This window comes from Pelagicoccus sp. SDUM812003, assembly GCF_031127815.1.
Lineage (GTDB): Bacteria > Verrucomicrobiota > Verrucomicrobiia > Opitutales > Opitutaceae > Pelagicoccus.
In genome coordinates, this window is the sequence record NZ_JARXHY010000002.1 from 288,358 (window position 1) to 403,700 (window position 115,343).

94 protein-coding genes (2 of these 94 only partly in view) are annotated in these 115,343 nt (G+C 58.3%); 47 read left to right on the forward strand and 47 right to left on the reverse strand.

Annotated elements, in window-relative coordinates; all coding sequences use genetic code 11:
* Window positions 1–470: the 5' portion of an alpha/beta hydrolase gene (locus QEH54_RS03450; RefSeq protein WP_309017226.1), read on the reverse strand. It extends 433 nt beyond the left edge of the window; only the first 470 of its 903 coding nucleotides appear in the window; it begins with the start codon at window positions 468–470; the stop codon falls past the left edge of the window.
* Window positions 471–625: 155 nt separating this feature from the next.
* Here QEH54_RS03450 and QEH54_RS03455 point away from each other — a divergent pair, with 155 nt between their 5' ends.
* The 6 genes from QEH54_RS03455 to QEH54_RS03480 all read left to right on the forward strand — a co-directional run bounded on the left by QEH54_RS03455 (window position 626) and on the right by QEH54_RS03480 (window position 9,261).
* The gene (locus QEH54_RS03455) at window positions 626–1,027 is read left to right on the forward strand and encodes a hypothetical protein (RefSeq protein WP_309017227.1); all 402 of its coding nucleotides are present in this window, start codon (window positions 626–628) and stop codon (window positions 1,025–1,027) included.
* Between the two features lie 110 nt (window positions 1,028–1,137).
* Window positions 1,138–2,454: a TolC family protein gene (locus tag QEH54_RS03460; RefSeq protein WP_309017228.1), complete on the forward strand. Its 1,317-nt coding sequence runs from the start codon at window positions 1,138–1,140 to the stop codon at window positions 2,452–2,454.
* A 34-nt stretch (window positions 2,455–2,488) separates the two neighbouring features.
* Window positions 2,489–4,333: an efflux RND transporter periplasmic adaptor subunit gene (locus tag QEH54_RS03465; RefSeq protein WP_309017229.1), complete on the forward strand. Its 1,845-nt coding sequence runs from the start codon at window positions 2,489–2,491 to the stop codon at window positions 4,331–4,333.
* A gap of 47 nt (window positions 4,334–4,380) precedes the next feature.
* Window positions 4,381–8,004, forward strand: a complete 3,624-nt coding sequence (locus QEH54_RS03470) for an efflux RND transporter permease subunit (protein WP_309017230.1) — start codon at window positions 4,381–4,383, stop codon at window positions 8,002–8,004.
* 19 nt (window positions 8,005–8,023) lie between these two features.
* Window positions 8,024–8,623, forward strand: a complete 600-nt coding sequence (locus QEH54_RS03475; protein ID WP_309017231.1) for a DUF3347 domain-containing protein — start codon at window positions 8,024–8,026, stop codon at window positions 8,621–8,623.
* A 71-nt stretch (window positions 8,624–8,694) separates the two neighbouring features.
* Window positions 8,695–9,261, forward strand: coding sequence for a DUF3347 domain-containing protein (locus QEH54_RS03480; RefSeq protein ID WP_309017232.1), 567 nt, complete (start codon window positions 8,695–8,697; stop codon window positions 9,259–9,261).
* Between the two features lie 227 nt (window positions 9,262–9,488).
* Here QEH54_RS03480 and QEH54_RS03485 read toward each other — a convergent pair whose 3' ends face one another.
* From QEH54_RS03485 to QEH54_RS03535, 11 genes are read right to left on the reverse strand one after another with little or no spacing between them, the layout of a single operon-like run.
* A complete protein-coding gene (locus QEH54_RS03485; protein ID WP_309017233.1) occupies window positions 9,489–11,207 on the reverse strand; it encodes a Na(+)/H(+) antiporter subunit D in 1,719 nt (572 codons plus the stop codon).
* Window positions 11,200–11,427: a hypothetical protein gene (locus QEH54_RS03490; protein ID WP_309017234.1), complete on the reverse strand. Its 228-nt coding sequence runs from the start codon at window positions 11,425–11,427 to the stop codon at window positions 11,200–11,202. The genes QEH54_RS03485 and QEH54_RS03490 overlap by 8 nt, the downstream gene beginning before the upstream one ends.
* Window positions 11,424–12,968, reverse strand: a complete 1,545-nt coding sequence (locus QEH54_RS03495) for a monovalent cation/H+ antiporter subunit D family protein (RefSeq protein WP_309017235.1) — start codon at window positions 12,966–12,968, stop codon at window positions 11,424–11,426. The genes QEH54_RS03490 and QEH54_RS03495 overlap by 4 nt, the downstream gene beginning before the upstream one ends.
* Before the next feature lie 4 nt (window positions 12,969–12,972).
* A complete protein-coding gene (locus tag QEH54_RS03500) occupies window positions 12,973–14,454 on the reverse strand; it encodes a proton-conducting transporter membrane subunit (protein WP_309017236.1) in 1,482 nt (493 codons plus the stop codon).
* Window positions 14,451–14,822 (reverse strand): cation:proton antiporter subunit C, encoded by a 372-nt coding sequence (locus tag QEH54_RS03505; RefSeq protein WP_309017237.1) that lies wholly within the window; start codon window positions 14,820–14,822, stop codon window positions 14,451–14,453. Before QEH54_RS03505 ends, QEH54_RS03500 begins: the two co-directional genes overlap by 4 nt.
* Window positions 14,819–15,265, reverse strand: coding sequence for an MnhB domain-containing protein (locus tag QEH54_RS03510; RefSeq protein ID WP_309017238.1), 447 nt, complete (start codon window positions 15,263–15,265; stop codon window positions 14,819–14,821). The genes QEH54_RS03505 and QEH54_RS03510 overlap by 4 nt, the downstream gene beginning before the upstream one ends.
* Window positions 15,262–15,561, reverse strand: a complete 300-nt coding sequence (mbhE, locus tag QEH54_RS03515) for a hydrogen gas-evolving membrane-bound hydrogenase subunit E (protein ID WP_309017239.1) — start codon at window positions 15,559–15,561, stop codon at window positions 15,262–15,264. Before mbhE ends, QEH54_RS03510 begins: the two co-directional genes overlap by 4 nt.
* Window positions 15,558–15,803 (reverse strand): hydrogenase subunit MbhD domain-containing protein, encoded by a 246-nt coding sequence (locus tag QEH54_RS03520; RefSeq protein ID WP_309017240.1) that lies wholly within the window; start codon window positions 15,801–15,803, stop codon window positions 15,558–15,560. The genes mbhE and QEH54_RS03520 overlap by 4 nt, the downstream gene beginning before the upstream one ends.
* On the reverse strand, window positions 15,800–16,135 hold the full coding sequence (mnhG, locus tag QEH54_RS03525) for a monovalent cation/H(+) antiporter subunit G (protein WP_309017241.1): 336 nt from the start codon (window positions 16,133–16,135) through the stop codon (window positions 15,800–15,802). Before mnhG ends, QEH54_RS03520 begins: the two co-directional genes overlap by 4 nt.
* Complete coding sequence (locus QEH54_RS03530) at window positions 16,135–16,404, reverse strand: monovalent cation/H+ antiporter complex subunit F (RefSeq protein ID WP_309017242.1); 270 nt, start codon at window positions 16,402–16,404, stop codon at window positions 16,135–16,137. The genes mnhG and QEH54_RS03530 overlap by 1 nt, the downstream gene beginning before the upstream one ends.
* Window positions 16,401–16,925 carry a Na+/H+ antiporter subunit E gene (locus QEH54_RS03535; protein WP_309017243.1) on the reverse strand — a complete coding sequence of 175 codons (525 nt, stop codon included), beginning with the start codon at window positions 16,923–16,925 and terminating at the stop codon, window positions 16,401–16,403. The genes QEH54_RS03530 and QEH54_RS03535 overlap by 4 nt, the downstream gene beginning before the upstream one ends.
* 572 nt (window positions 16,926–17,497) lie before the next feature.
* Here QEH54_RS03535 and QEH54_RS03540 point away from each other — a divergent pair.
* Complete coding sequence (locus tag QEH54_RS03540; protein WP_309017244.1) at window positions 17,498–19,864, forward strand: cation:proton antiporter; 2,367 nt, start codon at window positions 17,498–17,500, stop codon at window positions 19,862–19,864.
* 165 nt (window positions 19,865–20,029) lie between these two features.
* Complete coding sequence (locus tag QEH54_RS03545; RefSeq protein ID WP_309017245.1) at window positions 20,030–22,420, forward strand: glycoside hydrolase family 127 protein; 2,391 nt, start codon at window positions 20,030–20,032, stop codon at window positions 22,418–22,420.
* Window positions 22,421–22,466: 46 nt separating this feature from the next.
* Here QEH54_RS03545 and QEH54_RS03550 read toward each other — a convergent pair whose 3' ends face one another.
* Window positions 22,467–23,516, reverse strand: a complete 1,050-nt coding sequence (locus tag QEH54_RS03550; RefSeq protein ID WP_309017246.1) for a hypothetical protein — start codon at window positions 23,514–23,516, stop codon at window positions 22,467–22,469.
* A gap of 572 nt (window positions 23,517–24,088) precedes the next feature.
* Here QEH54_RS03550 and QEH54_RS03555 point away from each other — a divergent pair.
* Window positions 24,089–24,577 carry a hydrogenase maturation protease gene (locus tag QEH54_RS03555; protein ID WP_309017247.1) on the forward strand — a complete coding sequence of 163 codons (489 nt, stop codon included), beginning with the start codon at window positions 24,089–24,091 and terminating at the stop codon, window positions 24,575–24,577.
* A 146-nt stretch (window positions 24,578–24,723) separates the two neighbouring features.
* The gene (locus QEH54_RS03560; protein ID WP_309017248.1) at window positions 24,724–25,491 is read left to right on the forward strand and encodes a ThuA domain-containing protein; all 768 of its coding nucleotides are present in this window, start codon (window positions 24,724–24,726) and stop codon (window positions 25,489–25,491) included.
* Window positions 25,492–25,623: 132 nt separating this feature from the next.
* Here the strand turns inward: QEH54_RS03560 and QEH54_RS03565 are convergent, their stop codons facing one another.
* Entirely contained in the window at window positions 25,624–26,976 is a 1,353-nt protein-coding gene (locus tag QEH54_RS03565) for a TolC family protein (RefSeq protein ID WP_309017249.1), read from the reverse strand.
* A 205-nt stretch (window positions 26,977–27,181) separates the two neighbouring features.
* The gene (locus QEH54_RS03570) at window positions 27,182–29,068 is read right to left on the reverse strand and encodes a glycoside hydrolase family 2 TIM barrel-domain containing protein (protein ID WP_309017250.1); all 1,887 of its coding nucleotides are present in this window, start codon (window positions 29,066–29,068) and stop codon (window positions 27,182–27,184) included.
* A 550-nt stretch (window positions 29,069–29,618) separates the two neighbouring features.
* On the opposite strand from QEH54_RS03570, the gene QEH54_RS03575 reads away from it, so the two are divergent.
* Window positions 29,619–31,427 carry a SpoIIE family protein phosphatase gene (locus QEH54_RS03575; protein WP_309017251.1) on the forward strand — a complete coding sequence of 603 codons (1,809 nt, stop codon included), beginning with the start codon at window positions 29,619–29,621 and terminating at the stop codon, window positions 31,425–31,427.
* A gap of 37 nt (window positions 31,428–31,464) precedes the next feature.
* Here the strand turns inward: QEH54_RS03575 and QEH54_RS03580 are convergent, their stop codons facing one another.
* Entirely contained in the window at window positions 31,465–31,902 is a 438-nt protein-coding gene (locus tag QEH54_RS03580) for a GatB/YqeY domain-containing protein (RefSeq protein ID WP_309017252.1), read from the reverse strand.
* A gap of 117 nt (window positions 31,903–32,019) precedes the next feature.
* Between QEH54_RS03580 and QEH54_RS03585 the strand changes: the two genes are divergently transcribed.
* The 13 genes from QEH54_RS03585 (at window position 32,020) to atzF (ending at window position 47,644) form a co-directional block, all read left to right on the forward strand.
* Window positions 32,020–32,466 (forward strand): thioredoxin family protein, encoded by a 447-nt coding sequence (locus QEH54_RS03585; protein WP_309017253.1) that lies wholly within the window; start codon window positions 32,020–32,022, stop codon window positions 32,464–32,466.
* Between the two features lie 128 nt (window positions 32,467–32,594).
* On the forward strand, window positions 32,595–33,104 hold the full coding sequence (locus tag QEH54_RS03590; protein ID WP_309017254.1) for a hypothetical protein: 510 nt from the start codon (window positions 32,595–32,597) through the stop codon (window positions 33,102–33,104).
* A gap of 82 nt (window positions 33,105–33,186) precedes the next feature.
* A complete protein-coding gene (locus QEH54_RS03595) occupies window positions 33,187–34,155 on the forward strand; it encodes a TIGR01777 family oxidoreductase (RefSeq protein WP_309017255.1) in 969 nt (322 codons plus the stop codon).
* A 233-nt stretch (window positions 34,156–34,388) separates the two neighbouring features.
* The gene (locus QEH54_RS03600) at window positions 34,389–35,384 is read left to right on the forward strand and encodes an ABC transporter substrate-binding protein (protein ID WP_309017256.1); all 996 of its coding nucleotides are present in this window, start codon (window positions 34,389–34,391) and stop codon (window positions 35,382–35,384) included.
* Between the two features lie 122 nt (window positions 35,385–35,506).
* Window positions 35,507–36,898 (forward strand): ABC transporter permease, encoded by a 1,392-nt coding sequence (locus QEH54_RS03605; protein WP_309017257.1) that lies wholly within the window; start codon window positions 35,507–35,509, stop codon window positions 36,896–36,898.
* A complete protein-coding gene (locus QEH54_RS03610; protein ID WP_309017258.1) occupies window positions 36,895–37,797 on the forward strand; it encodes an ABC transporter ATP-binding protein in 903 nt (300 codons plus the stop codon). The genes QEH54_RS03605 and QEH54_RS03610 overlap by 4 nt, the downstream gene beginning before the upstream one ends.
* A gap of 8 nt (window positions 37,798–37,805) precedes the next feature.
* Complete coding sequence (locus QEH54_RS03615) at window positions 37,806–38,591, forward strand: creatininase family protein (protein WP_309017259.1); 786 nt, start codon at window positions 37,806–37,808, stop codon at window positions 38,589–38,591.
* A complete protein-coding gene (glnT, locus tag QEH54_RS03620) occupies window positions 38,588–40,018 on the forward strand; it encodes a type III glutamate--ammonia ligase (protein WP_309017260.1) in 1,431 nt (476 codons plus the stop codon). The genes QEH54_RS03615 and glnT overlap by 4 nt, the downstream gene beginning before the upstream one ends.
* An 80-nt stretch (window positions 40,019–40,098) precedes the next feature.
* A complete protein-coding gene (nikR, locus tag QEH54_RS03625) occupies window positions 40,099–40,536 on the forward strand; it encodes a nickel-responsive transcriptional regulator NikR (RefSeq protein WP_309017261.1) in 438 nt (145 codons plus the stop codon).
* A 26-nt stretch (window positions 40,537–40,562) separates the two neighbouring features.
* Entirely contained in the window at window positions 40,563–41,279 is a 717-nt protein-coding gene (locus QEH54_RS03630) for an urea amidolyase associated protein UAAP1 (protein ID WP_309017262.1), read from the forward strand.
* A 116-nt stretch (window positions 41,280–41,395) separates the two neighbouring features.
* Window positions 41,396–42,031, forward strand: a complete 636-nt coding sequence (locus QEH54_RS03635) for an urea amidolyase associated protein UAAP2 (RefSeq protein WP_309017263.1) — start codon at window positions 41,396–41,398, stop codon at window positions 42,029–42,031.
* A gap of 105 nt (window positions 42,032–42,136) precedes the next feature.
* Window positions 42,137–45,772: an urea carboxylase gene (gene uca / locus QEH54_RS03640; RefSeq protein WP_309017264.1), complete on the forward strand. Its 3,636-nt coding sequence runs from the start codon at window positions 42,137–42,139 to the stop codon at window positions 45,770–45,772.
* 72 nt (window positions 45,773–45,844) lie between these two features.
* On the forward strand, window positions 45,845–47,644 hold the full coding sequence (gene atzF / locus QEH54_RS03645; RefSeq protein WP_309017265.1) for an allophanate hydrolase: 1,800 nt from the start codon (window positions 45,845–45,847) through the stop codon (window positions 47,642–47,644).
* A 45-nt stretch (window positions 47,645–47,689) separates the two neighbouring features.
* Here the strand turns inward: atzF and QEH54_RS03650 are convergent, their stop codons facing one another.
* The 7 genes from QEH54_RS03650 to QEH54_RS03680 form a co-directional block, all read right to left on the reverse strand.
* On the reverse strand, window positions 47,690–48,889 hold the full coding sequence (locus QEH54_RS03650) for a Rid family hydrolase (protein ID WP_309017266.1): 1,200 nt from the start codon (window positions 48,887–48,889) through the stop codon (window positions 47,690–47,692).
* 16 nt (window positions 48,890–48,905) lie between these two features.
* The gene (locus QEH54_RS03655; protein ID WP_309017267.1) at window positions 48,906–49,907 is read right to left on the reverse strand and encodes an SUMF1/EgtB/PvdO family nonheme iron enzyme; all 1,002 of its coding nucleotides are present in this window, start codon (window positions 49,905–49,907) and stop codon (window positions 48,906–48,908) included.
* Window position 49,908: 1 nt separating this feature from the next.
* Window positions 49,909–50,796, reverse strand: a complete 888-nt coding sequence (locus QEH54_RS03660; protein ID WP_309017268.1) for a formylglycine-generating enzyme family protein — start codon at window positions 50,794–50,796, stop codon at window positions 49,909–49,911.
* 137 nt (window positions 50,797–50,933) lie between these two features.
* Window positions 50,934–54,053, reverse strand: coding sequence for a hypothetical protein (locus QEH54_RS03665; protein WP_309017269.1), 3,120 nt, complete (start codon window positions 54,051–54,053; stop codon window positions 50,934–50,936).
* Entirely contained in the window at window positions 54,053–55,861 is a 1,809-nt protein-coding gene (locus QEH54_RS03670; protein ID WP_309017270.1) for a cytochrome c peroxidase, read from the reverse strand. Before QEH54_RS03670 ends, QEH54_RS03665 begins: the two co-directional genes overlap by 1 nt.
* A gap of 10 nt (window positions 55,862–55,871) precedes the next feature.
* A complete protein-coding gene (locus QEH54_RS03675) occupies window positions 55,872–56,714 on the reverse strand; it encodes a c-type cytochrome (protein ID WP_309017271.1) in 843 nt (280 codons plus the stop codon).
* A gap of 223 nt (window positions 56,715–56,937) precedes the next feature.
* Window positions 56,938–58,086 carry a trypsin-like peptidase domain-containing protein gene (locus QEH54_RS03680; protein ID WP_309017272.1) on the reverse strand — a complete coding sequence of 383 codons (1,149 nt, stop codon included), beginning with the start codon at window positions 58,084–58,086 and terminating at the stop codon, window positions 56,938–56,940.
* A 117-nt stretch (window positions 58,087–58,203) separates the two neighbouring features.
* Here QEH54_RS03680 and QEH54_RS03685 point away from each other — a divergent pair, with 117 nt between their 5' ends.
* Window positions 58,204–58,629, forward strand: coding sequence for a Fur family transcriptional regulator (locus tag QEH54_RS03685; RefSeq protein WP_309017273.1), 426 nt, complete (start codon window positions 58,204–58,206; stop codon window positions 58,627–58,629).
* 22 nt (window positions 58,630–58,651) lie between these two features.
* Here the strand turns inward: QEH54_RS03685 and QEH54_RS03690 are convergent, their stop codons facing one another.
* From QEH54_RS03690 to QEH54_RS03710, 5 genes are all read right to left on the reverse strand, one after another.
* Window positions 58,652–59,062: a MerC domain-containing protein gene (locus QEH54_RS03690; RefSeq protein WP_309017274.1), complete on the reverse strand. Its 411-nt coding sequence runs from the start codon at window positions 59,060–59,062 to the stop codon at window positions 58,652–58,654.
* 109 nt (window positions 59,063–59,171) lie between these two features.
* Window positions 59,172–61,136, reverse strand: coding sequence for a response regulator (locus QEH54_RS03695; RefSeq protein ID WP_309017275.1), 1,965 nt, complete (start codon window positions 61,134–61,136; stop codon window positions 59,172–59,174).
* A gap of 2 nt (window positions 61,137–61,138) precedes the next feature.
* A complete protein-coding gene (locus tag QEH54_RS03700; RefSeq protein WP_309017276.1) occupies window positions 61,139–61,576 on the reverse strand; it encodes a response regulator in 438 nt (145 codons plus the stop codon).
* Window positions 61,573–63,114: a PAS domain S-box protein gene (locus tag QEH54_RS03705; RefSeq protein ID WP_309017277.1), complete on the reverse strand. Its 1,542-nt coding sequence runs from the start codon at window positions 63,112–63,114 to the stop codon at window positions 61,573–61,575. The genes QEH54_RS03700 and QEH54_RS03705 overlap by 4 nt, the downstream gene beginning before the upstream one ends.
* A gap of 222 nt (window positions 63,115–63,336) precedes the next feature.
* On the reverse strand, window positions 63,337–64,179 hold the full coding sequence (locus QEH54_RS03710; RefSeq protein WP_309017278.1) for a ParB/RepB/Spo0J family partition protein: 843 nt from the start codon (window positions 64,177–64,179) through the stop codon (window positions 63,337–63,339).
* 213 nt (window positions 64,180–64,392) lie between these two features.
* Between QEH54_RS03710 and msrA the strand changes: the two genes are divergently transcribed.
* The 6 genes from msrA to QEH54_RS03740 all read left to right on the forward strand — a co-directional run bounded on the left by msrA (window position 64,393) and on the right by QEH54_RS03740 (window position 73,618).
* Window positions 64,393–64,938, forward strand: a complete 546-nt coding sequence (gene msrA / locus QEH54_RS03715; protein ID WP_345785637.1) for a peptide-methionine (S)-S-oxide reductase MsrA — start codon at window positions 64,393–64,395, stop codon at window positions 64,936–64,938.
* Window positions 64,939–65,216: 278 nt separating this feature from the next.
* Window positions 65,217–68,966 carry an ATP-binding protein gene (locus QEH54_RS03720; protein WP_309017280.1) on the forward strand — a complete coding sequence of 1,250 codons (3,750 nt, stop codon included), beginning with the start codon at window positions 65,217–65,219 and terminating at the stop codon, window positions 68,964–68,966.
* A gap of 594 nt (window positions 68,967–69,560) precedes the next feature.
* Window positions 69,561–70,766: a saccharopine dehydrogenase family protein gene (locus QEH54_RS03725; protein WP_309017281.1), complete on the forward strand. Its 1,206-nt coding sequence runs from the start codon at window positions 69,561–69,563 to the stop codon at window positions 70,764–70,766.
* A gap of 85 nt (window positions 70,767–70,851) precedes the next feature.
* Window positions 70,852–72,015, forward strand: a complete 1,164-nt coding sequence (nspC, locus tag QEH54_RS03730) for a carboxynorspermidine decarboxylase (protein ID WP_309017282.1) — start codon at window positions 70,852–70,854, stop codon at window positions 72,013–72,015.
* 1 nt (window position 72,016) lies between these two features.
* The gene (gene speB, locus QEH54_RS03735) at window positions 72,017–72,907 is read left to right on the forward strand and encodes an agmatinase (protein ID WP_309017283.1); all 891 of its coding nucleotides are present in this window, start codon (window positions 72,017–72,019) and stop codon (window positions 72,905–72,907) included.
* Between the two features lie 96 nt (window positions 72,908–73,003).
* Complete coding sequence (locus tag QEH54_RS03740; protein WP_309017284.1) at window positions 73,004–73,618, forward strand: peroxiredoxin-like family protein; 615 nt, start codon at window positions 73,004–73,006, stop codon at window positions 73,616–73,618.
* A gap of 10 nt (window positions 73,619–73,628) precedes the next feature.
* Here QEH54_RS03740 and QEH54_RS03745 read toward each other — a convergent pair whose 3' ends face one another.
* The 9 genes from QEH54_RS03745 to ilvE all read right to left on the reverse strand — a co-directional run bounded on the left by QEH54_RS03745 (window position 73,629) and on the right by ilvE (window position 87,108).
* Window positions 73,629–74,039 (reverse strand): hypothetical protein, encoded by a 411-nt coding sequence (locus QEH54_RS03745; protein ID WP_309017285.1) that lies wholly within the window; start codon window positions 74,037–74,039, stop codon window positions 73,629–73,631.
* Between the two features lie 75 nt (window positions 74,040–74,114).
* Window positions 74,115–75,830, reverse strand: a complete 1,716-nt coding sequence (locus tag QEH54_RS03750) for a GspE/PulE family protein (protein ID WP_309017286.1) — start codon at window positions 75,828–75,830, stop codon at window positions 74,115–74,117.
* 6 nt (window positions 75,831–75,836) lie between these two features.
* A complete protein-coding gene (locus QEH54_RS03755; RefSeq protein ID WP_309017287.1) occupies window positions 75,837–76,322 on the reverse strand; it encodes a hypothetical protein in 486 nt (161 codons plus the stop codon).
* A gap of 49 nt (window positions 76,323–76,371) precedes the next feature.
* Window positions 76,372–77,430: a GTPase ObgE gene (gene obgE, locus QEH54_RS03760; protein ID WP_309017288.1), complete on the reverse strand. Its 1,059-nt coding sequence runs from the start codon at window positions 77,428–77,430 to the stop codon at window positions 76,372–76,374.
* A 105-nt stretch (window positions 77,431–77,535) separates the two neighbouring features.
* Window positions 77,536–81,594 carry a S8 family serine peptidase gene (locus QEH54_RS03765; protein WP_309017289.1) on the reverse strand — a complete coding sequence of 1,353 codons (4,059 nt, stop codon included), beginning with the start codon at window positions 81,592–81,594 and terminating at the stop codon, window positions 77,536–77,538.
* A gap of 149 nt (window positions 81,595–81,743) precedes the next feature.
* A complete protein-coding gene (locus tag QEH54_RS03770; protein WP_345785631.1) occupies window positions 81,744–84,248 on the reverse strand; it encodes an ATP-dependent Clp protease ATP-binding subunit in 2,505 nt (834 codons plus the stop codon).
* Between the two features lie 8 nt (window positions 84,249–84,256).
* On the reverse strand, window positions 84,257–85,387 hold the full coding sequence (locus QEH54_RS03775; RefSeq protein WP_309017291.1) for a protein arginine kinase: 1,131 nt from the start codon (window positions 85,385–85,387) through the stop codon (window positions 84,257–84,259).
* 4 nt (window positions 85,388–85,391) lie between these two features.
* Complete coding sequence (locus QEH54_RS03780) at window positions 85,392–85,901, reverse strand: UvrB/UvrC motif-containing protein (RefSeq protein WP_309017292.1); 510 nt, start codon at window positions 85,899–85,901, stop codon at window positions 85,392–85,394.
* A 340-nt stretch (window positions 85,902–86,241) separates the two neighbouring features.
* Window positions 86,242–87,108 (reverse strand): branched-chain-amino-acid transaminase, encoded by an 867-nt coding sequence (gene ilvE / locus QEH54_RS03785; protein ID WP_309017293.1) that lies wholly within the window; start codon window positions 87,106–87,108, stop codon window positions 86,242–86,244.
* Window positions 87,109–87,397: 289 nt separating this feature from the next.
* On the opposite strand from ilvE, the gene QEH54_RS03790 reads away from it, so the two are divergent.
* Complete coding sequence (locus QEH54_RS03790) at window positions 87,398–88,120, forward strand: type II secretion system protein (RefSeq protein ID WP_309017294.1); 723 nt, start codon at window positions 87,398–87,400, stop codon at window positions 88,118–88,120.
* A 166-nt stretch (window positions 88,121–88,286) separates the two neighbouring features.
* Here QEH54_RS03790 and nth read toward each other — a convergent pair whose 3' ends face one another.
* Window positions 88,287–88,937 carry an endonuclease III gene (nth, locus tag QEH54_RS03795; RefSeq protein WP_309017419.1) on the reverse strand — a complete coding sequence of 217 codons (651 nt, stop codon included), beginning with the start codon at window positions 88,935–88,937 and terminating at the stop codon, window positions 88,287–88,289.
* A 171-nt stretch (window positions 88,938–89,108) separates the two neighbouring features.
* Here nth and gcvP point away from each other — a divergent pair, with 171 nt between their 5' ends.
* Entirely contained in the window at window positions 89,109–92,018 is a 2,910-nt protein-coding gene (gene gcvP, locus QEH54_RS03800; protein WP_309017295.1) for an aminomethyl-transferring glycine dehydrogenase, read from the forward strand.
* A gap of 65 nt (window positions 92,019–92,083) precedes the next feature.
* Here gcvP and QEH54_RS03805 read toward each other — a convergent pair whose 3' ends face one another.
* Window positions 92,084–92,818 (reverse strand): HDOD domain-containing protein, encoded by a 735-nt coding sequence (locus QEH54_RS03805; protein WP_309017296.1) that lies wholly within the window; start codon window positions 92,816–92,818, stop codon window positions 92,084–92,086.
* 369 nt (window positions 92,819–93,187) lie between these two features.
* Between QEH54_RS03805 and QEH54_RS03810 the strand changes: the two genes are divergently transcribed.
* The 10 genes from QEH54_RS03810 to QEH54_RS03855 all read left to right on the forward strand — a co-directional run bounded on the left by QEH54_RS03810 (window position 93,188) and on the right by QEH54_RS03855 (window position 102,938).
* Window positions 93,188–94,018: an alpha/beta hydrolase family protein gene (locus QEH54_RS03810; RefSeq protein ID WP_309017297.1), complete on the forward strand. Its 831-nt coding sequence runs from the start codon at window positions 93,188–93,190 to the stop codon at window positions 94,016–94,018.
* Entirely contained in the window at window positions 94,011–94,712 is a 702-nt protein-coding gene (locus QEH54_RS03815) for a hypothetical protein (RefSeq protein ID WP_309017298.1), read from the forward strand. The genes QEH54_RS03810 and QEH54_RS03815 overlap by 8 nt, the downstream gene beginning before the upstream one ends.
* Before the next feature lie 73 nt (window positions 94,713–94,785).
* Entirely contained in the window at window positions 94,786–95,955 is a 1,170-nt protein-coding gene (locus QEH54_RS03820) for an outer membrane beta-barrel protein (RefSeq protein ID WP_309017299.1), read from the forward strand.
* A 174-nt stretch (window positions 95,956–96,129) separates the two neighbouring features.
* The gene (locus tag QEH54_RS03825) at window positions 96,130–96,780 is read left to right on the forward strand and encodes a response regulator transcription factor (RefSeq protein WP_309017300.1); all 651 of its coding nucleotides are present in this window, start codon (window positions 96,130–96,132) and stop codon (window positions 96,778–96,780) included.
* 259 nt (window positions 96,781–97,039) lie between these two features.
* Window positions 97,040–97,687, forward strand: a complete 648-nt coding sequence (locus tag QEH54_RS03830; protein ID WP_309017301.1) for a response regulator transcription factor — start codon at window positions 97,040–97,042, stop codon at window positions 97,685–97,687.
* 24 nt (window positions 97,688–97,711) lie between these two features.
* The gene (locus QEH54_RS03835) at window positions 97,712–98,107 is read left to right on the forward strand and encodes a response regulator (RefSeq protein ID WP_309017302.1); all 396 of its coding nucleotides are present in this window, start codon (window positions 97,712–97,714) and stop codon (window positions 98,105–98,107) included.
* A 232-nt stretch (window positions 98,108–98,339) separates the two neighbouring features.
* A complete protein-coding gene (gene rpsO / locus QEH54_RS03840) occupies window positions 98,340–98,612 on the forward strand; it encodes a 30S ribosomal protein S15 (protein WP_309017303.1) in 273 nt (90 codons plus the stop codon).
* Window positions 98,613–98,892: 280 nt separating this feature from the next.
* On the forward strand, window positions 98,893–101,115 hold the full coding sequence (gene pnp, locus QEH54_RS03845; protein WP_309017304.1) for a polyribonucleotide nucleotidyltransferase: 2,223 nt from the start codon (window positions 98,893–98,895) through the stop codon (window positions 101,113–101,115).
* A gap of 199 nt (window positions 101,116–101,314) precedes the next feature.
* Window positions 101,315–102,082, forward strand: coding sequence for a 5'/3'-nucleotidase SurE (surE, locus tag QEH54_RS03850; protein ID WP_309017305.1), 768 nt, complete (start codon window positions 101,315–101,317; stop codon window positions 102,080–102,082).
* Between the two features lie 25 nt (window positions 102,083–102,107).
* Window positions 102,108–102,938, forward strand: a complete 831-nt coding sequence (locus QEH54_RS03855; RefSeq protein ID WP_309017306.1) for an FkbM family methyltransferase — start codon at window positions 102,108–102,110, stop codon at window positions 102,936–102,938.
* 100 nt (window positions 102,939–103,038) lie between these two features.
* Here the strand turns inward: QEH54_RS03855 and QEH54_RS03860 are convergent, their stop codons facing one another.
* Window positions 103,039–103,545 carry a hypothetical protein gene (locus QEH54_RS03860; protein WP_309017307.1) on the reverse strand — a complete coding sequence of 169 codons (507 nt, stop codon included), beginning with the start codon at window positions 103,543–103,545 and terminating at the stop codon, window positions 103,039–103,041.
* A 358-nt stretch (window positions 103,546–103,903) separates the two neighbouring features.
* Here QEH54_RS03860 and QEH54_RS03865 point away from each other — a divergent pair, with 358 nt between their 5' ends.
* The gene (locus QEH54_RS03865; protein ID WP_309017308.1) at window positions 103,904–105,055 is read left to right on the forward strand and encodes a phosphoserine transaminase; all 1,152 of its coding nucleotides are present in this window, start codon (window positions 103,904–103,906) and stop codon (window positions 105,053–105,055) included.
* Window positions 105,056–105,163: 108 nt separating this feature from the next.
* On the opposite strand, the gene QEH54_RS03870 is transcribed toward QEH54_RS03865, so the two are convergent.
* The 5 genes from QEH54_RS03870 to QEH54_RS03890 all read right to left on the reverse strand — a co-directional run bounded on the left by QEH54_RS03870 (window position 105,164) and on the right by QEH54_RS03890 (window position 110,321).
* Window positions 105,164–105,844 (reverse strand): YoaK family protein, encoded by a 681-nt coding sequence (locus QEH54_RS03870; protein WP_309017309.1) that lies wholly within the window; start codon window positions 105,842–105,844, stop codon window positions 105,164–105,166.
* 25 nt (window positions 105,845–105,869) lie between these two features.
* Entirely contained in the window at window positions 105,870–107,336 is a 1,467-nt protein-coding gene (locus QEH54_RS03875; protein ID WP_309017310.1) for an FAD-linked oxidase C-terminal domain-containing protein, read from the reverse strand.
* A gap of 58 nt (window positions 107,337–107,394) precedes the next feature.
* The gene (gene murJ, locus QEH54_RS03880; protein ID WP_309017311.1) at window positions 107,395–108,921 is read right to left on the reverse strand and encodes a murein biosynthesis integral membrane protein MurJ; all 1,527 of its coding nucleotides are present in this window, start codon (window positions 108,919–108,921) and stop codon (window positions 107,395–107,397) included.
* A gap of 114 nt (window positions 108,922–109,035) precedes the next feature.
* Complete coding sequence (locus tag QEH54_RS03885) at window positions 109,036–109,722, reverse strand: hypothetical protein (protein WP_309017312.1); 687 nt, start codon at window positions 109,720–109,722, stop codon at window positions 109,036–109,038.
* 20 nt (window positions 109,723–109,742) lie between these two features.
* Window positions 109,743–110,321 (reverse strand): DUF4013 domain-containing protein, encoded by a 579-nt coding sequence (locus QEH54_RS03890; RefSeq protein WP_309017313.1) that lies wholly within the window; start codon window positions 110,319–110,321, stop codon window positions 109,743–109,745.
* Between the two features lie 47 nt (window positions 110,322–110,368).
* Between QEH54_RS03890 and QEH54_RS03895 the strand changes: the two genes are divergently transcribed.
* The 3 genes from QEH54_RS03895 to QEH54_RS03905 all read left to right on the forward strand — a co-directional run bounded on the left by QEH54_RS03895 (window position 110,369) and on the right by QEH54_RS03905 (window position 113,371).
* The gene (locus QEH54_RS03895) at window positions 110,369–111,247 is read left to right on the forward strand and encodes a farnesyl diphosphate synthase (RefSeq protein ID WP_309017314.1); all 879 of its coding nucleotides are present in this window, start codon (window positions 110,369–110,371) and stop codon (window positions 111,245–111,247) included.
* Window positions 111,248–111,252: 5 nt separating this feature from the next.
* Complete coding sequence (locus tag QEH54_RS03900; protein ID WP_309017315.1) at window positions 111,253–112,101, forward strand: glycosyltransferase family 2 protein; 849 nt, start codon at window positions 111,253–111,255, stop codon at window positions 112,099–112,101.
* Window positions 112,102–112,171: 70 nt separating this feature from the next.
* A complete protein-coding gene (locus tag QEH54_RS03905; RefSeq protein ID WP_309017316.1) occupies window positions 112,172–113,371 on the forward strand; it encodes a pyridoxal phosphate-dependent aminotransferase family protein in 1,200 nt (399 codons plus the stop codon).
* A 20-nt stretch (window positions 113,372–113,391) separates the two neighbouring features.
* Here QEH54_RS03905 and QEH54_RS03910 read toward each other — a convergent pair whose 3' ends face one another.
* Both QEH54_RS03910 and QEH54_RS03915 read right to left on the reverse strand, forming a co-directional pair.
* Window positions 113,392–114,498, reverse strand: a complete 1,107-nt coding sequence (locus QEH54_RS03910) for a hypothetical protein (RefSeq protein WP_309017317.1) — start codon at window positions 114,496–114,498, stop codon at window positions 113,392–113,394.
* A gap of 268 nt (window positions 114,499–114,766) precedes the next feature.
* A protein-coding gene (locus tag QEH54_RS03915; RefSeq protein WP_309017318.1) for a glycosyltransferase crosses the window boundary here: on the reverse strand, window positions 114,767–115,343 show its 3' portion. The gene runs 533 nt beyond the window's last position; the window shows 577 of its 1,110 coding nt (coding positions 534–1,110); its start codon lies beyond the right edge, outside the window; its stop codon occupies window positions 114,767–114,769.

Sequence of the window (115,343 nt, forward strand, 5' to 3'; positions counted from 1 at the left end):
CGAGCTACCACCGGTCCGCCCAGGGAATGCCCCACCCAGATAGCCGGCAGCCCCAGACCCGCTCCCGTCACCGCGTCATGGATACGCCGGGCTTGAATCTCCAGCGACGGCTCGGCCCGCGAAGGGCGGCTCCTGCCAAATCCCGGCCGATCCACGGCAGCCACCGTGTATCGGGAATTCAAGGACTCGTCCGAGAGCATGTGGATGAAATTGTCCCAGCTTCCAGGCGAACCATGTACAAATACCACTGTCGGAGATTGCAGGTCTCCTTTGTACGCAACGAAAATTCGCCCTGTCCCGTCCTCGATCTCCAGGAACTCAGGCAGCGCCTGACCCCTTGCTTCGAAGTGGGCCCTTATCTCTTTCTCCGTCTTTCGAAAACTCATAAACCCGGAAAATCCCGCCACGAGGCCCACCACCAATACAATCGCCACCGCCACCAAAAGCGTCCACCTCGTTCGTTTCCTCATTTCCTTAAACCTCCCGCTCCCTCGAGCCAAACGAAAACCCTATCGCGGAAACTGCCAAACGTTTCCTCAACCATAGTCACGATTGGTACGTTCCCTAAAGGGGCGAAACGATTTTCAGCTTCCCAAATCCTCATTCTTCAGTAAAACCAAGGACGATGACCGGCATCAAATCCATAGCAGCTCTACTCATCGCAGCGATCATAAATCCGCTGTGCTGCTGCTTGGAACTCACGGCCGATCAACCTGAGCCTATGGCGGCAGGCGATCACTCCTGCTGCACGACCATGGGCCAAGAGGACGAGGAACAGAGCGACCTCGATCGCCACTCGAGCGACATCTGCCCCCACACCGAGGAAAGAGACGCCCAGATTAGCGAGGCTCCAGACACCCACACGCCAGTTGTCAAAGCGCAGCTCGTCCTCTACACCCTCTTTTCCGCTTTCGAGCAGACAGAGATGGAGCCGCCACTGTCCAAGGTCGCCCGCTTCACGGAGCGAAGCGCCAGCGCTCCGCCATCTGCCGCTTTCACAGAGACGTACTGCGTCTACATGCTTTGATGCTCTAGGGAATCAGTCTCCACAGGAGACTAAATCCATGGGATAATCGAGGGCTCGATCCAGTCGACGACCCGTACTCCCAAGAAGCCCGTCACTAGCGAATCCCTACCGTGATTCGTCACTCGCACAGCATCAAAACCATGAAAGCTCACACCCTCATTCTCGCCATCGCGAGCTGCCTTTCGCTCACCGCTTATGGACAAGATCCGATTTCACGGCGCGCTCAATCCTTATCGAGCGACCACCTGCTCGGCAGCTACATCCTAGAAGCGCTGGAAAACAATCCTTCCTTGCAAGCCGCGGAAAGCCGCTACGAAGCAGCCCGAGCCTCCATCGACTCCGCCCGGGCCCTGCCCGATCCCAAACTCCAGATCACCCACTTCGTGGAGTCGATCCAAACCCGAACCGGACCGCAGCGTCAGGCCATCTCATTGCAGCAGCCGATTCCCTGGCTAGGCAAGCTCGACCGCATGCGTGACATGGCCCAGGCCGAGTCGGAATCGCTTTGGCACGCCTACGCCCAGCAGCAATTCACGCTGGTCGACGACGTGGCCGAGCAAGGGCTCGAAATCGCCTATCTCGACCAGACCATAGAAATAACACGCCAAAACGTGGCCCTTTTGCGGCGACTCGAGTCGGTGGTGGAAAACAAGGTGAAATCCGGCGGCGAGCTAAGCGATTTGCTGAAACTGCAAGTGGAGATCCAGCGCTTTCAGGACCTCGCGGCGAAACAGGAAACGCAACGCTTCGCTGCAGAAGTCCAACTGGCGAGCCTTCTCGGACGAAACGACGGTCCGGCCGTTTTGAACGCTCCCCTGCGAGAACCCGATCCGATCAGCGCGGACCTCGAACTCTGGCTCTCCACCATCAAGGAACGCTCGCCTCAGCTCGCAATGCTCCGGTCCTTGGAATCAGGCAAATCCGCTCGTGAACGCTTGGCCCAGTACGCCTCCAAGCCGGACTTTTCAGTCGGGGTCAATTACATCCGCACCGGCGACGCTCTCAATCCCGCCACCCCCGGCAGCGGCAAGGATCCGTGGGCGGTGATGGTGGGGGTCTCCTTGCCCATCTGGGGCAAAGCGAACAACGCCATCAGCTTGCGAGCTTCCTTGGAGAAAGAAGCGATCCAAGCGGAAATCCGAAGCCTCGAGCTGCAGCTTGAGAGCGACGGTCGCGCCTGGATCGCCCGACTGGAAGACGCGCAAGATCGTATCCAAAGATACCAGACGCAACTCCTCCCGCTCGCTCGCCAAGCTCAGGAAATCACCGAAGCCGGCTATCAATCAGGAAAAGCCAGCATCCTCGATCTGATCGATAGCGACCGCGCCCTGTTGAGCCTTGAGACCGAATACTGGCGCGTCGTCGCCGATTGCTGGCTCGCCCGCTGGAAGCTCGCCACCCTCTCCGGCGGCCTCTGGCTCGACTAACCCCACCCAATCAAAACACACCTACTTTCCTACGATGAAGAACAAAACGTATCCAATTTTCGGAGCAATTCTCGCCGTACTGGCCGCCTTTTTCGTTGGCCGCTGCAGCACCTCGCCTTCCCTATCAGAAAGCGAGCATGCCCACGGCCCCAGCTCCAGCGAAGAGTCGCCAGCTACGATCTGGACGTGCTCTATGCACCCGCAAGTCCAACAACCCGAACCTGGCGACTGCCCCATTTGCGGCATGGACCTCATTCCCCTCGTGAACGATGACGACTCGGGAGCTGGACCTCGCTCCATGAGCATGAGCGAAAGCTCTCGAGCCCTTGCCGACATCCAAACCACCGCCGTGCAGCGGCGATTCCCTGAAGCGGAGATTCGTCTCGTGGGCAAGCTTGACTACGATGAAACCCGAGTGAAGTCCCTCACCGCCCGTTTTCCCGCACGCATCGATGAACTCTTCGTCAACTTCAACGGCGTTCCAGTGAAAAAAGGCGACCACCTCGCTCGCGTCTACAGTCCAGAGCTTCTCACCGCCCAAAGCGAACTCCTCACCGCTTATCGTTACGATCCTGAAAGCGCCGCCACTCGATCCGCCCGTGAGAAGCTGCGCCTCTGGGACCTGCTTCCCGAGCAGATCGACGCCATCATCGACCGGGGTGAAGCCAAAGACCATTTCGAGCTCAAAGCCCCCATCTCAGGCGTGGTCGTCAACAAGAACGTCAACGAGGGCGACTATATCAAAACCGGGCAACCGCTTTTCCGTATTGTCGATCTCAATACGCTTTGGCTACGTCTGGAGGCTTATGAATCGGATCTGCCATGGATTCGTTTCGGCCAGACCGTGAACTTCACCGTAGAAGCCTATCCGGGAGAAACCTTTCAAGGACAAGTCGCATTCATCGATCCAGAGCTCGATCGAAAAACACGCACTGTTTCCGTGCGCGTCAACGTAGATAACGAAGCTCGCAAACTGAAGCCTGGCATGTTCGCCAAAGCCATCGCTCGCTCCCGCGTGGCCCAAGCGGGAAACGTCTACGCCCCGGAATTCGCTGGCAAGTGGATCAGTCCCATGCATCCGGAAATCGTAAAAGATGGCCCCGGCCAATGCGACGTCTGCGGTATGGACCTCGTACCGGCCGAGGAGCTGGGCTACGTGGAAGATCCCGATGCCAAACCGCCACTGGTCATTCCCAGCTCCGCAGTGCTCCGAACCGGCAAGCGGGCTGTAGTATATATCGAGAAACCGAATACAGAGCGGCCGACCTACGAAGGGCGAGAAATCGAAATCGGTCCACGAGCTGGCGATGTGTTTGTCGTAGAAAGCGGGCTCTCCGAAGGTGACCGCGTGGTTACGAACGGAGCCTTTAAGATCGATTCAGCCCTACAGATTTCCGCCAAGCCCAGCATGATGAACCCGGAGTCATCGCCGGATGGTCTCAGCGAACATCAAACGTCAGAAGAGACTGCTTCCGAACATCTCCACCTTGAACCCGAAATCGCTAAGCAAACCTTGCCTCACTATTTCGAGCTTCAACAATCGCTCGCCAACGATGATCTTGAGGCAGCGCGGGCAGCGCTCAGCGACATGATGAAGATCACCGGTCACCAAGGGCCGTTGCCGGACTTGATTCACCAAATGCTTGCAGCAGATTCGCTGGACGGTCTGCGACGTCCCCACTTTGAAACGCTCTCGATGGCATATATAGAAGCGGTGTCGCAAAATCCGGACGCGTTCGAGGATACTGTCTACCAAATGCATTGTCCCATGGTGTATCCAGATCGTGGAGCCGATTGGCTGCAAGCTTCTGACGACCTAAAGAACCCGTACTTCGGCTCCATGATGCTGACCTGCGGTTCGCTCACAAACGAATACTAACGGATGATCACCACAAACTCTATCTGGGAAATCGTTAGAAAGACCAAATGATCAACAAACTCGTTCGTTTTTGCCTGGAGAACAAGCTGGTGGTTTTTCTATTGACCATCGGCATGATTCTCTGGGGCGTCATGGTAGCGCCTTTCGATTGGAAAATCGATTCTCTGCCCCGCGATCCAGTACCAGTCGATGCCATACCGGATATCGGCGAGAACCAGCAGATTGTATTCACAAACTGGATGGGGCGTTCGCCACAGGACATCGAAGATCAAATCACTTATCCGCTTACGACTGCGTTGCTCGGACTGCCGGAGGTCAAAACCATTCGCAGCTACTCGATGTTCGGCTTCTCCTCGATCTACATAATCTTCAAGGAGGAGGCGGAGTTCTATTGGACTCGGAGTCGAATTTTAGAAAAGCTCAATAGCCTTCCATCCGGAACGCTGCCCGAGGGCGTTCAGCCCCAACTTGGACCAGACGCGACCGCCCTGGGTCAGGTTTTCTGGTATACGCTCGAAGGATACACGCCGGACGGAAAGCCTTCCGGCGGCTGGGATCTCAACGAACTGCGATCCACCCAGGACTGGTATGTTCGCTACGCCTTGCAGGGCGTCGATGGAGTGTCGGAAGTCGCGTCGATTGGCGGGTTCGTCAAGGAATACCAAGTCGACGTCGATCCCGATGCCTTGCGTACCTACAATATCGCATTGCACGAGGTCTTCAACGCTGTGCGGGGCAGCAATCTCGATGTGGGCGCTCGAACCATCGAGATTAACTCCGCCGAATACGTCATACGGGGTCTCGGTTTCATCGAGTCATTGGATGACTTGCGGCAAACCGTAATCACGCAGCGAGAGAACGTGCCAGTCACCTTAGACCAAGTAGCGGAAATTGAATTCGGCCCTGCCCTTCGACGAGGAGCGCTGGACAAAGCAGGCGCTGAGGCCGTAGGTGGCGTGGTGGTCACACGCTATGGCGAAAACCCTCTCGCTGTCATAAAACGGATCAAAGAGAAGATTGATGAGATCTCTCCTGGCTTGCCTAAAAAGACCTTGCAGGACGGCACCGAAAGCCAAGTTCGCATCGTTCCGTTCTATGATCGAACCGGATTGATCTACGAAACGCTCGGTACGCTGGAAAACGCGGTACGTCAGCAAATTCTGGTTACAATCATCGTCGTCGTACTGATGGTCATGCACTTGCGAAGCGCCGCCCTGATTTCAGGCGTCCTGCCTCTTGCGGTTCTCTTTTCCTTCATCGGCATGAAACTCTTCGGCATCGATGCCAACGTGGTGGCCCTTTCAGGTATCGCTATCGCCATCGGCACCATTGTCGATATGGGAGTCGTATTGATAGAAAACATACTGAAGCACCTTGATCGAGATGCCCAGGAACGAGGAATTGGCACAAGGCGAACGGCGAAGGAATCCCTCGAGCTCGTCTATCAAGCCTGTTCGGAGGTGAGCGGTGCTGTGGTGACGGCTGTTCTCACGACAGTGATCAGTTTCCTACCCGTATTCACGATGGTCGCGGCGGAAGGAAAGCTGTTTCGCCCACTCGCTTACACGAAAACGTTTGCCTTGATAGGTTCGATAGTGGTCACGCTCACCATCGTTCCCGTGCTGGCGAACCTAATAATAGCCAGTCGCAAACGTCGCAGCTCCCTTACCGGAAAAGAACGCGACCAGTCCGAGCAATCTACTCAATCACGCTTAGGAGCTGTATCCAGATTCTTAAAACGCAATGCGAGGATCATGATCAGCATCGCTGTAGCAATCGTCACAGCGCTTTATCTGGCAGCAGATTGGAGGCCGCTTGGAGTAGACCAAACGCTTGCCAACGCAGTCTTCACGATTCTCATCATAGGCGGGCTCATCGCAGCTGTCCATTTGTTCATTGCGCTCTATCCACGCATACTGAGCGTCTTACTTGAGTTCAAAATCATCATCGTCGGTATTGCGATAGTCGCCCTCGTCGCGGGCGTTAACATCTGGTCCAAGCTAGGCCGGGAATTCATGCCTCCGCTCGACGAAGGTTCCTTTCTCTTCATGCCCACTACCATGACTCACGCATCCATCGGCGAGGTCATGGATGTATTGAAAAAGCAAGACATGGCGATCAACGCGATACCTGAAGTTGAATCCGCGGTGGGAAAGCTGGGACGAGCCGACAGCGCTCTCGACCCCGCCCCCATTTCCATGATCGAGACGATCATAACCTATAAAAGCGAATACAAGGAGGATCAAAGCGGACGTCTCCTAACCTTCGCCTACGACGCCTCCAAGCAAGAATTCCTTCGCGATGAATCCGGCGAACTCATCCCAGATGAAGACGGGAAACCCTACCGCCAGTGGCGCGATCACATCCAATCGTCCGATGATATTTGGGACGAAATCGTAAAAGCGGCCAACATACCTGGTACGACCTCCGCGCCTAAACTACAACCGATCGCGGCTCGGCTTGTCATGCTGCAAAGCGGCGTGCGGGCTCCCATGGCTTACAAGATCCAAGGTCCCGACCTTGCGACTCTGGAGAAGGTGTCACTGGAGGTGGAGCAGCTGCTAAGACAAGTTCCAAGCATCAAATCCGAAACCGTTTTCGCGGACCGTGTGGTGGGGAAGCCCTATTTGGAGATCGACATCGATCGCGACGCGATCGCCCGCTATGGCATCAAGATCAGTTCCGTCCAGGATGTGATCGAAGTAGCGATCGGGGGCAAGCCGGTCACCTATTCGGTCGAAGGTCGCGAACGCTATCCGATTCGCGTTCGCTACCAACGAGAACTCAGAGACTCGATAGAAGGTATTGAAAACATCCTCGTTGCGGCGCCAGATGGTGTTCAGATTCCGCTAAAACAACTTGCCTCCATAAACTACCTACGCGGACCGCAAGTCATCAAAAGCGAGAACACCTCCCTGGTTAGCTACGTCATCTTCGATAAGCGACCGGGAATCTCTGAGGTTGAAGTAGTGGAAGAGGCCAACGCATTTCTCCAAGCCAAGCTCGATTCCAGGGAATGGCAGCTACCGACTGGCGTATCCAAACCTGTGGCCATCGGTTCCTACGAAAACCAGGTGCGAGCCCAGAAAACGTTGATGGTCGTGCTTCCGCTCGCGCTCCTTTTGATCTTTCTCATCATCTACCTTCAGTTCCGAAAAGTCTCCGTTACCTTTATCATCTTTTCCGGAATTCTATTCGCTTGGTCAGGGGGGTTCATTCTGATTTGGCTGTACGGGCAGGACTGGTTCCTTAACGTTCATGTATTCGGCGTTAACCTACGCGAGCTTTTCCAAATCGGCACCATCAATTTGAGCGTCGCTGTCTGGGTCGGTTTCCTAGCCCTATTCGGAATAGCCACCGACGATGGCGTGCTCATGTCGACCTATCTGGAACAGCAGTTCAACGAGAACAAATTTTCCGAGAAGGCTAAGATTCGACGTCATGTCGTCGAAGCGGCTAATCGACGAGTTCGACCCGCTATGATGACCAGCGTCACCACTATTCTAGCCCTGCTTCCGGTGCTTACCTCTTCCGGGCGCGGCTCCGACGTCATGGTCCCCATGGCCATACCCACTTTTGGCGGCATGCTTCTCTCCATCGTCACCATCTTCGTGGTTCCTGTACTCTACTGCGGCTTGCAGGAGCTCAAACTGAAATTCGCCAAACATTAGCCAAACGTCACGTATCCAAATGAAAAACACACTACGCTTTTCTATCTCGGCTTTCTTCGCCCTTTCACTCGCCTTTTCGGCTGTGCCTCCGGCAAAAGCCGGTTCGCTGGTCGATTCGCTGCTCGACGCCTACCTGACCATCCAAAGCGGACTCGCGGCTGACGATCTCTCCACTGCCCACGAAGCCGCCTTGCACTACATCTCCGCGTTCGATTCGGCATCCGATTCGATCAACCGCGAAAAGCTCCAAGCTCACGCGGAAGCCATCGCCAGCGCCAGCGACATCGAAACAGCCCGCAAAGCCTTCGCGTCGCTTACCTATCAGGTGATCGATCTGGTCAACTATATGGGAGCTAGATCGGACGCTCCGGTCTACATGGCAAATTGCCCCATGGCATTCGGTGGCGAAGGTGGTCAATGGCTGCAAAAGGGTGAAACCTTGGCTAATCCCTACTTCGGATCTCAGATGCTCCGCTGCGGTTCCCTTGGCAAACAAATCGCCGGCCGGAATAAGGCCACTGGTCAACATCCAAGCGATGGCAATCTACCCGCAACTGCCGCCTGCGGCATGCAAGCGGACTCCTGCCAGATGAACTGTTGCCAATCGGAAAACGAATAAAACACACCCTGCCGCCCTCTTTTTCTATTAATCACCAACCAAAACTCACCAACTCCAACAAAAACTAAATTATGAAAGCACTCATCATATCACTCATCGCCTCTTTCGCAGCCGTATCCACACTTCACGCGCACTGCGGCACATGTGGCGTCGGCGACGAAAAACATGCTGATTCGGAGGATAAACATGCAAAATGCTACCAAGGCACCATGGACGGCTATTTCTCCATCCAAAAAGCCCTTGCCGGCGACGATCTCGCCGCTGCAAAGAACGCTGCGTCTACTCTCCTCTCGGATATGGAAAATTCCGAATGCTCCATGGATGGTGGAGATTGCTGCGCCGAATACAACGCAGCCGCAGAAAAGATAACCAAGGCCAGCGACATCAAAGCGGCCCGCTCCGCCTTCAAGTCGTTCTCAGACGCCTTGATAGCCCAAGTCGAATCCCACGGTAGCGAAAATGCAGCTTATCTGATGCACTGCCCCATGGCGTTCAACAACAAAGGAGCAAGCTGGCTGCAGGACAATGCCGATCTGAAAAACCCGTACTACGGCTCCATGATGCTCGCTTGCGGCGTTCAGAAGGCGAGCTTTGGCGAGCAGGGCAAAAAGAAGGGCCACAGCGGTCACCAACACTAATCTTCCTACACTCGAGCGGCGTGCGGCGACTGCTGCCCGCCGCTTCGATCAGTCATTCGCCAAAACTTCGCTTGGTCATCGACAGCGTAGCTCTTCGTCGAAAGCACGCTGCGCAACCATCTCGTGGATACAGTCGTTGGACTCGCGCCCGCCTTTGGATTGCTATCCTGCGGGCTCGACTCCCTTCTCGTCTGAACGTTTGAACGTGGCTCAACGCCTTTAGCAGACTAGGAGAAGATCGCGATTGAAGCGAACAGCGCCACAAACACCAATAGGATAAACGTCAGTCCAGTGCTAAGCGAGGCTCGCTCCAGGTCCGGATTGAAACGATCGCGCGGACCCTTGTTCACTCCAAACCATGCCCGTGGATTGCCAAAATTGCGCGCTAAAATCGAAGCGATTCCATCTCGAGTCTTAGCACCCGCGGCGAAAAAGGCGTTCACCGGCTTGACCAACACTGCCTGAGCCACGGGAGCTCCGCGACGATAGAACCAGTCCGTGTCGAGCGCGATGTAAGGCTCGCCTGCCAGCTTCGCTCGCAGCACCCAGAAGCCGATAAAGGTGAAGGTCAGGATCTGCGTCGCCTCCACCAGGTGATAGGCGGTGTACGGATGGTATTCCGCATCAAAGGGAAGGAGCACGTAGAGAGCATGTGGATACACGCCAAAGAACGTGCAACCGAACGCGACCAACCCCATGGCGATGTACATGTTGCCTGGAATAGGCTTCACTTCGAGCTTCTGATCTTTACCCCAGAATGTGAATACAGGAATCTTAAGGCCCGTGTGCAGGAAGGTACCGACTGATGCCAGCAGTAGTCCTAGCATAATTACATAGTGGTGGGCTTCACCCGCCGACGAGACAATCATCGACTTGCTGATAAATCCATTGAAAAGCGGGAAACCGGAGATCGAAAACGCCCCGATCATAAAGAGCCAAACCACCGCCCGCATCTTGGGCGCCAATCCGCCGAGGTCGCTAAGCCTGCTGACACCGGTCGCCTGAATAACCGCGCCCGCTCCCATAAACAGAAGCGCCTTGTAGAGGATGTGGCTAAACGCGTGCGCCGCAGTACCATTCATCGAAAGCTCCGTCCCGATCCCCACTCCGGTGACCATATACCCGACCTGACTTATGATGTGGTAGGCGAGAATCTGTCGAATGTCGTTGGCCAACACAGCGTAGACCACGCCATAGAGCGCCATGAACAATCCCATGTAAATCAACAGATCCCAACCGGCGAACAAGACGAGTAGCACGTAAACCGCCGATTTCGTAGTGAGCGCGCTCATGAAGATCGCGCCCGTGACCGTCGCCTTCGGATACGCGTCAGGCAACCAGGGATGCAAGGGCGGCAAAGCCACGTTGAGGGCGACGCCCGCCAATACGAGCCACGCTGCCAGCCCCATGTCGGGCGTCAGAGCCTGCAAGGTGAGCGTGCCTGTCTGGCCGTACAACAAGATGATGCCGCCAAATAGCAACGAACCGCCGGCTACGTGAACGAGAAGGTAGCGAACGCCAGCTCGGATCGATGCCGCTTCGCGTCTCGCGAATACCAGCCAAGCCGAGGCTACTGCCATCAGCTCCCAATAGAGCAACAGCGTGAGGAAATCGCCCGCTAGGGTCACGCCAAGAGCCCCAGCGGCGTAGAGAGTCGCCGCGACCTGTTGCCCACGGTCGTCCACATGCCAGGCGTACACGCCGGCAATTGAGGAAATGAGCAAGAAGATGATCGCGAAGACGAAATTGACCTTGGTGATCGAATACAGCGTAAGCTCGAAACCAGCCAGACTCGCATGGCCCGAGGAGCCGATCCCCATCGACCATAGCGACCAAAGACCCAGCAAAGGAGCCGCCACGCATACCGCAGCGCGCAGCTTGCCAGGCAGGAATAACACCAGGGCAGCCGCCGCTAGAAGCAAAAAGGAAGGCGCTATCTCAAGCATCGTTCTCCCCCTTGTAGTAGTCTTCCTTCTTCTGGAGCCATGCCTTGCCGAGGAACTTCGAAACCACGATGATCAGGACGCAGCCCACAAACCCGAACATGCAATAGAACAAGGGGATGGAATCCCACGCGTGCGGATGAGGGTGTGGCGGGCCAAAGTACTGCAACACTAGCGAGGCCAGCGTCACCAATCCTAAAAGTATCCAGTGTATCTTCTTCATGGCGCCATCAAGATTTCGTTAGAGGACATAGCCTGCGGCAACTCGCCCATCACCGATTCCACTACGCGGCCTGCGATTTCAAAGAAAGGTAGCGGGAAATCGGGAAACAAGCCGAATACGATAGCCAAGGTTGCCGTAATGCAGAGCGGAACCACCATCCAAGGGGTCGCCTCCCGCTCCGGAAAATGGGCGTCTGGCGCTGCAGGGCGGAAAAAGCCTCGAATCACGATAGGGAAAAAGTATCCCGCATTGAGCAGACCGCTCAGCAGGAAGACCCCCAGAGCCAGGGCATGTCCGGAATCCAGGCTTCCCATGCTCAGCCACCACTTGCTTAAAAAGCCGTAGATCGGAGGAATGCCCGCAAGGCCCAGCGAGCCGATACCGAAAGCGGCAAAGGTCCACGGCATTCGCCGACCCAGTCCGTCGAGCTGTGAAATTTCCGTCTTGTGGGAGTGCACGATGATTGCCCCCGCGCAAAAGAAGAGAGTGATCTTCATCACCGCATGCGCCGACAAATGCATGAGACTGCCGGTCAACGCCGCTGGTGAAGCGAGGGCGGCGCCCATAACGATATACGACAGGTGCCCGACCGTTGAATACGCCAGCCGCTTCTTCAAATTGTCCTGGCGAAGGGCGATCAAGGAGGCCAGCAGGATGGTGGCGCCTGCGAACAAGGCCAGCAGCACGTCTAAACCATGGGTCCGCATCATTTCCGGACCGAATACGAATCCGGTCACGCGGAGCACGCCGAAGGCTCCAGATTTCACTACGGCCACCGCGTGTAGCAAGGCGCTCACCGGAGTTGGGGCCACCATCGCAGCCGGAAGCCAGCTGTGCAGCGGCATCACACCGGCCTTCACGCCCACTCCCACCATAAAAAGCAGGAAGAGCAGCTTAAGTTCGCCCTCTCCAAACGCCCCTTCGGGAATGAGACCACCGGCGGTGAAGCTAATGTCGCCCACCCGCACGTTTACCCACACCGTGGCCGCGAGAAACATCAAACCGGCCGTCAGGGCATAGCCAAGGTACATACGACCGGAACGAATCGCGTCGGGCGACTCCTTGTGCACGACAAGCGGATAGGTCGCCAAAGTGAGCAGCTCGTAGAAAATGAGAAACGTGATCAGGTTGTCGGAGAAAGCGATGCCGAGCGTCGCCGACAAGCTAAGAGCAAAGCTAGCGAAAAACCGGGTCTGCTTCTTCTCGTGATGCCCCCGCATGTAGCCGAGCGCGTAGGCGGTCGTCACGATCCAGAGCCCAGAGGCAACCAGAGCGAATAGCACGCCCAAGGGATCCGCCACCAGCCTCAAGCTCACACCGGGCACGATCTCCAGTAGCGTCAGCCCGACCGATTCGCCGCGCAGGGCTCCCGGCACTAGAGTGAGCACAAAAGCGAACTTGACCCCGGCCGCTAGGAAACTCCAAGCCTCGCGCAGGTTCGGTTTCCGCGAGCTGAGCAGAATTGCTGGTATCGCCGCCATGGATACAAGCACGGCAAGCAAGGGCACCAGAGAGTAGTTTGAAAGCGCTTCAGTCGTCATGGGATCAGAATCCTGGCAACATGGGGCTAATGAACTTCGATACGATGACTACGTTGCCGAAACCAAGTACCAGAAGAGAGAGGGCTAGAGCGAGCGTCGACACGCTCATCACTATCGGGAGGCGAGAGCTTTCAGACGCGGTCTCCGACTCGTCGTCTTTGCCGAGGTACATCTTTTCGAGCACTCGGAAGAAATAAACCGCGTTGAGCAAGCTGCTGATCACAATCACGACGATTATCGCCCAACTGCCCTGTTCGTAGCTGCCTAGAAGCAGGTACCACTTGCTGAAGAATCCAGCGGCCGGCGGGAGTCCGATCATCGAAATCGATGCCAACGCGAAACAAGCGCAGGTCACTGGCATCTTGCGGCGAAGCGAAGCGTTGAGCCCCTTGATGGAAATCCCATGGCCCTGACGCTCCAGATTCGCGGTCACCAGAAAAAGACAGGCCTTCATCACCGCGTGGTTGATCACATGCAGCACAGCTCCGATATAGCCGTAAGGAGTCGCTAAGCCGAAACCGACCGCGATGTACCCGATCTGAGCCACGCTACTATAGGCCAGCATCCGTTTAAGGTTGTCTTGGGCGATCGCCATCACAGAGCCCCAGATGATGCCCACAGCTCCGAGCGCAAGCACCACGTCGAACACCCGCAAATCGACCGCCAAGGCTTCGTAAGGCAGCACCTCGTATCCGAGCCGCAGCAATGCGTAGGCCGCTACCTTGGTTCCGAGCGGAGCCACCAGAGCCGTGCTGGTCGCAGGGGCGTTGGTATACACGTCCGGTAGCCAGTAGTGCAGCGGCAGGAGGGCCATCTTGATGCCAAGTCCTACTAAAATGAATACAACCGCCAAGACGGTGGAAGAATCGAGGCCCGTCACCCGCAGGATTTCAGCCACGTCGCCCATGTTCAGCGAACCGGTGTTCGCCAGCAACAGACCGATACCCAGCAAGTAGAAAGACGCTCCAATCGTGCCGATGATCAGGTAGCGGAAGGAAGAGAGAGCGGCCTTGGGGCTGCCGCATCCGAGCACCGCATAACCTGCCAAGGCGCTGATTTCGAGAAAGACGTACAAGTTGAACAAGTCACCCGTTCCCACGATCCCGCTGAATCCGGCCAACAGCAGCAGCGCCGACGCATAGTACGGCATGATGCTACGCCCGCCGACATCCCTCTCCACGGACTCACGCGAGTGCAGCAATACGAAGGCGGACACCGCCCCAATGGCGAAGGTGAAGAAACAGGACAAGGGATCCGCGATCAGCTCGATTCCGATCGGCGGCGCCCAATTTCCCATCTCGTAGTGGATCGGTCCCTGGGTCGCCGTCAGCCAAAGACCGTAACCGCCTAGACAAGCGACCACCGTGCTTCCCAGCCAAGCTAGGGTCGCAGGCAGTCCACGTGCGATCTTGCCCGCCAAGGGCATGAGCAGGGCGAGAAACAGATAGAGAAGAATGGGGAGTGCCGGCAGGTGCTGAGCGATCATTTAGATGCCTCCTGCTGAATCTTTTCCTCATCCAGGCTACCGTAGCCGCCGTAGACGCGTATCAGAAGAGAGAGGGCGACTCCCACTGTGGCCACTCCCACTACGATTGCTGTGAGCATCAACGCGTGCGGCAACGGATTCATGTAAGCGTCTGCCTGCTCCAGCGAAATAGTCGGATCCTTCACCGGCACGGTTCCGCCCTCCTTGTAGGCGAGCAATATGAAAAAGAGAATGATCGCCGCCTGGAAGACAGTCATCCCGATCACCTTCTTCACGTAGTTGCGTTTAAGCAGCATCCCATACAAGCCCACCGTCAACAGCAGGAAGCACATCAGATACGCCGAATAGTCTCCGAAAAAAACCGTCATCGTTCGCTCTCCTCTTCCCTATCCGTCAACGCGTCGAAAATCGACACCAGCACTGACATCACCGCCAGGGCTACACCAAGCTCGATCACCAGAATCCCCCAGTAGTGCATAGATTCGGGGGAAAGTCCGATCGAAGGCCCCGCGTCGTACTGCAGGAATTTACCACCAAAAAACATGCCGATCAGTCCAACGCCTCCGAAAATCCAAGCTCCGATCGCTCCGATTCCCAAGGCCGAACCCGAAGCCAAATCGCCTTGGCTCGCTTCGCGGCCCTCACCGATTCGCAACAGGATAACCGCCGACGCCAGCAAGGCGCCGCCTTGGAAGCCTCCCCCAGGACTGTAGTGTCCGTGAAAGACCACATAGAGTGCGAATACTTGGATCAGACGCGCCATATAGCGACAGGCCAACCGCACGACCGGACTTACATCTACCCCGCTCACGAATCGCGCCTCCCCCTTAAGATCAGCAAGCAAGCCGCTCCGGCCGCGAAGACCACTACCGTCTCGCCGAAGGTATCGAAACCACGATAGTCCGCTAGCACTACCGTCACGATATTGTCGGTGTGAGCGTCCTTGTACGAGTTGCGGATGTAGTGGGTACCCGCCGTCGGGCTGCCCGCTGCGCTTTCGTCTAGATGCAGGGGTTCATCCACCGATCCGCGCGGCGGCAGGTCGCGCACCACGTAAACCAGGGAAAAAAAGAATCCCGCCAAAATCAGGTACTGTAGCGCCTTCAATCGTCCGTCCTCCTTGTCGTTCGCAATATCATCGCTATGAAGTAAACACCGAGAACTCCGGCTCCGACGACCGCTTCGGTGAAGCCGACATCAACCGCGCCCATCTCGATAAAAAGCAACGCTATCACGAAACTGAAAACAGAAGTCGTGACCGCCGCGGCCAGCAAATCCTTAACGTTGATGGCGATCAAGGCCGAGACCACCAGAAAGGCGTAGAGAAGAAACTCGATGAAGGTGTTCATCGTTTGGAATCCTCCTTGTTGTCACGGCCTTCTTCCGCCTGCCAGGGCTTCAAGCCTCTTTTCCAAGCCGCTCTGCCGAGAGCGTGAGCCGCCACCGGATTGGTCAGCATGATGAACAGACCGGCCAACAGGACCTTGGCCGAGTCGAGCGTCACTCCCGCGAAAACCGCTATCCCGATCAAAGCCACAATCACCCCGACAGTATCTACCTTGCTGGCAGCGTGCGTCCGGGAGAAAAAGTCCGGCAGCCGCACCAGCCCGATGCTTCCGACCAGCATTCCAAGCAAGCCTACTAGAATCAAAGCGTATCCGATGATCTCTCCGATGCTCATCAGTCGTCCTCCTTTTTGAGACGGAAGTACTCCGCCATGGCGATTCCGCCGATGAAGTTTAGAAACGCATAGCCCAACGCGATGTCCACGAACATCGACAGCCGATCGTACATCAGGCCCAGAAGGAGGATCAGCACGATGGCCTTGCCTCCGATCGCTCCGATGGAAAGCAAGCGATCGAACACCGTCGGCCCCTTGATCAAGCGATAAAACGGAATCGCCAAGGCCACGATGAAAAGGAGGATTATCAAATTGGTTACGCCAGTCATCGCTTGGTTTCCTCGCCGCTGCTAACCGGCAGCTCCTCGATTGATATCTCCGCGTCGCTCTCGCTGAGGCGAGCGGCCTTGCGAGCCATCTCGCCGTTCAGGACGTCTTGGGCTGTGATGGGAGTCAGAGCATGCACCACGAACTCGTCGCCCTCTAGATCCACTGTCAGGGTCCCGGGAGTCAGCGTGATCGAGTTCGCGAAAATCGCCGCGTTGACCTGGCTGGGCATCGGGCAGCGAAAGCGAAACACGCGGGGTTTGATCTCCGATTGCGGCCCCAGAATCCGACAGGCCACATACCATGCCGAAGCCAGCATTTGCCAAAGCAGCCAGAACGAATAGAAAAACGCGGCCACGGGTCGGATTCCACGTTCGCCGCTTTTTCGAAACGCCGGCAGACGGGACTGCAGCCAAAACAACAAGCCTACCGAAAGAGCTCCCACGCCGAGGTGGAACGCGTCCATCTTGCCGCTGAACAAGGCCCACGCGGCAAACAAGCCCAAGGCGATGCTCCAAGGCATCCTGCTTCGCTGAATAGCGTTCCTATCAGTCGATTCGCTCATGCCGACTACGCTGCCCTGCCCTCCAACGAGACGTCATCCGACGCGAAGTAGCGACACCCTTTCCAAACGAACTGATTGTTTCTCTTCATGGCAAATATACGGAAGCGAGAGACGCAGTCAGCACCCGTAAACCGCAGCCCACCGGCGAAAGCTCTCTAGCGAATGGATCGCTTTTCTTTAGCTCCCGACGATCTTGTCAACTCAAACAGTTCTTTTTTCTAGCTCTCCGTTAGACCTGAACGACTCAATTCCAGTATCCAACAAACGTATACAAAGCGTAAACCCTCCATCTGCAGAAGGTGGTCAAGCGATGAAAAGCGCGGCCCATCGCCCCCCCCCCAACGCGACTTAGCTTGATGGGACGAAGGAAATGAAAGCCCTTCGCTGAGCCGAGCCTACGAAGCGCTTCGAGTCTGCAGGATCTACCCACAGGCCAAGAAAGGTCCTCACTCGAAGTTTCACGCGGCAAGGGGTTGCGTCGCCGGAGGGCGATCGCTAAGGTTCGCGTAAATTTGCCAAATCCATCTTCCATGCAGTTCCTAACCACTCTGCCTCTCGCCGCCTCCGCCAACGTCTCGCCGATCCTATCCGACCTCGCATGGATCATGCTCGCCGCTTCCGTAGCGGCCTTGATCAGCAGCCGCATCAAGCTGCCTTCGCTTCTCGGCTATCTGTTCGCCGGCTTCTTCCTCGGACCTAACCTAGGGCTCTGGCCGCCCATCGTCACGCTCTCCAACGTGCAGGATCTCAGCGAGCTCGGCGTGGTGTTTCTCATGTTCTACATCGGACTTGAGTTCAACATGCAAAAGGTGCGCAAGGTCTTCGCCCCGGCTGGCACGGCGCTGGTGCTGCAGACCTTGCTGATGCTCTTCATCGGCGTGCAAGCGAGCTCCTGGCTCGGTCTTTCCACCATGGACGGCTGGTTTCTCGGAGGGCTGCTATCCATCAGCTCCTCCATGGTATCCGTAAAGCTGATGCGCGAGAACGGCTCCTTCAATCGCCAGCATGGGCAGCAGGCGGTCGGCATCCTGGTCTTCGAAGACATCCTCGCCATCCTGCTACTGGTTCTGCTCAACGGTATGGCATCGTCAGGCTCCTTCGACTACGCCAAGCTCGGCCAAACCGCCTTCTTCATCGGTCTATTCATCGTAGCGGTCTTTCTGATCGGAACGCTCGGCGCCAAGCGGCTGGTGCGGGTCCTGGAAACCCGCGGAACCACGGAAATGATCACCATGGCCACGCTGGGCCTCATTTTCGGCGTCAGCCTGATCGCTGAGCAGTTCCAGTTCTCCTGGGCGCTTGGCGGCTTTCTAGCCGGAGCGATTCTCCCGACAGCCGGTCTAGGGCACCGCATCGAAAGCCTCACCGAACCGCTGCGCGATCTCTTCTGCGCCTTGTTCTTCGTGACCGTCGGCATGCTGATCGAACCCCAGAAGCTTTGGGAAAACGCCACCGCCATCCTCCTCCTCTCCGCCGTGGTCATCGTCGGCAAGTTCGCCGCCTGCTGGCTGGGACTTTTCGTGGCAGGACAGCATGCCGATGTCGCCGGTCGGGCCTCGCTCATCAAATCGCAGATCGGCGAGTTCTCCTTCGTCATCACCGCGATCGGAGCCAAGTACGGGGCTACATCGCCCGAGCTCCAGTCCATCGCTTCAGGAGTGGCCTTCGTCACCATCCTGCTCACCCCCGTTCTCATCGGCAGCGAAAAGGCCATCCTCGGAGCCATCGAACGCTCCGCGCCAAAAGCCCTGAAGGAGTTCACCCAGCTCTACGCTCAATGGCAAGACACCCTGGAAGTCTCCTTCAACCGCAGCTTTCTCAAGCTCGCCAAGAAACCGGTGCTGCGCATCCTGCTCTACTTTCTCATCATCAACGCCATCATCATCGGAGCCGCCCTCGTATCCGCGAAACTGGAGAAACCCGACTTCGTACCTATCAGCGACGGCTACTTCCAGCAGGCTGTCTTTCTCCTCTCTCTCTTGCTGAGCCTTCCCTTCTTCGTGGACACGGTTCGCAGCTTCAACGTGCTGGTGCTTCTGTTCTCGGACGCCGCCCTGAGCCGTCCCTTGTTTCAGCAGTTCTCCAAAGGAGCGTTTCGCAGCGTATTCAACGGATTGATACTATTGCTCCTGCTTTTCGTCTACGGCCTGGTGTTTCTGATCGTGGCGGCTCCCTACTTCCCCACTGGCAGCATCTTCCTGGTCTTCGCGATAGCGGCCTGCATGCTCGGCGTGGTCTTTTGGAAGAATCTGGTGCACATGCACAACAACTGGGAAATGGCCTTCATCCAAGCCATGGAAAACGAGTCCCGCAGCCAGATCGAGAAACGTATCGAAAACAACCTGACAAAGCTGCAGTCCAAGAATCCCTGGAAAGTGGACGTGGAAGCGGTGGACATTCACAAGACGTCCCGCTGGTGCGGAAAGGAGATTCGCGAGATCGACCTGCGCCGGCAGACCGGGGCCACCATCGCTGGAATCGAGCGCAGCGGCTTCGACCTGACCGATCTGATGCCTCACTCCCGCATCTTCCCGCACGACAAGCTGTTTTTGCTTGGCGAACCCCAGCAGATCACAGCCGCTCGCAGCTACCTGAACCAGAAGCGCAGCAGCGACGATGCCGAACCATCGCCTTTCACCTTCTCCAAGGAGAGCGTGCCGCCTTTCAGCCCTTGGGACGGTCTCTCGATCAAGGATACCCACCTACGCTCGGACCATGGCGTCACCATTGTCGGCATCCAGCGTGACGGCCAACGCATCGTGAGCCCGAGCCCGGACCAGCTGCTGCATGTGGGCGACCTGCTGCTGCTCATGGGCTGCGAGGACAAGCTCGCTCAGGTCGGCAAGCTGCTCACCACCGAAGCGGAGCATCGCGAGGAAGCGGTGTCCACCAGCTGACGAGGAGGAACCCTCCCTTTCGAAACGGGGTCCCTCACCACTCGCAGATCGTTCCCCTTTGCGCCCGCGCGCCTCAACAGAACGGTCAAGTAAAGCGGGTGTCGCCTCGCCGATTTCCCGACGAAACCCTCACCCTGGAAGCCCCCATCGCAACTCCAACAAACCATGCACTACCTCAATCGCACGTCGCTTCGCCTAAACCGTTCCCTAAGCTGGCTCGCTAGCCTATGCGCCCTGGTCCCGCTCAGCTTGAGCAGCGCGGGGACCGAGTCCGAGCTTTTCTCCCCCTCTTCCGTCAGCTTGAAGGAGGGCCCTTTCCTCACCTCGTTGAAGCTAAACGAGGAGATGCTCCTGCAGCACGACCCGGATCGCCTCCTCGCTCCCTACCTGCAAGTCGCCGGACTGGAGCCAAAAGGCGAGATCTACGGCAACTGGGAAATTCAAGGCCTCGGCGGCCACAGCGCCGGGCACTACCTGTCCGCCTTGGCCTTCACGTGGGTCAACACAGGCGACGAGGTTTTCCGCGAGCGCATGGACTACATGGTCGACGAATTGGCCCGCTGCCAGGAAGCGAATGGAAACGGCTATGTCGGCGGCGTCGGCAAGGCCATTTGGGACCAGCTCGCCGAGGGCAAGGTCGATGTCAACCGCTTCGGCATGAACGGAGGATGGGTGCCATGGTACAATCTTCACAAGACCTTCATGGGACTCAAGGACGCTTGGCTGGTGGGCGAAAACGAAACCGCGAAGCAAACGCTTATCGAGCTCTCGGAATGGTGCGTCGATCTGACCGACAATCTCGACGATGAACAGATGCAACGCATGCTCTACGCTGAGTATGGCGGGATGAACGACCTGTTCGCGGAGGTGTATCAACACACTGGAGACGAGCGCTACCTCAGGCTAGCGAAGCGATTCTCGGACCTGGAAATCCTCGTCCCGCTTTCGCAAGCCGAAGACCCGCTGACAGGCATGCACGCCAACACGCAAATCCCCAAAGTCACCGGATTCCAACGCATCGCCAACATCGACGAGAACGAAACCTACCTCAAGGCGGCAGACGAGTTTTGGGAAAACGTGGTCGGCTCCCGAACCGTGGCTTTCGGAGGCAACAGCGTGCGCGAGCACTTCCATCCCGTCGACGACTTCTCCACTTTGCTCGAATCCCGTGAAGGGCCGGAGTCCTGCAACACGCACAACATGCTGCGACTCACCGCCCAACGCTTCCTTCACGATTCCGAATCGCGCGACATCGACTACTACGAGCGGGCGCTTTTCAATCACATACTAAGTGTCCAAAATCCAACTACTGGCGGCTACGTCTATTTCACCCCCATCCGGCCACGACACTACCGCGCCTACTCCCAAGCCGAAAAGGCGTTCTGGTGCTGCGTAGGCTCCGGCATGGAAAACCCGGGACGTTATACCGAGCTGATCTACACCCATAGCGAAGACCAGCTACAGGTGAACCTCTTCATCGCCAGCGAGCTCGATTGGGAGGAAAAGGGCGTGCGCATCGTGCAGGAGACCGACTTTCCCTATCGCTCGTCAAGCACCCTGAGCGTGGAGGGAAAAGCGAAAAAGCCTTTCACCCTCTCCCTGCGCCATCCGGCATGGATCGATGGAGAAATGACCGTGACGCTTAACGGAAAACCGATCAAGACATCCGTATCCGAAAACGGATACATCGACATCAAGCGAAAGTGGAAAAATGGCGACACGCTGGAAATCGATCTGCCGATGAGCCTTCACTACGAGCAATTGCCCGATGGCTCTCCCTACTACGCCTTTCTCTACGGTCCCATCGTCCTAGCCGCCAACGAAGGGACGGACGACACTCCGGGCATCTTCGCCGGAGAAGGACGCATGGAACACATCGCTCCCGGTCCCTACTATCCGCTAGACCGAGCCCCCACCTTCGTAGGCTCTCCCGAAGAAGCTGTGGCCAGCATCGCCCGCAGCTCCAGCGACGAGCTGCGTTTCGAATTCGAAGGCGACATTCGAAACGCCGATTCGGAAACCATCGAGCTCGAGCCCTTTTATGGCATCCACGAAGCACGCTACACCATGTACTGGCGCGTCCTCGACTCAAAGGACTACGAAGCCGCGCTCAAGGAAATCGCGAAAAAGGAGCGCCTTCAGCAGCAACGCGCCGCTCGCGTCGTCGATGAAATCGCCCCCGGCGAGCAGCAGCCAGAAGTCGAGCACGGTTTCGCCGCTGAAGGCAGTCAATCCGGCATCATGCTGGGCCGACGCTACCGCGAAGCGTCCGAATGGTTTGCATACACCATAAAAACGCAGGATGAGACCGATCTCGAACTAGAGGTCACCTTCTGGGGCAGCCAATGGGGACGGGCCTGCAAGATTCTGGTCGACGGTCACGAAGTCGGCCGCATCGATGCCAATGGCTCGCAGCCAGAGAAGTTTATCGAGGCGAGCTTCGAGATTCCAAGCGAGGTTGTAGAGAACGCCGAAAACGGCCAGCTGCGCGTGCGCGTCGAAGCCATCGACCAGCGAAGCACGCCCTCGATCTTCGGAGTCGCCTTGCTCAAATAGCGACCACCTCTAAGGCCTTCAGGGGCTTAGCGTCACAAGCCGGCCGCTAAGCCTCTTCGCAGGCCACCAGCTGAACCACGAGCGCTCTGATCAATTCGAGCTCAACCGGGTTCAATGCGCTGATGGTGATCCAGTCCGGACCAGCCCGCAGCGTGCCGACGCGAATCGGCTCGTCCTCCACCGCGTAGTCCGGATTCTCCTCTTCGTCCAAAAACGAACTCTGGTCGCCGGGTAGCGGCGGCGAGACGGTGATGTCGAAAGCGGTTTCGCCGAAGGGGTCGACACCATATTCCGAAGCGCCCACTTCCTCGAAAAAGGGATGGTGCCGCAAGGTCAGCACCAACTCCGATTTGCTGACCAAGGGCGTAAGCGTCACTCTGTAGAGTTCGTCCGCCAAGGGAGCGTCCGCCGACGCCTCGTCTCCGAACTCTCCCACGCCATCGCGCTCATCCTGGATTCCGGCGCAGATGTTCCAGACCTCAGGCAAGCTGTCCTGCATGGCGTCGGTGACTTCGCTTTCCTGCACGCCTAAAAAGTCCACCAGCTCCTCCATGATCTGCCCCTTGATGTCCGGCGAACCCACGAAGACGCCAGGAATCACGTAGAGACAATTCTCGTGACTGAGGAAACGCCCGAACATCAGGGCCCCTTTTTCCAGAGGTTCCTGGTCTCCAAAATCCACATACAGAAATTCTTCCTGCGGATCGAAAGCGTTCCACACTCGGTAGTAGGGAAGCGTCTGATTCGCCTCGATGACCTCCACCAGCATGGCTCTGCTGCGGGAAAGCTTCTGCAGGAGGATGCGGATCTCGTTGCGCAGGCCGCTGCCTTCGGGCTTTTCCAACGCGCTCTGCACCGCGGGGTAGGCCTCGCCCCCCAAGGCGCGGTCCAGCAGCGACCACTGCGTTTCGTAGGATATCAGCGGTAGATCGCGCTCGGGGAGAAAGCGCCGGTCCATGGCGTCGAAACGACGGGCCCACTCTCCCTGCCCCACCGTCTTCTCCAGCCAGCGCGCCGCCCCGGTCAGCCCACGGCTGACGATCGCGTCGAAAGCCTTGGGCGAACGAGGATTGAACGGATTGTAAGGGCAATCCATCGGACAGCTCAGCTCGGTGATGCGCGAAGACGCGCAATCCTGCGGGGAAATCGATTTTTCCAATACAGGACAAAAGCGGCTGGTCGAAGGTGATATCGGTGAAACCATAACGTTTAAGCCCGCCTAGGTTAGGCCTCCGTTTGCCAATTTCGAGTCACAAAACACGAGCCAAGCAGGGAAATGCGAGCGTGCCTTTCGACTGCCGAAGGGCTGCGGTACGGGCCGCCCTAAAAGGTCTGCTAACACCCTGCTATTCAATTGCTTCAAACGCAGCCAGAGGGGCCCGAAATCCGTTCGGCGCGTTTGACGCCACGCTGCCCTTGGCGTAGTTTGCTTATGCATCGCACCCCACAACATGAGCTGGACTAATCGCTAGGCTCATTTCGCGACCTGCCGTACCGATGCGCTGGACAGGCCCTCGCCGTTTTTCAAAACGGGCAAGCGAAGCGCTCCGCCAACAGAAACGACCTCAACCGCAAGCTTCGAAACGACGAAGGGCCCTATCCGGGGGCTTGGAGTTCGATCGCCCTCGCGCTCCGTCCACGAAGCTTCGCTCGACCTTTCAGACGTCCATGAGCGAACATCAACCTCTACTACTGGTGCTAGGCGTCGGGAACCCCGATTGGGGAGATGACCGTGTGGGACCCGCCGTGGCGGAGCGGATTCAAAATGCCAACAACGACAGCGTCGAGGCAAGATCGGTGTTCGGCGAACTGTTCGACCTGATGGTGGCCATGAAAGGCCATCGGCAAGCGGTCATCGTCACTGCCATCAGATCGCATGGCGCCGAGGGAGCCCTGCACGTGTTCGACGCCAGCAAGTCTCCCTTGCCCACGGAGCTGTTCGGAAACTTCGCCACCCACGATTTTGGACTGCCGGAAGCCCTGGAGCTCATCCGGACCTTGGGCGAGCTGCCCCCAAAGCTCATCGTGCTGGGGATCGAAGGCAGGGATTCCACCCCCCTCGCCTCGATGAGCCCTCGCGTTCGGGAAGCCATCGAAGAGGCCAGCCGCTGGATCGTCGAGCGGGCCGAGGCCTACGCCCTCAAGCCGATCGCCTGAGAATCTCGGTCGGTCAGCTGGTCCCCGTTTCTCCCAAAATGTAAGAGTAAATCGGTCGCGGTTTGACCTGCTCCTCCCGATTCCTATGCATAGGCTTTTCATAAAACTCGCCCCTTATTAAAACCGTTTTCCCGAAAGCAAAATCTATGAGAAAGCTCGTAACGTCCCTCCTGCTCGCGGCCTGCGCCGCCAGCCCGCTCTTCGCCCAGCAGTTCAAAGCCCTGCTCTATACCAAAACCGATGGCTGGCACCACGATTCCATCAACGCCGGCGTGACCGCCATCCAGGAACTGTCCAAGCTGCATCACTTCGAGGTCTACTGGACCGAAAACACCGGCATGGTCTTCACTGACCAGAAGCTCAAGGAATACGACGTGGTGATCTTCCTGCTAACCACCGGCGACGTTCTCGACGACCAGCAGCAAGCGGCCTTCGAGCGCTACATCCAGGCGGGCGGCGGCTATGTGGGCATCCACAGCGCCTCCGATACCGAGTACGGTTGGGACTGGTACACCAAGATGGTAGGACACATGTTTCATATCCACCCCGCCATCCAAACCGGCGTGATGAAAGTGGAGGATCCAGACTTTCCAGGCATGGATCGCTTCGCCGACAAGTTTCTCTTCACCGAGGAGTGGTACGAGTTCGACGCTCCGCGCACCGACGACCTGAACTACCTGCTTAGCGTAGACGAAAAAACCTACCGCCCCGCGGCCAACTGGGGGGCTAAGAAGGGAGAAGGCATGGGCGACTTCCACCCGATCAGCTGGTACAAGGAATACGACGGCGGCCGAGCCTTCTACACGGCGCTGGGCCACCTGCCCGCGACCTACAGCGACGCCGACTTCATGCACCACGTCTACGGCGGCATCTATTGGGCGGCGACTGGAAACGGCTTCAAGTCCGCCGATTGATCGTGAGCATCGGCCCCTGCCGCGCCTGGTTCGCCCAAGTCGGCGGGAGCCGGACATCACCTGAAGACGAGGCGCCGATGCCCTGCACGAGCGCCTTGTCTTCCGTTTCGACGACCTGCAAAGCGCCCTTGGCTATCGCTCCACGTACGGATCCGCGATTCCGATGGCTCGACGCACCTGAGCTTCTCCCACGTTGTATCGGTAGAAAGCTTGCGCCTGGTTGAGGCGGGCTTCGGTCAGCGACACCCGGGCCTGCAGCACGTCAAGTTGCGAGGCTTCTCCCGCCTCGTAGCGAGCATCCGCAAGACGCAAGGCCTCCTCCGCCTGCTCCACCACCTTGATCGACGCCTGAGCCAGCTCCGTGGCTGCCTGCAGCTCGGAAAGGGCGCGCCGCACCTCCACTTCGATGGCGAGCGACAATTGACGCGTTTCCAGCTCGGCTTGGGCGAGCTGGGATTTCGCTTGGATGATCTGGCCGCGGGCTCGTCGCCCGTCGAAGATGGGCACGTTGACCTGCACGCCTGCGGTCCACCCGTGGCGGGCTCGGTCGAAACTGGACGAATAGGTGGGCTTGTTGGCCTCGTAGGAGCCGACGAGCGAGACTTCGGGCCGAAGTCCGGATTTGGCGATCACCACGCCTTCCTCGCGGGCCTCCTCCACTTTCTGCAATCGTTTTAGCTCCGGTCGGATCTGCAGCGCTTGCTCGATCGCGCCACTGAGATCGTAGGTGATCGGCGAATACGGCAAATCGCCCACGAGCTCCGGCACCTTGTGGAGGGCGACGCCGTCTGCGGCCACAAAGCCAAGGATCTGGCGCAGCTCCTCGATCGCGATGCGGTAGTCGTTTCGCGCTTGGATCAGAGCGGGACGAGCGTTGGCGAGCTCGACCTCCGCTCGCAGGACCTCGAAACGCGTGCCCGATCCGACATCGAAACGGTCCTGGGCGTTTTTAAGAAGCTCTTCCAACAAGGTCACGTTGTCCTCCTGCACCTCGATTTCCTGGCGGGCAAGCAGGGCTCCGTAAAAGCCTTGGCGCGTCAGTAGCAAGACATCGTCAATCACGCTCTGCAGCTCCAGCAGGGCCGCGTCTTCGATAAGCGACTGCACATTGAGGGCCGCTCGCACGCCGCCGCCGGAATAGAGCGTCTGCCGCACGTCTAGCGACACGCCCCATTGCGACGATGGAGGCGGCGCGAACTCGCTCAATCCCTCATCGAGCTCTATGTATTGACCATTCACCGACAGGTCCGGCAGCGCCTGAGCCCGGACTTCGATGATCAAGCCGTTTTGCTCCTCGATCCTCTGCTTAGCCTTGAGGATTTCGAAGTTGTGCTCCGCCGCGAATTGCAGAGCGGTCTGCAAATCGAGCCGATCCGGGATTTCGTATACCGAATAGGAATCGTCCTGCGCCTTGGCAGCGACGGCGAGCAGCGACGCGCCGAGGAGAGATAAGATGCGTAAGCGAAAGGGTCGCGATAAATCCATGGTTAAGCAGAGTTGAGAGCGGGAACCTAGGTCTTCCCGGATGGTTTCAGCAATATCAATATGCTAAATCCTCAGAAAGTCCCTCGGCATACCCCAGCGATTACGCAGATTCCGGTCTCCGGTTACACCCAAAGTCCACTGAAGCGCCGGCTGCTGGCCTCCGGGCTGAGCGAAATCTCGCCGATTCCCGGTGGACGAGGTCCTGCTAGGGAGCCGCTTGCAACTCGGATTGAGCGTTGGAGGTTTCGGCCGCCTTTTTTTCGTAGTAGTCCTGCAGTACAAAAAACGCCTGCTTGCGCACGCCGTTGTCGCCGATCAGACCCTTGCGATTCCATCCGTCCTGCACCACGGGCAAGGGACGACGGGGCGATCGGAAATCGACCAGAATCCAGGGCGTGGTCCCGCTGTAGCCGGGGATGCGTTCCAGCATCTTCACCGTGCGGGCGTAGAGGTCGGCCTGAAACTCCTCGCTGAAACGGGTCACTGCATCCCCTCGCTTGCCCTGCAAGGCGCCGGCCCCGAACTCGCTGATCACTACCGGCTTCTCGTATCCAATTTCCCAAGTCACGCGATCGATCTTTTCAGGCAGCCCATCGTACCAGCCGATGTACTGGTTGAAGCTGAGAATGTCGGTGTAGGCTCCGAAGGGATCGTTCACGATCTTGTGGTCCCCCTTGCCGGGTTCCGAATGCACTTCCATCGCGGCGGAAATCAGTCGCGTCGGATCGAGCTGACGCGTGTCGTCCACCAAGCGTTTGAGAAAGGCCGTCCGGGCTTCGCTGACCGGGGTCTCGTTGGCCATGGACCAGATGATCACGCTCGCGCGATTCTTGTCTCGGTCGACCAACGCCTTGAGCTGAGCGCGGGCGTTGGCCAAGGTTTGCTCGTTTTCCCAGGAGATGGTCCAGTAGACGGGGATTTCCTCCCAGAGCAGGATACCCATCTCGTCCGCCACCCGAGCCATGTACTCGCTGTGCGGGTAGTGCGCGAGGCGAGCGAAGTTGCACCCGAGCTCCTTGGCCCAGCCAAGCAGGAGCCGGGCATCCTCCACCCCGAACGCTCTCCCGCCGCGGAAGGGGTTTTCCTCGTGGATGCTGATCCCGCGCAGAAAAATGGGCTCGCCGTTGAGCAATATATCCCGGCCTTCCACCTCGATGGTGCGAAATCCGATTCGATCTTCCACCCGATCGGTATCGGAAGCGACCACCACCTCGTAAAGCTTGGGCGACTGCGGCGACCAGCGTTTCAGCTCGGAGGGCACGGGCAAGCGCAGCTCGGCGTACCCCTGATCGTCGGCTTGGATCGACTGAACGATTTCCAGTTCGGGGATCTCCACCGAAATGCGCTGCGAAAGCTGCGGGCCTTCCAGCTGGGCTGCGATCTCGATGAAAGCTCCGGTCGGATCGAGGGCTACGCTGTAGTCGGTCACAAAGGTCTCCGGCGTCTCCAGCAACAGCACGTCGCGGGTGATGCCGCCATAGTTCCACCAATCCGTATTCAGCGTCGGCACGGCGTCCTTCTCCCGCTTGTTGTCCACCATGAGCACCAGCGAGTTTCGGCCGTGCTCCAATCGATCCGTCACTTCGAACTGAAACGGAGTGAACCCTCCGACATGGACGCCGAGCTTGCGTCCGTTGAGATAGACATGAGCTTCGTAGTTCACCGCTCCGAAATGCAGAAACTGGCGGCCTTTCGCCTGAGAGGCGTCGAAGTCGAAGGTTCGCCGATACCAGACCGATCCCTCGTAGTAGAACAGCTTGTCGTCCTGAGAATTCCAGTCGCCGGGCACGGTCAGGGTGTCTGCAGTATCGAAGTCGTACTCCTGCAGGACAGTTCTGTCCGTCACCGGTCGATCGAGAAAATAACCGCCGTAGGCTGGTTCGCTGGCATCGAACGGCTGGTAGCGGTAGTTGTAGAAGCCGTTCTCGTAGGGATCGACGATCACGCGCCACTTTCCATTGAGCACCTGATCGACTCGAGGATAGACGTTCGCAATGTTGTTTTCGCGGCCAGCAGCAGACGAGCCGACGAAAAGAAAGACGAGCAAAGGGGTTAGGGTTTTTAAGACAAGGGCAAGAAGGGGTGTTTTCATAGTCGGGGAATCATGGGCTAAGCCAACCCGTCAGGCTACCGAAAAATCGGGGCGAAAGCGTCTGACTGTCACGCCCTATCGCTCATCCATATGAGACCCCCGGCTGCAGATTGCAGACGCGGCAGACGGAACGTATCCGAAAATCAACTCCCGCCCGCTTCCTTTCGAGCAGACGCGGCGGCTTCCGCAGCGCGATTCGCAGCGCTGTATGGAAGCGCCCACTACAGAACGAGGTCCGTCCAGCGGGCTGAAATAGGGTTCGCCTAATACATGCGTCCAGAAACGACAGCCTTGGCCCGAAACCTGCCTACCGCCCACCAGGGCGCTTGCCGAAGAGAAAGACGGCTCGCCCCATCTCGCCTCGAAACGCGGCCGCGCCGTTCCCAACGGAAAATGAACGCGCTGGCCCGGGAGCGGTCGCATCGATCGAAGCCTAATCCGCACGGTATGATTATAATTAACTCGTATCCCTCTCCGAAAACGTAAAATTGCTGCCTTTTTGACACTTCCCTACTTGGCAAGCCGCGACTGCCATCTACCCTAGCCCGTTATGCCCTCTCCCCCGGAAACCCCTGAGCGCCTGACCGAGATCGCCCGAACGACTCTCGGCCTGGACCCGTCGGCGCCCAAGGATCGCAAGGTTGCGGTTTCCGGAGCGGCTCTCTCCGCGGCCCTGGAGCAGGCCTATCGGGCTGGCAACTACTCCCACTTCGACTCCTCGGTGAAGGTCGACATGGAGCTTTTCTTCTGGCAGCTGATGGATTCGCTGCCCGACAACGTCTATTTTAAGGACAAGGACAGCCGCTTCATTTGCGTCAACCGAGCTCAGGCTCGCTTTCTGGGTGTCGACGATCCCAACGACGCCATCGGCAAGTCCGACTTCGATTTCTTCGAGCGGGACAAGGCTCTGGAGCGCTACAAGGACGAGCAGGAGATCGTGCGCACCGGCGTGGGCTGGAATCTGCACGAGGAGCGGGACTTGGAGACGGACGACGCGGAAAAGGTCTGCATCATCAGCAGCAAGCTTCCGCTGCGCGACGCCAGCGGAGCGGTCATCGGGACCTTCGGCATCTCCCGCGACATCAGCGAACGCTACCTGGCAGAGCGCGAGGTGGAACGGCAGAAGAACCTGCTGGAAACCATCATCCAGATCCTCCCCTGCCGCGTGTTCGTACGAAACTACGAAAACCGATTCATCATGATCAACGAGGCCTACCGCAAGGCCATCGGGGTGAAGGACCGCAAGGACGTGATCGGGCACCGACTCTCGGAATTCACCCGGCACGAGCTTCGCGACCAGATTCGGGAAGAGGACCGACAGGTGCGCGAGGATGGAAAGTCGATCCTAAACCAGGTCCAATTCGATAAGAGCGTCTTCGAAAAGCAGCGCTGGGTGGTCACTTCGAAGGTGCCCCTGCGCGGCCCAGACCTGACCATCGAAGGCATCGTGGGCATGACCTACGACATCACCGAGCAGAAGGAGGCGGAAGAGCAGGCTCGAGCCCTGAGCGAGCGACTCAGCGCCAAAAACGAGGAGTTCGAAGCGGAGCTCCTAGTCGCTCGCCAGCTGCAGGAAACCCTCATGTCGATGGGTTTCGACGCCAACCGGCAGTTCACCCGATCGGGCGAGCGCTGGAAGATCGACGCCAGCTACTACTACAAGCCGAGCCACCACCTGGCTGGCGACTTCTTCGATCTCATCCCCATTTCCCGTAACAAGCTAGGCGTCCTGGTGTGCGACGTCATGGGCCACGGCGTGAAGGCGTCCTTGGTCACCATGCTGCTCCGCGGTCTGGTCATGGAATTGCCGAAGCTGCTCGATCGTCCAGGAAAAGTGCTCTCTCGGCTCAACAACCGACTCTGCGCCTTGGCGGAGGGACCTGAGTTTCCTCGCTTCACCACCGCGGTCTACATGACGCTCGATCTCGACTCCGGGTTGGCTCGCATCGCCAACGCAGGGCACCCGAATCCGATCTGGAAAACCAGGGACGAGTCGGGTAAGTCCGCATTTCTGAGTTCGCCTTGCGGCGAAATCGGCCCCGCTCTGGGATTGATTCCCAACGAGGTCTTCACCGCTCGGGAGTTCTCGTTCGAGCAACTCACGGAAATCCTCTTCTACACCGACGGCATCACCGAGCAGAAGGATGCCATGGGGCGGGACTTCGGCACGGAGAAGCTGGAGGACATCTTGCTGCGAAACGAAAACCTGTCCTTGCCCAAGCAACTGGAGACCGTGCGATCGGCGCTGCGACTCACCGCCGGCAGCAAGGAGTTCGACGACGATATCTGTCTCGTCGCCCTGCGCCTCAGTCAGATCGGCGGCGCCACGCGTCCTGTGAACGGGGCCCAGGTCGACTAACCGGACGCCCGAGGAAAAGCCCTGTCGCTCTCTCTTTCTAGCCGAGCGTCTTCTTCACTTCGGCCGAAGCCAGCTTCATGTCCAGAGCGGCTCCATGATCGGACTTGAGCTTGCTCATCACTTTGCCCATGTCCCGCATCGAGGTCGCGCCTGTCGCGTCGATAGCGTCCGCCACCAGCTTGGGGTAGGCCTCCGCCTCCAGCTTTTCAGGCAGCAAGGCCATAAGCAATTCGGCGCACTGACGCAGCTCGGCAACCTTGTCGTCGCGACCGGCTTTGGCGAACGCATCGGCGGATTCGGCGAACTTGCCGGATTCCTTCTCCACCACCGCGATCACCTTGGCCTCGGAGAAATCCTCGTTGGCCCGAACTTCGCCTTCCTGGATCGCAGCGAGCGCCGCTCCGTAGGCCTCCGTCGCGATGGGATCGCGAGCCAAACGAGCTTTCTGATGAAGTTGCTTGAGCTTGTCTTTCATTTCGTCGGCCATTGTCAGAGCTTATTCTCTCTTGGCAATTGAATATCTAGCCCGCCTAATGACTCTCAGCTACGAGCGCCTTTCATTCATCTCCCCCTTCCTAACGTCCTTCCCACCATGACAGATACGAAAAAGAAGCCCTGGATCAAGTACCTCGTCCTCGCCGCTCTCGTCCTCGCCGCCTACTTCATCAACGTGGAAGTCCAGACCCGCCTAGGCCAGAAGGCAGTCGCCGAAACCGGACTGCCCCGGCACAGCTTCCAGGAGGCCCTCGCCAAGGCGGAAGCTGAGAACAAACCCGTGCTGGCGAACCTGTCCGCGATCTGGTGCCCAACCTGCCGATCCCTAGACAAGACCATATTCGTGGATGAAACCGTGCGACAGCGCATCGCGGACTCCTATGTCTACACCCGCATCGACTTCGAGTCCGAAGAAGGCCAAGCCTTCAAGGAGCGCTATGGAGTGAATTCCTTTCCCACGCTCCTGGTGCTCAATCCCCAGGGCGACGCGCTCAAGCAGCTCCCGATCACCACCGACCCAAGCCTCTTCGCCGCCCAGCTCTAAAAAAGCAGCTGGCCGCTCTCCAGCATCGCAGCGCCTGCACGGCATTCGCGTCTTGACTTCCTGTATTTTCAATATTTTCTGAAAACTCAGATTTCTGCGGAAATCGTCTCCGACCACATGAAACGCGCATGAGCGAACTCGACCAACTCAAAGACGACTTCGTCACCCAATGGGGCGCCTTGGGCAGCCAGTGGGGCATCAATCGCACCATGGCTATGATACACGCCTTGCTGCTGGTATCCCCCGCTCCGGTCAACACCGACCAGATCATGGAGGCCCTGCATATCAGTCGTGGAAACGCCAATACGAACCTGCGCGAACTGATCAGCTGGGGGCTCATCCGGCAGGTCATCGTGCGCGGCGAACGCAAGGACCACTTCGAAGCGGAGAAGGAGGTCTGGAAGATCTTTTGCACCCTCGCCCGCGAGCGCAAGCGACGCGAGACCGAACCGGCCAGCATGGTCCTGCAGGACTGCATCAATCGCTCCAAGGGCATCAAAACTGCTGAGGGCGAGGAATTTCACAAACAGCTCACCGCCCTCAACGAATTCGTCACTCTCGCAAATACCATGATGGAGAAGATCGCCACCAAGGAACAAAGCGCATTGCTGCCCAAACTGGTGAAGCTGCTCTCCTGAGCCGCGCCCCTGCCGACGCGACGCTCGCCACACCTATCGATACGCCGATGAAAGCCTACGCAACCTTCAACCCGACCCAGCGATGAAACGCATCGTCATCGCAGGCGGAAACGGATTTCTGGGTCAGACCCTCACCCGCTACTTCAATAGCAAATCCTGGGAAGTCAGCATCCTGACTCGACAGCCGCTCTCGCTCCCCTTTCCCGCCAAACAGGTGAAATGGGACGGCGAGTCCATGGACGATTGGGCCAAGGAACTCGAAGGCGCCGACGCCTTGATCAATCTATGCGGCAAGTCCGTGAACTGCCGATACACCGAAGCCAATCGAGAGGCCATACTGCAAAGCCGCCTCAAGTCGACTTCCGTATTGAAAAAAGCCCTACAGGCAGCGAACGACCCGCCTCCCGTCTGGCTCAACGCCAGCAGCGGCACGATCTACCAGCACAGTCTGCACACCCCCATGGACGAGAGCACCGGGACCTTCGGCGAAGGATTCTCCGAAAACGTGTGCAAGGCCTGGGAGAACGAATGCTTCAGCGACGACCTACCCCGCACCCGACGCATCGCCATGCGCACCAGCATGGTTCTCGGCGATGGCGACAACAGCGTCTACCCAGTGCTGGCTCGCCTCGCCCGCTGGGGACTGGGGGGTAGAATCGGGGCCGGAAAGCAGCTCGTCAGCTGGATCCACGAGCTCGACTTCGCCCGCGCCGTCACCTTTCTCATCGAAGACCACCAAATCGAAGGCCCGGTCAATATCACCGCTCCCGCTCCCGCTCCCAACAGCGTATTCATGAGCACCCTACGCAACAGCCTTGGCTCCCATTTCGGACTCGTTCACTACCGGCCCATCCTGGAGGCCGGGGCGTTCCTACTGCGAACCGAAAGCGAGCTGGTGCTGAAAAGCCGGTACGTGCTGCCGGAGATCCTGCTCAAGCGACGCTTCGTCTTCGCCTTCCCCTTTCTCGACGAAGCCCTGTCCGACCTGAGAGATTCTCCAAGCTTCAGCCTCCAGCCTTGCCCCGCCAAGGACCCGATCGCCAACGCCTAAACGCCCAATCGATCGAAACGGAGCCGAACCAAGCGAAAAAACCGAGCCGAAGATCGCTGAAAAACGAGCAGTTTCCACTCGTCTAGCGAACTAGAACGCTCCTTTTCGCCCAAAATGGGCCTTTTGGGCTGGCCCAAGAGGCGTGGCACGCTGGCTGCTTACGAATCACGTGAATCGTAATACGTTTCTCTCTAAACGTATTACTCATCTCGAAACCTGATCGACCACGTGTTATGAAGTTCTCTCGTCTCGCAGCCCGCGCCGCAGCCCTTGTCGCTGCACCTCTCGCCCTCCTCTCAACTTCCTTAGCCGAACCCTTGAAAATCGGCTATTCCGACTGGCCAGGCTGGGTGGCCTGGGAAATCGGCATCCAGAAGGGCTGGTTCGAGGAAGAAGGCGTGGACGTCGACTTCCAGTGGATGGACTACGTCGCCTCCATGGACGCTTACGCAGCCGGACTGCTGGACGCGGTCACCATGACCAACGGCGACGCCTTGGTCACCGGCGGCACTGGAAAGCCATCCGTTGGCATCATCATCAACGACTTCTCCAACGGCAACGACATGATCGTCGCCGCTCCTGGCATCGATTCGCTGGCCGACCTAAAGGGCAAGAAGATCGGCCTAGAAGAGGGCTTCGTCATCCACCTGCTCCTCATGAAGGGCGCTGAAGCGGCCGGCATCGATCCGGACGAATTCACCATCGTGAATACGCCGACCAATGAAACGCCTCAGGTGCTGGCATCGGGCGCCGTGGACGCCATCGGAGCTTGGCAGCCGAATTCCGGTCAAGCCCTCAAAACGGTCGCCAACTCCAAGCCGGTTCTCACGTCCGCGGACGTTCCTGGCGTCATTTACGACCTTCTCTTCGTCGATCCGGAAAGCTTGGAAAAGCGTCGCGACGACTGGATGAAGGTGGTCAAGGTCTGGTACCGCATCGTCGACTTCATCAAGGATGAGGAAAACATCGACGAAGCCCTGGAAATTCTCGCCGGCCGCGTAGCCATTTCTCCCGAGGAGTACGAACCGTTTTTCGGAGGCACCTATATCCTGAGCCTCGAGGAAGCGCTCCCCATCTGGGAACAGGCAGAGGGACTCAAGTCGGTCTACGGATCGACCGTGATTTCGGACGAGTTCAATGTATCCATGGGAGTATACGAGGAGCCTCTCAATACCATCCAGTACCTCGATCCGAGCCTCACCAAAGAGTACGCCGAGTCCGTAAAGTAGGCGCTCAGCAATTTTGTCACTCCCTCTTCCCCTCTTTCGAAGGCGGGCCAAAGCCCCGGCCCGTCTTCTTTATGTCCACACCCAGCCTTATCCTCCTCTGAGTTCGATACTCTCGCGTCCACATGACCGAACGAAAAAACCGCGCCAAGGGATCTAGCCCTTGGTTCGCCATACGAAAGGACCTCGACGCCAAGCAGCGCCTCGCGCTGAGCGTCCTCTCCTTCGTCCTCCCATTGGCCGCCTGGGCCTTTGTTAGCTATACGCCTTTCATCTGGCATCCCGACATCAAACTTCAGATCTCCGCGGACCGCAGCGACGTCACCACGGTCTATACCGCGGGAGACCATCTCTCCAAAACCTACTACCCGGAATTCGTCGCCGCCATCCGTTCGGACAATGAGAAGATCCTCGCCGAACGAGCTTCCGGCCATGCCGAAGGAAACGGTTTCGCCACTCGGAGAGCGAATGTGAAGATTATGCGGCATATTTCCGACGCCGCTATCGCCAACAAATGGCTGACCCGCGAAGAAGCAAAGGAGGACGAAAACCTGTACGAAATTTGGCGCGGCGTGGCCGAGGGCAAGCTGCGGGGAACGAAGGTCAAGTTCAGCGACGAGAACCGCGCTATCATCGAGCGAAACTGGGCTCTCATGTCAGCTAGCTCCCCCACCTTCAACTCCCGCGACCTGCCGGAGACGCCGCTTGAGAAACTCGTGCCGCAGGGCATCTCCGCCAACCCGGTCTACCTTCCCGCTCCGCATGAGGTCGTGATCAAGGGCATTCAGGATTTCACCTTCGAGTCCGAAGACGACAAGCCCTCCATGTTCGAGCGCTACAAGCACTCGCTTCGCATCGTCTTCTCCGGCTTCCTGCTGGCGGCGGCGATCGGCGTTCCTCTCGGCGTTCTCTGCGGCACTTTCGACTTTTTCTCCAAGCTCTTCGAGCCCTTCATCGACTTCTTCCGCTACATGCCAGCCCCCGCCTTCAGCACCTTGCTGGTGGCCGTCTTCCTGGCCCACGACGCCCCGAAGATCGCCCTGGTGTTTGTCGGCACCTTCTTCCAGTTGGTCCTGGTGGTCGCCAATACCACTCGCCAGCTTGACCGCTCCTTGCTCGAAGCGGCCCAGACTCTCGGAGCGAAAAACCTGACTCTGATCCGCCGCGTCATACTGCCTGGCATCACGCCCAACCTCTACAACGACATGCGAATCCTGCTGGGCTGGGCGTGGACATGGCTGGTCATCGCCGAGCTCATCGGAGTCAAAAGCGGTCTGACCGAGTTTCTGGAAACCCAGGGTCGCTGGCGAAACTTCGATAGCGTTTTCCCCATCATCATCCTGATCGGCATGTCCGGATTCGTCACCGACCAATTCCTTTCCTCGCTGCGCAAGTACCTCTTCCCATGGACGCCTGAAGCGTCGGAGAAGAAACACGGAGTCATTGGCCGCTTTATCCTCTGGCTGGTAGACCGCAAAGCCTACAGCACACCCTTGAACGGAGGAGCGAAGTCATGAGCGATTCACTGAACCTGCCGAGCTACAAGGAGCAGAGCGAGGCCGTCAAAGCGCGCTTCGCCGACATCTACAAGCGCCCCATCAAGCTGGAAGTCGAAGGCCTCAGCAAAAGCTTCACCACCGCCAAGGGCACCGTCGACGTGCTCAGTCCGATCAGCTTCAACGTGCATCGACGCGAGTTCATATCCGTCATCGGCCCATCAGGCTGCGGCAAGTCGACCTTGATCCGCATGCTGGCGGGATTGGAAACCCTCTCTGGCGGCACCTTCCTGCTCGATGGCAACGAGCCGAGCGGACCGGGGGCCGACCGCGGCATGGTTTTCCAGGGCTACACCTTGTTTCCCTGGCTGAGCGTGAAAAAGAACGTCATGTTCGGCCTGGAAGTTAACGGCCGATCGGGCGCCTCGGTGGAGCAAGAGGCCATGCAGTGGATCGATCTGGTCGGTCTTTCCCACGCCGCAGAGAAGTATCCAAGCCAGCTTTCGGGCGGGATGAAGCAACGCGTCGCCATCGCCCGCTCGCTGGCCAACCAGCCGCAGATCCTCTTCATGGACGAGCCGTTCGGGGCCTTGGATCCGCACACCCGCAGCCACATGCAGGCTCACTTGCTGCAGATCTGGCAAAACGTCGACGTCACCATCATGTTCGTCACGCACGATCTCGACGAAGCCATCTACCTCTCCGATCGCATCCTCGTCCTCAAAGCGAATCCCGGCGAGATCCAGGAGTTCGTAGAGGTGCCTGTCCCTCGACCGAGAAAACCGGAGCAACTGCTCAGCCCGGAATTTCTCGCGACCAAGCTGCGCCTCGAAGAACTGATCCATCCCAAGAAAACCGAAGACGAAGCAGAGGACCTGCCGATCGTTCGCATGACCGGCGTCGACGACGAAGTCGAATAATCCATAAAGTGAATACGACGGCGTCAGCGCATTGGGAAGAGCTCACCTGGGAGGAGATCAGCGACCTGATCTCCTCCGGCACGGATGCCGCGATTCTCCCTATTGGAGCGACCGAACAACACGGCCCGCAACTCACGGTGGGCATGGACTCCTTGCTGGGACGTCACCTCTGCGCCAGCGTGGCCCAAAAAACCGGTGTACCCACCCTACCGCTTCTTCCCTACGGCTGCTCGCTCGGGCACTCCCACCGGTGGCCTGGTACCCTGGCCCTCAGTCCCCAGACGCTCATCTCCGTCGTTACCGACATCGCCGACTGGCTCTACCCAGCCGGAATCCGCAAGCTCTTCCTCGTCAACTCCCACGTCACCAACGAAGCCCCGCTGCGCTGCGCCCTGGAAATTCTCAGAGCTCGCTACGACGACCTTTGTATCGCTCTCTTCAACACAGGAAAGCTCACTCCCGAGATCGCGGCGACCTTTTCCGAGGACGCCGACGATTGGCACGCCAACGCCGCGGAAACCAGCCTCGTGCTCCATCTCGCACCCTCCTCCGTCCGCGCCGATAAGCTTGCCAGTTCCGACGATCCCGATCGCACCGGCGGCTGCGTTTTCTCCCATCCGGTGAATCGCACCAGCCTCAACGGCGTAACTGGATCCCCTAGCCAAGCGACCGCCGAAGCCGGCAAGACCCTCTACCAGCGTCTCGAAAAAGAGCTCGTTTCACTGATCAAAACAGGGCTCAGCGAGACACCGCCCCTGGAAAATTCCTACTTCCGAAATCCCGAAACCGCATGACCGCTCTCTCCAGCATCTACCAATCTCATAACAAAGCTCGCGGCTTTATTTACGAAGAGTCGTATCCATGGACCAACGACCAGCTAAACGCCATCCAGAGCAAGCTAGCGGAGGCTGGGGTTAAGTATTGCGTCGGCTCTTACGTCGACCTTCATGGCACGCCAAAAGGCAAGTTCGTCCCACTCTCCCATTTCGAGCACTTCGCCCACGGCTCCGAGCTCTACACCGGCTACGCCCTAGACGGCCTGGGACAAGCGCCCAACGACGACGAAATCGCTTCCGTGCCCGATCTCGGCATGATTATTCCACTTCCATGGAATCCAGAGGTAGCTTGGATTCCTGCCGACAACACCTTGCACGACAAGCCCTATGAGGTGAACGCTCGCGTCATCCTGCAAAAGGTGCTCAAGGAGGCCAAGGAGCTGGGCTTCGGCATGAATCTCGGCATCGAGTGCGAGCTCTTCGTCGTGAAACAGAACGAGGACGGCACGATCCAAATTCCGAATACGGACGACAACCTGACCAAGAGCTGCTACGACATCAAGCGCTTCATGGATCGCTACGACTGGCTGGACAAGATGGCCACCTCCATCGACGACCTTGGCTGGGGGCTCTATTCCTTCGACCACGAAGATGCCAACTCGCAATTCGAGTTCGACTTCAACTACGCCGACGCCCTCACCATGTGCGACCGCTTCACCTTCTTCCGCATGATGGCCAAACACTACGCCAGCGAAGAAGGCTTGCTCGCCACCTTTATGCCCAAGCCGTTCGCCGACAAAACCGGCAGCGGGGCCCATTTCAACATGTCGCTCTACGATCTAGAGACCGGTGAAAACCTCTTCAAACGCCCGCATTCCGAAGACCCGCGCGGACTCGGGGTCACCGAGCTGGCCTATCAGTTCATCGCTGGCATCCTCAAGCACGGCCCCGCCCTCTGCGCCACCTTCGCACCGACCGTCAACAGCTACAAACGCCTGGTGCGCCGCGGTCTCATGGCCTACTACTCCTGGGCACCTGTATTCAATTCCTACGGACGCAACAACCGCACCAATTCCCTGCGCGTCCCCATGTCGGGCGGTCGCGTGGAATCCCGCAACGCCGACGCCGCCTGCAACCCGTATCTCGCCGCGGCCCTCGCCCTCGCCGCCGGACTGGAAGGCATCAAAGAAAAGCTCGATCCGGGAAATCCGCAGGAGGTCAACCTTTACGAGCTTTCGCCCTCGGAAATGCAGGAACGCGGCATCAGCGAACTGCCCACGACACTCAAAGAGGCAGTCAACGCCTTCGCTTCCGATCCCTTCACCCGCCAGACCCTCGGCGACACCCTTTACAACGAGTTTGTCACCTACAAATCCGAGGAGTGGCGTCAATATCACCAAAGCATCGCCCAATGGGAGATCGATAGATACGCCCGCCTCTACTAACCCCAAGAAAATCCTTGCCGAAACCCACCAGAAAGGTATTACGTTTTTTGTATTTCGTAATACTTATGGACCTAGAAGAAATGAACGACCCAGCGGAACGCGTCAGTATCACTATACCACGCTCTGTGCTCGCTAAGTTTGACAGCATGCTCGCTCAGCGCGGCTTCGCCAATCGTTCCCAGGCCATCACGGAAATCCTCAACCGGGAAATCATCGAGGCCAGCAGCGATCAGGAAGACCAGGTCATGGCTGGCACCATCACCCTGTTCTACAATACGCGTCGCAACAATCTATTGGGCACCCTGAGCAAGATTCAACGCAAGCACCTCGCCGAAGTCATCAGTTCGCTCCACGTCCAGCTAGAGAATGACCACATCATGGAAGTCCTAGTGGTTCAAGGCCCCTCGCAAACGCTCCGATCGATCGCCAACGAGCTCATCACTTGCAAAGGCGTGAAAACCGGCAAGCTCAACCTGTCCTCCACCATCATGCCGCCTCTTCACCAGAAGCAGTCCTAATCAACCATTTTCCCTCATCACGTAAAATGTCACACATTCACGAAGAAACCCTCTCCCACTCCGGCATGTGGTCCAAGGTCATCAAGCGCGGCCGTTCGCTCAGAATCACCGACATCGAAGGCGGAGCCAACGTCGGCATGCTGCTCTACAACGCCTACGAGAAGCAGGAACGCTACAACATGCCCGACACCCTCAAGGGCCAGCACATCTTCTACCTCAAAGCCCCCTTCTGCATCCACTCCGACATGGGCCGGCTGTTCGCGGCGATCACTGAGGATACCTGCGGATGGCATGACACCGTTTGCGGAACTTCAGACGCCAAGTCGATTGAGGCTCAATACGGAACGGGCGACTATCAAAGCCTTCGCAACGACTTCTATCGAAATGGACGCGATTGCTTCCTGATCGAACTCGCTAAATGGGGCCTCGGAAAACGCGACCTCGTGCCGAACATCAACTGGTTCTCCAAAATCGTCTCCGATGAGGAGGGCAACTTGAGCTACGTCGAAGGGAACTCCAAAGCCGGCGACTACCTAGAGCTTCGCTTCGAACTGGATACCTTAGTCGTTCTCAACACTTGCCCGCATCCGTTGAATCCAAGTTCCGAATACAGACAGAAACAAGTCAAGCTCACCATTTCCGAGGCGACGTCCGTTTCCGCTGAAGATGCGTCATTGCAGATTCGCCCTGAAAACCTGAGAGCCTACCAGAACACCGCCACCTACAACGCTCTCCGCTTCTAAAAGTCCTCCCAGGAATATCACCAATCTCCACGAATCACTACATCAAATCCCATTCGCGCAATTGCTTCGCCATCTCCGGCAAGCCTCCGTCGTGGGCAGAAGAAACTTCAACATCCATGCTTAAAGAATCTCCACTCAATCCCGCGGACGCCGTCTACCGCCAAGTGATCAAAGCGGGCGACCACTGGACCCGCCTCATCAAAAAGGGCCAAACCTTCCGTATTCTCGACCTCGAAGGTAACCAAGCCGCGGATACGCTTTTCTACAACGCCCACGACCCGGTCGATCGCTACAGCGCCAGCGATACCATTCGCTTGCAGCGTAACCTCTACCTCACCACCGGAACCAAGCTCATCTCCACCGCAGGAAACGAGCTGCTCGAAATCACCGCCGACACTTGCGGACGTCACGACACACTGGGCGGAGCCTGCTCCCGCGAGTCCAACACCATGCGCTACGCCCTGGAAAAGGAACACATGCACGCCTGCCGCGACAGCTTCATTTGCGGACTACACGAACACAACGACGACCTCGGCAAGCGCGACATCACCTGCAACATCAATTTTTTCATGAACGTCCCCGTAACTCCCGAAGGCAAACTCACCTTCGCAGACGGCATCAGCGCCCCCGGCCGCTATGTGGAGATGGTTGCCCTCATGGACGTCATCGCTCTTATCTCGAACTGCCCGCAGCTCAACAATCCCTGCAACGCCTACAACCCGACCCCCGTCGAAGCCATCATCTGGGATTAGCTCCCACGAATCTCACCAATTTTCAAGAATTGGCTCATATCATTTCAAAATAAATTCGTGCCCATTCGTGGAATTCGTGGGCGAAAAAACCTCTCCAACACTCCCGTGTTTACCAAAGTCCTCATAGCCAATCGCGGCGAAATCGCCTGTCGCATCATCAAAACCCTTCGCAAAATGGGTGTGACCTCGGTGGCGATCTATTCCGACGCCGACAAGTTCGCCCGTCACGTGGAGCTAGCCGATGAAGCGATCCACATCGGTCCCGCTCCGGTTAAACAAAGCTACCTCAATACGACGGCCATTCTCCAAGCAGCCAAGTCCAGCGGAGCGCAAGCCATCCATCCTGGCTATGGACTGCTTTCGGAAAACGCCGACTTCGCCACGGCGGTCGAGAAAGCGGGTCTCGTTTTCATTGGTCCCACTCCGGAGCAAATGATCAAATTCGGCCTCAAGCACACCGCTCGCGAGCTGGCCATCGCGAACAACGCTCCGCTCCTCCCAGGTAGCGATCTCTTGGATACACTGGACGATGCGAAATCCGAAGCCGACCGAATCGGCTACCCGGTCATGCTAAAGTCGACCGCCGGCGGTGGCGGTATCGGTATGACCCTCTGCTGGAGCAAAACGGAACTGATCAAAGCCTATGATTCCGTGAAGCGCCTTGGAGAAAACAACTTCGCCAACGCCGGCATCTTCCTGGAAAAGTTCGTGCAGCGAGCCCGCCACATCGAAGCCCAGGTTTTTGGCGATGGAAAAGGCAAAGTCATCGCTCTGGGCGAACGAGACTGCTCCGTTCAACGTCGAAACCAGAAAGTCATCGAAGAAACGCCTGCTCCAGCCATCTCGCAGGAGCAGCGTACCGAGCTTCTCAATACCGCCGTGCGCCTAGCGAAAGCGGTCAACTACCGTTCAGCTGGCACGGTCGAGTTCGTCTACGACGTCGACGCTTCCCAATTCTACTTTCTGGAGGTCAATACGCGACTACAGGTCGAGCATTGCGTCACCGAAGAAGTCACCGGGGTCGATCTCGTGCAGTGGATGATCGAGCTAGCTGCGCAGGAGATGCCAGACCTCGATACTTTGAAAATAATACCATCCGGGTCCGCAATCCAAGCCCGCGTCTATGCAGAGGACCCAAACAAAACCTTTCAGCCCTCTTCCGGTCTGCTCACCGAAGTTCGCTTCCCCGATTCGGTCCGCGTCGACACCTGGATCGAAACGTCCACTGAGGTTTCCCCGTATTACGATCCTCTGTTGGCCAAGATCATCGTCAAGGCGGACAACCGGTCCAGCGCTATCGACGCGCTCGCCTCGGCCTTGGCCGACTCACGCGTCGAGGGCATCGAAACCAATCTTGAATACCTGGAAAACATCGTCGCGTCCGATGTATTCAACCAGGCGCTACACACGACGAAATTCTGTGATTCGCTCAAATACGAGCCTCATTCGATCGATGTGATCGAAGCGGGCACCCAAACCACGGTTCAAGATTATCCCGGTCGCGTAGGCTATTGGGACATCGGCGTTCCTCCGTCTGGTCCCTTCGATTCCTACGCATTCCGCATGGGCAACAAGTTGTTGGGCAATCCCGACCAAGCCGCCGGCCTGGAAATCACCGTCACCGGCCCCACGCTTGTCTTCAACCATGCCACCACCATTGCCCTAACAGGAGCCCCCACCAACGCGACACTCAATGGCGAAAGCGTGCCGTTCTGGACGCCTATTCAAATCAAGGCTGGCGACGAACTCGCAACTGGAAAAATAACCGAAAACGGCTGCCGTGCCTACCTGGCGGTCCAGGGCGGACTGGATGTTCCCGACTACCTCGGAAGCAAATCAACCTTCACTTTAGGCCAGTTTGGCGGCCATTGCGGCCGAACCCTCATGCCAGGCGACGTGTTGCACTTCAACCACCCGGCGCTGGGCAGCGATGAAGAAACGCGTTCCGAGTCCAACCTACAGGCTTTGGAGGAAACCCTTCCGTCCCAGATTCCAAACTACGGTCATCATTGGGAAATCCGAGTGCTCTATGGTCCTCATGGAGCGCCCGACTTCTTCACCGACGAGGATATTGAAACCTTTTTCGATACTCGATGGGAGGTACACTACAACTCCGCTCGCACCGGGGTTCGTCTCATCGGTCCGAAACCCAAATGGGCTCGCGCCGACGGTGGCGAAGCGGGCCTCCATCCCTCCAACATCCACGACAACGCCTACGCCATCGGCGCCATCGACTTCACTGGAGACATGCCGGTAATCCTCGGACCTGACGGCCCCTCTCTCGGCGGTTTCGTCTGCCCGGCTACCATCATAAAAGCCGACCTGTGGATGATGGGACAACTCAAGCCAGGCGACACCATTCGCTTCACCAAAGTCGACCAAACGACCGCCACGAGGCTAGAAGCGGCGCAGGAGCAGGTATTCCAAGGTAGGGCTGGATCGCCGAGCCAGCCGCAGTTCCCATCTTCCCGCTACGGCACCGAAGACGCCATCCTCGAAACCATCCCCGAGCAGCCAGTCCTCGATCGCCCTTCCGTCTGCTATCGTCGCTCTGGCGATAAGTATCTCCTCGTTGAATACGGCGAAATGAAGCTCGACCTGAACCTACGGTTCCGAGCCCACGCCTTAATGGAAGCCGTCAAATCTGCCGATATTCCAGGGATTCTAGAGCTCACGCCAGGCATTCGGTCATTGCAAATTCACTACGAAAGCTTGCAGATTCCGCTCGATGAGCTTGTCGACAAGCTCAAGATCATCGAAGACGTGCTTCCTCCCATCACGGAGATGACAGTGCCGACTCGCACCGTTTGGCTGCCGCTTTCCTGGGATGACGAAGCGACCCAGCTAGCGATCAAGAAATACGAATCGGTTCGCAAAAACGCTCCTTGGTGTCCGAGCAATATCGAGTTTATTCGCCGTATCAACGGATTGGATTCAATCCAAGATGTAAAAGACATCCTCTTCAACGCCAGCTACCTGGTGATGGGCTTGGGTGACGTCTACCTTGGCGCGCCCGTCGCCACTCCAGTTGACCCGCGTCACCGCCTCGTCACTACGAAGTACAACCCCGCACGCACCTGGACTCCGGAAAACGCAGTCGGCATTGGCGGAGCCTACCTCTGCGTGTATGGAATGGAAGGACCTGGCGGCTACCAGTTTGTAGGACGCACCGTGCAAATGTGGAATCGCTACAAACAGACCAAGGATTTCAAAGAAGGAAAGCCCTGGCTGCTCCGTTTCTTCGACCAAATCCGCTTCTACGAAGTCTCCGCTAAGGAGCTCTTGAAGATGCGAGAGGATTTCATCCACGGACGCTTCGAGCTGAAAGTCGAAGAGAGCGAGTTCAATCTTGCCGACTACAATCGATTCCTAGCGGACAACGACAATTCCATCAAAACCTTCAAAGCCAAGCAACAGGCAGCCTTCGACGCCGAACGCCAGCGTTGGATCGAAACCGGCCAAGCCACCTTCGTGGCCGATGAATCTGCAGGAGCACTCGCCGTAGAAGATGACATTCCCGAGGGCTGCTCTCCCGTTCAGAGCCATGTCCCTGGCAGCGTATGGAAAATCTGCGTACAGGAAGGCGACAAAGTGAAAAAAGGAGACACTCTCCTCGTGGTGGAATCCATGAAAATGGAAATCAACCTCACCGCTCCCACCGACGCCACCGTGGAAAAACTGCTAGCCGAAGAAGGCTCACCCACCAAAAAAGGGCAAACCCTCGCAATTTTGAGAACCTAAACCTCCCACGAATCACACCAATCTTCTCGAATAAATTCGCGCCCATTCGGGTCATTCGTGGGCAATCCTCTCATGAACATTTCTTTCGACATCACCACCCTCCGCGAAGGCTATCTCGCTGGCGACTACACTCCTACAGATATCATTCGCGAAGTCCTCTCCCGCATCGACGCGGGCGACTCCAAAATTTGGATATCCGTCGATTCCGCCAACCGTCTCCTTGAGCAGGCTGCCAAACTCGAAACGAAAGATCCAGCCTCCCTACCTCTCTACGGTATTCCCTTCGCAGTGAAGGACAATATCGATGTAGCGAATCTCCCCACCACTGCGGCCTGTCCAGACTACCGCTATTTCGCCTCCAAGGATGCCTACGTCGTCGCCCTGCTTCGGACCGCCGGCGCTATTCCAATCGGCAAAACCAATCTCGATCAGTTCGCCACGGGATTGGTCGGCGTCCGTTCGCCCTACGGCGTGCCAAGCAACGCCTTCAACCCTGATTACATCCCTGGCGGATCCAGCTCCGGTTCCGCCGTATCCGTCGCTCTGGGACAGGTATCCTTCTCTCTCGGCACCGATACCGCTGGCTCAGGGCGAATTCCAGCCTGCTTCAACAACCTGATCGGCCTCAAGCCCTCCCGCGGGCTCTTCTCCAACCGCGGAGTGGTCCCCGCTTGCAAGTCGCTAGATTGCGTATCCGTTTTCGCATACAATGCAGCGGATGCCCAAAACGTTTTCCGCATCGCTGCTTCCTTCGACCAACAAGACGCCTACAGCCGAGCGAACCCCACTGAACTCGCCGACACCCAAAAGGTTCACCGAAATGATCTACGGATGGGCGTTCCACTGCCGCATCAGCTGCAGTTTTTCGGCGACGAGGATTACCAAAACCAATACCTCGCGGCCGTGAAGCGGCTCGAAGGGCTCGGCTACCAAAGCAAGCTGATCGATATCGAACCGCTGCTCTCCGCCGCCCGACTGCTTTACGAAGGCCCATGGGTTGCGGAGCGCTACTGGGCCATTCGAGAACTCATCGAAACCGTCCCAGATTGTCTGCATCCGACCACTCGTGCCATCATCGAAAAGGGTATCGAAGGCACCGCCGTTGACGCCTTCGACGCGGCCTACAAATTGCAGGCCTTCAAACAGACCTCAGAGACGATCTGGCACGAGGTCGACTTTCTGGCCACTCCCACCGCGGGCACCCACTACACTATCGCCGAAGTCGAGGCGAATCCCATCCAATTGAATTCAAATCTCGGATACTATACCAACTTCATGAATCTGTTGGACATGTGTTCCGTCGCCACCCCTACCGGATTCACGCCGAAAAAGCTTCCCTTCGGCATCACCCTCATCGCTCCCGCTTTTCACGACGAAAAACTTCTGGTTATCGCGGACCGACTTCAGCAAGCGAGCGAGCTTCCACTTGGAGCCACCGAAAACAAACGCTACGGGTCCCTCAAAGCGCCTTCCTACGACAGCTTGCCCATTCTGGTCTGTGGCGCCCACATGAGCGGGCTTCCACTCAATCACCAGCTCACCGAGTTGGGCGCTGTATTCAATCGCTCCACACGGACCGCGTCCGCCTATCGCCTCTACGCCCTACCCGGAACGACGCCGCCCAAGCCTGGCATGATCCGCGATGCGGAAAACGGATCCGCTATCGACGTGGAGATCTGGGACCTGCCCAAAGGCCAATGGGCCGCCTTCATCGCCCAGATTCCCGCCCCGCTCGGCATCGCAAACATCGAGCTCGCTGATGGCTCTTTCGTAAAAGGCTTCTCCTGCGAAGCCTGGGCAGTTGAAGACGCGAAAGAGGTCACCCAGCATGCAAGCTGGAGGACATACCTCGAGACGGTTCAGGAAGTTTAGACACAGAAAGGCCGTCCTTCGAGGACGGCCTCTATTTGAGAAATCTTACGGCTGCCAGCGAGCGGTATTGCTGTCGCCATCCTTGATCACTGCGACCAGCTCGATTTCGATCAGGAGCTCGTGTCGGCACACATCCGCTTCCACGCAAACCAGAGGCATTTCAGGGATGCCGAGCAGTCGCAGGGCGCGCTTGTAGTCTTGATACACCTCCTGCGTTTTGCAGTACACCACGCCCATGTGAATGTCCTTTAGGCTACCACCTTGATCTTCCAGAAGCGCCGCAATATTCATAAGCGTATCCAAAGCTTGGATCTCAGCATTGCCAATGTATGTGCTCTCGCCCGCAGTGTTGATGCTGGCGGTACCGGAAACGTAAACCGTGCGATACCCTTCATGGGTCAGCACCATTCCGCGTGAGAATGCGGAACCGTAGCCAAAGGCTTGATGCTGGCGCGAAGTGGTGACGATCGGAGTCATTTCGATCCCTTTTTCACTGACATTCTTCACCGCCAATAGATCCAAGAAGCACTCTTCATTGCCGAAACGTCCTTGAATGCCAGTGCTCGCAGGATAAACGGGAGGCTTGCCAGTGGAAAAGATGCCCGCCTTCTTAAAATGCTCAGTGCGCACACGATTCAACTCACCATACCAATCCAGGAGTCGACGACAGTATATCCAGGTTCTGGCGACACGTTTGAAATCCATGCCGAAGTTGTCCAGCACCGACGAGCAGCGTTCGAACATGGTTTGGCACTGATCGGTCACGTTCGGCTTGTTCTCCTTGTCCTTTTCGTCGTAGCCATGGATCTGTGGCGAGTACAATAGCTCGAAATCCTTCGTCTTCCAGAGGAAGGACGGCGTTTCGGATTCGAAGTGCTTTTCCACCTTTATCGAATCGCTCTTCGCTACGATGCCCCAGATCTGCAGGCTCACAATGTCCTGTCCATCGAGGGGACGGCCTTCGACGTAAGTGAAGGGAAGGCTCTTGTCCAAACCCGCCTTTTCGAAGAGTTTTTCGCGAGCTTTGCAAAACGCGTCGAGCGCATCGGCGCTACCGTGAATCTTTTCCTGCAGGACCTGAATCTCCTTCTCAACAACCAGTTCGATAGCCTCCGCGTAGATGGCCGCGACTTGTTCTTCGACCGCCCCCACGTTGGGAGACTCTACCGTAATGTAGTAGTCTGAATAGGTTTCTCGCTCGACGAGCTTTGCAGTGAGCTTGGGTTTGATGTAAGTCTGTATCATAGTAGTAGGGGGGGAATTAGTTGTCTTTCACACAGCGGAAACCGATATCCGCATGCCAGTAGTTCGGGTTGCACCAAAGGCGCCGTGAGCACCTGAAATTGAAGCGAGCTTGCGATTCGTTTCCGCCAAATCCGCCTCCGCGGATGACCTTTCGCGTATCGTCCTCTCGTCCTTGATCGCCGGAACGCAGCAAGGCAACGGGACTGTAGGGCCCAGGAAGCTCGCCGTTCGCCAGCCCTTCCGGACCAGTGGGATCTTGAAAGTTAGTTTCTTGGCTGTAGTAGGATTCTCCATACCAGTCCTCTACCCACTCCCACACGTTGCCTGCCATGCCCACACAGCCGCTGGGGCTTGGGCTGAGTGTCTCGTGGTCGACCGGCTTCACCGAGGAAAACGCAAGCGGCCGCCACTCGTCTCCCCAGGGATAGCGCAAGGCCTTTAAACCTCTCGCCGCGCGCTCCCACTCCGCTTCAGTCGGAAGACGCTTTCCTTGGGCCAGAGCGTAGCCACGAGCATCTCGCCAGCTCATGCCACGGGCAGGCAGATTCGCTTGCTCGACCAAAGATTCGGAGATTCCGGGGAGGCTAGCGAGCTGGTCGGCTGACTTTCCTTCGACCTCAGCAAGCGGCAGCTCGAGCATCTCCGCCAAAGCGAAGCGGGCCGAAAGCGCCTTGCGCTTGCATCGCTCTCCCATGGTTTCTGGGGCTTTGGCTTCGAAATAGCGAATCATATCCAGAGAGCCCTCTACGCTGTGTCGATGCCAAGCCCCTTCGAGCTGCTCGTAGAGCTCTCTCTCCCGCACGTAGGCGGCAAACTGGCGATTGTTCACCTCGTATTTGTCGATCCAATACGCGGAGAGACTCACACGGTGGGCCGGAGCCTCGTCGTAATAGCCGTCATCAGCGCCCATTTGAAACTCGCCAGCGGGGATGAAGATCATTTCGGAATCGGAAGCGAAGCAGAGCGAGGCTCCACAAGTAGCTAAAATCGAAATGGCTAGTGTCTGTAGTCGCTTCATATTACAAATCCTTGACGCAACGGAAGCCGAGCGTGAATTTTCTGAAATCGGGTTCACTGCAACTGCGATCGGCGCAGCGGGTCTCGCTGGGGATGCTCTGCGAGCTTCCGCCTCTGACCACCCTGCTCTTCCCTGACTGAGGGCCGCTGGGGGAGCGAGCGGCGCTCTGCGGGTAGTAGTCCGCGCCATACCAGTCGGCACACCATTCCGCCACGTTGCCTGCCATGTCCGAACAGCCGAAAGGACTGTCGCTTCCCGAGAAACTGCCAACTGGAGCCGGGTAGATGTATCCATCGCGATCCACTCCCTGCACCCGGTAGTCGGTCCCTTTCATGTCGCCACCGATATTGCACAGGCCCCACTTCCATTCGTTGCCCCAGGGCCAGAGTCGCTGGTCCGTGCCGCGAGCCGCGAATTCCCACTCCGCTTCAGTCGGCAAGCGTTTGCCGGCCCACTTGGCATATGCGTAGGCATCGTACCAATCCACACCGACCACCGGCATATCATCGGCAAGAAAGGTCTGGTTGGAAAACGGAACCAAGGCTGCGGTGGCCGCGTCTCCTAGCAGCGGATTGTAGTCTTTCCAATACCGCGGAGTATGGTCCTTTCCAGCAGGCTGTTCAGGATGACGCACTGTATCGTCGCCGTATTCCGTCACCCAGTCCAAGAATTTTCGATACTGAGCGTTGGTCACCTCGTATTTATCGATGGCATAAGCCTTCAGCTCCACCTGATGGATCGGCTTCTCGTCGTCTAGGCGCCAGGCGCTCTGAGCCCGTGCGAGCAGGACGTGATAGGGGCGCAGGGGCTTGCCTTCGATCATCTTGTCCAGATCCGGATGTGTCGTCTCGTTTCCCATGAGAAACTGGCTCGCCGGGACAACGACCATTTCGGACCCATCCTTCTCATGCACGATAACGGCGCCCGCTTGGTGTGAGCTCGAGCTCGTCCCCTCTCCGCAGCCGTGAAACGCCAAAAGAGAAACGAGGCTAAGCGCTATACTGGAAATTTTGGATACGCTAGGCATCATTCGATAGAATTCATAAAGTTAACCAGGTCATCGATCTCCTGACGCGTGAGGTGGGAGGTGCCGCCATGAGTATCGAATCCGAGACGACTCTCCGAGATGAGGTGCATCTTCACGCGATCCTCCGCCGTAGCGAAGAGGAATGTCATATTGAAGCCTACCTCCTTTTTGTCGGGACGTTCTGGATACCCGCCGAAAAGAGGTTCGTACTTGAAGGTGCCGAGAGCGGGATGTCCTGGCGTTAGGGAAACCTCTCGCAGGTTGCGAGCGAGGCCGTTGTGCAGGAAGGAGGCTGGACGATCCCAGATGCCACGCAACGGGAAGGTGGTCAGGTGGCCTTGCTTGGCCTCCATGCGCCCTTGGTCCCATGGCTCCAGATCGCGGCGCTTCCCATTGTTGTAGTCCTCTCGATTCTTGCTGAGCAGAGTGAAGGATCCGTCTCGCACCGTGAACATGGTTACGGGTGGAATCGCTTGTTGCGGATTGTTTGGAAAGTCCTTTTTGGCGAAACTGGGGGCGGGATGACAAGAGACGCAGCCCACCTGCGGGTCCTCGAATACGAGCTGGCCGCGTTTGATCGATGGATGCTGATGATCGTAGGGATTGGGCAGTAGACGTGGCTCGTGCATTTGCCACTCGCCGATAAATCGCTGGAAGTCGCGCAGGTTGAACGACTTGCCAAACTGCTGTCGCGACAGCGTGCGAAACATCTCGTCGCGACGCTCTTCCAGGTCCACTTCATAGGCGGTGGTCGTATCCATCTTGGACTGGATATCGTCCTGACCGCTCATCGTGTAGTGGGCAGCGACTTTAGTGAAATCTCCTTGTGGCGAGAGAGCTCGGAAATCATCCGAGGGACAGTGCTCCAACATCATGGAGCGCGGTTCGTATCCAGAAATCACTCCTTCGAAGAAGAAGGGCTGAATGGCGAAAAGGCCTCGCATCTGCGGCACGTTCATAGCCCCGCCGATCATAATCGGACCGCTTTGAGCTTCCGCGTCCAAAAACTCCTGACCGAGAACCTGGCTCACGCCCCAGCTTCGACCATCGCTCATGTCCCGAGTATGACAGTGCAGGCAGGAAGTATCGCCATCTGAGGAATAGAAGGAGGTATGGGCCATGATCTCGCCTCGCTCAGCATTGGTGGCGGGCACCGGCAAGCGCAGGAGCGAGGGATCCACCGGAATCTCGTAGGAGCTTCCGCTCTCGCGATCGATCAGACTGAGCGAGCCTCCGAGGAAGTTCGCGGTGAGTAGTTTGTTTTCCGATACGGTTCCCGCTTTGCCTTCCTTGATGCCCTTGGGCATGAAACCAGTTGGATAGACAGCTTCCGGCACCAGGTAGTCGATAGGGTCGCTAGCGGTGGGATTGATGCGCCATTGCTGCACTTGGTTGCTGCCTTGCATGCTCACGAAGAGCCGATCGCCATCGATAGCGAGACGATCGGGAAACGCTCCGACCACGCGCATCAGAGCGGGAGGAATATCGCCTTTGATGTCGCCATAGGTCGACTCCGCGGAGTCCGATGTGTAGCGAACCCAAGCGCGATGGGCTTCGTACTTGTTGACCTTCAGGATATGTCGAAGACCTTCCTGGCTGTCGGCTTCGGGAATGTCCAAAGCGGAGATGTCGATGAACACGATATCGTTTTGGATATCGCGGAACTTGATCTCCAAGGTGCCATCGACCGCGTCAAACGGCCCTAGGATCTCCTGCTGTTCGCGCGGCAACGGCAAGCCGGTGCTGGGGTCGCGCCATACTGTGTATTGAGCCGCTGGATTCTCGGGATCCCAAGACTCGCCGCCAAATGGGTCGCGCTCCTTGGTCACTCCAAATCCGATGCCCATGGTAGAGACGATCAAGTAGTCGCGCCCTGTCTCGTCGCTGTGATAAACCGCCAGGTCGTTCACCGCGTTCTGCAGGTAGATGGCGCCGACTTCCTGTTGGCTCGCTGTATCCACGATGGAAATATCCTGCGTACCCGTGTTGCCCACGAAGAGGTAGCGCTCGTCGTCGCTCAAGGCGGTAGCGACCGGCTTGCTACGTTGGTTGCCCACAGGTATGCCAGGACCGGTGCCTCCTGCATCGATCCATTCGGTAAGCTGCTTCAATCGCTCATCCGTTTCCGGTTCCGGAAAAACGACCGTGCCCAAAGCGTGGCTTTGATACTTGGGCGTCATGTCAGCGTAGCCCCCTACTCGGCCAGGCAAGGCTGCGGTGAGCAATCGACTTTGCTTGGCATCCCCCGGCACGATATGCTCAAGAGCAGAGAGAAAGCTCTTCATCTGATCCGGGCCGGCGTAGAAACCGCCGCGCATGGCGTCGTGACAGCCGGTGGTGGCGCAGCTCTGATTGAGGATGCCATGGATGGAGGGTCCCATTTCAGATTCGGAGAAGAATGCCTTATCATCGAGCCCACCCAGCACTCGCATCCTGGCTTCGATGTCGGAGGCGCTGGCTTTGGCATCCACTAGGAAGACCTGATCCAAGTATCGATTCGCTAGATACAAAGTCTCACCGTCTTTGGAGAAGGAACCATCTTGGCAATAGTAGTCCAAGGCGATCTCGTCCACGAAGCGATCGCTCTGCGTATCCAACACCGCGGCGAAATTCGAAAAGCGGTTTACAACCAGCAGGTAACGCTCGTCCGGATGCTCGATCAGACGGATCGGCGAAGAAGCGGCATCCTGGGTCGAAGGGCCTTGAATCGGGATGCGTTTGATCACTCGGCGCTGGGCGATGTCGACCACAGCGATTTCGCTGCCGGGCTCGTATTCAGATCCTTGCAAGGTCAGATAAGCCTTGCTGCCATCCTGACTGAGGGCCACGTCGGAAGGATGGTCTCTGCGTGGCTGCGGCTCGGGGTTCGGATTGGGATTTCCCACCGGTTGCAGATTGCGCCGCGCAAACTCTCGCCCATAGGACCAGACCTCGCTGGTGAGCAATCCGAAGAGCGAGGGATTCGAGCTCTCGCCGACGTCCGCGTCTTCCATCTGCGGGATTCGAGCGGGGGCATTGCTTGCAGGGAACGTCCCCACTTCCAGTCCCAAAGTATAGGCGCCGAGAGCGAGTGGGATCCCGAGTTTGAGTAGATAAGTGCCTTTGTTCCGGAGCGTCATTACAAGGATTTGAGGTAAATGATCAGGTCTTGGAGTTCGGCGTCCGACAGTCCACTGGTCAGGCCATGCTTGTCGTCAGGGTTGTACTTGCGAAAGATCTCTTCGTAAGTCTCGGCGAATCCATGATGCAAATACGGGCCAGTGCGATAGGACTCGCGCAGCGAGGGAGTGTAGAAACGGGACCGCAGCTCGAAGGAGGCTTTCAGACCGAGGTCATGCTTGCGCATATCGGAAAAGGTAGGCGGCACATGGCAGACATGGCAGCGAGAACGATAGAAGATTTCCTTTCCCCTTTCCAACGCGGCGACGTCCTCGTTGAGGTAGGGATTCGGAGCGCGGCGTGGGTGACCGATGTACTCCATAAGGGCTTCGTGATTCTCTTCCGTAGGGATGAATCCCAGGAACCGTTGCCCCGCAGCTACTCCCGCATACATGTTGGCACGCACGCCTGACCACATGACCGGCGGCGTATCCATGGCGTCATGCAGCGACTTGGCGTTCTTGGGATTGCCCCGACCATCGTTGATCAAGTCCCAGTTCAAACCATCCGTTGTGGCGTCCTCCTGATGGCAGCTAGCGCAGCTGTAGTAGTTTTGCTGGCAAATGCGGGCGTCGTTGAAGAGCAGCTCTCCACGGCGCCAAAGCGTCATCTTCTTCTCCTCGCCTAGAGCGATCACCGCTTGCAGTTCGCCATCTTCAGCGTTCATCGCTGATATGTCGTTGGTAAAGTAGTTAGCTACGTAGAGGGTACCGCGCCGGGCGTCGAGAGCCATGCCACGCGGACCGTTCCCACCGGTTTGGACTCGTTTTCCCAGAGCCAAGCGATCGAAGACCTCCACGTCCTGCGAGAGACGAACCACCGCGTCGGCCTTGGTGGAAGCGACCAGATTCAATAGCTTGGGAAGATCGACGAAGGCGACCTCATGCACGCCGGAGAGCGTAACGTACAGGCGCTTCTGATCTGGAGAGATGAGCACGTCCCAAGGATTCGCCGCTCCATTGATCAAGCTATCCAGCGGCACCACCACGCAATGGCCCGGCTGATCCACCTTCATGACGTAGACGCCATTGGAGTTGATCCATCCTCGCTCGATTTGCATGGTGATCATCTCGTCGTGGGCGATGATTCCGGCGGCGATCAAATACTCCTCCGTATCAGTTTTCTCGATACCCTTTGTCAGCGATGAGCGCAGCATATGGCGTGACTCGCGCAGCTGCCCTGTATGGGCGTCGATCAAGCTGAGCTCGCGAGCCATGCCGTTGGTGACGGCGATCAGCCCCTTGCTCGGCAGCTCCGTGATAAAGCGAGGAGCTCGAGCCACGCTGGTTTCGAAAAGCTTGCTCAGATCCCGAGTGGCCAGACCTGTCACCGTGTTGGAAATCATGTTCGCGACATAGAGTCGCTCGCCATCCTGAGAGAGCGTCAGACCATAGGGCTCGTATCCGACCTTGACAGAGTCGACCACCGTCAAACTGTCCAGATCCACGACTTGGATACAGTAGTCGTACAGGCAGCTGACATAGAGCTTCGACTCGTCCTTTGACAGAACCGCGTCCGCAGGGAAACTTCCCAGCGCTAATTCACGAGTCACGCTCTGGGTCTCTAGGTCGATGACAGAGAGGCTGCTACTGGTATTGTTTATCACATACAGCTCGCCTCTCTTCTGCGAGAGCGACAGAGCGAGCGGCGAGTGGTAGCTCTCCTCCAGCCAAGGAGCGGTTTCGTCGCTGGAGAAAGCGTCTATCGCACCGCCCAGCGAGAGCAAAAAGCCAACGAAGAGAAACAGAATTTTGTATTCGCGACACATATACAAGCTCCTATGCAATGGGGTTCTCCGCTTCCTTGTCCTTGGCCTCGTGTCCGCGTAGCCACTTGATGTAGATGATTAGCTTTTCCAGCTCCTCGTCTGTCATCTGCTTGCGGTAGCCAGGCATCTGGATGACTTGGCGTTCGAGAAAATAGCGACCAACCGGGTGCTCCATCAGACGGGAGCTAGTACCCTTGAGAATCCACTCGCGCAGCTCGTCATCGTCTTTCACCAGTTCCTTGAAGTCCTCTCCATCCCAAGCTGGGATGATGCCGGTGAAACTCTTAGGGTTTGGCATGCCGCCCATGCCAGAAGGGCCATGGCAGCCGAAGCAGCCGAACTCGCGAGCCACGACGCTGCCTTCGTAAGCCTCGTCCGGCATGTTGGGAAAAAACTCCGCTACCGCCACGAAATAGGCCACCAGATCGTCAAGCTCCCGCTCCGAAACCAGGCCCTCGTAGGCCGGCATCGGCTCGATGTTCTCCGCTCGCAGGCCCTCGATCGGTGGGTGCTGCTCGTCATGAGGTTTTCCATACAGGATCCATTCGCGGATCTCCTGCTCGTTATCTACGTACATGACCGCGGTGCCTTTTTCCCAGCCCGGCATGCGACCGGCAGGGGAGATCGGATCGGGAATGCCGTTCACTCCATCGGGGCCGTGACACGCGAAGCAGCCCATCTCATGAGCCAGCTGCTTGCCGCGAATGGCTGGCGTGACCTCAGGCCGCCGAATCGCGTAGAGCGTGCCTACCGCGACAGCAAGCACGCCAGGGATGAGGAGCAGAAGCAGGCGACTTTTGAGGAGCTTGCCACCGCAACAACGTAAAAGGGAGGTTTGGGGATACGCGGGCATACGCAGGGCCCAAAAGCGTATAAGGAACCCTTTTCGTCAATTTCCGTGGGGTAAGCTGCCGTTATACCGGGGTGGATCGCAATTGCGATAAAACCGCCTAATCCACTGGAAAACAGCTACTTATTACGCCCATCGTTCCGGCTGAATCCTAGTCCAATCGGCCCGCTTGGGAATGGTGGCGAACGCGTTGTTTCCGATGGACTGCTTAGAGATGGGCGAGCCCCTACTCCACTCCGCTATCGATTTCCTGGATCTGGGTCGTCACCGAATACTGCTTTCCTTGCCGGTAGAAAACGATCTCCACCTGCTCGCCCGCCTTTTTCAGGTCGAAGGCGTGATAGAGATCGTCCACGTTGCGAATCGGGGCGCCATTGACGCCCTGTAGTACATCTCCCAATACAATTCTTCCCATACGGTCGCGCGTCGTTCCCTGAAGCCCCGCCTTTTCAGCGGGGGATCCCGGCAGGACCTCGCGCAGGAGCACTCCCTCGATGCCCAACCTGCTAGCGAGCCCGGCGAAGCTCTGGTCGCTAAAGACGGTCACCCCAATTCCAGAACGGATCGGTCGTCCGAATTCTATGATCTGCCCCACGATGCGCTTGATGGTGTTGGACGGGACGGCGAAGCCGATACCGGTGGAGTCGCGCAGGATCAGCGTATTCATTCCGATGAGACGACCTTTGCTATCGAGCAGCGGACCGCCGGAATTACCGGGATTGATCGCCGCGTCGGTCTGGATCATATCGCGAATGGTCACGTTTTTCACGATCGAGGTCATGCTTCGCCCTAGAGCGGAAATCGTGCCCACGGTCAGCGTATGGTCGAGGCCGAACGGATTGCCGATGGCGATGCTCTTCTGTCCAACCAATATCTTGGAGGAATCCGCCACCAGCTCGCCCAGCGGAGTGACGTTGGTTTCCACCAGATCGATTTTCAACACAGCCAAATCCTTGCTGGGCTCCACCCCGACCTTGACCGCCTCGTAGGTGTTGCCGTCGATCAGCGTAACCGCGATGCGATCCGCCTGCTGCACCACGTGGTAGTTGGTCACGATGTGTCCGCGAGCATCCCAGAGAAAACCGGAACCGGTATTTTGGGGAATCTCCGACACGGTCCAGGTGCGGATGTCGAACTGATTCTGTATGTTATGGACGAATACAACGGCTGGGGACGCTTTCTGAAAAACCTCGATGGTATTGCGTTCGCCCGGCAAGAACGTCTGATCCGTGGGTCCGCCGCTTCGAGCGCCATCGCGCGTCCCCTGATGAGTCTCTTCGAAGAGGTAGTTGGCCACGTAGGTGACGAGAAAGACGCAGATCGCGAAAAGCAGGAAGGGAAAGACGAAGCGGTAGGGTTTGCTGGAATTCGACATGGTTGGGAGTGACTGTCTTCTGTCTAGAGCAGATCTTCGCGGGAGCAAGGAAAGCCCGAACACGGAAATCAAAAAGAGATTGTCGCAGCCCTGCGGCGACCTAGACTGTTCGTTTTCATGAGCTGCGAAAACGAACACTTCGACGCCGCGATCTCCTCGCTGAAGCGCGAGCGCTACCGCATCACCGAGCCACGAAAGGCCCTCCTGCGCCTGCTCGTCGATAGCGAGCGGCCCCTGAGCGCCGAGGAGGCGCACGATCGATTGGGCTCCAGCGACTACGATCTGGTCACCGTTTATCGCAATCTCGAAACCTTCGAAACGGCAGGAATCGCCACTCGCATCCTAACCGAGTCCGGAAAGTCGCTTTTCGAGCTCAATCGCTCCGAACACCACCATCACCACATCATCTGTCGCAAGTGCCACCGAGCCGAGCGGCTCGACCACTGCGAGATCGAAAAGCTGGAAACCTTGGCCACCAAGCTCGGCTTCACCGAAGTCACCCACGTGCTCGAGCTCTACGGCGTCTGCGACGATTGCCGCTAGGCGAGTGAAACGGGCCCGCTCCCTAGCCGTGCGAGCAGCAAGACCGACGACAGCTCGGCCGATGCCAATGCCAGTTCTTCCAATGACCCATCACGAAAACCAGCCCACCCGCTAGCGTCGCTACCGGGTGAAACTCCTCGCTCAGGAACGGACGCACGCAGGCGAAAATGGCCACGCCTAGAAGCAGGAACCAAAAGATCTGCTTGCGGCGATGGCGAAGGTAGCCGCGCCAGTAGCCCCAGGTGGCGACCAGAAAGATGATGCCCATCATCACCCATTCGAATTCGTGATCAGCCACGAAATCCAATCCGATCAAAGGCAGGATTCCAATCAGAAGCGGCACCGAGAGGCAGTGAATGGCGCACAGCACCGACAGCGAGATCCCCAGCAGGTCCCACGTCTTGTTGTCTCCGATCTCCTCGCTCTCACGCATTTTCCCATGCAAGAATGAAACCGCGGGGTAATGCAAGGCATTTGCATGTAATATCGCTATAAATTTGCGTTTAGAGCAAGACTCCCTGCTGCGAAGCGGGTTCGAGGTTCTAGGCTCCTTGGCGGGCGAGCAGCTGCACTCGCTGGTCCTTGCGGCAGAGTTCGATGCTGTTGATCGATTCGAGCGTCGGCTCCAGGCTGGAGAGTCGAATGGGTTTTGGGATGTATCCTTGCGCTCCCAGCCGTCGAGCGGAGGAACGGTCCCGCGGATCGGTGGAGGTCGAGCAGATGATCACCGGAATTCCGGCGAAACGCTCATCCTGCTTCATCAACTGGAGAAACTCGAACCCATCCATCACCGGCATGTTGATGTCCAGAAGGATGAGGTCGATGGCGCTGCGGTTCTCGTCCTCGAGCAATGCGAGGGCCTCCGCTCCATTGTTGACCGCCTGGATGTTCATTTCCAACTGATCAAGCTTCTGCAACATCATACGGGTCAACATGATATCGTTTGGATTATCCTCCACGTGCAGCACGTTTGCGATGCGCTCGACGTGTTGGCCTTGAGGCTTCGAGCGATACGAACGCTTGGCTTCGAGCTCCACACGCGGATTGGAGGCCGCTGGCAGGGAGAACCATACGCAAGCCCCTTCGGCCCTGCCTCCCTCGAAACCGATTTCGCCTCCGTTCTTCGAAACGATCTTCCGGCAGATGCTCAAGCCCAACCCGGAGCCCTTTCGATGTCCGTCGGAAAGGCGCTTGAAAGGCTGGAACACCCTTTCCTGGAAGCGTTCAGGGATGCCGGGGCCATTGTCTTGCACGCGAAAAACCACAGACTCGCCCTCGCGCCTTCCCGATATGGAGACCCTCGCCAGCTCCCGGTCGCTGTAGTTCAGGGCGTTGCTGATCAGGTTTTGAAACAGCGTGACCGCTTGCGGCTGGTTGGCTTCGACCCAGGGCAGGTCCTCGATCACGATCTCGTTGGGAATCTCCTCAAGCAGATTCGACAGGTTGTTCAGGGCCTGATCCACCAGGTCATTTCCATCGTAGGATCTCCTATTCTCGCTGAGGCCGTCCTCCTCGATGCAAGTGTAGTCATGCACCATATCCACCAAGCGAGACATGTGCTCCGCCGTGCTGGCGGTTCGCTCCAGCAGCTCTCGGTTCTCGCCGCCGATCTCCGAACTGCCCATGATGATCTCCATGTAGGAACGGATCGAACGCACCGGTTCCTTCAGGTCGTGAGCCAAGGCCCGCGTGAACACTTCCAAGGTGTCCCGCTGCTCGTTCACCTTCTGAATCAAGGCCTGGCGATGGCAGGCGTTTAGAATCACTTGATGCAGGATCTCTTCGTTGACCGAAGATTTGCTGATGTAGTCCTGCGCCCCCATGCGCAGCGCCTTCACCGCTACGTCCTGACTGCCCAAGCCCGTCAGGAAGATCACTGGGATATTGGGATAGCGCATCCGAACCTCGGTCAGCACCTCCAGCCCATTGCGCCCCGGCAGCGAGTAGTCCAGCAGCAAGCAGTCAGGCTTCGAATGCTCCAACTCCTTTAGGGCCGATTCGCCATCGACCGCCTCCTCGACTTCGTATTCAAAATCCCTTACCTTTTTGAGCGCCCTGACAAAGGCGTCCCGATCGTCTTCGTTGTCATCCACCAGCAGCACCTTCTTCGACGGAGCAGCCGCTTCGCCCGGGGAAAGCTCTTGATCGAAGTCGATGGTCCGGCCGCTCCCGCGTGGAGATTGTCCAGCCTCGCTCTCAATCGCCGCCTTCAGCAGTTTCTCCAACTCCTGGCCCTGCTGCTTCGGTATGACCAGCGCCGGCAAGCTCGGCCTGGCCCGCTGGATCTGCAGGATGGTTGATCGAATCTCGTCCGTGGACAGCGAGAAATCGAGCAAAACCAGGTCCGGGGGATCCGATTCGATGCCGTGACCGTCCCACTGCTCGAAGGCTTCGAATTCGAAACGAAAAGCCGCTTTGGAGCGCCACTGCGTCGCGATCTCCTTGATTTGGTCGGGAGAAAGCTCTTTGAGCAGCACGAGGATCTTGTATTCGCTTTTCGAGGTCATTTTCAATTTGGGAGAAGCGCCACGCCAAACCAGTAGTCCCGCAAGCGAACCGCCGCCTTGACCAGATTGTCGAATTCCACCGGTTTCTGGATATAGGTGCTGGCCCCCTCGTGATAGCAGAAGTCCACGTCCAGCTCGCTCGATGAAGTGGTCAGCACGATCACCGGAATGCTGCAGACTTTCGGATCCTTCTTGATCTCCTTCAGGGCGCTTCGCCCGTCCATGCCTGGCATGTTCAGATCGAGCAGGATCATGCAGGGCAGCTCCTCCGGTGGCCCGTCCTTGCGCTGCTGCAGGAAATCCAGGCCTTCTCGAGCGTTCTTGCACCAATGGATGGGGTTCATGAGCTTGGCCTGTCGAAAGCTGCGCTCGGTGGCTTCGTAGTCGTCGTAGTTGTCTTCGATCAACAAGATCGGTCTGAGACTTCGCTGCTTATTCACTTCTCGCTCCTCTCTCGACTCGATCGAGCCTGGGCGCTTTCGCACAGGGTGAAGTAGAAGCAGCTGCCCTGCCCCAACGCTGACTCCAACCAGATCTCGCCCTTGTGGCGCTGCACGATCTTCTTGACGAAGGTCAGCCCCGCCCCCGTGCCCTTGGACTCGTCCTCCTCATTGTTCAGTCGCTTGAACATGCGAAAGATGTCCTCGTGAAAGCTCGGATCGATTCCGTATCCATTATCCCTGACGTAAAACACGTTTCGCTTCCCATCGATCTCATCCAGAAACCCGATCTCCACCTTCTTGCGCGGAGCGTCGTTGTACTTGATGGCGTTGGTGATCAGATTTCGAAACACCTCCTTCACCCGCACGCCATCGCATACCACTTGCGGCAAGCGCTCCGCTACCACCACTTCCGCATGCTGTTCCTCCAGCGTCGTCTCCATCATCATGCAAATCTCAGAAACCATGTGATTCAGGTCCGTCTTCTGGATGGCCAGATCCTGGCGACCGAGCCGGGAGAAATAGAGAAGGTCGTTGATGAGCGCCTCCATGCGTCCGCAGAGGTAGCGCATCCTCCTGAGCCGCTTCGATCCGTCCGCTTCGATCTTTTGGCCGTAGTCTTCCTCCAGGAACCGCGCGTTGTTGGTCAGACCGCGCAGCGGCTCCTTCAGGTCGTGCGAGGCAATGTACGCGAAGTCGTCGAGCTCGCGGTTGCTGACGCGCAGCGACTCGATCATGCGCACACGCTCCTGCTCCGCTTCCTTGCGATCCGTGATGTCTCGAATGATGCCCACGAACATCTGCTTGCCGGATACCTCCATCTCGCTCACCGCCAGATCCATGGGAAAGACCGAGCCATCCTTGCGACGAGCCGCCACCTCGCGACCGATGCCGATGATCTTTCGCTCCCCTCCATGGCGATAGTTGGAGAGGTAGCCGTCGTGTTCGGAGTGATACGGCTCGGGCATGAGCACCTTCACGTTTTTCCCGCAGACCTCATCCGAACGGTATCCGAATATCCGCTCCGCCGCGGGATTGAACGATTGGATGCAGCCGCGATTGTCAATCGTCACCAACCCATCGATGACAGCGTGCATCACCCCCGTCAGCTCCTCGGTCAAGCGCTCCGCCTTCTTGCGCTCCGTGATGTCCCGCACGATTCCCACATAGAGCTCGTCCTCCGCGATCTTCATGGAACTGATCCCCAGCTCGATCGGAAAGACCGACCCATCCTTTCGCTTGGCCTGCAGCTCCCGCCCGGGCACCCCCATCACCTTGGCATTGCCGGTGGCGTGGTAGTTCTTCAGATACTGGTCATGCTCCGAGTGATACGGCTCGGGCATCAGAACGCTCACGTTTCGCCCCACCAGCTCCTTAGCCTGGTAGCCAAACACCTTTTCCGCCGCCCGGTTCACGGACATGATGCGCCCCTTGCGATCGATGGCGATGATGCCGTCGACCACGGTGTCCAAAATCGCTTGCAGAAAGTCCTTGGGCGGTGACGCCGCAGGACTTTGCTTGTCGTCGGGATCGAGCATTGATGAAAAAGGCGTTGGATTCGGGAAACTGGGCCGCGGGGCCGGGCCCAGCAGCTCGAGGACCACTGATGCGGTTTACGAATCGGGCAGCCTACTGCCCATCCCGCCCAGCGTCAAGGAGCGGAAGCAGACTTTCACGCAAGCGGAATCACGTATCGTGTTTCGCCCTATCTATCGCCTTGACGCCATTCGAGACGCTGGCAGGAGCGGCGCGCCCCCCGTTCAAGCCCCGGAAGCGACCAGCAGCTCCGCCTTGCGCTGCATGACCCATTTCTCGATCCGGTCCAGGGCCTGCGGGTACTTGGGATCGTCTTTTTTCATGCGATCCAAAATACCGATCGCGGCCACCGCGTAGTCGTTGGGGATGGCCGTCGGCAGCGTGTCGAGCTCCCTGGGGTCCATCTCGCCGTTTCGGATCATCTGGCGAGCTTCCACCTCCAGCTCGTTGCGGGTTCCGCCCGCGGTATCGGTGATGTTCGCGTTCTTCTTAGATGGCGCCCCGCCACCGCCGCCGGACGGCTCGCCCGAGCTGCCGTCGTTCTTCTCGCGCTCCTCGCCCCCGTGACGCGGCGAGCGCTCGACGCTGCTCGGGTAGCTCTTCCCGTCCTTTCCGATCACCAAATCCGGATTGTCCAGCCCCATGGACTTGCGCACGCGGCGGACCAATTCGATGGAAACCTTGCAGATGTCCGCCAAGTAGGCGTTGGAGCGATCCGACCATTCCTCCAGCGCGATCTCCGCCGCGTGCCGCTTGTCGGCATTGGTGCGATAAAGCCCGTTGGTGGCGTTGGCTCCGAGGGCCGCGATCAGAGCGTCCGTGCGCGAACCTTCGTGCACCTCGGCGAGTATGTCCTTCTCCTCGAGACGCTTGGCCGCGAGGAAGCGATGGAAACCGTCGGCCAGAAAATACTTGGAGCCATCATAGTAGAGCGAAATGGGAGGGAACTCCGCCCCTTGCTTCATGTTTTCAGCATAGCCAGCGATCGCTTCGTCGTTGGTTTCCACCCGGGTCTGGGTGCCTGCGTAGATGTCGATTTCGTCTAGATTGATTCGTTGGAGGCTCATGTAGTGAGAAAATAAATACTGTTTTTCCTAAAAATGGAGTTTTGGGAGGGCCACAGGTTCAGGCTTGCGTGGAATCTGGCAATGAAAATCCCGAGCAAATCGTTCCTCCTGTTGGCGACCATCGAATCCTCCCAACTCGCATGCCCATCTAAAACAATGACTAGCAAACTCTTCACCTTTGGGATAGCTCTTCTGCTCTCCCTCCAAACCGCCATGACTGCAGAAACGGAAGCTCGCGAATCGCAAGAACTCGAAACCATCACCCTCGGCGCCGGATGCTTCTGGTGCGTCGAAGCGGTGTATCAGCGCATCGATGGCGTGAAAAGCGCCGTCAGCGGCTACATGGGCGGACACGTGGAAAACCCCAGCTACAAAGCGGTCTGCACCGGAGAAACCGGACATGCCGAAGTGGTGCAGGTGGCGTTCGACCCGAAGGAGGTCTCGCTCGAACGGATTCTGGAGGTTTTCTGGGCGTCTCACGATCCCACCACCCTCAACCGCCAAGGTGCGGACGTGGGCACGCAGTACCGCTCAGCGATCTACTACAACGACGAACGCCAAAAGCGCATCGCGGAAGCCTCCAAGAAAGCGGCCGACGCATCGGGCGACTTCCCCGATCCTATCGTGACGGAGATCACCGCCGCGGCCACTTTCTACCGAGCCGAGGACTATCACCAGGAATTCTACGAGTTGAACAAGACCTACCCCTACTGCCGAGCGGTCATCACTCCAAAGCTCAAAAAGCTCGGTTTGGAATAGCCAAGCCAATCGAGGAGGCCAGGCCGGCCCCATCGGCTCCACACGCCAACGGCCCCATCGGCAAATGGCAGCGTTACCGGATCGTTTGTCCCGCAGGGCGGAGCGAAGGCTAGCGCAGGTGACTATTGAGGGCGATCTGAGCAAACCGATGCTTGATCGGTCGCGGTTTCGCGTTGATTGTAAGTACTCGCCTGCCATCCCCTTGACAGCCTTCGACAGGTTCGAAACGCGAGTCTACCTGCACCGGACCTCACGGCTCAGCCAACTCTACCTCCTGAATGCCTCCAACGCCGCATAGCCACCTCCTACGGACGCTGCTCGCAATCTGCCTTCTGACTGCCCATTGGGCGCTACCCGAAGCCAGGGGCGAACCTGCCTCTGCCCCACCTGGGAAAGACTCGCCACGCAGCGAGCGATCGGAGCTGGGATTTCCTGACTTTCGCATCCATCCCAGCTACGAGATCGGCGCCCCGCGCGGCAGCCGCTTCGTGACCATCGACGCGTACGGACGCGTGCTCTTTTCCAGCGAAGGCGAGCTTTCGGCCTTCGACGGCACCCAGTGGAAAACCGCCAGCGCCCCTGGCCGGCGCAGCCAGGAGGACTTCGCCACAGTGAAAAAGGCCCCGGACGGCACGCTGTACGTGGGCGGGATCGCCTACTGGGGCAAGCTGGAGCTCGACTACAAGGGCCGCTACGTGGCCACCTCGTTGGTCGAGGACGACCAGACGAGCGAGCTCTCGGTCGAGCATTTCGACCAGATCGCCTTCGCCGGCGGCGCCGTCTTTTTCGCCGGTTTCAATCACCTCGCTCGCTGGGACGAAAAAAACGGCTCCGAGCTTTGGAGCATTCCCAATATCGAAACGATCTTCGAAAACCAAGGAAACGCCTACGTCATCCAACGCGGGACAGGACTGCTCGACGTTTCGGGCGAAAGCCCGCTCCTAGTCGACGGGCTGGAGGACTACTACCAGAACAGCGGCTGGTTCCAGTGCGCCTCCCCCTGGTTCGACGGCAAGACCGCGCTCTTCCATAGCCACCGCGGCATCGTGCTGTTCGACGGCGAGCGCCTGATCGATATCCGAGACGCATTGGAAACCCGTGAAACCAACCGCCGGGCCCGCGACATGGAGTTGGTCAGCGAGGACATGGCGGCCATCTCGCTGCAAAACGAAGGCCTGATCTTCGTGAATCGGGCAGGCGAAATCCTTCTTCGAATGGACCAAAGCCTCGACCATCGACTCCTCGACGTGGGCGAAATCGCCATCACGCCGAACCAGTGCGTGTGGGCCACGGTGGCGGACGGGCTAGCCCAAATCATATTCCCCAATCCGATCACCTACTTCGACCAGCGCCAAGGCCTCCCGCTGGACTACTTCAACATCCTGCGCCACCAGGGAGACCTCTACATCCGAAGCTCCGGCAGGCTTTTCCGGGCCGCCTACGACGAGAGAGGACGGCTGGTCGCATTCTCCACCGTGACCGACTTCGAGGACGAATACGTTCTCTACGCGGTCGCGACCGAAGGCGGAGTTCTGGTTTCAACCGTCAACAAGCTCCACTTCTGGACGCCGGAGTCCGGCGCCCGAACGCTTCAGGACGAGCTCGCCGCCTTTCGCATCTATCCGCTGCCCAGCTCGCCCGGTCGCTTCGTGCTGACTAACCACGATCACGCCATCGTGGTCGACTTTTCCGGCGCCGAGATGACCATAGAGCAAAGCATCCCAATCGCCGGAGGGGTGAACAAATTGCTCGAAGCCCCAAACGGCGACATCTGGATGGAACGTGGCATATCGACGATCGGACGACTTCAAAAGACGTCCGAGACGTATCGGTACATCGAATACGGAGTCGACGACGGACTCACCTCCGACCAATGGATCGCGATCTGGCCCTTCGACAAGCAAGTCTGCTTCACCAGCCGAAAAGGCGTGCTGATGTTCGATACAGGAACCAACCGTTTCCGGATCAACGAGCCGGTCAATCGGCTCATACCCGATCACGTTCGCAAGCTCACTCGACTCGCTCAAGCCCCCAACGGGGACCTCTGGATCGCAGCCTTGGACGGAAACACCTTTCTGCGAAAGCAGGGCGACGGCAGCTACCTCGAAGACCCTTCCGCCCTCCTGCAGCTGGTGGACTTTCGCCCCAACGAAGCGTATTTCGATCCCGACGGCACGGTGTGGCTCACTTCCAAGCAAACGCTGGCCCGGATCGAAGCGAACAACCAGCGCTTCAGCACCACGCTGGCCGCTCCGAGCATCCACTCGGTCACCGATATCCGAAAGGACAAGACCTTCTCAGGGGACGAATTCGCAGCCATCGCAGCGGCGGGCCCGCTTTCCTATTTTCGAAACAGCCTGCGCTTCGAGCTCAACACTCCGTTCTTCCGCAGCCTGTCCGGCATTCGCTATCGTTATAAGCTCGAAGGGCACGACGACAGCTGGAGCAATCCGGCGCAGACCAGCGAGATCACCCTTTCCCGCATCCCCCACGGATCCTACGAGCTTCACATCAACGCCACCACCCGGAACGGCCTGAGAAGTCCGGACACCGTCATCGCCTTTTCAATACAGCCTCCACCCTATCTCACCTGGCCCGCCTACTTCGGATACGCGTTCATTGGGTTTCTCCTCGTGATGGCCGTATTCAAACGCCGCGAGCGAAAGCACGTGCAACGTCAGAAGGTCCTGGAGGAAAAGGTGCGTTTTCAAACGCGTTCCTTGCGCGAAAAGAACCTCAAGCTTCACCAGGCCTACCTCAACGAACGAGAGATCAAGAAGAAGGCCGAGCTGGCGAATCAGGCGAAGAGCGACTTCCTCTCCATGGTCAGCCACGAGATCCGCACCCCGATGAATTGCATCATCGGCATGGTGGACAACCTGCTCGACTCCCCACTGGAGCGAGAGCAGTACGCCATGCTCAAAACCATCTACGCAAGCGGTCAGTCGCTCATCACCATCATCTCCGACATACTCGACTATTCGAAAATCGAATCCGGCAAGATCGAGATCGACCGCATCCCGCTCTCTCCCGAGCGCTGCCTACGGGACTGCTGCAAGCTCTTCCACCAATCCTGTGGAGAAAAGGGTATCGAGCTCGCCGTGGAGATCGAAGACGATCTGCCCGAACTCGTAGTTGGCGATCCGATACGAATCAATCAAATCCTGATCAACCTGATCGGAAACGCCCTGAAGTTCACCGACCGTGGCGCCATCACGGTCTCTCTCCGCTATTCGAAAAGGGAGAACGGCGCAGTCGACCTGTACCTTTCGGTCAAAGACACCGGCATCGGCATCGACCCTCAGAAGATGGATCGCCTATTCAAGTCCTTCAGCCAGATCGATTCCTCCAACAAGCGGCGATTCGGCGGTACCGGACTCGGTCTCGTCATCAGCAAGAAACTGATCTCCCTGATGGGTGGAGATATCAGCGTATCCAGCGCATTGGGACAGGGGTCCACCTTTTCGCTTCACATACCCACGCGCGTGCCGACTGCAGAAGAGGTCGAGAACTACGAGGGAAAAGCCCCTTCGACCAGCGTTCCTTTCTTCGCCAAGATCCCGAGCTTCGGATCCGATTCCGATCACGAGCCGGACGCTTCGCCCCGAGACATCCTCCTGGTGGAGGACAACCCCATCAATCAGCAGGTCACCGCCATGATGCTGCGCCGCATCGGCTACTCCTGCGACATTGTGGACAGCGGGCGAAAGGCCGCCTCCATCGCAGCGCGAAAGCCCTACAAACTCATCCTCATGGACATTCAGATGCCCGAGATGGATGGCGTGGAGAGCGCCCGTCTGATCTTTCAGACTCTCGGCGACAGGTCGCCGCCCATCGTGGCCGTGACCGGCAACTCCACCGATGGCGATCGCGAGGTGGCGATCGAGGCGGGAATGTCGGACTACCTAACCAAGCCGCTTGAACGAGCCACCCTCAGAAAAGCCATCGAATCCGTGCTGGCGAAGCGCCCATCCCTCCCAGACGAAGCGCCCTTTTCTACCAAAAAAGAAGGAGTCGCCGGCTCATAACTTCCAGCGACCCCCATATGAGTAGAAAAACGCTTCGCTTCGAATGGACTTAAGCTGTCACATTGAGATGACTTCCAACTCGATACGATCCACTCGAACCCTCCGAATCGGGGCCGAGTCCATCAGAAGAACCTGAGTTTTCGCCGCTCGCCACCGGTTGAGGGGCTTGGGCGGACGTATCTGAGCCGCTGTTGACGTCCCGATGGTTCAATTGCCCATCGAATGTCGCGTTCAAGAGGTTTGTCACTGGGGGAAAATCCATAGTGTACCTTTCTGTTTTCCTCGAAGCTGCACCCAGAGTGGACCCAGCTTCATCCGCCATTCTATCAGAGATCGGCTGCCGGAGTAAATAGAGGCGGGTCCCCTTTTTCAGCAAGTACGCAACTCATCTCCGTTCCATACCCTAGAGGCTAGCCTTCACTTGAAGCCAAGCACCAAGCATGCTTCCTTAATTGCCATTCATCGATCGGACTCCCGTCGAAGCGGGCGATCCTTTCTCACAATGCGCTTGATCAGCCCTCACGATTCGCTGACAAACGTGCCTTTCAGTAGCGAAAACTGAGAGTGTTAACCACAAACCACTTCTCTCGACTCATGAGCAAAAAAGTCCTAATCATCGGAGCCGGCGGCGTCGGCAGCGTCGTAACCCATAAATGCGCCATGAACCGCGATGTATTTGGCGAAATCCTACTCGCCAGCCGTCGCAAATCCAGCTGCGACAAGATCGCGGCCCAAATCGACAGCGAGGTGCACACCGCTCAGCTCGACGCCGACAAGACCGAAGAAACGGTCGCCCTGATCAAGGATTTCCAGCCGGACCTCGTTCTCAACGTGGCTCTGCCCTATCAGGATCTGGCTATCATGGACGCGTGCTTGGAGACAGGTACCGACTATCTGGATACCGCAAACTACGAGCCGCGCGACGAAGCGAAATTCGAATACAGCTGGCAGTGGGCCTATCACGACCGCTTCAAGGACGCAGGCATCATGGCCCTGCTCGGCTCTGGTTTCGACCCTGGCGTGACCAACATTTTCACCGCCTACGCGAAAAAGCACCACTTCGATACCATCGATACGCTCGATATCATAGACTGCAACGCGGGCGACCACGGCAAGCATTTCGCCACCAACTTCAATCCGGAGATCAACATTCGCGAAGTCACCGCCAATGGTCGCTACTTCGAGAACGGCCAATGGAAGGAAACGCCCCCGCTCTCCGAGAAGCGCGTATTCGATTTTCCTGACGGAATTGGTCCGAAGGACATGTACCTGATGTACCACGAGGAAATGGAATCGCTCACCAAACATTTCCCGGATATCAAGCGCATGCGCTTCTGGATGACCTTTGGCCAGCAGTACCTCACGCATTTGAAGGTGCTCGAAAACGTGGGCATGACGCGTATCGATCCCGTCGTCTACAATGGGCAGGAAATCATCCCGCTGCAGTTCCTCAAGGCCGTGCTGCCCGATCCCGGATCGCTCGGCGAAACCACAAAGGGCAAGACCTGCATCGGCATCGTGGCCGATGGTGAAAAGGCTGGCGAGCGCAAGCACTACTACCTCTACAACATCTGCGACCACGAGGAATGCTACCGCGAGGTGAAGTCCCAAGCGATCAGCTACACCACCGGTGTTCCCGCCATGATCGGAGCCAAAATGATGCTCACCGGCAAGTGGCGCGGCCAAGGCGTCTTCAACGTGGAGCAGTTCGACCCGGACCCCTTCATGGACCAACTCAACACGCAAGGCCTGCCTTGGGTAGAGACCTGGCTCGACGAAAAGCCCGCCCCACTCGCCTAAATCTAGAAGTCAGAACGCGGAATTAGGAAGTTAAGAGCGCTTCCTAATTCTTCCTTCTTCGTTCTTACCTTTTTTCCTTTAGTACATGGATCACATCGTCCACTACGATCCCGGGCTGCCGCCCGAAACCCCTTCCCCAGCCTACGTCGTCGATCTGCAACGATTGCGTTCCAATCTGGAAATCATAAAGTCCGTGCAGGATCAGACCGGAGTCAAAATCCTGGCCGCTCTCAAAGGCTTCGCCATGCACAGCGTGTTCCCCATCATGCGCGACTACGTAGCAGGGGTTTGCGCCAGCGGGCCTTGGGAAGCGGAGCTCGGCGCCGAGAAGTTCGGCAAGGAAGTGCACTGCTTCGCGCCAGCCTTCACCGATGTGGATATGCAGGAGGTGCTGGCATGCGCCCATCACATTTCCTTCAATTCGCTCGCTCAGTTCCGAAAGCACAAGCCAACGGTAGACGCCCATGAGCGCAGCGTCTCCTGCGGTTTGCGCGTGAATCCTGAATACAGCGAGGTAGAGACCGACATCTACAATCCTTGTGTCGCTGGCTCCCGCCTCGGCATCCGGCGCTCGGCCCTCGAAGGCCAGGATCTAGCGGGCGTCGAAGGGCTTCACTTTCATACAATGTGTGAGCAGAATTCGGATACGCTCGAGCGCACTCTCCCGCACTTCGAGAAAAAGTTCGGCGACCTCCTCCCTCGGATGAAGTGGGTCAATTTCGGCGGCGGCCACCACATTTCGAGTCCCACCTACGATGTCCCTCGTTTGGTCCGCCTACTCAAGGACTTCAAAAACCGCTACCCGCATCTCGAGATCTACCTCGAACCGGGCGAAGCCATGGCCATCAATACCGGAGTACTTGTCGCCACGGTGCTCGACATCATCGATGAGGAAACACCCATCGCCATCCTCGACCTGTCCGCAACCTGCCATATGCCGGATGTATTGGAAATGCCCTACAGACCGGAAATCGTGGGCGCCGCCGAGCCAAACGAAAAAGCCCACACCTACAGTCTCGGGGGGCTTTCCTGTCTGGCAGGCGATACGATCGGACACTACTCCTTCGACCAGCCGCTGCGCCCCGGAAGCCGCCTCTTCTTCCTCGATATGGCCCACTACACCATGGTCAAGACCAGCACCTTCAACGGCATCAAGCATCCGGCCATAGCCACTTGGGAGCCCTCAACCAAGTCTCTGACCATCGTCAGAGAATTCAACTACAGCGACTACCGCGACCGTCTCTCCTAACATGCCCTCCTCCGATCCCTACGCCAATCCCCCCGAATTCCACTCGGACGACATCCAGCCCTCAAATCCGCACGACGCCACCTTCCACATCATCCCCGTACCGTGGGAGAGCAGCGTGTCCTACGAGGGCGGCACCGTGAACGGTCCAAACGCCATCTTGCATGCCTCCACACAACTGGAAAGCTATCTGGAAGGGAGCTTCCCTGGCGATGCCGGCATCTACACCGCCCCGAAGGTCAATTGCAATGCTCCGCCTGCGGTGGTCATCGAAAACATCAAAGTCGCCACGCGAGCGGCGCTCAACATCGGTAAATGCCCCATTCTTCTTGGCGGCGAACACGCCCTGACGCTCGGTCCCGTTCAAGCCTGCGTCGAGCTCGACATCCCCTTCGGCATCGTTCAGTTCGACGCGCATGCCGACCTTCGCTATGCGTATCAAGGAAACCTATACAGCCATGCCAGCGTCATGGAACGCTGCACGGACCTAGGCATCCCGCTGCACCAGATCGGCGTGCGCGCCCTCTGCAAGGAGGAAGCGGACCGCCGCATAGAGCGAGGCGTCACCTATCTCGACGCTGCCGAACTCTATTGGAAGGGGTACCCGGAGCAGCTGCTGCCGGACGGGTTTCCGGAGCACGTTTTTATCACTTTCGACGTGGACGGCCTGGATCCATCCATCATGCCCACCACCGGCACTCCCGTTCCAGGCGGCCTCAACTGGTACCAAGCCATCGACGGCATCGAAAGGGCGCTCAAAGGGCGAAAGCTGCTTGGAGCCGACTTCGTGGAACTCGCTCCCCAGCCCGGTCAGCACGCGCCTGATTTTCTCGTCGCGAACCTGATCTTCAAATTCATGGAAATCGCCCAGCGCTTGAACTGTCTGAGTCGGTAGACGGGACCGTCGCAGGAGCGCCTTTGGATTTTTTCCTTACTCCACGGGAATAAAATCGGCTGCCTGCGTCTCCCTGTTCAAAACGTTGCTTTCCACATGAACAGATTCATCGCACTTTTCGCCCTTCTCCTTGCAGTCGCGCCTCTTCAGGCCCGTAAAGCGACCGAGGTGGCGCCTCTACTCATCGGCATGAAGACGCCCAAGGTCAATGTGGTCGACGAGTCCGGAGCCACGCAGTACCTGCCTAGCTTGCTCAAGGAAAAGCGTACCGCTCTGATCTTCTATCGCGGCGGTTGGTGCCCGTATTGCAGCAAGCACCTGCAGGAACTGGCGCAAATCGAGCAGGAGCTGATCGATCTGGGCTACCAGATCGTCGCCATCAGCCCGGATTCTCCCGAAATGTTGAACACGGTCGAGAAAGACGCAGACTTGCCGTATCAGCTTTTCTCAGACAGCTCGTTCGAAGCAGCGGAAGCCTTTGGCATAGACTTCACCTTGGACAAGGCGACCTTGCTCAAATACAAGGCCTACGGAATCGATCTTGAAAAGAACTCCGGCGGAAAGAACAAGAACAGGCTCCCAGTGCCGGCCGTCTTTCTGATCGGCCCCAAAAACACCGTGGAGTTTTCGTATGTGAATCCTGACTACTCCGAGCGAATCTCGGGCGACCTAATTCTCGCAGTCGCTAAAACGCTAGCGAACAAGGAATGATTCGAACCCACTAGGGATCGATTGGAACGATCGGGTTTACACCTCGAAGCTTCGGGATCTCGTCAGGGGCGAGCACGAAATGGAGCTGTTTCATGCGCGGACCATAGTTGATCTTCACGTCCACGAAAATCTGCCACTTATGCCCATACTCCTCGTGCCCAACCTGCATCACGCTGATGCCTGTGGCCTCCTCGGAAAAGAACAAGTCGCGACAGTGGGCGAGATCCCTTAGGATGTAATCCGGTTTTGAATACAGAAACTGTTTCGCCTTGTCGAAATCCTCTGCTTCCAAAGCGCGTAAAAAGGCGTTCACCACCGCGGCAGCGTTTTCCTCTCCTTCCAGGCTTTCAGGCTCCGGTCCAACACCGCATGCCACGAGAAAAAGCAACGAGAACAGAAACGCTAAAGGGGCAGATTTCATGCGGACCACGCTAGCTGAAGGCGCATCGCTGGCAAGCCTTTCGGGTCCTCCTAGCTTGCGAGGGAGGCGCGACGGCTAGAACAAGTCGACCGGTACCGTAGCCAGAGCTTCCTCCAAGGTCGTGATTCCGTCCTTGACCTTGAGCAAGCTGTCCTGGTGGAGCGTTTTCATGCCATCGCGCACCGCGGTGCGCTTGATGTCCGCCGTTTCCCGCTCCTTGTTGATGTCTTCGATCAGCTGCTCGCTGACTGTCATGAGCTCGTGAATACCCACACGGCCCTTGTAGCCGGTGTTCGAGCAACGCGGACAGCCCTTGGGATTGTGCCTGAAAATGGGGCCGCTCCAGCCGATCCCTTTTTCCAGCACCATCTTCTCGCGTCCTTCCGGCTCCACCTGGATTCGGCAGGTCTTGCAAACGCGACGCATCAGACGCTGGGCGCAGACGCACAGCAGCGAGGACGAAATCATGAAGGGCTCGATGCCCATGTCCGTCAGACGAGCGATGGTACCGGGGGCGTCATTGGTGTGCAAGGTGCTGATCAGCAAGTGGCCGGTCAGGGCCGCTTCCACTGCGATGTTCGCCGTTTCCTGGTCACGAATCTCCCCCACTAGGATGATGTCCGGATCCTGACGAAGAAAGGCCCGCAGAGCGCTGGCGAAGGTGAGCCCGATCTGGCGGTTCATCTGCATCTGATTGATGCCGTTCAGCGTGTATTCGATCGGATCCTCCGCCGTACGGATCACCAGCCCTGGATTGTTGATCTCGTTGAGGGCGGAATACAGGGTCATTGACTTGCCGGATCCGGTAGGACCGCAGTGCAAGATCATGCCGTAGGGCTGCTGAATCACGTCGCGGTACTTTTCGAGATTCGCCTGCGAAAACCCCAAGGCCGACATGGGCAAGGTCGACTTCTGCTTGTCGAGGATACGCATCACCACGCCTTCGCCGTAGTTGAGCGGAGCGGTGGAAACGCGGAGGTCGATATCGATGCTTTTCTTGGTGAACTGCTTGAAGACGATACGCCCGTCCTGCGGAAGACGGCGTTCGGCAATGTCCAAGTTGGACATGATCTTCATACGAGCCACCAAGGATCCGGATACTTTAGGAGGCAGTTTCAGCTTTTCCTGACACACCCCATCGATGCGGTAGCGAACGACGAGCTCCTTTTCCCGCGGTTCGATGTGGATGTCGGAAGCTCCGGCGAAATAGGCGTCTTCGATGATGCGATTGCCGAGCTGAATGATAGGAGCGGACTCCTCGCTCTCCAGGCCTTCCTCGCCTTCTTCGATTTCGCCTTCGTCGTACTCCATCCCGACCGCTTCCACCACGTCCTCGAACTGGGTGTCCTCGCGCTTGGGATCTTGCTTGAGCACTTCTGCCAGGTCCGCCTGCGGAGCGAGCAGCGCCACGACCTGCTTTTTGCTGATCTCGGAAATTCGGGTGGTGAGCGTGAGCTCGAAGGGATTGGCCAGAGCGACCACGATGTATTTGCCCACGCAACTGACAGGCAGAACCTGGTGCGTGGCGCAAAAGTCCTGGTCGAGCAGCTCCCAGGTCCCGACGTCTATGTTGACGCGTTTGACGTTGATGGGCGAGACCCCGTAGGTCTTGGCCTTAGCGATGTTGAGCTGGTGGGAGGAAATGCGGTAGTCGACCAGAAGCAAGTCGTCGAAGGCGCTGCCGTTTAGCTCCTCCTCCTTCGCCTTGATCTCCGCCGCCTGATCCTCGCCCAAATAGTTGAGCTCCCTGAGGTGATCGACGATTCCGCACTGCAATCGACCCAACGCCATCTAGGACTAGTTGACTGACATCTCAGCCTTGGCCTCCTCTGCCTCTAAAGCTTCCAGGTATTCGGTGATCGAATGCAAAGGAGCAGCGTACCAGATGATCTTTCCGGTAATCTTGTCCTCCCAGAACGAACGAACAGCTGGGCTCAGATAATAGGCAGTAGCGAGGTACCGAGTGTCCTCCACCGAGTCGAATGGCACGGTCCAAGTGGCCCAGCATTCGGAGCGCTCTACAGCGCTTTCCAGCTCTTCGGGCACTTCCATGTTTCGCACGTCAATCACGCCTAGCCCTTCCTCCTCGATGAGAAACTCGATCAGCCGGTTCTCGGTGAGGGTCTGCTTCTCGTTCATGAGGATGGAGAGCAAGCTGAGGCGCAATTCGCCGGTCGCGTTGGACAATAGCTCTAGAAACCGTTCATTGGCGCTGTCCAAATCCTCTATAGATACGAGTCCACGCTCCACCAAGCTCGCTCCGAGCAGGCGGTTCGATCGCATAATTAGAGGCTTAAGGCTGGCCATAGGTTAAAGTGTGGAAGCTATGTCGCTAGTGTGAATCCGAGTCGTCGTTCGCAGAATTGCTATCTCGTATCTCGGCTTCTTTCATTCTAGCTTTAGCATCCGACACCTTTTCCCAGAGAACTTCCTTAAATTCCGCGATCCCTTCCTCGCTCAGGCAGGAAATCGGCTGGATCAGGATGTCGTGGCGCTGCCTGAACTGCTTCAAGTTCTCCGCTGCCACCTCCTCGTCCATCTTGTTGGCCAGCACGATACGGGGCTTGTCCAGCAACGACTTATCATAGGCGCCCAACTCCGCGACGAGCTGTTCGTAGTCATCCCAGGGATCCCGTCCATCGATGCCTGACATGTCGATGATGAACGTGAGCACGAAACAGCGTTCGATGTGACGTAGAAACCGGTGACCAAGGCCGCGGTTCTCGCTGGCGCCCTCGATGATGCCCGGAATGTCCGCCATCAGAAGCCGTTGATACTTATCGGGATACTCGATCACTCCCACTCCGGGATGCAACGTGGTAAACGGATAGGCAGCCATCTTCGGGCGGGCGTTGGTGATCATGTTGGTGAGGGTGGACTTGCCCGCGTTTGGATAGCCTACCAAGCCCACGTCGGCGATGGTTTTCAACACCAGCTGAAACTCGCCCGTTTCGCCGGGCTCGCCCGGATTGGCCCGCCGCGGAGCCCGGTTGACCGAGCTCTTGAACTTGGCGTTCCCCCAGCCGCCGCTGCCTCCTTTGAGCAGACGGACTCGCTGCCCGATTTCCAAAATCTCCGCCACCACCTGGCCGGTTTCGCGATTGGAAACAATCGTGCCCAAGGGCACCAGTAGCACCTCGTCCTTTCCGCTGCGGCCGATTCGATCCGAGCCCATGCCATGCTGGCCGCGCTCCGCCTTCCACTGCGGCTGGTACTTGTACTTGATCAGGTGGTTCTCGTTGTTCGTACCTTCGAGAATCACGTCTCCCCCCTTGCCTCCATCGCCACCATTTGGACCGCCGAAGGCTTCGTATTTCTCGCGACGAAAGCTTATGCAGCCGTCTCCGCCGTCGCCCGCCTGGGCGATGATTCTCACTTCATCTACAAACATAGAGCGAAACCAATAGGAGCGCCCACTAGGAATGCAACTCATCTGCGCCCGCCTTTGCGGCGGGCGAAACCATCGTCCGATCCGGCCAACACCCGCTCGACAGGTCTACTCGAAGTCGAGAAACGGCAGCTTGTAGATCTCCACCAGACTCGGGCCGACCGCTCCCGACGAAGCCCGGAGCCCCACAAGATACTGGCCGGGCTCGAGCCAGACGCGCAGAGCGGATTCCCTGGAGCCTTCTTCAAAGGCCTCCAAGCCCAACGCTTCGGATGCCTGCTCGACCATGGAGCTGCGATCTCCCGAAATCCCGTTGATCAAGCCATCCTGCCAGTCGTCGTTTTCAGTCAGCAAGGAACACCGGCCGGTTTCGCTGATCGCGTAAACCTCCAGACCCGGATCCTCCGCGAACCATGCCAAACTGTCGAAACCAGCCGCTCTCACCAGGATCTCCCTGGGCTCACTTCCGGCGATGCGAATCCCCAAGACGCCGCTGGTCTCGGAAAACGCGGGTAAACGACCTGCGACGCCTCGCGCCGACGCGGCTCCCAGCAGGTTTCCATCGGACTGCCAGGCGCCGAGAAACGCCTCCTGCAATTCCATCTCCTCGGACTGCCAAACCCCAGCGCCCCCCGCCGACGCCTTCAGGCCGACGAAAAAGTAGCCAGAGTGATCGAGGGATTCGGAAAACCGCCCGCCCCAGCGAGCGCTGGCCAGCAAAGGATCGACCGATTCCCCTTCTCGAAGCAACTGAGCGAGAAACGCTTGCTGGCTCTGTTGCGCTCGAGCTCCCAACAAGCCGCCTTGCAACTCGCTATCCAAAGAGCTGCCGACGCGCTTGGCGAAAAACGCCTCCTCTCCAATGCTTCCTCGAATGGCGTCGCCTTCGAAGCTGAACGCCCCTTTCACCGCGTCTCCCGTGGCCGTCGTCATGGAAAGCTCGTTCTCCGAAAGCGGCATGTGAGGCCCTGAAACTCGGCCCACCGCCACGTCGCGCTTGACGCCCTCCCTTACCAAATACGCCTGCTGGTCGTCCTCGACCACCAGTTCGATGCGGCTGTTTCCTTGGCCTAGCACGCCACCGACGTATCGCCCCTCTCGCTCCGAAAACCCTGAGGAGACGTCCGGCAAACGTCCGTTGAAACCGATTCCCAAGTCCACGATTTCACCCGATATCACGCCTGCGACCCGACCGGCGATGCTCGCTCCCGCTAGGTCGGTAGCGAAGAAGTCGCCCGTGCCAGGATCTACCGTGACCAAGCGCCGATTGATAAAGTAGCCCGATGCCGGATCGAAGAGAGTGAATCGCCCCGTCGCCACATCCTCATCGACCTGCAACCAAACCAAGCCGCCGCCAGTGGTCTCTCCGTGGTAGACTCCCGCTACCGGAGCGTCGCTCGCCACTATCACGGGTACACTGAAAACGCGCGAGACCAAGCCATCGGAAACGCTGGCCTGCACCACGTAGTCGCCTGCGCTTGGAAAACGGATACGGGTAGAACCGCCTTCGATCTGGTCGACGATAGGCGTCTCCTCCCCGTGGGCCGACCATACGGGTGGAGCAACCAGATCCAGCTCATCCTCTGCTTGAAAACTGAACGAGCTGGACTGACCCACGACCAAGACCTCCGGAGCCAACACGCCGACGCCGCTCCATTTCTCCTTCTGCGCTGCCACTGCCACCTGGGCGATTTCCGCGTCGCTCAATTCACGATTGTAGACACGGACGCTTGCCATCTGTCCGTGAAAGCGACGTGTGTCGGCGTCATTGTTTCCCAAATACGAGGTATTCTGCGTGGAGAGCTGATTTCCGAGAGGGACCGATTGCGTACGCACTGGCTGCGACACACCGTTGATGTACAGCTTCGGCGTATTCGAAACGTCACGACTGTCATAGCTCGCCGCTACAAAAACCCACCTATCATTCAGGATGCTGCTCGGCGGAGCGTTCCACACCCCTATTCCTTGCTGCCGGTCCGCAAAAAACTTCAGCGTCTCGCGATTGCCGTCGGGCACCGAAGCGCCCTGCCCCGAAGAGAAGTACAAATAGTAGAACGGCATGTTCACGATTCTGGGGTGCGGACTGGCCTGCAGGTCCTCCGGCCGCACCAGAGCGGTCATGGTCACCCTATTCGAAAATTGGCCATTGAAACTCATCTTGCTCGTGGACTCGCCAAATCGGGCGCTGCCTCCGTATTCGGTACTCTGACGCGTCACACCGGACAAAGCCCCGTTTCCTGCGCCAGCAAGATCGGACTCGGTGGTTCCGCTGCCTTCGAATTCATACCGATGCGAAAGCCCGGTAAGCACGTCATCGACCTCTCCGACGACCAAGGTTTTCACAAGCTTCCGAACGACACCGCCAAGCGTAGCGGAAAAGGTGATACGAGCGACCTCTGACGCTCCAGGCGAGTACCTGTAGACGTGCAGCCCCGGCAGCTCGCTCTCCAATTCAAGTTTCCCCGCGCCTTCGCTCAAGACTGCGGAAATCGCTGCCTCGTCCTTCGCCTTGATAGCGAAGGTGGCGATAGCCCTCTCCGAATCGAGAACCACCAAATCGCGCGGATAGTTGAGCTCGGCGATCGCATGGCCCTCCAGCTCCGGTTTCAACGCCCGGGCGACATTGAGACGGCCCCCTGTGACCGTTTTCCCTATCTGAGAGGGCACCACATCCACCGTGGCTAGCAACCGCGCCTTTATCTCATCCCAGCTTAGCGTCGGTTCAGCGCTCGCCAGCAAAGCGACCGCTCCCGCCACCATCGGGCTCGCCATCGAGGTACCTGTCTGATTTTCGTATCCTCCATTCGTATACGTCGAATATATTTCCACACCGGGCGCCGACAGATCCACTCCCACCAATCCGTAGCTGGATCCCGAATACAAATCGTCCTCCTGGTTGGAATTTGCGACAGAGATTATGTTGTCCCACTCATAGCCTGCGGGATAGGAGCCTCCCTCGTTGTCGATATCGATACCGTCGTTGCCTGCGGCGGCGACAAAGAGAATGCCGGCGTTTTGATGCCTTTCGATCTCATCTCTCGAGCTGTTGTTTCCTGTGCCGGATCCATAGGAATTGTTCGTGGCTACAATATTCAAGCCGCCCGAGCGGTTGGGATCGTCGTAGCGTTCCTTCATCTTGCGAGCATAGCCTAGGGCGTCGTTGATCGCCAGCGTGGTCAGTCCTGACTCGTCACCGGCTTTCAACGGCAGGACTTTGCACCCCCAGCTGACGCCGATCGTTCCAATTCCATTGCCTGCCGCCGCGGCCACGATGCCAGCCACATGCGTTCCATGGCCATCGGTTTCCTCGGGAATCGAATCCGCATCCACGAAATCCCAACTGTCGCCGCTGGTGTTCTTTAGCAGATTATCGAAAAGGTCGGGGTGGTCGATGTTCACTCCGGTATCAATCACAGCTACGACTACCTCGCTGTCCCCCGTTTCAAAGTTCCAAGCGTCGACGGCGCCGATCTTCTCCTGTCCCCAAGCGTAGGCCAGATCGAGATCGCTCGGCACCGAGGACGGAAAGCTGATCACGTCAAGCTCCGCGTTGGCTGTGGGAAAACGGGAACGGAACGCGCCCAAGACCGACTCAAGCTTGTCCAAGTCGGGGGCGCCAATGCTTAGCCACGCGTATCCAGAGTGCAACGAACGACGCTTGATCGTCAGATCGTTTTCAGCCAGAAAGCGATCCAAGTCTTCGACATCCAGCGACTCTGGAGAAATATCCGCGTAAATCACATCGCCCACATACGCAGTGGAACGAGCCACCACCCACTGCCCGACTTCGTTTTCTGCGAGAGAATCCTCCCAGACGACGTAGGGAAGCGTCTCGAAGCCCGAACGGAGCAGGGTTTGCCTTGTCGCCACCGCCTTTCCCTCGAGCATGCGCGATTGCAGGATATCCGCCCCGGGATACCGGAGCTGCCAGGGAGCTCGCTCACGGGGCGACGCATCAGTATCCCGATCGCCTTCCTCCCCAGTCGGATTCGAATCGACCAGCTCGGCCGCCTGCGACGCTTCGCTGATCCCTGAATCGGACCGTGCGGGAGCGTCGGTTTCCGCCAAGGGAACGCGAGACTGCTGCGTAGCAAAAAGCAGGGCCAGCGCGGCTAGGGCAGCGACAACGGCTCCCCATATCGAGAGTTCTATTCTATTCTTGCTCACGGTAGCGGAAGGCAGCTGGCTGCGTTCGGGGTTGCTTCGCTGCGACTCACCAAAAGGGTACGGAGACGGGGGCGATGCGTATTCACAAAAAACCGTAGACCCCTAGGGATCCACGGCTTTTTGGAAAATGTTAACTGCGCTCGGTCGGCTTAGGACTCGGAGGAAACCTCTTCGCCCTCTCCCTCCACCTCGGCAGGTTTGGTGAACTTGAGCTGATCGCCGTCGCGAACCACCAACACGTCATCGCCCTCTTCCACCTCGCCGCTGAGCAAGGCTTCCGCCAAGGGATCTTCGAGGAACCGCTCGATGGAGCGGCGAAGCGGCCGTGCGCCGTACTTCTCGTCGTAGCCGTTGTCGATGAGCAGCTCCTTGGAGTCCGCATCAAGGGTCAAGGTGATCTTCTTGTCCACCAGACGCTTCTGCAACTTGGCGATTTCCAGGTCCACGATGCGGACCAGATCCTTGCGGACCAGGCTGTGGAAAACGATCAGGTCGTTGATGCGGTTGAGGAACTCCGGCTTGAAGACCTTCTTGGCCTCTTCCATCACCTTGGCTTTGGTGCCTTCGAAATCGTCCGCCATGCTCGTCGCAGCTCCGAAGCCCATAGTGGTCTGCTTCTGGATCACGCTAGCCCCCACGTTGGTGGTCATGATGATGATGGTGTTTCGGAAATCGATGATGCGTCCCAAACTGTCGGTGAGGTGTCCTTCTTCGAAGATCTGCAGCATGATCTGCACGACGTCCGGGTGGGCCTTTTCGATTTCGTCGAAGAGCACGAGAGAGTACGGCTTGCGACGCACCTGCTCGGAGAGCTGGCCGCCCTCCTCATGGCCGACATAACCTGGAGGCGAACCGATCATGCGAGACACGGAGAACTTCTCCATGTACTCGGACATGTCGACCTGGATGATCGCGTCGCGATCGCCAAACATCTTTTCCGCCAGGGTCCGAGCTAGGAAGGTCTTTCCCACGCCGGTCGGGCCGAGAAACATGAACGAACCAATGGGGCGCTTCGGATCCTTGAGGTCCGCCCGGCTGCGGCGTAGAGCCTTGGCGATGGCCACGCAAGCCTCGTCCTGCCCGATAACCGCATCCTGAAGCTCCTTCTCGAGCTGAAGCAGACGCTCGGTTTCCTTCTTCTCCAGTCGCTGCAGGGGCACGCCTGTCCAATCGGATACCACCTTCAAAATGTCATCCTCGCCAATCGTGATGCGATTCTCCTCACGGCTCTTTTTCCAGTTTTCGAGAATGTCCTCCTGCTTCTTGCGCAGCTGCTTCTCCTCGTCGCGGAACTTGGCCGCTTCTTCGAAATGCTGCTTGCTGATGGCCTCTTCCTTGCTGCTGCAAACCTCTTCGATGTGCTTGCTCAAGGTCTCGATCTCCGGAGGACGGTTGAGCGAGGCGATGCGGGCCCGCGACCCGGCCTCGTCCATCACGTCGATGGCCTTGTCCGGCAGGTGGCGAGAAGTGATGTAGCGATCGGAAAGCTTGGCGGAGGCTTCCAGAGACTCGTCGGTGAAGACGGCCTTGTGATGCTCTTCGTACTTCCCTCGGATGCCCTTCAGGATCAGCACGGTGTCCTCGATGCTGGGCGCTTCGACCTTCACGCTTTGGAAACGACGATCCAAGGCGCTGTCCTTTTCGATGAACTTGCGATACTCGTTGAGCGTGGTCGCTCCGATGCACTGCAGCTCGCCCCGCGAGAGGGCTGGCTTGAAAATGTTCGACGCGTCCATAGCGCCTTCCGCGGCGCCCGCTCCCACGATGGTATGCAGCTCGTCGATGAAAATGATCACGTTTCCAGCCCGCTTGATCTCGTCCATGACCGCCTTGATGCGCTCCTCGAACTGACCGCGGTACTTGGTGCCCGCCACCATCAACGCCAGGTCGAGAGTGATGACCTTCTTGTCAGCGAGAATCTCCGGGACCACGCCACTGGAAATCTCCAGAGCGAGCCCTTCCACGATAGCGGTCTTGCCCACGCCGGCCTCACCGATCAGCACCGGGTTGTTCTTGGTGCGGCGACAAAGGATCTGGATCACGCGGCGAATCTCGTTCTTGCGACCGATCACCGGATCGAGCTCGCCCTTGCGAGCCAGTTCGGTCAGATCGCGGCCAAAGGCCTTGAGGGCCGGGGTCTTAGCTTCCTTCTTGTCTTCAGGGGTCTGGCTACGACCAGGCGAAACCGCTTCTTCGGTTTCTCCGGAAAACTGCGGATCGAGCTCCCTCAGGATCTCGTTTCGGGTGCGTTCGATGTCCACGTCGAGCGACTTCAGCACGCGGGCCGCCACGCCCTCGCCTTCGCGAAGCAAGCCGAGCAGGATATGCTCCGTGCCCACGTAGCTGTGATTGAGGGCCTTGGCCTCCTTGCCCGCCAAGGCCAGCACCTTCTTGACTCGCGGCGTATAGGGGATGCTGCCAGCGGTCTTGCCCTCCGGACCGGAACCGACCTGCTTCTCCACGGCGCTGCGCACGGTCTCCAAGTCCAGCCCCATTTTCTGGAGCACGCTCACCGCCACTCCCTGACCCAATTTGATCAGGCCGAGCAAGATGTGCTCCGTGCCGACGTAGTTGTGGTGAAAACGGTCTGCCTCCTTACGCGCCAAGGCAAGGACCTGCTGGGCGCGCGGAGTGAAATTGTTCATTGGTTCCATATCTCGAGTTAATTGGTTTCCTTCTCAGGATCGGTTTCAGGGGTATCGTCTGGGCTAGTTGTTTGGTGAAGGTTAAAAAGGGGCCGTTCCACGTGTTCGAATTGGCGTCGCATGTATTGAGCTCGGAAAGCATCACGCGCGCCAGAATCGATATCGTTGCCCGCATGGTACTTAACGTGGCCTGGCTGGCACTCGATAAACATGCGGTCGACCACGTTGCGGGTCTTCTCGGGAAACATCTCCAGATCCACGCCGAAGCGCACCAGAGACGCCAGATTCATGCACTCCGAAGAGGTGAGCAGGTGGCTGTTCTGCAGGATGCCGTAGGCTCGGCCGATCTTGTCGAAAAGCTTGTTCGGGTCCTTCTCCAAAATCTTCTCCCGAGCGTTCATCTCCTGATCGATGATGGTGCGCAGCACCGCAGACAGACGCTTGATGATCTCTTCCTCTGACTCGCCCAAGGTGGTTTGGTTCGAAATTTGGAAAATGCTGCCGCTGGCGTCGGACCCCTCGCCAAACAGGCCCCGCACCGCGATGCCCAGCTGGTTGACCGCTCGCACCACCTTCTCCATCTGGCTGGATATGACCAGAGCGGGCAGGTGCATCATGGCCGAAGCCCGCATGCCTGTGCCCAGATTCGTGGGACAGGCCGTCAGGTAGCCGACCTTCTCGGAGAAAGCGAAATCGAGCTGATCCTCCAAGGCGGTGTCCAGACCGTCGATCACCCCCCAAGCCTGCTTGAAGCGGTAGCCGGACTTGATGACCTGGATCCTCAAGTGGTCCTCCTCGTTGATCATCACCGAAATCGACTGGTCCTTGCTGATGACCACCCCCGCTTCCTCGGCGTGACTGGATAGCTCGCGGCTGATCAAATGCCGTTCCACCAGGATCTCCCGCTCCAGATCGGAAAGCGAATGGATCTCCGCGCTGATGCCGCGCTTCATCTGCGGCAGCGACGCCACCGCGGGCAAACATGTCTCGAGCACCTCGCGCTTGCGCGACTCTTTGGCCCACCCCGGAAACGGCACGTCCGCCAGGTTTCTCGCCAGGCGGATGCGGGTCATCAGCACCACCGGGCACTTTTTCGCGCTGGCTTCGATGACCTCTGACTTGCCGCCAAATATACTCTTAATCAGCATAAAGCTACGCCTCCTTGGCCGACTCGGCCATGGCTTTCTTCAATTCGATGATCTCGTCACGCACGCGAGCCGCGTCCTCGTAGCGCTCGCTGTGGATCGCGTCGTTGAGATTGGACTCCAACGCGCTGAGCCGCTCGATGAAGCTCTTTCGCTCCAACGCTCGCTGAGGCACCTTTCCGCGGTGCCTGTCGCCCCGATGCATGTTCACCAAAGCCGGCGTCACCAAGGCGTCGAAGGTGTCGTAGCAAACCGAGCAGCCCACCCGTCCCGTCTTCTTGAAATCGCGCTGCGAGCATCCGCACTCCGGGCAGACCATGGCATCGACTTCCACTCCAGCGGTCGCGTCCGGCTTGACCAGCAGGTCCGCCAGGGAGTAGCCGCTCGGATCAGTGATGCCCTTCTGCTCGGCGCACGCTTCGCAAAGGTCGATCTTGTGAATCTGATTGTTGATAATCTGCGTCAAGTGCACGGTTGCCGGCTTGTCGCAGACATCGCATTTCAGTGGCTTCGCCATTATCGAATAGTTAGGGTTGGTTAAGGTTAACGAGGCAGAACGCTTCGCCTAAGTGAAGGACTCAAGCAATGCATTCGCCATGCCATTGTTTGGCCGAGCGAGCGCCCGGTGTCCACTATAATGAACACCCCTTTGCTCAGGTCTCAAAAGCCCGACGCTGATTTTCACACTATTTTACGATATTGTCCGGCAGAAAGCTGCAGCGACTCCAAACCCGAGATCTCCCAACGAAAGATGGAGCGTGACCTCCGGGGCGCTCTTTGCGCAAGGACCTTGGCTAAGCGCCTGGAGAGAACGCCTCGGGGACGAGTCATTCCACCTAAACGCGCCCACCTTCGCCCTACAGCATGGTGCCGTGACTGATCACTTCGTCGTGAAACGCCGCGTGCAGCTGCTTGGTCACCTTGCCCGGGGCGCCGTCTCCAATAACCCGCGAATCCAGCTTCACCACCGGGATCAACTCCGCCGCGGTGCCGGTGAGGAAACACTCGTCCGCGTTCCAAATCTCGTAGCGGGTCAGATTGCACTCCCGCACCTCGAGACCTTGCTCCCGAGCGATGTCGATCACCGCCTGGCGCGTGATGCCCCGTAAGGCCCCATTCGCCGCGTCGGGCGTGTACATCTTGCCCTTGTGAACGATGAAAAGATTGTCCCCCGTGCACTCCGCAACGTAGCCCTGATCGTTCAGCATGATCGCCTCCAAGGCGCCGGCCTGAGCCGCTTCGATCTTCGCCATGATGTTGTTCAGGTAGTTCAGAGACTTCACGCCCGGATTGAGAGCCGCGGGATTGGTGCGACGCGTCGGCACCGTCACGATGGAAAGGCCCTCGGAGTAGCACTCCTCCGGATAGAGGGCGATCTTGTCGGCGATGATGATCAGAGACGGCTTGGGACAGGAGTTCGGCGACAAGCCCAAGCTCCCCGGTCCACGCGTCACCAGCAGGCGAATGTAGCCGTCGCTCAGGTTGTTCACCCGACAGGACTCGCACACCAGCTCGGACAGCTCCTCGCGGCTCCATGGCATGTCCAGCAGAATAGCCTTGGCGGAGTACTCCAAACGCTCCAGATGCTCGTCCAGACGGTACACGCAGTTCCTGTACAGGCGAATCCCTTCGAATATCCCATCGCCATAAAGCAGGCCATGATCGAAAACCGAAATCTTGGCGTCCTCCTTGTCCACAAACTGCCCGTCCAGATAAATCTTCATATGCGCCGTATAAGTGCGGGGGGCCCTGCGCCTTGCAAATCAAAATTGCGCCAGCGACGCAAAAGCCAAGCTGCCCGTCGGCCACCCGCAACCTTCGGGTAGCGCCCTAGAGTCGTCGCGCCGCCCCTACGGAAATATAAGGGAAAAGACGAGATCCGCCTCCTCCGAACTCTGCTGATGTCCTACGACACGGCTTTGTCACTTGAAGCGGAGCGAATTTGGCAGTTACGTATGAGTTCTTAGTAATCATATTCTTACTAAGGCAACCGAACTCGTAATTCCTTTCACAATGACCACGCTCTCCCACAACAAACGCGGTTTCACTTTGATCGAACTGCTCACCGTGATCGCCATCGTGGCGATCCTCTCCGCGATTCTCGTTCCGACTGTGGGACAGTTCCGTACCCTGGCCAAGAAGACCAGCGATGTGAACGACCTGCGCCGCATCGTGCAAGCCTCACAAATGTTCGCCGCTCAGAACGGGGAGAAGTTTGTCGGACCGCAACAGACACTGGGAGCCGACGGCATTATAGACATCGGATCGGACAACGACATCGTCGATGTCGCTGCGGTGCTTGCGCTCGGTGGCGAGCTGAACGATCCCGGCGTTTGGCAGAGTGAAAACGAAAAGAAGACCCTGCCAGGAGGAGGCCTCTACACATTCATTGCCGACGCGGATGGAGATGGTCTTGGAGCAGGCGAAGGCTACTCAGTGAACACGAATCTCAGCCCAGACGATTTTTCTTTCGATTACGTCACTGGTCTAGCCACCTGGATGCAGTCTACAACTCCGGTCGCATTCAGCCGGATGGCGACTCCAAGTTCTTCGACTTGGGGCGACACCGATGTCTATCAATCCTCTGGCGGCCATATCGCCTTCCTCAACGGCAGCGTCACCTGGTACGAAGACCTAACCGACAAGCTGATCACTCCTACCGGACAGCCCGCAGATTCCATTCAGGAAGCGATCTCCGATATCGCCACCGCGGAAATCCGCTCGAGCCTACCCTAGTCGATAGACGATCCCGTCGTTTTCTCGAAGCCTCAGCCCGACCGCTGGGGCTTTTTCGTGTCCTGAGTTTTTAACCACAGATGACACAGATAGCGCAGATAACCTTCATTTGACTGAGATCTGAGTCATCTGAGAAATCTGTCGGCGAAAAACATAGCTCGCCCCCTCATTTCCGCGTCACCACCGCCTTTTTGCGATTCGGGTAGAGCTCTCGGCAAATCGGGCATACCGTGCCATCGCAGCCGCGCGCCGTGCAGTGTTCGCGTCCATAGAAAATGATTTGCAGGTGCAAGCTATTCCAGCGTTCTCGGGGAAACAAAGCTTTCAGGTCCATTTCCGTCTGCATCACATTTCTGCCGCTCGTCAACCCCCAACGTTGAGCCAAACGATGGATGTGAGTATCAACTGGGAAAGCCGGATGCCCGAAGGCCTGGGCCATCACCACCGAAGCCGTCTTGTGACCCACCCCAGGCAAGGCCTCCAGCTCCTCGAACGTGCGCGGCACTTCGCCCCCATGTTTTTCCACTAGAATACGAGACAATTCGCTAATCGCCTGTGACTTTCGAGGCGACAAGCCGCATGGGCGGGTCACTTCGCGAATTTCCTCCACTGGAATGGTCATCATTTCCTGCGGCGTGCCAGCGAGGGCCCAGAGAGCGGGCGTGGTCTTGTTGACCCGAGCATCCGTGCACTGAGCGGACAGCAGTACCGCGACCAACAAGGTGTAGGCGTCCACATGATCCAGAGGCACCGGAGTTTCAGGATACAACCGATCCAACTCGCCATCCACGTATGCCGCCCTCTCCTTCTTCGTCATCTCCAAGGTAGGAGCGAGCTAGCTCACGATTGACAACCTAAATCCACCTCACCCGCTCTCAGTTTTGACTACAAGGTTGTAGTTAAAACTCGAAGGGTCTCACGGAGGACCCAACGAAATTTGCGAAACTGTCGCATTGATTTGAACGTGCGCCTTCCTACTGTGCCGACCATGCCTACATCCGCCGACCCTTCGCTTTCCGAATCGTCACGACTTTCCAAACTGGACGCCTTTGCGCCGCGCCACCTGGGCACGCATGGCCCCGCGGCGGAAAAGATCGCCCAGCAGCTCGGATACGAGAGCGTGGACGCCCTCGTCGACCGGGCCGTGCCCGCATCCATTCGCATCGATGGACTCGACGGACTGCCCGCGCCATGCGGCGAGCACGAGATGCTCGCTGAGCTCAAGGGCATCGCCGCAAAGAACAAGGTGAACAAGAGCTACATCGGCCTCGGATACTATCCGACCATCACGCCTCCGGTCATCCAGCGGGGCATTCTGGAGAATCCGGGCTGGTACACGCAATACACTCCCTACCAAGCGGAGATTTCCCAAGGCCGCATGGAAGGCCTGCTCAACTTTCAGACCATGGTCTCCGATCTGACCGGTTTGGAAATCGCCAACGCCTCGCTTCTCGACGAAGGCACCGCAGCGGCGGAGGCCATGAGTCTAGCGTTTTCACAGGCTGGCAAAGGAGGAAGAAACCATCGAATCCTAGTATCCAAAAACTGCTTTCCCCAAACCATCGAAGTGCTGCAAGCTCGAGCTGAACCGATGGGCATCGCGGTTGATGTGGTCGATTTTGAGCAGGAACAGAGCTTCGAACAGGTATTCGCCGTCCTACTACAGTATCCTGACGCCAACGGTCTCGCGGAAGACGTTTCGCCTATCGCCGAGAGGGCGAAGGAAAACAAAGCCCTGACGATCGTCGCCACCGATCTTCTAGCTCTGACACTCCTGAAATCTCCAGGCGAGCTCGGAGCGGACGTGGCGATCGGCAGCGCCCAACGCTTCGGCGTGCCCATGGGTTTCGGCGGTCCGCATGCCGCTTTCTTCGCCACTCGGGACGCCTACAAGCGCAAGATCCCAGGTCGCATCATCGGCGTATCCAAAGATCGCGATGGCAATCCAGCCTTGCGCCTCGCCCTGCAAACGCGCGAGCAGCACATTCGTCGCGACAAGGCCACGAGCAACATTTGCACCGCACAAGCCTTGCTGGCCAACATCGCAGCCGCCTACGCGGTCTACCATGGACCAGCAGGACTGAGAGCGATCGCCAATCGCGTGCGGCTTCTCACCAAGGTTGCCCAAAGCGTTCTAGAAAAACATGGCTTCGAAATCGCCCCCGGCGAACGTTTCGATACGCTGGTCGCGAACACGCCACAAGCCGACGCCCTTTGCAAACGCGCCGCCGAGGCCGGCTTCAATCTGCGCCAGGTCAGCTCCACCGCCATCGGCATCGCCTTCGATGAAACCACCTCGGCAGGCGATCTGTCGAAGCTGCTTTCCGCGTTGAGCGATCGCTCCGTCAGCTGCGAGGAGCTCGAAAGCATCGCCGCGGAAGTGGATACGTCGATAGTACCCGCCCTTTCGCGCGAGCTGGACTACCTCAGCCATCCTGTATTCAATTCGTACCATACGGAGACCGAGATGCTGCGCTACCTCAAGCGCCTGGAAAACCGTGATCTGTCGCTGACGACCTCGATGATTCCGCTGGGATCCTGCACCATGAAGCTCAACGCTGCGGCGGAAATGCTGCCGATCACCTGGCCGGAGTTCGCGGACATGCATCCTTTCGCCCCTTCGGATCAAACCGAAGGCTATCAGCAACTCATCAAGCAACTCGAGCATTGGCTGGCGAAAATCACCGGATTCCACGCAACCTCCCTCCAGCCGAACGCCGGCTCCCAAGGCGAATACGCAGGCTTGCTCGCCATTCGAGCCTATCAGCGGAGCCTCGGACATGACCAACGCAACATCTGCCTCATCCCCATTTCCGCTCATGGCACGAATCCCGCCAGCGCCGCAATGGTAGGCATGAAGGTCGTCGTGGTGGCCTGCGACGATCAAGGAAACATCGACCTGTCGGACTTGCGCGCCAAAGCGGAGAAGCATTCCGAAGAGCTTGCCGCCTTGATGATCACCTATCCGTCGACCCACGGCGTATTCGAATCGTCGGTACGGGAAATCTGCGAGCTCGTGCACCAGCACGGCGGCCAAGTCTACATGGACGGGGCCAACATGAACGCTCAGGTGGGACTCACTAGCCCCGGCGAAATCGGAGCCGATGTTTGCCACCTCAATTTGCATAAGACCTTTTGCATACCGCACGGTGGAGGAGGTCCCGGCGTGGGCCCGATCTGCGTCGCGAAGCATCTCGCTGCCTTTCTGCCCGGACATTGCCTGAGCGACACGCTCTCCGGCGAACAACGCATCGGCGCCGTCTCCGCAGCGCCCTACGGCAGCGCCAGCATTCTTCCCATCTCATGGGCTTACATCCGCATGATGGGCGCCCAAGGCCTGACACTCGCCACCAAGACCGCCATCCTCAACGCGAACTACATGGCCCAACGCCTCGAAAGCCATTTCGATATCGTGTACCGCGGCGAGAGCGGACTCGTGGCCCACGAGTTCATCATCGATTTCCGTGACTGGAAACCGAAGTCGGGCATCGAGGTGGAGGACGTCGCCAAGCGGCTCATGGACTACGGCTTCCATGCGCCCACCATGTCCTTCCCCGTACCAGGCACCATGATGATCGAGCCAACCGAAAGCGAATCCATCGCCGAACTGGATCGGCTTTGCGACGCTCTTATTTCGATCAAAGGCGAAATGGAAAACGTGGCCTCCGGCAAATGGCCGCGAGAAGACAATCCGCTAAAAAACGCTCCACACACCAGCCAAGCGGTGACCCGCCACGATTGGGGCTCGCCTTACACTCGCGACGAAGCCGCCTTCCCTGCGTCCTGGTCTCGTGAATACAAGTATTGGCCCGCGGTGGCCCGCGTCGACAACGTCTTCGGAGATCGCAATCTGGTCTGCTCCTGCCTCCCCTTGGAAGCCTATCAGGAAGAGAAATAACGGTCGGATCGGAAGCGACTCGAGCGAGGGACGACCCGCCTGACGACAACCACCCTTTAGTCAGGCTAGTTCAACCCGGCGAAGCTTTGCTTGCTGCGCTTTTTCGCGTACTCAAATACTTGATACAGAGAATAGCCGCGATAGATGACGTTCTCCTTGCTTCCCAAGGGGCTGCGCGCGCCGCGCGCTGCGTCCACGACTCGGTTAGCGATATAGCGCGAGATCGACAAGCGTTGCTGCAGATCCGACCCCTCTCCATCGAACTGTCTAGCCACCGGCCGGACGATTTCCTCAGACAAACTCCAGCGAGCCAGCAGGCTTCCGCCCACCCATGCGTGCTCGGTCCCCAGCAAAGTTTTTTCGAGGTCGGCAAGCTTTCGAGGCGTTTCTGCGGCCAGGCGAGGCGTTTCCTTAGAGCGCGACTGCAGAGCTCGATCAATCGCCAACATGCCCGCTCCGTGCAGCAATCCGATCGCGAAGGCTTCCAATGCCCCCAGCTCGCCTTGATCGTTGAAGAGCTGCATGGCGACGGCGCCAGCGTGAGCCTGCAGAAAGAACTCTTCTCGAGAAAGCCCGTAGACTGGCAATTCGCGAGGAACCAGCTCCCAGTAGCTCCAGCTCAGGGCCATCTCCCCCACACGCGTCAGCCCCATCGTCCGCAAGGCCGAATCCACCGACATGGCGCTCGCATCCCCGTCGTAGTCCTCCGGCACGTTCTTCAGCAATCGGAGCGACAACTCGGGATGACGACACACCCAGTCGGTCGCCTGCGGGAGCGAGCCGAACTCCTTCTGCCCCATATCAAACAGCGACCATGAAGCGCTTCGCGGCGTAGGGAATGAATCGATACACCGAGAGATTTCGCCCTGCCAATTCCTGGCAGGCTCTTGAGCTGAAGATGAGGACCAGGAAGCCATTTCGAGCGCGCGAAAGCCCCGACTCCTGACAATGCGACGATCGGAAGGAAACAGGGCGTCCGCTGCGGCAAGTCTAGCGCAAAACGGCAGGCCAACGGAATAGAGTCCGCCCCCAAAAACGCGTGGCAGAGAACCATAAGGCGTTCCCCGATGCTCCAATGATCGAGGGTGAGCGAGCAGATCGATCGGTCCCTGGCTGGGGCGGTCCATATCAGGCATTGAACAACGCGAAAGTCTGATCAAGGTAGCGGCATGGCATTGATCCAGTTCGATTTCAAATCGGAGCTCCTCGGGCTCGCATGCAGCGCCAATATCGTGGTCAACCAACGCAGCCTGACCCATTTCGGATCCGGTCATCGCAGCCCTGTACTCTACCTTCTGCACGGGCTGTCCCAAGACCATAGCGGCTGGATTCGCCGTAGCTCCATCGAACGCTACGCCGAACGCTACGACGTCACCATCGTCATGCCGGCGGTGCATCGCAGCTTCTACGCAAACACCCGCTCAGGCTATCGGTATTTCGATTTCGTGGCCGACGAGTTGCCGGAGCTGTGTCGGCACTACTTTCCCATTTCCTCGGATCCCCATCAGACTCACGTGGCAGGCCTGTCCATGGGCGGGTACGGAGCCTTCAAGCTCGCCTTGACCTATCCGGGACGCTTCGGGAGCGCCGTCAGCCTGTCCGGACCGCTCGATCTTTCCAAACTCGAGCATCGTCGAGACGAGCTTTTCCCGGAATGGCAATCGGTCTTCGGGCCCGGCGAGGACTATCTCGGCAGCGAAAACGACCTGTTGGCTCTCGCTCGCCGTCTCGCCGGACGCCAGCCCCGCTTGCTGCAGAGCTGCGGAGATCAGGACTACCTGTGCCCGGTCAATCGCAGCTTTCACCACGAAGCGAGCCAGCTGGGGCTGGAAATCGAGTACCAAGAGCCACCCGGCGACCACGATTGGGCCTACTGGGACGCTCAGATCCAAGACGCCCTCGCTTGGATGCAGCTGCCCGAGCTGCCCGATTCGAGCGAAGTTCAACTCAAAGACTCGACGCCTCGCGGGGAAGGCGTTTTTAAGAACCAGCATGAATAAGAGCCTGGCAACCAATCTCATAGCCCTATTGCTGCTGATCGGCGGTCTGCTGCTGCCCGACGGAGCCTTAAAAGCCTTCATCGTCAACGCGGGCACCTTCGCGCTGGCCGGAGCAGTCACCAACTGGCTGGCGGTGCACATGCTCTTCGAGCGCGTTCCCGGACTCTACGGCTCGGGGGTCATCGCGGCCCGATTCGAGCAGTTCAAGGCAGCCATCCACAAACTGGTCATGGAGAGCTTCTTTACGGAGGAAAACTTCATGAAGTTCGCCGACACCGCCCTGCATCAGAGCCTAGACGCGGACGCGATCGAGAAAAACATCGACCTGGACGAGCTGTTCGAAGGCTTCCTACAGGTGGTGGCGAAATCGAAATTCGGCGGCATGCTCTCCATGTTCGGCGGCGTCTCCGCCCTCGAACCGTTGCGCGAGCCTTTCAAGGAGGAGTTTCGGCGGCGCATCGACCAGATCCTGCAATCGCTCGACATCAGCCACTCCCACAGCTCCTTCGAAAAGATGCGCCCGACCATCGAAACCTTGGTGCAAGGAAAGCTCGAGGAGCTCACCGCCCCTCAAGTTAAGCAAATCCTGTCCGACCTCATTCGGGAGCACCTCGGCTGGCTGGTGGTCTGGGGAGGCGTTTTCGGCGCCGCGATCGGACTGCTTTCCACTGCCTTGCAGAGACTTGCTCTCTGAGCCAATCGAAACAATCATCCCCGGACCCACTCAACACGCGCAGCCTCTGCCCATTCTCAAACAACCTCGCCGCATGAACTCACGCCTACTCTCCCTTCTCGCCTCCCTGCTCTGCCTGACCAGCTTCGCCCAGGCTGGCGCCCGCTTCGGCAAGGGCGAAATCAACGCCCAGGCCACCTTCGACATCACCTTCACCGATCGCGCCGTGCCCAGCGCTCTGGGGACCTCCGACACCATCTACACGTTCACCCCGGCCCTCACCTTCACGCAGGAAACTTCGAAGCTCAACGCCAGCGCCCACCTTTCAGCCCCGATATCCCGCTACGAGGACAACGACCAGCTCGATTCCGACTCCCTCAGCTTCGGACTCTCCGGCGACATCCCCTACGGAGCGGGCCCCAAGTGGTCCGGCAGCTGGAATGTATCCTACTTCGATGGAATTCGGGCTAACTACTTCACCAACAGCAACCTGAACATGGAAACGCTTTCGGCGAGCATCTCGTCGAACTACCAGATCGGCCGCAAGCTCGGCCTGCGCTCCGGAGTCAGCTACAGCGATCGCTCCAGCAACGGCATCGCAGGAAGCAGTTTCCTGAACGACAACGAGACCACCGCCGTGTACGCGGGCGTGCATGCCCGAGAACTCCTTGGCCGCATCGGCGCCTACGTCGACTACAGGATCCAAGACCGAAAAACCGATCGTGGCCTGATCAACCAGGGCGTGGACGATCGCGACGATGGCATCAACTTCGGCATCACCGGACAGATCCTGCCCGAGCGCCTGTTTCCGAAACTCGAAGCGGACCTTTCCTTCGGCTACACCTCCACCCAGACCAGCGAATCGGTCAACCGGGACGGCGGAAGCGATCGCCTCACGCTCAACGGCAGCTTGCGCTACCCGGCGAACCAGAAGACCAACGTCGCTTTGCTGTTCAGCCGCGGGCTCGACGTCACCGACGACGACCGCACCGTCGAGAGCAGCCAAGCCACCCTCAGCGTGGACTACACCCCGCGCCAGCGGCTGGCGTTCGTGAGTTCCCTCGGTCTCTCCAGCAACGACTTCGTTTATTCCGAGAACGCTCGAAACGACGACGTGCTCACTTTCCAAGTCGGCGCTCGCTACAGCATCCGGCCCAACTGGACCGCCAGCGCCTTCTACAACCTGCGCGAATCGGACTCCAATGTGGCTATCAGCGACTACAGTTCCTCGCAATTGAGCCTATCCACCACCCTCAGCTACTAAGCGACTTCCCTAAGTACTTGAGCTCCATACTCCCCTAAAGAACGCTCGCAATCGACCGAATTACAAATCGACTAGCTGCGGCGTATGAAATTACTTGCCTCCTAGGCGCCCGCGCCAACTTTCTATTAACAACTCTTTCCTAAGCGAACCTACTCCGAACCGGGAATTCACAAAATGGCGATCAAGGTATTCATCGTAGACGACCACCCTCTTGTACGTCAGGGACTGGCGCAAATCATCAGCAGCCAGGAGGACCTGGAGGTTTGCGGTGAAGCGGAAGACGCTTCCTCCGCCATGCGAGGCATCGACAACACCAGCCCGGACGTCATCATCGTCGACATTTCCCTGCAGGGAAACAACGGGCTGGAGCTGATCAAGAACGTCAAAGCCATCCACGAGACGATTCCCATTCTGGTCTTCTCCATGCACGACGAGTCCATCTACGCCCAGCGCGCTCTGCGGGCCGGCGCCAAGGCTTACGTGATGAAGAAGGAATCCTCGGAAAAGATCGTGGAGGCCATTCGCAAGATCCTTAAGGGCGAGATCTACGTCAGCGCTCGTGTAGCCGACCAAGTGCTCCACCAGATCGTCAGCGGTCCATCCAACGCCGCCGCATCACCCGTCGACCGACTCACCGATCGCGAACTCGAAGTCGTCCAGCTCATCGGACGCGGTCTCTCCACCCGAGAAATCGCCGAAAGCCTGCACCTCAGTGTGAAGACCATCGAGTCCCATCGAGCTCACGTGAAGGAAAAGCTCAACCTGCGCAACGCCACCGAGCTCGTTCAGTTCTCGGTCCAGTGGGTCGACCAGCAAGACAACTAGCTGCCCCGACAATCACTTTTGGACGCCACGGGCAAACGAGCCCGAAGGCGTTCGCGATCCAGCCGATCCCGTTCGCGAGGTCGGCTTTTTCGCGTCCCTAGCGAATCCTCTCTAGGAGTTCGTTCAGGCAAAAGGAGGCGACGCGATCAGCGTTTAACCAGCTGCCCGACAAGCATTTCGCTATGCCAAGCGCAGAGGCGCCCCGATTGTATCAGCGAGGCGATTTCGGATATCATGTTCCCCTCCCTAACGACGAAACATGATCCAACAGAACCTTCCCCAAAGGGTGCTTCTCATCGACGAGCACCCAGTCTGCGGCCTTGGACTGAACGCCCTCTTCGCCAAACACGGCAACTACCTGCTGGTGCAGCAGGCCCAGCGCCTGCGCGAGCTGTCCGACACCCTCAAAGTCGACCTCATCATCGTGGAAATCGGGTCCCTCATGCCCAAGGGCGTAGCCGCCCTTCGAGAGCTTAAAAACCGCTACCCGCAAGCTTCCCTTCTGGTCATCAGCAGCTACGACGAGCGCCTCTACGCCGAGCGCTGCCTTAAATCCGGGGCGTCCGGCTACCTGATGAAAACCCAGCCGCTGCCCGACCTGCTCGCCGCAATCGAAACCGTCGCCAGCGGCGGACTCCACGTGAGCGAGCGCGTCAAGACCGTGATGGTCAACAAGCTGGCGGGACAGGAGCCCGAAGGCGACGAGCCCGGATTCGACTGCCTGTCCGACAAGGAGCTCCTCATCATCGAGCAAATCGGGCTGTCAAAAAACAATAAAGAGATCGCTCAGGCGCTGCAAATCAGCGTAAAGACGATAGAGTCTCACCGGTCGCGCATCAAAGCGAAGCTCAAGCTGGACAGCCCGCAGGAGTTGATGCGCTACGCGATGCGCATGCATCCAGTTTAGCAACTTCTACACAGCCCCTTTCGAGTGAACGAACGCAACCGGTCAGACTATCCAAACGGCACCGCACTACTGGCGGAGGACGACGAGCTCATCCGTGACATCGTCACCCACTACCTTCACCGACTGGGCTACGACGTGCTCGAAGCCGCCAACGGAAAAGCGGCTATCGATATCATCGATCAGCTGGAAAACGGAAAACTCGATCTGATCGTGACCGATTTGCTGATGCCGAAGGTCGGCGGCGAGGCGGTCATAGAGACCGCAAAGCAGCGCGGCGCCTGCGATCGCTTCCTCGTCATGTCCGGATTCAGCGAACTCTCCCAGAATCCGAACGCCGCCCAGGAAAGCTCGCTATTCATCGAGAAGCCCTTCACCTTCGGCTCCTTCGAGGAGAAGCTGAGCGCCCTGCGGCATCGATAGCGATCCCAGCGGCTTTCGCCCTCCGCGATCCGCATCCAAGACGCATTTTAGTGTTGCGCATCGCGGCGGATCGTTTCTTTTAGACCGCTTTCACGCTAGAGACCAGCGGCCACACCGCTCGCCTCCGCGGAAGCGCCTCCCTCGAGGTGTCAGCGTCTAGCCCAGCGAAACCTTGGCTAGGGATCGTCAAACGACCTTCCGACCTTCCGTGAAATTCGAAAACGAAACACAAATGGCTAGCAGCACTTCTGTAGATAAGACTCAAATCATCAGCGACTTCAAGACGCACGATTCCGACACCGGCTCCGCCGACGTGCAGATCGCCCTCTTGACCGCTCGCATCAACCACCTCACGGAGCACCTTCGCGAACACCGCAAGGACTTCCACACCCGCCGCGGCCTTCTGGCCATGGCCGCTCGTCGCCGCAAGCTTCTCAACTACCTGAAGAAGCACGACCTGGAAAAATACAACGAGCTCCTGCAGCGCCTGAACCTCCGCAAATAACGCGGCAACCGTGGCGTTCACCTCAGGTCACTCATTGCAAAACGAGCGATGTTGATCACTTTCCAAGCCTGCGAATACCCATTCGCGGGCTTTTTCGCATAACTAACCATATGTAAACCAACCCCGACGACCCGGGAGAACAGAGATCCGTCTGAGGATTTTTCCGAATGCGGCCCACTCTCCCCCCAAGCCCCACAGCTCGGCCCCATTCGGAAAATTCTTCAGATTTTAGACCGATCCCGTTCTCCGAGTCGTCATCCGAAAAGACGTAACGAAAAGAATGATACAGAAACATAGCATCACCGTCGACGATCTCGACATCACATTCGCCACCGGCGATGTGGCAAACCTCGCCTCCGGCGCCGTCACCGTGACCTGCGGCGAAACCAGCCTCTTCGTCTCCGCCACCGTGGCCAAGACCATCCGCGAAGGTCAGGACTGGTTCCCCCTCACCGTCGACTACCGCGAAAAGTACGCCGCGGCCGGCCGCATCCCAGGCGGCTACTTCAAGCGCGAAGGCCGTCCTTCCGAAAAGGAAATCCTCACCTCCCGCCTCTGCGACCGTCCCTGCCGCCCCCTCTTCCCGAAGGGCTTCCTCAACGAGGTGCAGATCATCGGCTTCCTGCTCTCCGCAGACCAGGTCAACGACGCCGACATCCTTATGGTGAACGGCGCATCCGCCGCTCTCGCCATCTCCGACATCCCTTGGAACGGCCCCATCGGCGCCGTGCGCGTGGGACAGATCGACGGACACTTCGTGGTCAACCCGACCGTTGAAGAGCAGTACGCCTCCGACCTCGACCTCATCTACGTCGGCACCAAGGACGAAATGCTCATGATCGAAGGCTCCGCCGACCAGCTGCCGGAAGATCGCTTCCTCGAAGCCCTCGAATTCGCCCACGAAGCCATTCAGCCAGTCATCGCAGGCATCGAGCAGCTCCGCTCCGAAGCCGGCAAGGAGAAGAAGGAATTTCCTCTCTGCGTGCTGGAAGACGACGTGCGCCAGATCGTCAACAACCTCGTGGGCGACCGCATCAAGGAAGCCTGCGCCGCTGGAGACAAGCAGGAGCGCAACGCCAAGATCGACGAGCTCAAGGGTCTCGCCGAGGGAGCCCTGGAAGAAAAGTACGGAGACGACTACAACCCAGCCCAGCTCAACATGGCCATGGAAGAGCTGCTGGAGCACACCTACCGCAAGTCCATCCTACAGGACAACACTCGCGCTGGCGGCCGCAAGCCGGACGAACTGCGCGAACTCAAGAGCGCGGTCGGCGTGGTGCCTCGCGTACACGGTTCCGCCCTCTTCTCGCGCGGCGAAACGCAGGCCCTCGTTTTGACCACTCTCGGTCCGGCCAACGAATCCCAAAGCCTCGACGCCGTCACCGGAGGACCGTCCAAGAAGTCCTTCATGCTGCACTACAACTTCCCTCCCTTCTCCGTTGGCGAAACCGGACGCTTCGGCTCCCCCGGCCGTCGCGAGATCGGACATGGAGCGTTGGCCGAACGTTCGCTTCTGCCGGTCGTGCCCAGCGAGGACGTTTTCCCGTACACCATCCGCATCAGCTCCGAGATCATGGCTTCCAACGGCTCGACCTCCATGGCCTCGATCTGCGGCGGCTGTCTCTCCCTGATGGACGCAGGCGTGCCCATCACCGATCCAGTCGCAGGCATCTCCTGCGGTCTCGTCTCTGAAAACGACGAGTCCGGCAAGATCTCCAAGCACATCGTTCTCACCGACATCCTCGGCGAAGAAGACCACTTCGGCGATATGGACTTCAAGATCGCCGGCACCAAGAACGGCATCACCGGATTCCAGCTGGACCTCAAGATCAACGGACTTCCCTTCGACATCGTTCGCGAGTCCGTGGCCCAGTCCCGCGAAGCTCGTCTGGCCATTCTGGAAAACATGGCCTCCGCCCTCGAAGCGCCTCGCGAAGAGGTCGCCGCTACCGCTCCACGTATCGCCACCGTGCAGATCAACCCGGAGAAGATCGGCGCCCTCATCGGTCCAGGCGGCAAGAACATCCGCCGCATCGTCGAAATCACCGGCGCTCAGATCGACATCAACGAGGACAACTCGGGCCGCGTGAACGTCTACGCCACCAACGAAGACGCCATGAAGCGCGCCCTCCACGAAATCGACCTGGTTTGCGGCGAAATCGAAGAAGGCAAGATCTACCGCGGCATCGTCAAGGCCACCAAGGAATTCGGCTGCTTCGTCGAAGTGCTTCCTGGCCAAGAAGGTCTGGTGCACATCTCCGAGCTGGCTGACTTCCGCGTCCGCAAGACCGAAGACGTCTGCAAACCGGGCGACGAAATGGTGGTCAAGTGCATCGGCGTCGACGAGCGTGGACGCGTTCGCCTGAGCCGCAAGGCCGCTCTCGAAGAGCTCGAAGCGCGCAAGGCAGCCAAGCAGGCCGCCGCGGAGGAAGACGCTCCCGCCGATTCCGAAGCCGCTGAAGAGCAGGAAGAGTCCAGCGAAGAAGAAACCGCCAAAGCGTAATCAGTTTCAACCACAGCGCCCTAGGCTCTCCGCAGCCTAGGGCGCTTTTTTGTACGCTCGCGCGTTTCTCGGAAACGCCGCTGCGAAAATCGTAATCCATGTGGCCGCTTTTCTGCGAAACGCGCTCAATCTCGGCGACTGATGATGCGAAAAACGCGTCAACCGCTTTCTAAAAAACCGATCCCCCATTCAACATCCCATGCCCAAGATCCTTATCGCCAACGACGACGGCATCGATTCGCCCCTGCTTCTCGCCCTCGTATCCGAATTTCAACGACTCGGCCAAGTAGTCGTCGCCGCCCCACGCTACGAGCAGAGCTGGGTGGGAAAATGCATGAGCCGATTCAAGGAAATCGACGTCATCGAACGCAAGGACCTCCCCTGCGAGGCGTACTCCATCTCCGGCTCGCCCGCGGATTGCGTCAACCTCGCGCTCGGCCACCTGCTCGACGAGCTGCCGCGCTGCGTCATCTCCGGCATCAACGTCGGCCACAACGCGGGCCTCGCCTACCTGCTTTCCTCCGGCACCGTGGGGGCCGCTCTCGAAGGCGCTCTGCACGGGATACCGTCATTCGCCGCTTCCTTGGGACTGGCTCGTGGCGACTACGACCGCCTGAAAGACGATCCTCAGGCCCTCGGCGACGCGCTCGGCGCCAAGGCCGCCCTCGCCGCGAAGATTCTCGCAGACTTCGTGGAGACGAAACTGCAAAGCAACGAGCCCGCCTACGGCGTCGTGCACAAGATCAATTTTCCCAGCGCCCCGCTCGAAGGAGCCACGATCGTGCCCTCCAATCCCGCTCTCACCGTGGCTGGCAGCTTTTTCCAGTATCGCCAATCAGGATACAACTTCGCCTATCGCGAACTGGGCGAAAACCAGGAAGCATCGCCGACCGATCGGGAAACGCTGAAATCGGGCCACATCAGCTACTCCAAGCTCGATTTCTCGCGACTCGGTCGCTTAGCTTGAGCCAGTCCGTTCACCACATTCCGCCATGGCCCAAGTCAACCGCGCCCTGAAGCGAGCGTTTCTCAAGCTTCTCTCCGAACCCAAGCGCCTCGCTTTTCTCGAAAAGCACCCGAACTACCGAAAGGCGGCCCCCGAAGGCATGCGTTTCGTCTTCGACCAATACCTGGGCAAATACTCCGTCAACATCGACACGCGCTACAAAGTGGAGCGCATCATGTGGACCGGCAAGTTCGAGGAAAAACTGGTGGCGCTGGCCCGTCGTGTCGTTCAGCCGGGCGACACCTGCTTCGACGTGGGGGGGAACGTGGGAGCCATTTCCATCGCCCTCGCTGAAGCGGTCGGGGAAGGCGGACGCGTTCACACCTTCGAGCCCAATCCCACCAACTTCGCGCGCCTCAGCGCGAACCTCGAGCTCAACCCCGAGCTGCGCGGCCGCGTCACCCTCAACAACGTCGGCATCAGCGACCAGCCAGGAACGCTCTACTGGAGCGAAGACCCGGGGAATCCGGGCAACGGAATGCTCGGCGATCAGGGCGACATCGAATCAAAGGTCATCACTCTGGACGCCTACACTCAGGAAAACGACGTGCAGGAGCTTTCCTTCATGAAAGTCGATGTGGAAGGGATGGAGCTGCAGGTCTTCAAGGGGGCCGAAGAAACGCTGAAGCGATTCAAGCCCACCCTTTACTTCGAGACTTTGAGCCGCTTCAGCAGCGGTCCCGAGCGCGACAACTTTCTCAAGATCGAGACCTATCTGCTCTCGCTCGGCTACACGCTCAACAAACTGCATCCGGACGGCACGCTCACACCATCCACCATCGGCAGCGCCGGCTCCTACACCGTGGCGACGGCTTAGCGATCCGCGGCCCGTATCTTAATCGTCGATACAAAACCGCGAATCGCGTTCGAAAAAAGTCCTCACGGCTCCTCGTCGAGCCAGCGTATCGGACTTTTCGCTACATTCTTGCGGCGAGCTTCTGGTAGCGATCGAAGAGCTGAGATCGCTGAGCGAGCAGCTCGTCGGCCTGCGGGTCGACTTCCTTCATGCCCTCGAATACCGCCTTTTGAAACTCCTCCTGGCTCTCCTGGATTTCCTCCTGGGCAGCTACGCTCTGCACCACCGGATTGATCTGCGTGCGCAGGGTACGAAACTCTTCGATCTTCTCGTTGATCTCCGGACTCCGCTCCATCGCAGGCATTCTCAGCTCAGGGTGGTCCTTTAGCTCTTCCACCAGCTGATCCTGACGCTGAAACTTGTTTTCCATCTCTGGATTGTGAGCGATAGCCGCTTGGCGGAGCTCCTTGAAAAACTCGTCCTGAGCCGCCTGGAGCTCCTCGCTCTGCATGGCCTTGTCCTCGATCTCCTGGATCTTCGCTTCCACGACCTGCAGCTGCTGACGCACCTCGATCAATTCCTCCTGGACCTCCGGATTCGCAGCCGCCTCCTCAGGTTGCATTTCCATACCGCTGGATTGCGCATTGCTCTGTCCTACCGCAGTTCCAACAAAAAGCCCGATCGAAGCGAACGCGGCTAAAGCCTTTTTGAGCCCTTGCCCCAGTCTTTCTGCAAAATCTTGGTTCTTAGTGAGTAACATAGTTGGTGTCTCCGTTTTCAGTTGTTTGTATTGGTCGTTCTCCTCCTTTTTTCCAAAGGATGCGACCCGACTACGGACTCCTCTCTTCATTTCCCGTTCCAACCTCTCTCCGCCGAATTCCCAGCTGCTGCTCTCGCAGCGAGACTCAAGTTCGCGTCCGCCGCCTATCATTGACAGCGGCCAGCGCAACGCCTACTCATCTCGCTCCTTCAACCAAAGTCAGAGAATGAAACCTTCTGAAAAACCGAATCGACCCTTCTTTTCATCGGGCCCCTGCTCGAAGCGACCGGGCTGGAGCCTCTCCGCCCTCGAAGACGCTCTGGTCGGCCGATCCCATCGAGCCAAGCTCGCCAAAGCGCGCATCCAGGAAGTGATCGATCGATCCAAGAAGATCCTCGGCATTCCCGAGGACTACGTTTGCGGCATCGTTCCCGCCTCTGACACAGGCGCTGTGGAAATGGCCCTCTGGTCCCTTCTGGGAGCCCGCGGAGTCGACATGCTCGCTTGGGAATCCTTCGGCTCCGGCTGGGTCACCGACGTCATCAAGCAGCTCAAGCTGGAAAACGCACGCACGCTGACCGCTGACTACGGACAGATCCCCGACCTTTCCCAAGTGGATTTCGCCAACGACGTGGTCTTCACGTGGAACGGAACCACCTCCGGCGCCAAGGTGCCAAACGGAGACTGGATCCCTGCCGACCGAGAAGGCCTCACCATTTGCGACGCCACATCCGCCGTGTTCGCCATGGACATGCCATGGGACAAGCTCGATGTCGTCACCTGGTCCTGGCAGAAGGTCATGGGCGGCGAAGCAGCTCATGGCATGATCGTGCTCAGCCCTCGCGCCGTCGAGCGCCTCGAGAGCTACGTGCCCGCGTGGCCGCTGCCAAAGATCTTCCGCATGACCAAGGGCGGCAAGCTGATCAGCGGCATCTTCGAAGGGGCGACCATCAATACCGTTTCCATGCTCGCCGTGGAGGACGCAGTGGACGGCCTCAAGTGGGCCGAGGAGATCGGCGGACTGCCAGCCCTCATCCAGCGCAGCGACGCCAACCTCGCCGCGATCGAGGAATGGGTGGAGAAATCCGACTGGATCGGCTTCCTCGCTGAGGACAAAGCCATCCGCTCCAACACGTCCATCTGCCTCTGCATCACCGACGAGTGGTTCACCAGCCTGCCTGCGGACCAACAAGCCGCTGCGGCCAAGAAGATCGTTTCTCTTCTTGAAAAGGAGGAAGTCGGCTACGATTTCGGCTCCTATCGCGACGCCCCGACCGGTTTCCGCATTTGGGGAGGGGCCACCGTGGATACAGCAGACATCAAGGCGCTGCTGCCTTGGCTGGACTGGGCCTATGCTGAAGTCAAAGCGGGCAACTAGCCTCGCTTCATCTCGGAAACTTCATTTCAGACCTTCGAAACGCCTCGCCCACCCGCGAGGCGTTTTTCTTGATTGCGCCGAGCCTCCCGAGCATGCGCCTCGGATTCGTCAGGAGATCCCAAAGTAAAGACGCTTCGCCAGACTCCAGCCCATTCCGCCAATCAAATAGCCAAAGCCCGCCACGAGCAGCCAGTGGGACTGCAGGTGGTACGAGCCGAACGCTCCCGCCAACGATCCGAGAAAAAACGATAGCGAAAGAAAAAACGGCACCCCGATTCGCCAGCCTTCGATGTTTCGGCTACGGGAGCGCATGCCGAGCATCACTCCCAAATCCGTCAGCAAGCCTGTCACATGCGTCGTGCGCAAGATGGAGCCGCGATACCGAGTCGCCAAAGCGTTCTGCAAGCCACAGGCTACTCCCGATAGGCCGATGGCCGCCTCCACACTCCAGTCCATCAGCCCGAAAGCCAACAGCAGCATCAGTCCGATGCCGCTGATCACGCGGCCATAGGGCTTTCTCATTTCCAGCTTGGACGCATGTAGTAAATAACCGGATACAAACGCGCCAGCGATAAACCCTAGCGTTGCCAGCCCCACTCGAGCCAAGCTTCGTCCAACGGCCGTGTCGATCGAAGAGAGTTCGATCGCTACCCGCGTCAGGTCACCTGTCAAATGGCTCACCGAAGCGCCGGTCTGCAGGATGAAGCCCACATTCACAAACGCGGCTCCAAACGCGAGGAAACAGCCTCCGAGCAACACGTGCCTTGGACTGATCTCATGGACCATCATGCCTTCGAAGTCTCCGTTGATCTGTTCAGGCCTTCGGCAGGATCGGCTTCTTGTCCCACGGCAGGTTCACCTTCTCCGGGCGTTTTCCCCAGACCTCGTATTCATCGAACAACTTCGCTGGATTTAAAATGCCTTTCGGATCCAAGGCCTTCTTGATCGCCCGCATGGCAGCCATTTCCGCCTCGTTTCGGGCGTATTTCATGAACGGCGTCTTCGCCAAACCGATTCCGTGCTCGCCCGAAATGGTGCCGCCGAGAGCGACGACTTTCTTCATGAGATCGTTCACCGCCCCCTTCGCCCGACGTCGCTGATCTTCGTCGTCGCGATAGTACATGATGTTCACGTGGAAGTTTCCATCCGCGGCATGCCCGAAGGTCGGCATGGACAGCTTCCACTTCTTCTGCAGCTGCTTGAGGAACCGGGCGAACTTGGCCTGGCTTTCCAGCGGCACCACGATGTCCTCGTTTATCTTGGCGTCGCCCAGCGCGAACATCGCCCCGCTGCACTTGCGCCGCACCGACCAAAGCGTGTCCGTTTGAGCCGCAGTCTTCGCTTCACGATACGCGAGTCCATAGGCTTTCGCCCACTCGATCGCTTTTTTCTTATCTTCGCGCAGCACGCTAGCCGGACCGTCAAACTCGACCAAAAGCAAGGGTTTGAGCGAAAGTCCCTTGAAGAGCTTCACACCCGCGATCTCCTCCGCGCAGTAAACCGAGTTCGTATCCAGAAACTCCAGGATAGACGGATTCTGCCCTGCGAGAAGCAAACGCTGCACCGCCTCCAGAGCCTTGAGGTCGTTTTCGAAGGCCACCAGCACCGTCCAGGTCTTTTCGGGTTTGGGCAGCAGACGAAGCACAGCCTTGGTGACCACTCCGAGCGTGCCCTCGCTGCCGATCCAAAGATCGCGCACGTTATAGCCCGTAGCGAACTTCTTGTATTCACCTCCCCATGACACCTTTTCTCCCGTGGGTAGGTAGCCCTCCAACGCCAGAATGAAATCGCGAGTGACGCCGTATTTGGCGCAACGCATGCCTCCCGCGTTGCAAGCCACGTTTCCCCCGATGGTGCAGTACTTTTGCGAGGAAGGGTCCGGAGGATAAAACAGCCCTTGCGCTTCCGCCGCGTCCTGAATGTCCTTCACCACCGCCCCTGGCTGCACCACCGCCATGGACTTGCCTTTCAGTATCTTGATCCGGTTCATCCTGGAAACGTCCAATACCCAGCCGCCCTTGATCGGAGAAGCCGAACCGGTGAGCGAGGTGCCAGCGCCCCGCGTAGTGACCGGAATGCCAAAGTCGTTGGCCAGCTTCAGCGTCGTTTCCACGTCCCTCTCGCTGCGAGCGAGAACCAGCGCCTCATAGGCGAACGACAGCTTGCTGCTGTCGAAGGACGCCATGTACTTGGATGCTTCGTCGAGCTTGACCTTGCGACTGCCGAGCGTTTCCAGCAAAGCCTCGGTAGCCTTTTGAAATTTCTTCGATGCGCGTGACATAAAGGCCGCATCAAGAGTCAAGCGGGCCTGTTTGGCAACCCCGCAAAGGTGGAACCGCCTATCGCAGCAAGGCCCGCCACTTGAGCCCCGAGAAATGGATGACCGCGAAATAAAGCCCCGATCCGACCAGGATCAATCCCCCGACCGTCGCCAGCAAGGCTCCCAGCCCATCGCCGAACCAAACGACGAAGAGCGACCGACCAAACCAAACGCCTACGCCCATCAGGGCCGCAGCGATAGCTATTCGAGCCGAGTCCGCAAGCAGCTCGCGAAGACGCGTATCCAAATTCTTTCGACGCAAGGCCAGGTGCAGCAAAACCGCTTGAGCGATGGCCGCGAAATTGCTCGCGATGGCTAGGCCGACCGCCCCAAATCGCTTCATCAAGGCCAGACTCAACGCTATGTTCACAACGAATGCGAGCGCTGCTACCCTGACTGGCGTTTGCGTGTCCTTGAGCGAGAAGAATGCCCGCGTCTCCACCGAAACAAAGGAATAAAACGGCATGCCGATGGCGAAAACCACCACTAGCGGGATGGTGGACGCGGTATCCTCTTCCGAGAAAAGCCCCCGCTGGAAAAGCAGGTCGATGATCTCCGGAGCCAGCACGGCCAAACCCACCGCCGATGGCAGCGCGAAGAGCAGGCAGAGCAGGATGCCGCGTTTATACGTTTCCGCGAAAGCGGACATCCGATTCGCGGCAATGGCCTGGGACAAGGCCGGAAAGATCACGGTGGAAATGGCGATGGCGAAGACTCCGACCGGTAGCTCCACCAAGCGATTCGCGTAGTACAACAAGGAGGCCGCGGCGTCGCTCACGTAAAACGCCAGCCCGCGACTGACAATGATATTGATCTGAAAGACCGCGGCTCCGAAAATCCCCGGAACCGTGAGCAGAGCGACCTCGCGCAACTTGGGCGAGACTCCGAGGTCGAACTCCGGTCTCCACCCTTCCTTGAGCAAAGCCACGGCTGGCACCACCATCTGCAGAGCCCCACCAACCATGGCGCCTCCACAAAGCCAATACGTCCGGCTTTCGATATCGCCCGCAAGCCACCAGCCTCCGATTCCCAACGCCACCACCATGCTGACGTTCAGCCAAACCGCGGTGAGTGCGGGAATACCGAAGCGGGCGAAGAGGTTCAATACGGCAGCGAAAACCGCCGCCACGCAAATGAGCAGGATGTAGGGAAAGACGACCTTGCCCAAGTTCGCAGCGATTACCCACTTTTCGGATACGGAGGAATGGCTCAGCATGGCGAACCCTAGCCAGGCCAGAACAATCAATGTCGCGCAGATGAGGATCAACCAGCTTAGCGTCTTGTTGACCAGACGATGCACCGCGTCCCGTCCGTTCGTCTCCAACTCGTCGCTGAGATTCGGCATCAGAGCCGCGGTCAGCGCCCCTTCGCCCAATAGGCGTCTAAAGAGATTGGGAAGCGTGAATGCGATGATGAAAGCCGAGTTCCAGACCGAGGTCCCCAGCATGGCGCTCGTCATCATGTCTCGCACCAAACCCGCCACCCGCGAAAGCATGGTGAACGACGACACGAGACCGATCTTGGAAACGAGCTGGGAAAAGGCCATTGGCCGGTTATGATTCAGGCTATTTGCAGAGCTGCAAGCCATTTGCTGCAGCTCGTATTTTCAGATCCGATACACCGATCGGCACTGGCGCCCCCCTCGCTCGACTCCCTTCCGCTAGGAGGCGCGACGGAGGCCGACCTCCACGATCATCTTGTCCGACTCGAGCTCGATGCTTTTGATGTTCTGCCACATTTCGACGAAGTCTTCCGGCCACTCCGTACTGGCGAGCTTTGACGAGATCATAGAAGAGATCATTCCTCCGACGGCGGGCACGGGCAAGGAATTCACCCGCATGCTATCGATCACCAGCTCCGGTCCAGCCTCCGAGTTCTCAAAGTGAAGCCGAGCCTGCACCAGCATCTCGAAGCGATCGCCCGTCGGGTTCATGACCACCTTCACGCTCGCGTGCATCACGTCCCCGTCGATGCGCACATTGAAATTTTCAAGGCTCGTCGAGCTCTCCTCCGCGTCGTCAGCGCCTTCCTTCTCCGGCTCGAGGCTGCCGATGAAATAGTTGATCTCCTCTTCGGAAAAGGAAACGGGGCCGGGGGTGCGTCGTTGGATTCTGGAGACGGCGCTGCGAGCGTTGGTCGTTTCCGCAGCCGCCTTTCGACCGGCTTTGAAGTCCGTACCGTAGTCCCCCAGCTTTCGCGGCGCGTCCGCGTCCGGCAATTTGGATACAGCGTTGACTGGCTCTGTGATCAGTAGCCAGATCCCCAGCAAGACGCCGAGAGAAACGCCGGAGCAACCTGTCATGATAACGGATAGAAGCGTCGGCTCCTTGGGCTTAAGTTTTTTCATACAAACAAGGATTCAAATGGTTAGGAGCGCTTCTCCAGATCGCGAAACGCGTATCCCATAAGGTAGAAATAGAAAATGCCGCCGAAGAAGAACGCGATGGGGATCAGCGGCCAGCCGAGAAGGCAGATGCCGAGATAGGCCAAGGTCGGAACCACGTACTGCACCGCTGCACCCTTGAGCATCAGGCCGAGAGCCTCCACGTTGAAGCAGTCCGCGATATCCTGCTTGACCATGTAGAGATAGAGGGCTGCGCTGAGCAGAGGTCCCACGATGAATACGACCGGGATCAAGGGGATTTGAGCGATCAGCCCGTCAAAGGTGAAATAGGTGCAGGCGGCCACTAGGCCCAGCGGCAGACCGGCGAAGATGAGGCCAATCACCAGAAAGCGGAGGCCATCGAGAAACAGCCCTTTCAGGTCGTCCCATTCCGGCAAGGCCATCTCTCGCCCTCGTTTGCCCATCGCGAACACCTGATACAGATAGCCCAGCACCAGAAAGTTGACGATTGGGATGATGCTGAGGACGGCGCCGATGGCGCACTTCTTCAGCCAGGTGCTATCTGAAAAGACGCGTTTAGATACTTGCTCGATCGTGGGCATTTCGAATGCTGGTGTTAATAATAACGTTTCCAATACGCGCATTTCAAATGGAGTTCAAAGAGAAATTACGGGCATACCAGAGCCAGGTTGAGTCAGCTATAGGCGAATACCTACCCGCTGAGGGCACGCGTCCAAGCCGTATCCACCAAGCCATGCGCTACAGCATGCAAGCCGGCGGAAAGCGCCTAAGGCCCGTATTGGTGCTCAGCGCCGCGGAACTCTTCGCCGGAAAAACGGATCCCACGCCCGCAGCCATCGCCGTCGAGTGCCTGCATACCTATTCCCTCATCCACGACGATCTGCCCTCCATCGACAACGCCGACCTGCGCCGCGGCGCCGCGACCTCCCACAAGCAGTTCGACGAAGCCACCGCAGTGCTGGCGGGCGACGCCTTGCTGACCTACGCCTTTCAGCTCATCGCCCGTCACTACAAAAGCCAGCCTAGCCTGTGCGCAGGCTTGGTCTCGGAGCTCAGCGAAACCGCCGGCAGCGAGCGATTGATCGGCGGCCAGGTCGAGGACATCCTGGGCGAAGGAGCTCCCCTCTCGGAAGACACCTTGAACTTCATCCACCTGAACAAGACCTCCGCCCTCATCGAATGCTGCCTGGTCATGGGCGGCATCATCGGCGAGGCCAGCGACGCTCAGCGGGATACGCTGCGGGCGTTCGGACGAGAAATCGGCATCGCCTTTCAAATCATCGACGACATTCTCGACGCCACCAGCGACGCCGAAACCTTGGGCAAAAACACCGGTTCCGACGCCGAGCTGGAGAAAACGACCTACGTCAAGCTGCACGGCTTGCAGCGGTCGCGCGACATCGCTCATCAGCGCACCCAAAAAGCGATCCAGCTCTGCCAATCTCTGCCCGGGGACACCAGTTTCCTCGTAGGCCTCGCGTCCTACCTGGAAAACCGTATCCGATAGCCCGGATGCCGGCATCGCCTCGCATTTCCTTCGTCTCGGCCCTGCACAACTGCCTGCCGCTCACCCAGGCCATGCTGCGCAGCCTCGAGAACACGGTTTCTCTCGAGGACAAGGAGATCGTGCTGGTGGACGATCGATCCAGCGACGATACACCGGCCTTTCTGGACGACTACCAAAAGCGGCCCAACGTCACCGTGCTGCGAAACGCCCAAAACCTCGGTTTCGCCGCCTCCAACAACCTCGGAGCCGCAGCTTCCAAAGGCGACATCCTGGTCCTGCTCAACAATGACCTGGAGCTGACCCCTGGCTGGCTGGAGCCGATGCTCTCCCTGCTGGAATCGCTGCCTGACGCGGGCGCCGTGGGAAACGTGCAGCGAAACCTGGAAACCGGTCTGGTCGATCACGCGGGCATCTTCTTCGGCTTGGACGGCATGCCGACCCACGCTCACAAAAATCGCCGCAATCCCCCCAAGGGCCCGTGGATCGAGCGCAACGCGGTCACCGCAGCCTGCATGGCCATCCGGAAGCGCGACTTTCAGAGCGTGGGCGGGTTCGACGAAAGCTACCGCAACGGCATGGAGGACGTCGATCTGTGCATGAAACTGCGCCAGGCGGGCCGGCGGCTCTACGTCTCGCTAGAGAGTCGGATCGGACACCACATCAGCGTCTCGCCGGGACGAAACCTGAACAACGAGCGCAATACCGAGATCTTCCGCCTGCGCTGGAGCGAGTTCGCCAAACCTTTTGGCAAAGAAGAGTGGCCGCGCGAATACTTGCGACGCTACGCCCGCTACTGGTGGCGCATGGACCCGCCGCTCGCGGCAAAGGCGCTCTTTTTGCTGTTGTTTCGATAAAGGGAATCGGAATTGCCTTCAAATGCGTACCCATTCGCGCTACCTGCTCCCTTTCCCGTATTCACGCTAGATGATTAGGTCTCTCTTCCAGTCGAAAGCTCGCAACCCGATCCACGAGCGCTGTTCCAGCGACAGTTTCACCCAACTCCGCTCTAAATACGCCCTGTACTACCGCATCGCGGAAAAGCAGAACGGCACTCGCGTCACCGTGGACGGGAAGGATCTGGTGATGCTGGCGAGCAACGAATACCTTGGTCTCTCCCAACATCCAAAAGTCATCGAAGCAGGAAAGACCGCCCTGGAAAAGTGGGGCAGCGGCACCATGGGAGCCCGCTCGGCCAACGGCGGACGCGGCTTCCACCGAGAGCTCGAAGAGGAGCTGGCGGACTTTTTGGGCAAGCAGGCCTGCCACGTCTTTTCCGCCGGCTACCTGGCATGCATGGCGTCCATCACCGGATTCGCCCAGCGCGGAGACTGCGTGCTGGTGGACAAGAACATGCACTCCAGCGTGTGGGACGGCATCCGACTCTCCATGGCCAGCGTGGAACGCTTCTCCCACAACAGCGCCTCCCACCTCGCCAGTTTGCTCGAAGTGCTCGATCCGCAGCAAGCCAAGCTGCTGGCCATAGAGGGAGTCTACTCGATGGAAGGCCACATCGGCGACCTGCCGGCTCTGGTCGATCTGGCGGAGCAGCACCGCTGCTTCGTCAGCCTGGACGATGCCCATGGTCTAGGCGTCCTTGGGGAAAACGGTCGCGGCACGGCGGCCCATTTCGGACTCACGGAGAAGATAGACATCATCTGCGGCAGCCTCTCGAAATCCCTGGCCAGCACCGGCGGATTCGTGGCCGGCGACGCCGAGCTCATCGAATTCATGCGCACCCACAGCAAGCAGTCCATCTTCAGCGCCGCGATCAGTCCCGCCCAAGCGGCTTGCGCTCAAGCGGCCTTGCGCGTGCTGCAGGAGGAGCCCGAGTGGAACCAGCGGCTCTGGGCGAACACCCGTCGCTACAAGGCCCTGCTGGACGAGCTGGGCCTCGACACCTGGCAAAGCGAAACCCCGGCCATCCCCATCGTGCTCGGCACCCGCGAAAAAGCGTACTACTTCTGGAAACGCCTCTGGGAAAAGGGCGTGTTCACCATCATCTCCACCGCCCCAGGCGTTCCTCCCGGCAAGGACCTGGTTCGCACCGCCATCTCGGCGCGACACAGCGAGGAGGATTTCGAAATCATCGAGTCCGCCCTGCGCTACGCCGCCTCCAAAATGTGAAACGGGGGGCGAGCGTCCGGCTACTCGCGCACGCCCACTCGCACCAGCGCTCCTTCGGAGAAACGGCTCTCGTCGAGCTGCAGCTCCAGCGTCTCGTAATACGCCCGCTCCTCATGGACGATCTGCCAGTTCTCGAGGTCCTCGCTCTGGTACAGCTCGTAGATGAAGCCCGGATCGGTATCCACCAACAGGCGCAGACCGCTTCCCGGAACGAGATCGAGATCCACGATGCGAGGAGCCACGTCGCCCACCGTTCGATTCATGCGGTCTCCAAACAAGGCTACCAGCTCCCCATCGGTGACGTCGTAGGGGTCCAGAAAATCCGCGTCCTGATAGGAAGGCGGAATCCAAGGACGCGAAAACCGAAAGTAGTCCACCGACGCCCGCAAGTCGGGAGTCCCCCGCTCGGATGCGGTTTGGTTGTGCTGCAGAGCATCCATATCCTGCGCCGTTTCCCAGTCCGTGTAGGCGATCATGCCGACCTGTACCGTATCGGGCATATCACTACGATAGTAGCGACGATGCACTTCCCAAGCCTCTCCCTCAAGCTGTCGCAAAACGATGAATACATCGCCCACTCTAGCGATCTGCAGCAAGGCGCTTGGGCTTCCGCTATCCAATGACAGATTCGAACTGCTGTTGAACGTGGTCTCCACCTCGAACTGGTACGCGCCCGGATCGTTCGCCATGCCTAGGGAGAGAAAGAGGTAGTTCTCTCGGTTCGGATTCCAGTCGTCAGGCGACGCCATCTCGTCGCGAGGCATCCGCGCCATGATGCCGGCTAGGCTATACAGCGAGCCCGGCGGCCCATCGCCTGCCAGATTTCGTGGTTCCACCTGCATGGTCGCCACGAAGTCGCCTTGCACGTTCTTGTAGACCAAAGCTCCCCGCCAGTCCTGATACCAGGAGCTGGCCCGAGGGACCAGAGTCAGGCGCCCCTCGCGGGTCGATCCGATATCGATGCTCTCCAGCTGGTCAGCTCCCCAGCCTTCGGTTTGATAAACGCGATGCCAATCCGAAAGGCTCGCCGGGTCGTCAAACTCGTCCGAGAGCTTAGTCAGGTCATCCGCGTACGTGGGCGCGATAAACGCGACGCAGGCGGCCGCGAGGGCATTTGGTAACAGCAACTTAAGCACAATGAGCCCCACCTCGACGCCGCCCCCTCGATCCTAAAGCCCCACCTCGGATTAGGAGAGATTACTCCCCGCCGCTCCCTCAATCGCACACTTGCTCCCGCTTGGCGCTAGGTCCTGCAACTCGATTTCCCGCGGGCATCTTCGCGTATGGCACTAGAGAGCCTCCGCGTCCCGGAAAAGGACCAGGGACCAACGAAACGCTCGAGCGGAGGTCGTCGTTTCGCCAGCGAAATCGAACGTTCGCCAGCCGCCTGCGGCCTTAGTGGTCCGCGTTCGCCGGCAGCTGGCTACTGACCTCCGGGCAAATCGTATCCAAAATCTCCCGGGCCGTATCAGACCATTTGGGCAGCAAATCGAACTGGATGCCCTCGTAGAGTTCGACCAGCAAGTGCGGGTTTTCGAACAGACGCTTCAGCTGCTCGGCCATGGCCTCGGGATCTTCGTTGTTGAAAAAGCAGCACCCGCCAAAACGCGACGTCTCGCGAGTCGGTGCGAGCTTGGAGCTCAGCACCGGCAAGCCGCACCAAAGCGATTCCAGCACCGGCAGTCCGCATCCCTCCGCTCGCGACGAAAACAGCATCAGGCTCATGCGTCCCATCAACGCCTTCAGAGCCTCGTCCTCCAAGTGGCCATGCAAACGCACCGGTCGCCCGTTTCGCTCCATGCGCTTGATGCGCTTTTCGATGTCCTTGCCGAAGTACGGATTGGCCCGACCAACCACATGGAGGTTGAACTCCAAGCCCTCGTCCCAAAGCCGATTGCACGCGTCGAGGGCGATATCCTGCCCCTTTCGCTTCTCGATGATCCCAAGCATCAGCACGTCGAACGGCCGGACC

Bases quoted from the DNA above. Each gene is read 5' to 3' on its own strand.
- QEH54_RS03455 (WP_309017227.1), top strand. From the start codon at position 626: ATGACCGGCATCAAATCCATAGCAGCTCTACTCATCGCAGCGATCATA.
- QEH54_RS03465 (WP_309017229.1), top strand. From the start codon at position 2,489: ATGAAGAACAAAACGTATCCAATTTTCGGAGCAATTCTCGCCGTACTG.
- QEH54_RS03470 (WP_309017230.1), top strand. From the start codon at position 4,381: ATGATCAACAAACTCGTTCGTTTTTGCCTGGAGAACAAGCTGGTGGTT.
- QEH54_RS03475 (WP_309017231.1), top strand. From the start codon at position 8,024: ATGAAAAACACACTACGCTTTTCTATCTCGGCTTTCTTCGCCCTTTCA.
- QEH54_RS03480 (WP_309017232.1), top strand. From the start codon at position 8,695: ATGAAAGCACTCATCATATCACTCATCGCCTCTTTCGCAGCCGTATCC.
- QEH54_RS03485 (WP_309017233.1), bottom strand. From the start codon at position 11,207: ATGCTTGAGATAGCGCCTTCCTTTTTGCTTCTAGCGGCGGCTGCCCTG.
- QEH54_RS03490 (WP_309017234.1), bottom strand. From the start codon at position 11,427: ATGAAGAAGATACACTGGATACTTTTAGGATTGGTGACGCTGGCCTCG.
- QEH54_RS03495 (WP_309017235.1), bottom strand. From the start codon at position 12,968: ATGACGACTGAAGCGCTTTCAAACTACTCTCTGGTGCCCTTGCTTGCC.
- QEH54_RS03500 (WP_309017236.1), bottom strand. From the start codon at position 14,454: ATGATCGCTCAGCACCTGCCGGCACTCCCCATTCTTCTCTATCTGTTT.
- QEH54_RS03505 (WP_309017237.1), bottom strand. From the start codon at position 14,822: ATGACGGTTTTTTTCGGAGACTATTCGGCGTATCTGATGTGCTTCCTG.
- QEH54_RS03520 (WP_309017240.1), bottom strand. From the start codon at position 15,803: ATGAACACCTTCATCGAGTTTCTTCTCTACGCCTTTCTGGTGGTCTCG.
- mnhG (WP_309017241.1), bottom strand. From the start codon at position 16,135: ATGAGCATCGGAGAGATCATCGGATACGCTTTGATTCTAGTAGGCTTG.
- QEH54_RS03530 (WP_309017242.1), bottom strand. From the start codon at position 16,404: ATGACTGGCGTAACCAATTTGATAATCCTCCTTTTCATCGTGGCCTTG.
- QEH54_RS03535 (WP_309017243.1), bottom strand. From the start codon at position 16,925: ATGCCTTGGAGCATCGCCTTGGGCTTGTTTGCCGCGTGGGCCTTGTTC.
- QEH54_RS03540 (WP_309017244.1), top strand. From the start codon at position 17,498: ATGCAGTTCCTAACCACTCTGCCTCTCGCCGCCTCCGCCAACGTCTCG.
- QEH54_RS03545 (WP_309017245.1), top strand. From the start codon at position 20,030: ATGCACTACCTCAATCGCACGTCGCTTCGCCTAAACCGTTCCCTAAGC.
- QEH54_RS03550 (WP_309017246.1), bottom strand. From the start codon at position 23,516: ATGGATTGCCCTTACAATCCGTTCAATCCTCGTTCGCCCAAGGCTTTC.
- QEH54_RS03555 (WP_309017247.1), top strand. From the start codon at position 24,089: ATGAGCGAACATCAACCTCTACTACTGGTGCTAGGCGTCGGGAACCCC.
- QEH54_RS03560 (WP_309017248.1), top strand. From the start codon at position 24,724: ATGAGAAAGCTCGTAACGTCCCTCCTGCTCGCGGCCTGCGCCGCCAGC.
- QEH54_RS03565 (WP_309017249.1), bottom strand. From the start codon at position 26,976: ATGGATTTATCGCGACCCTTTCGCTTACGCATCTTATCTCTCCTCGGC.
- QEH54_RS03570 (WP_309017250.1), bottom strand. From the start codon at position 29,068: ATGAAAACACCCCTTCTTGCCCTTGTCTTAAAAACCCTAACCCCTTTG.
- QEH54_RS03575 (WP_309017251.1), top strand. From the start codon at position 29,619: ATGCCCTCTCCCCCGGAAACCCCTGAGCGCCTGACCGAGATCGCCCGA.
- QEH54_RS03580 (WP_309017252.1), bottom strand. From the start codon at position 31,902: ATGAAAGACAAGCTCAAGCAACTTCATCAGAAAGCTCGTTTGGCTCGC.
- QEH54_RS03585 (WP_309017253.1), top strand. From the start codon at position 32,020: ATGACAGATACGAAAAAGAAGCCCTGGATCAAGTACCTCGTCCTCGCC.
- QEH54_RS03590 (WP_309017254.1), top strand. From the start codon at position 32,595: ATGAGCGAACTCGACCAACTCAAAGACGACTTCGTCACCCAATGGGGC.
- QEH54_RS03595 (WP_309017255.1), top strand. From the start codon at position 33,187: ATGAAACGCATCGTCATCGCAGGCGGAAACGGATTTCTGGGTCAGACC.
- QEH54_RS03600 (WP_309017256.1), top strand. From the start codon at position 34,389: ATGAAGTTCTCTCGTCTCGCAGCCCGCGCCGCAGCCCTTGTCGCTGCA.
- QEH54_RS03605 (WP_309017257.1), top strand. From the start codon at position 35,507: ATGACCGAACGAAAAAACCGCGCCAAGGGATCTAGCCCTTGGTTCGCC.
- QEH54_RS03610 (WP_309017258.1), top strand. From the start codon at position 36,895: ATGAGCGATTCACTGAACCTGCCGAGCTACAAGGAGCAGAGCGAGGCC.
- glnT (WP_309017260.1), top strand. From the start codon at position 38,588: ATGACCGCTCTCTCCAGCATCTACCAATCTCATAACAAAGCTCGCGGC.
- nikR (WP_309017261.1), top strand. From the start codon at position 40,099: ATGAACGACCCAGCGGAACGCGTCAGTATCACTATACCACGCTCTGTG.
- QEH54_RS03630 (WP_309017262.1), top strand. From the start codon at position 40,563: ATGTCACACATTCACGAAGAAACCCTCTCCCACTCCGGCATGTGGTCC.
- QEH54_RS03635 (WP_309017263.1), top strand. From the start codon at position 41,396: ATGCTTAAAGAATCTCCACTCAATCCCGCGGACGCCGTCTACCGCCAA.
- atzF (WP_309017265.1), top strand. From the start codon at position 45,845: ATGAACATTTCTTTCGACATCACCACCCTCCGCGAAGGCTATCTCGCT.
- QEH54_RS03650 (WP_309017266.1), bottom strand. From the start codon at position 48,889: ATGATACAGACTTACATCAAACCCAAGCTCACTGCAAAGCTCGTCGAG.
- QEH54_RS03655 (WP_309017267.1), bottom strand. From the start codon at position 49,907: ATGAAGCGACTACAGACACTAGCCATTTCGATTTTAGCTACTTGTGGA.
- QEH54_RS03660 (WP_309017268.1), bottom strand. From the start codon at position 50,796: ATGGTCGTTGTCCCGGCGAGCCAGTTTCTCATGGGAAACGAGACGACA.
- QEH54_RS03665 (WP_309017269.1), bottom strand. From the start codon at position 54,053: ATGACGCTCCGGAACAAAGGCACTTATCTACTCAAACTCGGGATCCCA.
- QEH54_RS03670 (WP_309017270.1), bottom strand. From the start codon at position 55,861: ATGTGTCGCGAATACAAAATTCTGTTTCTCTTCGTTGGCTTTTTGCTC.
- QEH54_RS03675 (WP_309017271.1), bottom strand. From the start codon at position 56,714: ATGCCCGCGTATCCCCAAACCTCCCTTTTACGTTGTTGCGGTGGCAAG.
- QEH54_RS03680 (WP_309017272.1), bottom strand. From the start codon at position 58,086: ATGTCGAATTCCAGCAAACCCTACCGCTTCGTCTTTCCCTTCCTGCTT.
- QEH54_RS03685 (WP_309017273.1), top strand. From the start codon at position 58,204: ATGAGCTGCGAAAACGAACACTTCGACGCCGCGATCTCCTCGCTGAAG.
- QEH54_RS03690 (WP_309017274.1), bottom strand. From the start codon at position 59,062: ATGCGTGAGAGCGAGGAGATCGGAGACAACAAGACGTGGGACCTGCTG.
- QEH54_RS03695 (WP_309017275.1), bottom strand. From the start codon at position 61,136: ATGACCTCGAAAAGCGAATACAAGATCCTCGTGCTGCTCAAAGAGCTT.
- QEH54_RS03705 (WP_309017277.1), bottom strand. From the start codon at position 63,114: ATGCTCGATCCCGACGACAAGCAAAGTCCTGCGGCGTCACCGCCCAAG.
- QEH54_RS03710 (WP_309017278.1), bottom strand. From the start codon at position 64,179: ATGAGCCTCCAACGAATCAATCTAGACGAAATCGACATCTACGCAGGC.
- msrA (WP_345785637.1), top strand. From the start codon at position 64,393: ATGACTGCAGAAACGGAAGCTCGCGAATCGCAAGAACTCGAAACCATC.
- QEH54_RS03720 (WP_309017280.1), top strand. From the start codon at position 65,217: ATGCCTCCAACGCCGCATAGCCACCTCCTACGGACGCTGCTCGCAATC.
- QEH54_RS03725 (WP_309017281.1), top strand. From the start codon at position 69,561: ATGAGCAAAAAAGTCCTAATCATCGGAGCCGGCGGCGTCGGCAGCGTC.
- nspC (WP_309017282.1), top strand. From the start codon at position 70,852: ATGGATCACATCGTCCACTACGATCCCGGGCTGCCGCCCGAAACCCCT.
- speB (WP_309017283.1), top strand. From the start codon at position 72,017: ATGCCCTCCTCCGATCCCTACGCCAATCCCCCCGAATTCCACTCGGAC.
- QEH54_RS03740 (WP_309017284.1), top strand. From the start codon at position 73,004: ATGAACAGATTCATCGCACTTTTCGCCCTTCTCCTTGCAGTCGCGCCT.
- QEH54_RS03745 (WP_309017285.1), bottom strand. From the start codon at position 74,039: ATGAAATCTGCCCCTTTAGCGTTTCTGTTCTCGTTGCTTTTTCTCGTG.
- QEH54_RS03750 (WP_309017286.1), bottom strand. From the start codon at position 75,830: ATGGCGTTGGGTCGATTGCAGTGCGGAATCGTCGATCACCTCAGGGAG.
- QEH54_RS03755 (WP_309017287.1), bottom strand. From the start codon at position 76,322: ATGCGATCGAACCGCCTGCTCGGAGCGAGCTTGGTGGAGCGTGGACTC.
- obgE (WP_309017288.1), bottom strand. From the start codon at position 77,430: ATGTTTGTAGATGAAGTGAGAATCATCGCCCAGGCGGGCGACGGCGGA.
- QEH54_RS03770 (WP_345785631.1), bottom strand. From the start codon at position 84,248: ATGGAACCAATGAACAATTTCACTCCGCGCGCCCAGCAGGTCCTTGCC.
- QEH54_RS03775 (WP_309017291.1), bottom strand. From the start codon at position 85,387: ATGCTGATTAAGAGTATATTTGGCGGCAAGTCAGAGGTCATCGAAGCC.
- QEH54_RS03780 (WP_309017292.1), bottom strand. From the start codon at position 85,901: ATGGCGAAGCCACTGAAATGCGATGTCTGCGACAAGCCGGCAACCGTG.
- ilvE (WP_309017293.1), bottom strand. From the start codon at position 87,108: ATGAAGATTTATCTGGACGGGCAGTTTGTGGACAAGGAGGACGCCAAG.
- QEH54_RS03790 (WP_309017294.1), top strand. From the start codon at position 87,398: ATGACCACGCTCTCCCACAACAAACGCGGTTTCACTTTGATCGAACTG.
- nth (WP_309017419.1), bottom strand. From the start codon at position 88,937: ATGACGAAGAAGGAGAGGGCGGCATACGTGGATGGCGAGTTGGATCGG.
- gcvP (WP_309017295.1), top strand. From the start codon at position 89,109: ATGCCTACATCCGCCGACCCTTCGCTTTCCGAATCGTCACGACTTTCC.
- QEH54_RS03805 (WP_309017296.1), bottom strand. From the start codon at position 92,818: ATGGGGCAGAAGGAGTTCGGCTCGCTCCCGCAGGCGACCGACTGGGTG.
- QEH54_RS03810 (WP_309017297.1), top strand. From the start codon at position 93,188: ATGGCATTGATCCAGTTCGATTTCAAATCGGAGCTCCTCGGGCTCGCA.
- QEH54_RS03815 (WP_309017298.1), top strand. From the start codon at position 94,011: ATGAATAAGAGCCTGGCAACCAATCTCATAGCCCTATTGCTGCTGATC.
- QEH54_RS03820 (WP_309017299.1), top strand. From the start codon at position 94,786: ATGAACTCACGCCTACTCTCCCTTCTCGCCTCCCTGCTCTGCCTGACC.
- QEH54_RS03825 (WP_309017300.1), top strand. From the start codon at position 96,130: ATGGCGATCAAGGTATTCATCGTAGACGACCACCCTCTTGTACGTCAG.
- QEH54_RS03830 (WP_309017301.1), top strand. From the start codon at position 97,040: ATGATCCAACAGAACCTTCCCCAAAGGGTGCTTCTCATCGACGAGCAC.
- rpsO (WP_309017303.1), top strand. From the start codon at position 98,340: ATGGCTAGCAGCACTTCTGTAGATAAGACTCAAATCATCAGCGACTTC.
- pnp (WP_309017304.1), top strand. From the start codon at position 98,893: ATGATACAGAAACATAGCATCACCGTCGACGATCTCGACATCACATTC.
- surE (WP_309017305.1), top strand. From the start codon at position 101,315: ATGCCCAAGATCCTTATCGCCAACGACGACGGCATCGATTCGCCCCTG.
- QEH54_RS03855 (WP_309017306.1), top strand. From the start codon at position 102,108: ATGGCCCAAGTCAACCGCGCCCTGAAGCGAGCGTTTCTCAAGCTTCTC.
- QEH54_RS03860 (WP_309017307.1), bottom strand. From the start codon at position 103,545: ATGGAAATGCAACCTGAGGAGGCGGCTGCGAATCCGGAGGTCCAGGAG.
- QEH54_RS03865 (WP_309017308.1), top strand. From the start codon at position 103,904: ATGAAACCTTCTGAAAAACCGAATCGACCCTTCTTTTCATCGGGCCCC.
- QEH54_RS03870 (WP_309017309.1), bottom strand. From the start codon at position 105,844: ATGATGGTCCATGAGATCAGTCCAAGGCACGTGTTGCTCGGAGGCTGT.
- QEH54_RS03875 (WP_309017310.1), bottom strand. From the start codon at position 107,336: ATGTCACGCGCATCGAAGAAATTTCAAAAGGCTACCGAGGCTTTGCTG.
- murJ (WP_309017311.1), bottom strand. From the start codon at position 108,921: ATGGCCTTTTCCCAGCTCGTTTCCAAGATCGGTCTCGTGTCGTCGTTC.
- QEH54_RS03885 (WP_309017312.1), bottom strand. From the start codon at position 109,722: ATGAAAAAACTTAAGCCCAAGGAGCCGACGCTTCTATCCGTTATCATG.
- QEH54_RS03890 (WP_309017313.1), bottom strand. From the start codon at position 110,321: ATGCCCACGATCGAGCAAGTATCTAAACGCGTCTTTTCAGATAGCACC.
- QEH54_RS03895 (WP_309017314.1), top strand. From the start codon at position 110,369: ATGGAGTTCAAAGAGAAATTACGGGCATACCAGAGCCAGGTTGAGTCA.
- QEH54_RS03900 (WP_309017315.1), top strand. From the start codon at position 111,253: ATGCCGGCATCGCCTCGCATTTCCTTCGTCTCGGCCCTGCACAACTGC.
- QEH54_RS03905 (WP_309017316.1), top strand. From the start codon at position 112,172: ATGATTAGGTCTCTCTTCCAGTCGAAAGCTCGCAACCCGATCCACGAG.